The organism is Sphingomonas sp. SORGH_AS_0950 (genome assembly GCF_030818415.1).
Taxonomy (GTDB): Bacteria; Pseudomonadota; Alphaproteobacteria; order Sphingomonadales; family Sphingomonadaceae; genus Sphingomonas.
The window spans coordinates 3,724,281-3,839,044 of record NZ_JAUTAE010000001.1 but is presented as its reverse complement, the minus strand read 5'-3'; the positions used below and the strand labels follow the sequence as shown (position 1 = coordinate 3,839,044).

Genomic DNA, 114,764 nt, shown 5'->3' with positions numbered 1-114,764 from the left:
CGACGACCGCCGCCTGCTGCGCGCTGGTCAGCGTACAGATCGGGCGCACCGTGTTGGTGTCGTTGGGCGAGGCGCAATAGGCCGCGACGGTCGGGAACGTGCCGATCGTCGTGCCGATCTGCGGGAAGGTGATGCCGCCGGTCGATTCATCCCGCGTATGGACGTAGCGCAGGCCGATATTGCCCGACAGGCTGGTCTCGCCGCCGCCGATATTGTCGATCCCGAAATCGACGCGCGCATAGGCCGCATAGGTCCGCTCGCGCATCTTGTAGACTTCGTTCGGCCGGAAATAGCCGTCGACGAGGTCGGAGCCGCGATCCTCCAGCGGGACATAGCCGCCGCCCGACGCCTTGGTCGCCTCGCGCAGCAGCGCGGTCAGCGCGTCGTGATCGGTCAGCAGCGCATCGCGCAGGCCATAGGTCGTCGGCGGGGTCACCACCTGACCACGATAGAAATCGGTGAAGTTCAGACCGGTCACCGCGCTCGAATATTTGTCGAGCGTCGCGGTGCTGGAGGTCCAGGTGTCGGACACCGCGCCCCAGTTGTTATAGTCGTTGGTCTTCACCGTCTGGTTGCGGTCCGAATAGCGGCCGCCGACCCGCACCTTGCGCAGGAACGAGTCCTCGGACACGTCATATTGCGCATCGGCCTTGAACGCCCACTCGTCGCCGTCGCTGTGCGTGCGGTTGTTCATCGCGTCGCGGATGAAGATCTTCGTCGGGTCGCCGAAATAGGCGGCGGCGGACTGGCCGTTGGGCGGGATCACGTTGATCAGCGGCGCACCGTTGCTGCCGTCGATCCGCACGCCCGAAAAGGTCGCCAGTTCGACCGTGTCGTCCGAATCGCGGCCCTTCGAGAAGACATATTGCCCGTCGAAGTTCAGGTGCAGCCGCTCGGTCGGGTCCCACTTGACGTTGACCGACTGGTCCTGCGTCGCGCCGTCCGTCTTGAAATAGCGGTTGGCGAGCGTGGTGTACTGGCCGCCGCCGTTGCGGATCAGCGTGCCCGAGGTGAACAGGCCGTTGGCGTCATAGGTCGGCTGGGTAAAGCTCTGCCCCGCGATCGGCGCATTGGGGTTATAGCCCTGCGGGAAGATCTGGTTGGCATCGGCATAATAGACGTTCGGCTCGACCGTGCGGTCCAGCCAGGTCTGCTTGGACTCGGCGCGCAGGAACTGCGCGGTGATCAGCAGGTTGCCGCGGCCATTCTCATATTGCGCCGAACCGGCATAGCCGATGCGGGTGCGGTCGAACTGCTGCATGCGCGAGCCCGCGCCCAGCGGCACGTAGACGACGTTGCGGCCCGACGGCACCGGATAATGGTCATAGGCGGTCGACGCATAGGGCGTGCCTGCATTGATCGTGCGGCCCTCGCCCGCGTCCTGCTGGCCATTGCCGTTGGTGTCGTCATTGTAGCGCGGGATGAACGCCGAATAGAAGACCGAGTCCGACCGGCTATATTGCTGGTTGTAGCTGCCGCTGGCGAGGATGCCGAAGCGGCCGCCATTGCCCAGCTGCCACTGCTTGGAGAACAGGCCGACGACGGCGGGCGCGCTGCGCTTCGAGAAGTCGCCATAGTTCACGCTGCCCGACAGATAGACCAGCGTCTCCTTGGTGTCGAAGGGCTTGCGGGTGTTGATGTTGACCGTGCCCGAGATGCCGCCTTCGATCAGGTCGGCGGTCAGGTTCTTGTACACGTCGACCGAGCCGACCAGTTCGGTCGGCACGTCGTTGAAGCCGATCTCACGACCGCCCGACACGCCGAAGCTGTCGCGGCCGTTGAACTCGCCGCGCACATAGCTGAGGCCACGGATGGTGACGCCCGAACCCTCGACCGAGAAGTGGGCGGTATCGTTGGCGGCGGCGAAGCGGGTGATGGCGACGCCGGGGACGCGCTGCAGCGCCTCGTTGACCGAACGGTCCGGGAGCGCGCCAATGTCCTCGGCGGTGATCGCATCCACGACCGTGTCGGCGTTGCGCTTAATCGACTGGGCATTGGCGAGCGACTGGCGCAGGCCCGTGACAACGATGTCACCCTGATTGCCCTCGGCGGCGGGCGTCGCGACGTCGGTAGCGGTCACATTGGACTGGTCGGGCGCGGTCTGGTTGGCGATCGACGCGCTGTTCGACAGCGGCTTCTTGCCCGCATTGGCACCGGCGGGCACGCTGGCCTGCCCGGCCGTACCGGCGCCGACACTGGTCTGCGGCACGGACTCGTCATCGCGGGAAGCGGGTGCGGGCGTCGTCTGGGCCGACGCGGTCGCGGGGACCAATTGCACGGCCGCACAAAGGGCTACGACCGAAACCGTGGCCGCCAGCCGCTTGCGGCTGACGCCGTCAGCCAAGATTCGCATGGTGTGCATGTACCTTCCCGATCCTCTCCGATGCGCTTCGTCATGGAAGCGCCCCCGTTTTTTCGTGCCGCGTGATAGCGGTTATCATGCGGCTAAATCGGTGCCGATCCGGACTCAAGGGAAATATCTAAACTTGATTTAATTATTGAGGAATTGCATCGAACTGTTGCTGCCAGGTGACACTCCACAGGATCCCTGCGGGCATGATCGGGAGAGGGTCTAGTGAGCGGCGATCCATCGGCGGACGACCGGGTGCGCATCATCGTGATCGGCGGCGGCACGGCAGGCTGGATGACCGCGGCGGGACTGGTCGGCCTGTTGCCCGCGGCGTGCACCGTCCACCTGGTCGAGTCCGAGGAGATCGGCATCGTCGGCGTCGGCGAGGCGACCCTGCCGCATCTGCGCGCCTATCTCGAACGGCTGGGCATCGACGAAGCCGAATTCATGGCGGCGACCGATGCCACCTACAAGCTGGGGATCGAGTTCCGCGATTTCGGCCGGATCGGCGACCGCTATATCCACCCCTTCGGCACCTATGGCCGTCCGCTCGCCGATATCGGCTTTCACCATTACTGGCTGCGTCGCCAAGCCGAAGGCGCGCCGGTGCCGCCGATCGGCGCCTATTCGGCCGGGGTCGCAGCCGCCGAGGCCCGCCGGTTCGAGCGGCCGGGCACCGACCCCGACGATCCCACCACCAGCTTCGGCTATGCCTATCAGTTCGACGCGACCCGCTTCGCGCCCTTTCTCCGCCGCTGGGCCGAGGCGCGCGGCGCGCGGCGGACCGAGGGGCGCGTCGTAGCGGTCGAGCGCGATGCGGGCGACGGCGCGGTCCGGGCCGTGACGCTGGCCGACGGCACGCGGATCGAGGGCGATCTGTTCATTGACTGCTCGGGGTTTCGCAGCCTGTTGCTGGGGCAGGAACTGGCCGAACCCTGGGAGGACTGGTCGCACTGGCTGCCCTGCGACCGTGCGGTGGCGGTGCCGAGCGCCAGCCCCGACGCCCCGACCGAGCCCTTCACCCGGGCCACCGCGACCCTTGCAGGCTGGCGCTGGCGCATCCCGCTGCGCCACCGGGTCGGCAACGGCCATGTCTATGCCAGCGCATTCTGCGACGATGAACGGGCGGCCGAACTGCTGCTGGCCGGGTTGGACGGCCCCGCGCTCGCCGAGCCGCGCTTCCTGAAATTCCGCGCGGGGCGGCGGCGGCGCAGCTTCGTCGGCAATGTCGTGGCGGTCGGGCTCGCCTCGGGCTTTCTCGAACCGCTGGAGTCGACCAGCATCTATCTGGTCCAGGCCGCGATCACCGCGCTGGTCGAGCATTTCCCGGACGCGCATGTCACCGATGGCGACCGCGACGGGTTCAACGCCGCGATCGATGCCGAATATGACCGGATTCGCGATTTCCTGATCCTGCATTATCATGCCACGACCCGCGACGACTCCCCCTTCTGGAACCATGTCCGCACCATGACGGTGCCCGATACGCTGGCCGAGAAGATGGAGTTGTGGCGCGCCACCGCGCAGGTCGCGCATTATCGCCACGGCCTGTTCCTCGAGCCGAGCTGGGTCGCGGTCTATCTGGGCCAGGGCGTCGTACCGCATGGCTGGGACCCGCGCGCCGATCGGCCCGAAGGCGCCGGGCTCGACCGCGCCTTGTCCGGGCTGTCGCGCGCGATCGCCGATCGGGTGGCGCGGATGCCCACCCATGACGCCGCATTGGCGGCCATCGCGGCGGGAGCACGCGCATGAACCGCCGCACCCTTCCCGCCCATGTCGCGGTCGCGGGCGGCGGGCCGGTCGCCTTCGCCGCCGCGCTCGCCTTTGCGCAGGCCATGCCGGGCACCCGGGTCACGCTGATCCCCGCGCCCGTGCCCGACGCCGCGCTGGCGGATCGCTGGCCGCTCGCGCTGCCGTCCGCCCATGCGATGCTCGCGCGGCTGCATTGCCCGCCCGACATGCTGCTGGCGCACGGCGTGGCGACGCCGCGCCTCGCCACGCGCTTCCTCGACTGGAGCGCGGACGGGACGGCGTGGATGGTCGCGGACGAGCCCGCCCCGCCGCTTGCCGGTGCACCGCTGCACCAGCTCTGGCTCCGGGCCGGGGCGCCGATGCCGTTCCACGCGCTCCACCCCGCCTGCGTCGCCGCCGAGGCGGGCCTGGTTCCCCGCGATGTCGAGCCTGGGCTCCATCTGGATGCGCGGCGGCTGCGCGACGGGCTGGCCTCGCTCGCCCGGCAGACGGGGGTTGGCCTAGCAAGTGCCCCGCTCGCCGCAGCGACGACCGACACCGGCGGCGTGACGGCGCTGCAACTCTCTGATGGCGGTCGGATCGAGGCCGATCTGGTCATCGACGCGACCGGCCCGGCGCGGCTGGTCGCCACCTCCCAGGGGTTCGAGGGCTGGGGCGGCAGCCTGCCCTGTCATCACCTTCGGCTGGAGCCGTCCGCCGCGGCCTCCCCCATCGACAGCTACCGCGCCGTGGCGGACGGCTGGACCGCCACATGGCCCGGCGCGGCGGTAAGGGCCAGCCGGGGCGCGGCACCGGGCGCGATCGCCTTTGCCCCCGGCCGCCTGTCGTCTCCGATGCGTGGCAACGTCCTGGCGCTGGGCGAAGCGGCGGTGCAGCCGGGGCCGCTGTGCCTGACCGGCTTCACGCTGGCGCTGGCGCAGATCGCGCTGGCGCTGGAATTGCTGCCGACCGGCCCCGACATGCCCCTGCTGTCGGCCGAATATAATCGCCGCGCGAACCAGCGCGCCGACCGGATGCGCGACTTCCTCGCCGCGCATTACATCGCCACCACGACGCCCCCCGCCATGCCCCCGTCGCTGGCCACCATAATCTCCCAGTTCGAACGGCGCGGCACCCTGCCCCCGGCGGACGAGGACTCGGTCGAGCGCGATGCCTGGATCGCGATGCTGATCGGCCAGGGCCTGCGCCCCGAGCGGTCCGATCCCATCGCGATGGGCATTCCGCGCGAGGTCGCACGCCGGGCCGTGCTCGACAGGGCTGGACAGTGGCGCGCCGCCGCCGGAAAGCGCGGATCATGACCCCTTCCCCCATCGAACATGTCGTGATCGTCGGCGGCGGCACCGCCGGATGGATGATGGCGGCCGCCGCCGGGCGCTATCTGGACAATGGCCGCCGCCGGATCACCTTGGTGGAATCGGACGCGATCGGCACGGTCGGCGTCGGCGAGGCTACCATCCCCTCGATCCTGAACTTCAACGCGCTGCTCGGCATCGACGAGGCGGAGTTCCTGCGCGCCACCCAGGGCAGCTTCAAGCTGGGGATCGCATTCACCGGCTGGCACCGTCCCGACAGCCAATACATCCACCCCTTCGGCCATCATGGCCGCGACATTCAGGGGCTGAACTTCCATCAGCTCTGGCTGAAGATGCAGGGGCAGCCGGGCGTCGGGCCGATCGGCGACTATTCCGCCTCGACCGTCGCGATGGAGCGCGCCGCGTTCGGCAAGCCCCTGCCCGATCCGCGCTCCCCGCTGTCGGGGCTGGCCTATGCCTATCATTTCGATGCCGGGCTTTATGCCGCCTTTCTGCGCCGGCGTGCGGAGGCGGACGGGGTCGCGCGGGTCGAGGGGCGGATCGTCGCGGTCGAGCGGCATGAAAACGGCGATGTCGCGGGCGTGCGGCTGGAGGATGGCCGCCGGATCGCGGGCGACCTGTTCGTCGACTGTTCGGGCTTCCGCAGCCTGTTGCTGGGCGACACGCTGGGCGTGCCGTTCGAGGACTGGTCGCACTGGCTGCCCTGCGACCGCGCCATCGCGGTGCCGACCGAGCGGACCGAGCCGCTGCTCCCCTATACCCGCGCCACCGCGCACGAAGCGGGCTGGCAATGGCGCATCCCGCTCCAGCACCGGACCGGCAATGGCGTGGTCTATGCCAGCCGGTTCATGGACGACGATGCGGCGGAGCGCCTGCTCTTGTCCCGGCTCGACGCCGCGCCGACCGCGACGCCCCGGCGGCTGTCCTTCACCGCCGGATGCCGCCAGCGCCTGTGGGAGCGCAACGTCGTGGCGCTGGGCCTCGCAGGGGGCTTTCTGGAGCCGCTGGAATCGACCAGCATCCACCTGATCCAGCAGGGCATCTCGAAACTGTTCGCGCTCTTCCCCGACAAGCGGCTCTCGCCGGTCGAGCGTGACGAGTATAACCGGCAGATGGGCGACAATTACCGCTCGATCCGCGACTTCATCATCCTTCACTATCATGCGACCGCGCGCGACGATTCCCCCTTCTGGGACCATGTCCGCACCATGGCCCTGCCCGACACGCTGACCCGCAAGATTGCGCTGTTCCGCGAAAAGGGGCGCATCTTCCGCTATGAGGACGAGCTGTTCGCGACGCCCAGTTGGGTCGCGGTGCTGCTGGGCCAGGGGGTGATGCCCCAGGGCTATGACCCCGTGATCGACGCGCTGGACGACGACCGGGTGCTCGCCGCGTTGCGCCAGATGCGACAGGCGACCGCCACCGCCGTGGCGGGCCTGCCGCCGCATGCGGTGGCGCTGGCGCGGATCGTCGCCGGTCAGGGCTGACCGGCGCCCAGCATCCGCAACAGATAGCCGCGAATCCGCTCGTCCCGCTCGGGCGAGGGCGGCCCCAATATGCCGCGCACCGCCGGGGGCAGGTGATCCGCCACCCGCGCGGCATCCTCGCCAAAGACATAGTGGTCGAACCATTCGCGCATCGCCGCCCGCTCCGCCGCCGGTCGGTCGCGCACCGCCAATATGGCATGGACCAGCGCGGCGAAGGGCGCATCCGACGTACCGCGCGTCCACCAATAATTGACCAGCAGGTTCAGCGGCCCGTCGGCGCGAATCTCGTGCCACCACATGGCGGGAATATAGATGGCGTCGCCCGGCCCCAGTTCGGCGACCTGGGCGGCGGCTTGCGCGGCGGCGAAACGGGGAAAGCGGGTCAGGTCGGGGCGTTCGAGGTCGACCATGCTGGTCGGCTGCCCCGCCATCGTCATGTCGAGCGGCCCGACATAGAGGTTGGCGGCCTGTTCGGGCGGGAACAGCACGACCCGGCGGCGTCCGGCCGCGACGGCGGCGATGTTGCTGGCCATGTCGTAATGCGCCGACACCCGGCTGCCATTGCCGATCCACAGCCGCGCCTGCGCATCGCCGACCGGCAAGGGCAGCGGATGGTCACGGGTCCAGCCGGGGAAATGCTCGGCCGCGGTGCTGGCCCCGGCATAAAGCGCAGGCGGTTCATCCTGCCCCTCGGCACGCAGCAACGCCTCGAGCAACAGGGGAAGCGGGATTTGCGCGCGCTCGAAATTGAAGCCGCCGAAATCGTCGCGGTAGAAGAATCGCCCGCCGATCGCGGGATCGCCCGCCATCAGCCCCAGCGGCCTGGCCCCGTCATAGCCGCGCAGGCAGTCGGCGAGCGCCGCCGTTCCCCGCCGCGCCGCCGCGACCACCGGCCAGCTCTCGACCAGACCGCGCAGCACCACCGGAGTCGCCGCCTCGACCAGCGCAAGGAAACTGTCCTGCGTGGTCGGCGCGCTCCGCTCCGCGACGCGGGGGGCCCGGGCGATCCAGTCGGCGGTCGCGCTCGCTTCGGAATCCTGTCTCATCACGGTTCGATCCGTGTCAGGCCCGGACGGGAAAAGGAAATGATTTTCGTTGCGTTGCGCCACGCCAAGGGTAGCACGCGATGACATATGGGGCGGAACGTCGGCCCCGTCAGGAGAGACGATGCCGCATATCCTGCCCCCGACACGGAGCTGCCGCCTGATGCTCGCCGGTCTGTCGCTGACGATGGGCCTGCCCGCCGCCCTGCCCGCCCAGTCGGGCGCGGCCGAGGGCATCCGCGCGCTCGGGGCAGAGACGCGGGCGGGGCGACCGCTGCCGCTTCATATCGGCGGGCGCGTGGTCGCGACCGACGGCTATCGGCGGCAATGGCCGGGCACCTATATCGAGGGCGCGTTCCGGGGGCCATCGGTCGATCTGGGGGTCGGCCCCGGCGCCGTGTCGCTGCGCATCCGCGTCGATGGCGGCGCGCCCATGCCGCTGGTCCGCCCCGCCCCCGGCCTCTATCGCATCGCCGCACGGGGCGCGGGGCCGCACCGCATCCGCGTCGATGTCGCCAGCGAGAGCCAGGCCGGATGGACGGTGCTGCGCGGGCTGTTCGCCCCCACCGGCACGACCCCGCTGCCCGCGCCCGCGCCGCGCGCCCGGCAGATCGAGTTCATCGGCGATTCGCACACGGTCGGCTATGGCAACACCTCCCCCACCCGTCAGTGCAGCCAGGATGCGATCTGGCGGACGACCGACACGACGCTGGGCCTGCCCGGTATCGCCGCGCGCCATTACGACGCGGATTATCAGGTCAACGCCATTTCCGGTCGCGGGATCGTACGCAACTATGGCGGCTTCGCCGCGCCGACCTTGCCGGACGCCTATCCCTATGCCCTGTTCGACGGCCGCACCCCGGCGACGACGCCCGGCTGGAACCCGCAGGTCGTGGTCATCGCGCTGGGCACCAACGACTTCTCGACGCCGCTGAAGCCCGGCGAGCGCTGGGCCGACCGCGATGCGCTGCACGCCGATTACGAGCGGCGCTATGTCGATTTCGTCGGCCGTCTGCGCCGCCACTATCCCCGCGCCTTCTTCGTCCTGTGGGCGACCGATCTGGCCGATGGCGAGATCAAGCGCGAGGTCGGCAAGGTCGTCGACCGGCTGCGCGCGGGCGGGGAACGGCGCATCGCCTTTGTCCCCGTCGACGGGCTGGGCTTTACCGGCTGCGACGCCCATCCCGACACCGATGACGATCGCAGGATCGCCGCCGCGATCGAACGGGCCATCGATGCCCGACCCGATATATGGACGCGCCGCTGATGCGCCGCCTCCTGACGCTGCTCGCCGTCGCGGCGGCCGCCATCCCCGCCCAGGCCGCCACCCGCTGGCCCAATGGTGCGAAGGCGGCCGTGGTGCTGACCTATGACGATGCGCTGCCCTCGCAGCTCGACCATGCAGTGCCCGCGCTCGACGCCGCCGGGCTGAAGGGCACCTTCTTCCTCGCCAATGTCCGCGCGCAGGATGTCGGCCGTTGGCGCGCCGTGGCGCATGAAGGGCATGAGCTGGGCAATCACACCATCTTCCACCCCTGCCGCGCCGCCGCCTTTCCCGCCGACCCACGCTACACCACCGAAGCCTATACCCCGGCGAGCATGATCCGGGAGATCGCGCAGCAGAATGTCCTGCTGACCGCGCTCGACGGCAGGATGCGCCACGGCTTTGCGACACCCTGTGGCGAGACGCGAGCAGGCGGGGTCGATTATCTCGAGCCGCTGCGCGCCGCCGGCCTCGTCACCTATGCGCGCGGGGTCAGCGCCAGCCCGGCGGAGCTGGCGGCGGACGTCGCACGGATCGAGCCGATGCACATCCCCGCACGTGGTTTCGGCGAGGGCGACGATGCCGCGAAGATGATCGCCTTCGTCGAACAGGCCGAGGCGGGCGGCGGCATGGCGGTGCTGTTGTTCCACGGCGTCGGCGGCGATCACCTGGCGGTCACCGAGGCGCAGCACCGCGCCTTCGTCGCCTGGCTGAAGGCGCATCGCCGCGACGTCTGGGTCGCCACGCTGCAACAGGCGCTCGACTGGGCGCAGGCGCATCCCGGACCGTCGCCGCGCGGATAGCGCGCGCGTTATTGGGAACTCTCTGCCGCCCCAATTCGTCAGCCATCATGACCCAAAATCGATCGTTTTGCGGCATTTGCGTGTAAAGGGATCGAGACTCGGCAATGGCGGACGATGAGGTGACGGGACGGCATGCGATGGCGGCGGCGTAATTTGGCTTCGATGAGTGCGGATGTGGGCGACGGACTGGCCCCGGCGGTCGAGGCGGTAACCAGCGGTTCGCGCCCCACCCCCACCCCCACCCCCACCCCCACCCCCACCCTCACCCCGGACGCCCGCCCCCCGGAACGCGGATATCGGGTCATCGCGCTGGTCGTCGCATCGGCCCTGTTCATGCAGCAGCTGGACGGCACCGTCCTGACCGTCGCGCTGCCCACCATGGCGCGCGATCTGGGCACGTCGGCCACCAGCCTCAGCTTCGCGCTGACCGCCTATCTGCTGGCGCTGGCGCTGTTCATTCCCGCCAGCGGAACGCTGGCCGACCGTTTCGGGTCGCGGACCGTCTTCTGCTCGGCGATCGGCATCTTCCTTCTCGGCTCGGTGCTGTGCGCGCAGGCGGGGACCTTGCCCATCCTGGTCGCGGCGCGGTTCCTGCAGGGGATCGGCGGGGCGATGATGGTACCGGTCGGCCGCCTCGTCCTGCTGCGCAGCGTCGCCAAGGAGGATATGGTCCAGGCGCTGTCCTGGCTGGTCATGCCCGCGCTGATCGGGCCGATCCTGGGGCCGCCGCTGGGCGGGTTCATCGTGACCTGGCTCGACTGGCGCTGGATCTTCTATCTCAACATCCCGATCGGCGTGCTGGGCATGATCGGTGCGATCCTGCTGGTGCCCGACGTGCCCGGCGATGCGCGGGCGCGGTTCGACGTGTCGGGCTTCCTCCTTTCGGGGATCGCGCTCGGCTGCCTGTTGTTCGGGTTCGAGCTGGCGAGCCGACCGGGGACGGGCTCGGCCGCGCTGGCGCTGCTGGCCGTCGGTGCGGTGCTGGCCGTCGCCTATATCCGCCATGCCCGGCGGGTCAGCGACCCGATCCTCGACCTGACGCTGATGCGCGTGCCGACCTTCCGCCTGTCGGTGATCGGCGGATCGCTGACCCGGATCACGCAGGGCGCGCAGCCCTTCCTGTTGCCGCTGATGTTCCAGCTGGGCTTCGGGCTGACCGCCGCGAAGACGGGCACCATCACCATGGCGGGCGCGGTCGGCGCGCTGGCGATGAAGGCGCTCGCGCCGCGCGTGCTGCGCCGCTGGGGCTTTCGCCGCAGCCTGATCGTGTCGGGGCTGGTCAGCAGCGCGGGCTATGCGACCTGCGCGCTGTTCCGCCCCGACTGGCCGACCGCCGCGATGATCGGCGTGCTCGCGCTGTCGGGCTTCTTCACCTCGTTCCAGTTCACCGGCTTCAACGCGATCGCCTATGCCGATGTCGAGAAGGAACGGATGAGCGCGGCGACCAGCTTCTATGCGACCTTCCAGCAGCTGACCCTGTCGCTGGGCATCTGCACGGCGGCGACGGTGCTGGAGCTGGGGACGCTGGTCGAGGGCAAGGCGCAGCCGACGCTGACCGTGTTTTCGGCGGCGTTCCTGGTGGTGGCCGCCATCTCGGCCTCCGCCGTGATCTGGAACCGCCGCTTCGCCGCCGATGCGGGGGCGGAGATGAGCGGGCACCACCCGGCCCGGTGAGCCCGGTGCGGTGAACCCCGCCCGCCCCGCCGTCCGCAAACCGCTTGCATTGCATGTGTACAAATGTACACATCGCCGTCGATCCGCTGCTCGGAAAGGATGGATGTCATGCAGGAAAGGCGAATGTCGCGCCGGTCGGTCATGGGGGGTGCGATGGCGCTGACGGTGCCGGGTATCGGCGGCGCGGCGGCGGCGCAGGGCGCGGGCAGGCCGGTGCTGGGCCGCCGCGACGGCCGCTGGCTGAACGAGCCCCGGCAATGGAGCGTCGATGCGGCGGGCGACCTGACCCTGGTCACCGATCAGGGCACCGATTTCTGGCGCGAGACGCATTATGGCTTCACGCGCGACAGCGGCCATTTCCTGGGCTTCACCGCCCCCGACGCCTTTACCGCGCAGCTGCGCATCCGGGGCCGTTACGACAAGCTCTACGATCAGGCGGGCATCATGGTGCGCGTCGACGAACGCCGCTGGGTCAAGGCGGGGATCGAGCTGTCCGATGGCCGCGCGATGCTGAGCAGCGTGCTGACCGATGGCCGCTCCGACTGGGCGACCGGCCCCTATACGGGCGATGCCGCCGACTTCTGGATGCGCGCGACGGTCGCCAGGGGCGTCTTGCGGTTGCAGGTGTCGGCGGACGGCCGGACATGGCCGCTCGTCCGGCTGGCCCCCTTCCCGGTCGCCACCGCCTATCAGGTCGGGCCGATGGCCTGCACCCCGGAGCGCAGCGGGTTGAGCGTCCGTTTTTCCGACCTGCGCATCACCGCCCCGCTGGGCAAAGACCTGCACGATCTGAGCTGATCGATGCGCCAGAAGGACCGGATGCTGGCGGGCGAGCCCTATACCGCCGACGATCCCGAACTGGCCGCCGACCGGGCGGCGGCGGCGGCGTGGATGGTGCGCTACAACGCGTCGCTCGCCGCCGATGCGACCGGGCGTCATGCGCTGCTGGTCGAGGGGCTGGGCAAGGTCGGGCACAACGTCGTCGTACGACCGCCCTTCCACTGCGACTATGGCTATAACATCGCGCTGGGCGACGGGGTCTTCCTGAACTTCGACTGCATCATCCTGGACGTCGTGACGGTGGAGATCGGCGCGGGGACGCAGGTCGGGCCCGGCGTCCAGATCCTGACCGCCGACCACCCGCGCGACCCCGCGCAGCGCGCGCAGGGACTGGAATGGGGGCGGCCGATCCGGATCGGTGCCAATGTCTGGATCGGCGGCGGCGCGCTGATCCTGCCCGGCGTGACCATCGGCGACGATGCGATCATCGGCGCGGGCAGCGTCGTCACTCGTGACGTCGCCCAAGGCGCGACGGTGGCGGGCAATCCCGCCCGGCCGATCGGACGATGAGCGCCCGGCTCGACCGGACCGGCACGGGCAAGCCGCATTTCGAGACGCTCGATGGCCTGCGCGGCACGGCGGCGCTGCTGGTCGTCGCCTTCCATATCCAGGGCATCACCGTGCTGTTCGATCCGGTGCGGCTGATGCTGCCCCATGCCTATCTCGCGGTCGATTTCTTCTTCGCGCTGTCGGGCTTCGTCATCGGCTATGCCTATGACGACCGATGGGGCGCGATGACGGTGCGCGACTTTCTCGTCCGGCGCCTGGTTCGCCTGCATCCGCTGGTCATGCTGGGCGCCCTGCTCGGGCTGGCGAGTTATCTGGGCGATCCCTTTGCCGATGGGCGGCAGGATGCCTCGGCCGCGTTGGTGGCTCTGGCCTTCGTCGCGGCGATGCTCGCCCTGCCCTCGCCGCCGCTGCCCAACCGGCTGGGGGACAGCCATCCGCTCAATGCCCCGGCCTGGACCCTGTTTCAGGAATATATCGGCAATCTCGCCTATGCGCTGGTTCTGCGTCGGCTGCGGATGCGCGCGCTGATCGCGCTGACCGGGCTGGCGGCGATCGCCTCGCTGGTCACCGCGCTGTCGCTGGGGTCTTACGATACCGGCTGGGGGCTGGCCAATTTCTGGGGCGCGCCGGTCCGGCTGGCCTATCCGTTTCTGGTGGGATTGCTGCTCTATCGGCTGGGCGACCGGCTGCCGGGCCTCACGCTGGGTTTCCCGCTGTTGAGCGCGATCCTGCTCGCGCTGTTCGCCGCGCCGGTGCTGGGGACGTGGCACGGCATCGCGTTGAATGGACTGTACCAGGCCGGGTGCGTGCTGATCCTGTTTCCCGCCATCATCGTGGCGGGCCGACATTCGGCGGGCGGCCCTGCGACGCTGCGGTTGTGCAGGCTGGCGGGGCGGCTCTCCTATCCGCTCTACATCACCCATTATCCGTTCGTGTACGTCTATATGAACTGGGTGGCGACCCGACCGGCCAGCGGGGCGACGACCGCGGCGATCGCGGTTTCGCTCTATCTGTTCACGATCCTGTTCGCCGCGGCCGCCCATCATTATTGGGACGAGCCCCTCCGAAGGCGCCTGAATGCCCTGATAACAAAGCGATAAATTCACCGCCCCGCATTGCGCGGCGGCATGATCGGGTTGTACCCCTTCCCCCGAAACGCCCGAAGCGGCGCGGAGGAGAGCCCGATGATGAAGTCCCTGACCGTCCTGACCCTGTCGGCGCTCGCCCTGGCCGCTCCGGCCGTCGCCCGGTCCGACGGCGCCACGGTCCGGATCGAGACGGGGCAGGTGCGTGGCACCGTCGCGGATGGTGTGACCAGCTGGAAGGGCATTCCCTTTGCCGCGCCGCCGGTCGGCCCCCTCCGCTGGCGCGCGCCGCAACCGGCCGCGCGCTGGGAGGGCGTGCGCGACGCCACCGCCTATGCCGCCGACTGCATGCAGCAACCCTTTCCCAGCGACGCCGCGCCGCTCGGCACCCGGCCGTCGGAGGATTGCCTCTACGCCAATGTCTGGAAGCCCGCCGGGAACGGAGGCAAGCTGCCGGTGCTGGTCTGGATCTATGGCGGCGGCTTCGTCAATGGCGGGGCATCGCCGCCGACCTATGCGGGGGCGAACCTGGCGCGCCAGGGGGTGATGGTCGTCAGCTTCAACTACCGGGTCGGGCGGTTCGGCACCTTCGCGCTGCCGCAGCTGACCGCCGAGAATGCCGATGGCGGGCGGCTGGGCAATTACGGCACGATGGACCAGATCGCCGCGCTGCGCTGGGTCCGGCGCAACATCGCGGCGTTCGGCGGAGATCCGGCCAGGGTCACCATCGTCGGCGAGAGCGCGGGCGGCATGTCGGTGCACCAGCTCGTCACCTCACCCGAGGCGCAAGGACTGTTCGCCCGGGCCTTCGTCATGTCGGGCGGCGATGCACGCAGCGATCCGCGCAGGACGCTCGCCGCCGTCGAGCGGATCGGCGCGGCGTTCGCGCGCACCAAGGGGATCGACCCCGCCGCCCCCGATGCGCTGTCCCGGCTGCGCGCGTTGTCCGCCGAGCAGGTGACCGACGGGCTGAACCTGGCGCAGCTCTTCAACCCCTCCGGCGGCGAGCCGACCTTTTCCGGCCCCTTTGTCGACGGCAAGGTGATCGTCGATCCGCACGCGGCCTATCGGGCCGACCGCTTCGCGCGGGTGCCGATGGTGGTCGGCGCGACCGATGCCGATATCGGCGGCAAGACCGGCTATATGGTCGGCGGCGCACGCGCGGTGGCGGGAATGCTGGCCGACAAGCGCGTGCCGGTCTGGGAATATCGCTTTTCCTACGTCGCCTCGTCGGTCGGCCAGCCGGGCGCGCAGCATGCGACCGACATCCCCTTCTTCTTCGACAATCAGGCGATCAAATACGGCGCGGCCACAACCCCGCGCGACCGGGCGATGGGCCGGGCGATGAGCGGCTATCTCATCAATTTCGTGAAGACCGGCGACCCCAATGGCGCGGGCCTGCCCCGCTGGGACCGCTATGGCCGTGCCGCCGACACGCTGGCGGATTTCACGCCCGCCGGAACGGTCATGGTCGGTCGCGATCCCTGGGGCGCGGATATCGACCGGGTTGCCGCCTCCGGGGATGCTCCCTAACCTGCCGGGATAACGACGGAATAACAGGCCGGGAGTGGTGAGGATGGACGAAAGCGGGATCAACCGGCGACAGGCGCTGGCCGGGGCGGCATGGACGGGCACGGCGATGCTGGCCAGCGGGACCGCCCGCGCCGCCGCGCCCGCAGGGCCGCTCGCCCCGCGCCCGCCCATGGGCTGGAACAGCTGGAACAGCTTCGCCACCACCATCACCGAGGCGCAGGCGCGCGAGACCGCCGCGATCATGCGCGACCGGCTGCTGCCCTTCGGCTATGATATCTTCACCGTCGACATCCAATGGTATGAGCCCAACGCCTCCAGCTATGAATATAGCGCCGCACCGGTGCCCGCGATGGACGGTCATGGCCGCCTGATCCCCGCGCCCAACCGCTTTCCCTCCAGCGCCGACGGATCGGGCTTCACGAAGCTGGCGGCGGACGTGCACGCCATGGGGATGCGGTTCGGCATCCACCTGATGCGCGGCATTCCCCGGCTGGCGGTGAAGCGCAACCTGCCGATCCTCGGCACCCGCTACCGCGCCGCCGACATCGCCGACACGACCAGCATCTGCGCCTGGAATCCCGACATGTACGGCGTCGACATGACCCGGCCCGGCGCGCAGGCCTATTATGACAGCGTGTTCGCGCTCTATGCCTCCTGGGGCGTCGATTTCGTCAAGATGGACGATATGAGCCGCCCCTATGACGCCCATGCCCCCGAGATCGAGGCGGCGCACAAGGCGATCGGCAATAGCGGCCGCCCGATCATCCTCAGCCTGTCGCCCGGCGAGACGCCGGTGATCCGGGGCCCGCACGTCCGCCGCCATGCGCAGATGTGGCGCATCTCGGACGATTTCTGGGACGAATGGCCGATGCTGGAGGCGCAGTTCACCCGGCTGGAGAATTGGACGCCCTATTGCGGGTCGGGCGGCTGGCCCGATGCCGACATGCTGCCGCTCGGCCGCCTCGCCTTGGGCAAGCGCGACACCAAGTTCACCCCCGACGAGCAGCGGACGCTGATGACGCTGTGGTCGATCGCGCGCTCGCCACTGATCATGGGCGGCGACCTGCGCCATCTGGACGCGCCGACGCTGGCGCTGCTGACCAACCGCGCGGTGCTGGCGGTCAACCAGGCCTCGACCGACAACCGGCCGCATTTCGTCGAGGACGGCGCGCGCATCTGGTCCGCCACGCCCGAGGGCGCGCCGCGCGACCGCTATCTCGCGCTGTTCAACACCACCGACAAGCCCAGGGAGGTGGGCCTGGCCCTGTCCTATCTGGGCCTGCCGGGCGGGGTCGGCGTGACCGACCTGTGGAGCGGACGATCGCTCGGCCGGGCCAGCGGCCGCTTCGCGCAGACCCTGCCGCCGCATGGATCGGGGCTTTATCGCCTGCGTGCCTGACGCGGACGGCATGGCGGATGAACCAACTGTCCTCCGGCGGTAAGGCGGGGTCGATCCCGACCATGGCAGGAACGGCCGCATGGCTGCCCGCTTTCCCTGCTTACGCTTCGCCCCCCTCCTCGCGCTCGGCCTGATCGCGGCGACCGCCCGGGCGCAGGATCGCCGGACGGTGACCGAGCCCGCTTTGCCCCAACGGATCTGCGCCACCCTGTCGCCCGAGGGCGCGGGCCAGGACGCGACGCGGCGCATCCAGGCCGCCATCGACCATTGCGACCGCGGAGCGGCGGTCCGGCTGGTGCCCGGTCCCGAAGGCGGACGCTTCTTCAGCGGTCCGCTGCGCATGACATCGGGTGTCACGCTGTGGCTTGATCGCGGCGTCGTCCTGACCGCCCTGTCCGATCCGCGCGTCTATGATCGCGGCCAGGGCGTGTGCGGCACGATCGCCGCAAAGGGCAATGGCTGCACGGCCTTCATCCGCTTCGACGGGACGCGCGGCGGCGGGATCGTCGGGGACGGCGCGATCGACGGTGCGGGCGGCACCCCGATGACCGGCCATGCCGAAAGCTGGTGGCAACTCGCCCGCCGCGCGCAACGCGAGGGCGGCCAGCAGAACAATCCCCGGCTGATCGAGGCCGACCATGCCCGCGATCTCGTCTTCTACCGCGTCACCCTGCGCAACGCGCCCAATTTCCATGTCGTGCTGAACGACGTGCAGGGGGCGACCTTCTGGGGCGTGCGCATCGACACGCCCGCCGATGCGCGCAACACCGACGGCATCGATCCCGGCGCGTCGCAGGACATCACCATCGCACACGCCTTCATCCGGACCGGCGACGACAATGTCGCGATCAAGGCGGGCAAGGGCCCGACCCGGCATGTCTCGGTCCTCGACAGCCATTTCTATGCAGGGCACGGCATGTCGATCGGCAGCGAGACGCAGGCCGGGGTCAGCGATATCCTCGTCCGCCATCTGACGCTCGACGGCACGACCTCGGGGCTGCGGATCAAGAGCGACGCCAGCCGGGGCGGGTTGGTCGCGCGGGTCCGCTATGACGGGATATGCCTGCGCGGCAACCGGCGGCCGATCGATTTCGACACGCGCTATGATGCCTCGGCACAGGGGTTTGCGATCCCGCTCTACCGCGACATCACGCTGCACGACGTGACCGGTACCGACGGTACGCTGGTGCTGCGCGGGCATGATGCGGGCCATCCGCTGGAGGTGACGATGGACGGCGTCCGCTTCGCACCCGGCGCGACATGGCAGGTCGAGAATGCACGGATCGCCGCCGGGCCGGGCGGCGTCTCTCCGCCACCGCCGGGCCCCGCCCTGCCCCCCGCCCAGGCTGCGGCGGGGGATTGCGCCGCCCGCTGGATACCCTTTCCCGATGGCGGATAGCGCGAAGGATCAGGGGGCGGCGGGCACCACCCCCTTGGGCGCGGCGGCCAGGCGGCGGATCAGATCGGTCTCCGCCCGGGCGATAGGGCGTGCCGTCGCCGCGAAACACCTCGTGAAACCAGATGGTCGGTTCCTCAAGGACATAGGGCTTCTTCCAGCTATCCCATGGCAGCCGTGTCTGCGTCTTCCCATCGACAAAGCCCCAGTTCATCATCGCGACATTGTACCGCTTGCCGATGGGCAGCGATCCGTCGAAGGTCGATCCATTACCGCGCGCCATATATTCGGTGCACAGGATCGGGCGGTTATAGGGGAGCAGTTGCCTGACCCGCCGCTCGAACGTCTCGGGCCAGCTATAGTCGTGGAACGAGATCACGTCCGACTGCGCCAGTTGCAGCCTCTCCATCGGCGAGGCGCGCCCGCCCGGCGCCCAGTCCTCGCCCAGCCATACGCCCGACGTGATCGGCTGCGACGGCTCCGCCGCGCGGGCCCAGTCGAACACCTGCGCCAGCATCGCGCGGACCAGCGGCTCCTTGTCCTCCTGCCCCTTATACTGGTCGGCGCCATTGTCGGGCTCGTTCCACACGTCCCAGCCCAGGATGCGCGGATCGTCGCGAAAGGCGCCGATGACGCCCTGCACATAGGCGCGGTAGCGGGGCCATCGCGCACGGTCGCGCAACCCCGCCATTCCCGGTCCCTGCACCCAGCCCGAATTGTGGACGCCGGGGATCGGCGGATGCTGCGGCCCCGGCCGGGGGTTCGGGTCCCAGCAGCTGTCGAACAGCACGAAGAGCGGGCGGATGCCATGCGCGCTGGCGATGGTCAGGAACGCGCCGATCCGCTGCCTGAACCCCTCCGGGTCCTGCGCCCAGAGCTGGTCGTGCAGGAACACGCGCATCGTGTTCATCCCGATCCCCTGCGCCAGCGCCAGTTCCCGGTCGATCCGCTTCGGGGCCCAGGTCGCCGCCTGCCACATCTCCAGCTGGTTGATCGCCGAGGCGGGGGTGTAGTTGGCCCCCACCAGCCAGGGCTGGCGATCATACCAGGCCCGGGCCTGCGCCTCGGTCCAGCGGTCCCGCGCCTCGGCCGGTGCGGCGGGCAACAGCGCGAGCAGCGCGATTCCGCCCAGCATCCATGGCTTCATCCCATCCTCTCCCTTGTCTTGTTGGTCTTTTGCACGAGGAGGCTAGAGAAAAATCCGTCGATGTTACAGGATATTGTACGACCAATCGGATCGACCGCGACAGGTCGGCCGCAACCATGAGAGAGGATCAGGATGAGGGCGTTCCACTATTGCGCCGCCGCCGGACTGGCGCTGGCGATCACCGTCTCGGTCGCCGCGCGGAACCCGCAATTCGAGGGGGCCGACCCGCATGCCATGATGATCGGCGACGAGATGTGGATCTTTCCCACCGGCGGGCCGGGGGGCAGTTGGGCCGCCGACCGGTTCGGCGCCTTTTCCAGCCGCGACCTCAAGGACTGGCGGCCGCGCGGCGCGCTGATCCGGCGCGACCAGATCGGCTGGATCAAGGACGACGGCGCCCGCGACCATTTCCTCTGGGCGCCCGGCGTCGCAGTGCGGGGCGGCCGCTATTATCTCTATTATTCGGTCGGCCCGCAAAATCCGACGCCCAGCCGGATCGGCGTGGCCGTCGCCGACCGGCCCGAGGGACCGTATCGCGACAGCGGCCGCCCGCTCGTCATCGGCGGCCCGGGGTTCGAGGCGATCGACCCGATGGTCTTTACCGACCGCAAGTCGGGCCGGACCTATCTCTATGCGGGCGGCAGCGCGGGGGCGAGGCTGCGCGTCTGGCAACTGAAGCCCGACATGGTGTCGCTCGCGCGCGAGATTCCGGTGCAACAGCCGCCGAACTTCACCGAAGGCGCGTTCATGCACGAACGCGGCGGGCTCTATTACCTGTCCTACAGCCATGGCCGCTTCGACGGACCCGATTATTCGGTCCATTATGCCACCGCCCCCTCGCCCGTCGGGCCATGGCGCTATCGCGGTGCGATCCTGACCAGCGACGCGCGGCATCAGGGGCCGGGGCATCATAGCTTCGTGAAGACGCCCGACGGGCGCTGGCTGATCGTCTATCACCGCTGGGACCGCGCGGCCGGACCCGGCCCGTTCCAGGGCGAACGGGTCGTGGCGATCGACCGGATCCGCTACGACCCGGACGGCGGGATCCGCCGCGTGACGATGACCGACGACGATGCGCCGACGCTTTCGCCCCGGCGGTGACGGACGCGCGTAAACTTCCGTTAACCATCTGAATCAAATCCGGATTCGGAATCCCAGCATCCGCCGACCCAGGCCGTGGTTCCCGCTTCATAAGGGGCAGGCCGTGCGTCCGCATCTCTGTGCGACCCATGCGCCGTCGCCCCCGTCCGGCATCCCGTGCCGGACGCCGGGAACAGCTTTTGGGAGGAGCAGGGCATGCAGACCGAGATCATCGCCAAGGCCAGCGGAACCACGACCACCACCGCCGCTGACGTCATCACGCTGGATGCGCCCAGCGTCATCCGGCTCGACCTCGACCGCGCGCAGGTCGCCGCGATGGAACGGCAGGGCAACGACCTGATCATCCGCCTGAACGATGGCCAGACCATTCGTATCGACAATTTCTACAACGAGCAGCGCGGCACCATCAGCGACCTCGTCCTGCGCGACGATCAGGGCGGTCAATGGCTGGCGCATCCCGCCGCCAGTGGCGCGGGCCGCTTCACCGCGCTGACCAGCCTCGACGACCTGCTGGCCGCGCAGGGGGCGGCGCAGGGCGGCGGCGCGTCGTTCATCCTGCCCGCCGTGCTGGGCGTGGCGGGGGTCGGCGGTCTGGTCGCGGCCGTCTCGGGTGGCGGCGGCGGCGACGATCGCGCCCCCGCCACCCCACCGACCGCCGATACGCAAGCGCCCGCGCGGCCCACCGCCATCTTCAACCCGGCCGGAACCGGCGTCACCGGCACCGGCGAGGCCGGGGCGACGGTCCGCGTCACCGATCCCACCGGCACGGTGATCGGGACCGGCACGGTCGGCGCGGACGGCAACTATGCCGTCACGCTCAACCCGCCCCAGACCAACGGCCAGCCGATCACCGTCACCCAGTCGGACCCGGCGGGCAATGTCTCGCCGGGCGCGAGCGTCACCGCCCCCGACATCACACCCCCCACCGCCCCAACCGCGACCGTGAACGGCCAGGGCACGACGATCACCGGCACCGGCGAGCCCGGCGCGACCGTCACCGTCCGCGATGCCGCCGGAAACGTGCTGGGCACCGCAACGGTCGATGCGCAGGGCAATTATACGCTGACGCTGACCACGCCGCAGGCCAATGGCGGCACCCTGACTGTCACCCAGGCGGATGCCGCGGGCAATGTCTCGTCCGCCGCCACGCTGACCGCACCCGACATCACCCCGCCCGTCGCACCGACCGCGACGCTCGGCCAGAATGGCGCGACCGTGACCGGCACCGGCGAACCCGGCGCGACGGTTTCGGTTCGTGACGCGGCCGGACAGGTCATCGGCACCACCACCGTCGATGCGCAGGGCAATTACACGCTGACCCTCACCACGCCGCAGGTCAATGGCGGCACCCTGACCGTCACCCAGGCCGACGCGGCCGGGAATGCCTCGCCCGCCGCCACACTGAACGCGCCCGATACGACCGCGCCCGCCGCACCGACTGCCACGCTGGGGCAGAATGGCGACACCGTCACCGGCACCGGCGAGCCCGGCGCGACGGTTTCGGTTCGTGACGCGGCCGGGCAGGTCATCGGCTCCGCCACCGTCGATGCGCAGGGCAACTACACGCTGACGCTGACCACGCCGCAGGCCAATGGCGGCACCCTGACCGTAACCCAGGCCGACGCGGCCGGGAATATATCGCCCGCCGCCACGCTAACCGCACCCGATACGACCGCGCCCGCCGCGCCGACCGCGACGCTCGGGCGGAATGGCGACACCGTCACCGGCACCGGCGAGCCCGGCGCGACGGTTTCGGTTCGTGACGCCGCCGGGCAGGTCATCGGCTCCGCCACCGTCGATGCGCAGGGCAATTATACGCTGACGCTGACCACGCCGCAGACCAATGGCGAGACGCTGACCGTCACCCAGGCGGATGCGGCGGGCAATGTCTCGGCTGCGGCCTCGCTGACCGCGCCGGATACCAGCGCCCCCGGCGCGCCGGTCGTCGCGGTCAGCGCGGACGGCACGGTGCTGACCGGGACGGGCGAGCCCGGCGCGACCGTGCGGGTCACGGACGCCGATGGCCTGCCGATCGGGACCGCCATCGTCGGCGCGGATGGCGCGTTCAGCGTCACGTTGCCCACCGGCACCGCCGATGGCCGGATGCTGTCGGCGACGCAGACCGACGCGGCGGGCAATGTCTCCGCCGCCGTCACCATCGTCACGCCCGATCTGGCGGCGCCCGACGCGCCCTCGGTCGCGCTCAGCCCCGAGGGCACGGTCGTCACCGGCACCGGCGAGGCGGGCGCGATCGTCGAGATTCGCGACGCCGACGGCACGCTGATCGCGACCGCGCCCGTGGCGGCGGACGGCAGCTTCTCGGTGACGCTGCCGACGCCGCAGGCCAATGGCGAGATGCTGATGGTCACGCAGACCGACGCGGCGGGCAACATCTCGCCGCCGATGATGACGGTCGCCCCCGACATCACCCCGCCGGACGCGCCCGGCGTCACGCTGTCGGGTGACGGCGCGGCGGTCTATGGCAATGGCGAGCCCGGCGCGACGGTCCGGATCGTCGATGCGAACGGCAATCTGCTGGGCAGCGCGGTGGTCGCCGCCGACACCAGCTTCGTCGTGTCGCTAACCACGCCGCAGACCGGCGGCCAGGTCCTGACCGCGACGCAGACCGATGCGGCGGGCAATGTCTCCGACCCCAGCATCGTCGCCGCCCCCGACGTGACCGCCCCCGATGCGCCCGTCGCGACGATCGCGCCGGATGGCAGCGCGGTCATCGGCACCGGCGAGCCCTTCGCCACGGTCACCGTGCGCGGGCCGGACGGCACGCCGCTGGCGAGCGCGGTGGTCGGCGCGGACGGCGGCTATAGCGTCACCCTGTCCCCCGCCCAGGCCAATGGCGAGACCCTGACGGTCGGCCAGACCGATCGCGGCGGGAATAGCTCCTCCTCCGTCACCCTCACCGCACCGGACATCACCGCCCCGACCGGGCTGACCGCGACGATCGACGGCAACGGCATCGTCGTGACCGGCAGCGGCGAGCCCGGTGCGACCGTCACGATCCGCGATGCGGGCGGCACGGCGATCGGCACCGCGCAGGTCGATGCCAATGGCGGCTATAGCGCGACGCTGACCACCCCGCAGGCCAATGGCCAGGTGCTGAGCGTGACCCAGGCCGATGCGGCGGGCAATGTCTCCGCCCCCGTCCCGCTGACCGCGCCCGATATCACCGCGCCGCTCGCGCCGACCGGATCGGTCGTCGATGCCGGGGTGACGCTGGCGGGGACCGGCGAGCCCGGCGCGACCGTCACCGTGCGGGCCGCCGACGGCACCCTGCTGGGCACCGCGCAGGTCGGCGCGGACGGCGGCTTCGCCGTCCCGCTCGCCACGCCGCAGGCCAATGGCGAGACCGTGCAGATCATCCAGACCGATGCGGCGGGCAATGCCTCGCCCGTCGTCATCGTCACCGCGCCGGACATCACCGCACCCACCGGGCTGACCGCGACGGTCAGCGGCGACGGAACGCTGGTGACCGGCCTGGGCGAAGCGGGGGCCAGCGTCACCATTCGCGATCCTGCCGGTATCGTCATCGGCACCGCCATCGTCGGTGCGGACGGCAGCTATGTCGCGACGCTGACCACCCCGCAACGCAATGCAGAGACCTTGCAGGTGACGCAGGCGGACGCGGCGGGCAATGCCTCGCTCTCCGTCGCCCCCATCGCCCCCGACCTGACCGCCCCCGCCGCGCCCGTCGCCACGCTGTCGCCCGAGGGCATCACGGTCGGCGGCACCGGCGAGGTCGGCGCCACCGTCACCGTGCGCGCGGCGGACGGAACGGTGCTGGGCACCGCGCAGGTCGGGGCGGACGGCGGCTTTGCCGTCACGCTGACCACGCCGCAGGTGAACGGCCAGGCGCTGACCGTCACCCAGGCCGATGCGGCGGGCAATGTCTCGGCGCCGCTGGCGCTGACCGCGCTCGATACCAGCGTACCGGTCGGACTGACCGCCGCGATCGATGCCACCGGCACGGTCGTGACCGGGCTGGCCGAGGTGGGCGCGACCGTTACTGTGCGCGATGCGGGCGGCACGGTGGTCGCCACCGCGACCGCCGCCGCCAACGGCGCCTATACGGTCGTCCTCGCCCCGCCCCAGATCGACGGCGACACCCTACTGGTGACGCAGGCCGACGCAGCGGGCAATGCCTCCGCCCCGGTGACGGTGACCGCGCCCGACTTCACCGCGCCCGATGCGCCGCTGGTCGCCGTCAACGCCGACGGCACCCTGGCCAGCGGCAGCGGCGAAGCGGGGGCGACCGTCACCATCCGCGACGGCGACGGGACGGTGATCGGCAGCGGCGCGATCGGTGCCGATGGCCTGTTCGCCGTGCCCCTGACCCCCGCCCAGGCGAATGGCGGGACGATCAGCGCCACCCTGTCCGACGCGACGGGCAATGTCTCGGGCGCGACCACCGCGACCGCACCCGACATCACCGCGCCGGGCGCGCCGCTCGCCTCGCTCGATCCGACGGGTAGGATCGTGTCGGGCACGGGCGAGGTCGGCGCGACCGTGACGGTGCGCGATGCGGGCGGCAACGTGCTGGGCACCGCGACCGTCAATGCAGGGGGAAGCTATGCCGTGCTCCTGCCCGTCGCGCAGATCGACCGGCAGATCCTGTCGGTCAGCCAAGCCGATGCCACCGGCAATATCTCGGGCAGCACGAGCGTTGCCGCGCTGGATCTGACGCCGCCGAACGCACCCGCCGCCGTCGTGGCGGTCGATGGCGCCAGCCTGACCGGCACCGGCGAGGTCGGCGCGATCGTCACCATCACCGATCCGGTCGGGCTGGTGATCGCCACCGTGCCGGTCGGCGCGGATGGCCGCTTCACCGTCGCGCTCGCCCCGCCGCTGACCAACGGACAGCTATTGACGCTGACCCAGGCGGATGCGGCAGGCAATGTCTCGGCACCGGGCGCGGCGATCGCCCCCGATCTGGTACCCAACGACACGCCGGGCGCACCGATCGCCAGCGTCGCGCTGGACGGCGCGAGCGTATCGGGCACCGGACAGGCGGGCGCGACGATCACCGTGCGCGATGCGACCGGCACCGTCATCGGCGGCACCACCGTCAATCCGGACGGCAGCTACAGCGCCACGCTGACCACGCCGCAGACCAATGGCGAGACGGTCCGCGTGACCCAGGCCGATGCGGACGGCGATGTCTCGCCCCCCGCCATCGCCCTCGCGCCGGACCTGACCCCGCCCGCCGCGCCGACCGCGACGATCGACGCCACCGGCTCGGTGGTGACGGGCGTCGGAGAAGTCGGCGCGACCATCCGCATCGCCGACGCAGGCGGCACGCTGCTGGGCAGCGGGGTGGTCGGCGCGACCGGCCGCTATGTGGTGGTGCTGTCCACGCCGCAGACCGATGGCCAGCCGCTGACCGCGACGCAGGCGGATGCTGCGGGCAATGCCTCGCCCGGCGTCGGCGTCATCGCGCCCGACCTCACCGCGCCGATCGCGCCGCTGGGGACCGTATCCGGAGACGGGACCACGGTCACCGGCACCGGCGAGGCGGGCGCGACCGTCACCATCCGCGATGTCGGCGGCACGATCCTGGCCACCGCGCTGGTGGCCGGGGACGGCAGCTTCACCGCGACGCTGTCGCCCGCTCAGGCCGATGGCCAGCTGCTGGTGCTGACCCAGGCCGATCCGGCGGGCAATATCTCGCCGATCGCACAGATCGCCGCGCCCGACATCAGCGCGCCGGTCGGCCTGACCGCCGCGATCGACGGCGCAGGCATCATCGTCACGGGCCAGGGCGAAGCGGGGGCGACCGTCACCATCCGCGATGCCGCCGGGACGGTGCTGGGCACGGCGCTGGTCGCCGCGAACGGCAGCTATGCCGCGCTCCTGACCACGCCGCAGGTCAACGGCCAGCTGCTGGTCGCGACCCAGGTGGATGCGGCGGGCAATAGCGGCACCCCCGCCCCCGTCACCGCCCCCGACCTGACCGCGCCGCTCGCGCCGGTCGGCATCGTCGCGGGCGACGGCACCGCCATCACCGGCACCGGCGAGGCGGGCGCCACCGTCACCATCCGAGGGCCCGGCGGCATCGTGCTGGGCACCGCGCTGGTGGCCGGGGACGGCAGCTTCACCGCGACGCTGACGCCGCCCCAGGCCAATGGCCAGCTGCTGTCGCTCAGCCAGAGCGACCCGACGGGCAATGTCTCGCCGATCGCGCAGGTCAGCGCGCCCGACATCACCGCGCCGGTCGGCCTGACCGCCGCGATCAACGGCGCGGGGACGCTGATCTCCGGCCAGGGCGAGGCGGGCGCGACCGTCACCATCCGCGACGCGGGCGGCACGGTGATCGCCACGGCGGTGGTGGCCCCCAACGGCAGCTATGCCGCCATCCTCGCCACGCCGCAGGTCAACGGCCAGGCGCTGTCCGTGACCCAGGCCGATACCGGGGGCAATGTCGGGGCCGCTGCCGCCGTGACCGCACCCGACCTCACCGCGCCGCTGGCGCCGGTCGGCATCGTGTCGGGGGACGGCACCACCCTGACCGGCACCGGCGAGGCGGGGGCGACCGTCACCATCCGGGGGCCGGGCGGCGCCATTCTGGGCACCGCACTGGTCGCGGCGGACGGCAGCTTCGCCGTGCCGCTCGTCCCGGCCCAGGCGAACGGCCAGCTCCTGTCGCTCAGCCAGGCCGATGCGGCGGGCAATGTCTCGGCGAGCGCGCAGGCGACCGCGCCCGACATCACCGCCCCGATCGGGCTGACCGCCGCGATCAACGGCGTCGGTACGCTGGTCACCGGCACCGGCGAGGCCGGAGCGACGGTCACCGTCCGCGATCCGCTGGGCACGGTCATCGGCACCGGCATCGTCGCGGCCAATGGCAGCTATAGCGTGACGCTGACCGTGCCGCAGGCCAATGGCCAGGTGCTTCAGGTGACGCAGGCCGATGTCGCGGGCAATGCCTCGCTACCCGGCAGCGTGATCGCGCCCGACATCACGCCGCCCGCCGCCCCGCTGGCGACGGTCAACGGCACGGGCACGACCGTCACCGGCACCGGCGAGGCGGGGGCAACGATCCGCATCCTCGACCCCGCCGGACAGCTGGTCGGCACCGCGCTGGTCGGTGCGGATGGCGGCTATAGCGCGACGCTGTCCACGCCGCAGGCCAATGGCCAGCTGCTGAGCGTGACCCAGACCGATGCGGCGGGCAACGCCTCGATCCGGATCGTCGCCAGTGCCCCCGACATCACGCCCCCCGCGCCCCCGACCGCCACGATCAATCCGGGCGGCACGGTGGTCAGCGGCCTGGGCGAGCCGGGCACCACGGTGGAGGTGCGCAACGCCGCCGGGACCGTCATCGGCACCGGCACGGTCGCCCCCGGAGGGCTCTATGCGGTCACCCTGCCCAGCCCGCAGCTGGCGGGCGAAACGCTGAGCGTGGGCCTGCGCGACGGGGCGGGCAATGTCTCGGCGGCGGTGTCGATCGTCGCGCCCTTCGACATCGGCGCCTTCGACAACACCGCCACGGCGCTGGTCGACCTGGTCCCTGTCCAGACCAACGAGAATCTGGGCAGCGCCAATTATACCGCGCTGGTCTCGCTGGGGCTGGTCAACCTCGATGCGCAGGTGCTGGCCATCCCCAATGTCCAGTTTACCGTCGATGCGGGCCATACGCTGGCGGCGACCTTCACCTATGACTCGCTGGCCAATGTCGGGGTCGCCAGCGGCTATTCGGTGGTGGTCCAGCGGTTCAACGGGACCAGCTGGGTCGCGGTCGATGGCGGTGGCACGTCGTCGCTGCTGGAGGTCGGGCTGCTGAACGGCAACCTCGTCGCCAATGCCGATCTGGGGCCGGGCCAGTACCGCGCCTTCGTCACCTTCGACAATACGCTGGGCGTCGGGCTGCTGGGCGGGCTGAGCGTCACCGGGGTCGATTCCGACTTCACCGACATCGCGCAGGTCATACCCGCCGTCACCAACGGCAACGTCATCACCGATCCCGGCACCGGCGGCCAGATCGACGTGGTCAGCCCGCAGACGGTCGTGGAGAGCGTGACGCTGAACGGCGTGACGACGGCGGTGACGGCCGACGCCACGATCGTCGCGGGTCTATGGGGTACGCTGACCATCGCGCGCGACGGCAGCTACACCTATGTCCCCGATGCGAATGCGGCGGTGCTCGGCAAGGTCGACCGCTTCACCTACACGCTGCTCGACGCCTCGGACAATGAACGCGAGAGCGCCACGCTGACCATCACGATCGGCAGCCCCGACGTGACCGGCGCGCCGCTGGCCGTGAACGACGTCGCCACCGCCGCGGCCAGCTTCGTCAACGTGGTCGAGACGCGCGCGCCGGTCGTTGACACCAGCTTCACCACGCCGCTGGCGAGCATATTGTCCGGGCCGCAGACCGGGCGGGCCGTCGACAGCTTCACGGTGGACGCCAACAGCGTCGCCAACGTCACCCTGTCGGCGGTCATCGCGCCGGGGCTGGCGCTGCTGCCCAGCTATACGATCACCGTCACCAATGCGGCGGGCACGGTGGTCGGCACAAATTCGGGCACCGGCGTGGCGGGCATTGGCGGGGTCCTGGGCACCGGGCTCAGCGTGACGATGACCGGGTTGCCCTCGGGCACCTACAACTACACCGTCACCAGCACCAACGCGCTGGGCACCGGCTATACGAGCAGCGTCTATGTCGCCCAGACGGTCACCCATCTCGACCAGTTCGCGCTGACCGGCACGACCCCCGTCAGCGGCGACCTGCTGGCGAACGACGCGCCGGGCAGCGACTTCCTGGAAATCCGGATGTTGTCGGGCGGCCGCTTCGTCGCGGTGGGCGACACGCCGCTGACGCTGACGGGGGCGCACGGCACGCTGACGATCAACGAGGTCGGACAGTATAGCTACCAGCCGAGCACGACGCTGGGCTATTCGGCGGTCGATCCGGTGGACAGCTTCACCTATCAGATCGTCCAGCCCGACGGGCAGGTGGCGACCGCGCGGCTGGACGTCGCGGTCGACATCAACAACGGCGTCGCCCCGGCCTTCCCGGCCGCGACGATCACCGCGCTCGATGCCGATGGCATGGATCATCTGGCGCTCGACGTGGTGCCGATGATGGCGGACATCGACCAGCCCGCGCCGGTGGTCACCGCCGACCATGGCGATGCGCGCATCGCCCTGTCGCTGATGGAGGGCCAGGGCGATCTGGAGGCGGTGCTGACCCGCTATCTGGAGACGCAGCAGCCCGCGACCGTCACCCTGACCGACGACGATCGGGGATCGACCGCGATCGCCACTGATATCGGTCCCATCGACGCCGCGCCGATCGTCGACGATCCGCTGGGCTATCTGACCGTTTCGGCCGATCCCGAGCAGGAGAAGCTGGCGACCATGCACATAATGTGACGAATGCGGTCACCACTCCGGAAATGGACGTGATTGGGAGTGCCGAAGGCGCCAGTCTTCGGCACTTTTCTTTTTTTATTAAAGTAGTTTAGCCGAACTCCGGCGCTGGAGAGGCTAGGAAAGGCGCCTGATGAGAACAGAGTGGCGTGAACGCTACCAGCGACGATCGGAAAGGGTGATGGCGGCTGTTCTGGCGGTGATCATGGCAAGCCCTCCCGTATCGGCCGAACCGGCCGTCACGATGGAAAGCGCCATGCGCGAGGTGCTGGCCTGGCACCCCTCGGTCACGCAGGCCAGCGCGACGCTGGACGCGCGCGGCGAGGATGTCGAGGTTGCGCGCGCGGGCTATCTCCCCCGAATCAGCGCGGGCGTCGGCAGCGGCTATGACAGCCGGATCAGCACCGGCTGGCGCCCCCGGCCGCAACTGTCCGCCTCGCAGATGCTGTATGATTTCGGCAAGGTCGCGGGCGCGGTGGAATCGGCGCGCGCGGGCACCCGGATCGGGCGCGCCGACCTGTTGCTGGCGGTGGACGCGCTGATCCGCGACACCGGCTTTGCGATGATCGAGGTCCAGCGCAACGCCGCGCTGCGCGCCATCGCGATGGAGCAGCTGGCACGGATCGAGGATATCAGCGCGCTGGTCGAAAAGCGGTTCGGCAAGGGCGCGACGACGCGCTCCGACGCGCTCCAGGCCCAGTCGCGGGTCGCCGCCGCGCGCGCGACGCTGACCCGGATCGAGGCGGAACAGCGCCGCTGGACCACCAGCCTGTCCTTCCTGCTGGGCCGCGAGAGCGCGCCCGCGGTCGATCCGCAGGTGCCCGACTGGCTGTTGCGCAGCTGCGGCCGCGCGATGACAGTCGACTGGGCCGATGTGCCCGCGATCATGCGGGCCCGCGCGCAATATGAACAGGCGACCGCCGAGGCGCGGCGCGCCCATGCCGGTCGGCTGCCCACCATCGCGCTGGCGGGCGATGCCTCGGCCGATGTGTCGTCGCCCTTTTCCGACCGGAGCCTCTATAATTTCGGGTTGAACGTCACCAGCGACGTGTTCGGCGGCAATGCGGTGCGCGCCCGCGCGCGCAGCGCCGATTACGGCGTCCGCGCCGCCGAGGCCGCCGAGCGGCAGGCGCGCAACGAGGCGGGCCAGCAACTCGCCGAGGCGCAGCAGCAGATGGCCGGGCTGTCGCAACTGCTCGCCACGCTCGCCGAACGGCAGGACAATATGGTCGAGACGGGCAAGCTCTATCGCCTGCAATATCTGGAGATGGGCACGCGCACGCTGGTCGACCTGCTCAACGCCGAACAGGAATTGCAGCAGGCGCGCTTCGACGCGGCAAATACCCAGCATGACCTGCGGCGACTGGCGGTGGAATGCCTCTATGTCTCGGGCCAGGCGCGCGACGATTTCGGGCTGACCGGCACCAGCATCCGGGGGGTGACGCTGTGACCGCGCCCGCCGATGCGCAGGGCTGGATCGACATGATGGGCCAGGTCGCCCGCCATTACCGCATGCCCTTTGCCGAACAGCGCGCGCGGCTGACCGCACTATGGCAGGGCGAGGGCGACGAGGAGATGCGGGTCCGCGCGCTCGCTCGCGCCTCGGGCCTGTCGGTGCGCTTCGCCGCCCCGGCCAGCGTCCGGCTGACCAGCTGGCGGCTGCCGGTTATCGCGTGCCTGGCGGACGGCGAGCTGGCGCTGATCACCGCGATCGATGCCGGGGGGCAGGCGCTGTTCACCGTCGCGGGCGAGGGCGATCTGGCGGTCCAGCGACCGCTCGCCGCGCTGGTCGAACAGACCCGCGTCTTCGTCATCCCCCGCCCGTCGCGCTCGGCCGCCGATGTCCGCGTCGACAGCTATATCCGCCCCTTCCAGCCGCACTGGCTGCGCGACATCCTGCTCCAGGATGCGCGGGGCTACGGGCATGTCGCCATCGCCTCGGTCGTGACCAACTGCCTGGGGCTGGCGGGCGTGCTGTTCTCGATGCAGGTCTATGACCGGGTGGTCCCTGCCCAGTCGATGCCGACGCTCTATATCCTGTTCCTGGGCGTGCTGCTGGCGACCGGGTTCGATTATGTCCTGCGGCGGCTGCGGGTCGGCATCACCGATATCCTCGGCAAGCGCGCCGACCTACGGCTGTCCGACCGGGTGTTCGGCCATGCGCTGCGCGTCCGCAACCGCGCGCGGCCGACCTCGACCGGCACCTTCATCGCGCAGCTTCGCGATCTGGACCAGGTGCGCGACATGCTGACCTCGACCACCGTCGCGGCGGTGGCGGACCTTCCCTTCTTCCTGCTGTTCCTCGCCATCCTCTGCTTCATCGGCGGCACGCTGGCGCTGGTGCCGGTGGTGGCGCTGGTCGCGCTCCTGCTGCCGAGCCTCCTCGCCCAGCGGCGGCTGCGCGCGCATGCCACCGAGTCGATGCGCGAGACCTCGCTGCGCAACGCCCTGCTGGTCGAGGCGGTGCAGGGGATCGAGGATATCAAGACGCTCCAGGCCGAGGAGCGTTTCCAGCGCCAGTGGAACCATTGCAACGCGGTCGCGGGCGAGGCGCAGTTGCGCCTGCGCGGGCTGACCGCCAGCCTGTCGACCTGGGCGCAGAGCGTGCAGAATGCGGTCTATGCGACCGTGATCTTCGTCGGCGCGCCGATGGTCATCGCGGGCGACATCACGACCGGCGCGCTGGTCGCGACCTCGATGCTGGCCAGCCGGATGATGGCGCCGATGGGGCAGGTGTCGCACCTTCTCGGCCGCTATCAGCATGCCAAGGTCGCCGCGCAGAGCCTGAACCAGATCATGGCGCTGCCGGTCGACCACCCCGATGCCGAGCATCGCATCCCCCTGCCCTCGGTCGCCGGGCGCTTCGCGCTGCGCTCGGCAGTGTTCGGCTATGCCGATCCCGATGCGCCCCCGGCGCTGACCGTCCCCCGGCTGGATATCGCGGCGGGCGAGACGATCGCGCTGCTCGGCCGCAACGGGGCGGGCAAGTCCACGCTGCTGCAAGGCCTGTCGGGGATGCTCCAGCCGATATCGGGCGAGGTGCTGCTCGACGATCTCGCGCTGCACCAGATCGATCCCGGCGATGTCCGCCGCGACGTCGCGCTGCTGACCCAGGACAGCCGCCTGTTCCACGGGACGCTGCGCGAGAATCTGACCATGGGCGCACCGATGGCGCGCGACGAGGCGATCCTGGCCGCGCTCGCCATGGTCGGCGCGGTCGATTTCGTCCGGCGGCTGCGCGACGGGCTGGAGCACCGCGTGCTGGAGGGCGGGCGTGGCCTGTCGGGCGGGCAGCAACAGGCGCTGCTGCTCGCGCGGCTGCTGATCCGCCAGCCGCAGGTCGTGCTGCTCGACGAGCCGACCGCCGCGATGGACGAAACCGCCGAACGCCAGTTCATCGAACGCTTCCGCGAGTGGAGCCGGGGCCGCACCGTCATCGTCGCCACCCACCGGATGCGCGTGCTCGAACTGGTCGACCGGATCATCGTGATCGACCAGGGCCAGATATTGCTCGACCAGCCCAAGGCCAATGCGCTGGCGACCATGACCAAGGCCGGACAGGGCGGCGCGCGAAGCCAGGCGGCATGACCGCGCTGACCCATCCCGCCGACCTGCCCTTCGCCGACGAGGGCGGCGCGCCGCTGCTCGCGGCCAAGCGGATGACCTGGGTGCTGACCGCGCTGTTCGTCGTGGCGCTCGGCTGGGCCTGGTTCGCCGAGCTGGACGAGGTCGCGACGGGCAGCGGCCGGGTGGTGCCGACCAGCCGCGAACAGGTGCTGCAATCGCTGGAGGGCGGCATCCTCGCCAAGATGCTGGTCCGGCAGGACGATATCGTGAAGCCCGGCCAGATCCTGGCGCAGCTCGACCCCACGCAAGCCGGATCGACGGTCGAGGAAAGCGCCGCCAAATACCGCGCCGCGCTCGCCGCGCAGGCGCGGTTGCAGGCGGAGGTGAACGGCACGCCCCTGACCTTCTCGCCCGAACTGAACGCTTTCCCCGCGCTCAAGGCCGAGCAGCAGCGGCTATATGATGCACGCCGCCGCAGCCTGGCCAGCTCGATCGGGCTGATCGACGAGTCGCTCGCGCTGATCGGCCGCGAAGTGGGGATCGGGGAGTCCCTGATCGCGGTCGGCGCGGCCAGCAATGTCGAGGTGCTGCGCCTGAAGCGCCAGCGCGCCGATCTGGACCTGAAGAAATCGGACCTGCGCTCGCAATATATCGTCGAGGCGCGGCAGGACCTGGCCAAGGTCAGCGAGGAGGTGGAGGCGCTCGCCCCCGTGGTGCGCGGCCGCTCGGATACGCTCAGCCGCCTCACCCTGCGCTCGCCGGTGCGCGGCGTGGTCAAGAATATCGAGGTGTCGACCATCGGCGGCGTGATCCCGCCCAATGGCAAGATCATGGAGATCGTGCCGCTGGACGAACGCCTGCTGGTCGAGGCACGAATCGCGCCGCGCGACATCGCCTTCATCCGCCCCGGCCAGCGCGCCAGCGTCAAGATCACCGCCTATGACTATGCGATCTTCGGCGGGCTGGAGGGCAAGGTGAGCAGCATCTCGCCCGACACCATCCGCGACGAGGTGAACCCGGACGTCTATTATTACCGCGTCTTCGTGCGGACGACGGCGGATTCGCTGGTCAACAAGGCGGGCAAGCGCTTTCCGATCGTGCCCGGCATGATCGCCACCGCCGACATCCACACCGGCAGCAAGACGGTGCTGCAATATCTTCTGAAACCGCTCAACCGCGCGCGCGAGGCGATGCGTGAGCGGTAGTCGCCCCCACTCCCATCCCATCCCACGCCATCCCAGGGATGACCGTCATCCCCGGCCTCAGCTCAGGATATGTCGATGTCGAAAAACCTGGCAGCCCGCTACCCCGCCACCCATGGTCGCACGGCGATGTCGGCCGCGCCGATCCGGACGCATAACGGCCCCACCCTGCTCGCCCTCGCCCGCCAGATCCAGGCGATGCGCGCCAATACCGCCAAATTCTTTCCCCGCGACGTGTTTCGCGATTCCGCCTGGGACATGATGCTGGAGCTGTTCATCGCCGAGCAGCAGAACCGCCCCCTCTGCGTCAAGGAACTGATCCTCGTCTCGGGCGAAAGCTCGACCAGCGCGCTGCGCCGCATCGACCGGCTGGAGGGGGCCGGGCTGATCCGGCGACGGACCGACCCGGCGGATCACCGGCGGCTGGCCGTCACCCTGACCCAGCGCGGCACCGATGCGATGACCGCGATGCTGCGCCACCTGGACCTGTCGATGACCGAGGACGGGCGGCCGCAAAGCTGACCCGTCCCCGGCCGCATGGCGATCAGAAGCGCTGGTCCCACCCGATGGTGAAGGTCCGCCCGCGCCCGGCGAAGAAGGCCAGGTTGTCGTTGGGCAGACGGGTGTCGCTGTTATAGTCGATATAGAAGCGATCGAAGATGTTCTGCGCGCTGACATAGAATCCGCCGATCCGCGTCTGGTAGCGCAGATAGGCGTCGGTCACCGTGTAGCCGCCGAAATTGTTGCGCGGATCGGGATTGGCCTTGCCGTGGAAATTGCGCGCCAGATACAATTGCGTCTGCACCCGTGCCGAGACCGGGCCGGAGGCGAAGTCGGCCGCCACGTTCATCCGGTCGGGCGAGATGTTGGTGCCGTCCAGATCGGTGTCGACCTTGCCGTCCGGATTGCGCGTATCGCTGTCATATCTGCCGATCAGATGGGCATAGCCGGTCGACAGGCGCAGCCCCTCGATCGGCATCTTCATGCCCAGATTGAGCTCCAGCCCCTGGATCTCGACCCGCTGGCGCTGCACCTCGAAGATGCCGTTGCCCAGCGCGAGCAGCACCTGGCCCTTGTCGCTGGACGACCAGAAATAGGTGGCGCTGGCGTCCATCGGCCCGCGCTTCACCTCGACGCCGATCTCGCGATTGTTCGAGATGACCGGATCGATCGCGCGGAAGTTGCTGAGGTCGGTGCCGGGGGTGGACACCGCACGTGTGATGCGGCCGATATCGGCCATGGTGAAGCCCTGCGCATAGCTGGCATAGGCGCGGATGCCCTTCCACGGCTCCAGGATCACGCCGCCATTGTACAGCAGCTGGTCGAAACCCGGTTCGCCGCCCTTGACGCTGACGCCGCCATAGGTCGCCGCATTCTTGCCGTCATAGGTGTTGGAGGCGAGCGTGTGGTAATCGTTGATGCGGACCTTCACATTCTCCCACCGGACGCCGCCCGCCAGACGGACCACGCCGTCGAACAGCTTCAGATTGGCCTGGGCGAAGGGCGCCAGGCTGCGGAAATCGGCGGGTGGCACCCAGACGCGGTTGGTGATGATCAACCGCTGTTCCGACTTGTCCCACAGAGCGTCGAGGCCGATCGTCGCGACCAGCGCCTCGAACCCCGGCACCGCGCGTTCATAGCTGGCCCGCGCGCCCAGCTTGCGCGACCGGTTCTCCGACTGGTCGAGCAGCGTGCCGACCGGCGCGATCGCCGGGTCCTGGAAGGTCGCGATCGCCGTCGGCTCGCCGCCGAACGTGTCATAGGTGCGGTTGAAGAACAGCTGCGCCGTCAGGTTGCCGCCCGCTACATCGCTGTCGGTATAGGATAGCGACAGGGCCTCGGCCTGGTTGGCGGCGGGCTTGCCGGGCGGGTTGCCGCGCACCGCGCTGGTCGGCACGCCGGTCAGGCGATTGCCCGCCAGCGGCACGAACCGCCCCTCGCCGTCCAGCGTGTAGCGATTGGCGATCAGGTCCAGCCGCCCGGTGTCGCGCAACTGCACGCCCAGCCGCGCGAACAGGTCAAGCGCGTGCGAATCCTGCGTCTCGCCCTGCGTCAGGTTGATCCCGATCCGGCGATCCTGTGCATCGTAGAAGACGCCGCGCCGTTCATAGGACGCCCCTAGCGTCGCGTCGAAGATACCGGCCTTGTACTGGACGAGGCCCGCCGCCTTGCCGCCCAGCCCTTCGCCCTCGAACCCGTCGGCGGTGGTGCCCTGCACCAGCGCACGGCCCGACCAGCCCTCGGTCCGGGGTGGGCCGACCGTCACCTGGTTGATGATGCCGCCGGTCCCGCCGACGCCCTGAAGCGCGTTGGAGCCATAGATCAGCTCGACCCGGTCGATGAAGAAGCCGTCGATGGTGAAACCGTCGCGGCTGCCGTCGCGCAGCGGGGTCGTCTGCGGAATGCCGTTGATCGCATAGAGCGGCGAACGTCCGCGCAGCGTCTCCCCCGCCCCCGACAGCTTGCCGCGAGTCGGGGAAAAGCTGGGCGTCAGGACCGATATGGCATCGGTCGTGCTGCCCGAAATCGCGATCTGCTGGTCGAGCGCCGCCTTGTCGATGATGTCGATGGTCAGCGGCAGCGCGTTGGGCGGCAGGATGGTGCGCGCGGCGGTGACGACGACCTCCTGCTTGTCGGCCTCGTCCGCCGCGCCCTGCTCGGCGGCGGGTCGGACCTGCGCGACGGCGGGTGCCGCCATCGTCAACATCGCGACCGCGCTGCTGGCAAGCCACGCCCGGCGCAGACCCGACCGAGCATTCGCCCCAATCTTATGCATCATTACCCCCTCGAAACCATTGACCAGAATCGCGAGGCGCCCTAACGCTACTCATTATCAATAACAAGCCTGGATCGACCGTGATCTCGACGCGCACGATATTGTTTCAGGTCCACTGGTTTCTGGGCATCACCGCCGGACTGGTGCTGGCGGTGATGGGCGTGACCGGCGCGCTGATCAGCTTCGAGCCCGAGATCCTGGCTGCGACCAATCCCGGTATCGTGACCGTCACCCCCGGCCGGACGCCGCCTTTGCCCGCGCCCGCGCTGATCGCGCGCATCCAGGCGGAGATACCCGGCCTGCGCATCCAGCGGCTGATCGTCGAGCGCGATCCGACCCGTGCGGCGACGGTCGGCTATACGATCGGCGACAGCAAGAAGCGCGAACGCGCCTATGTCGATCCCGCGACCGGCGCGCTGCTCGGCGAACCGCGGGGCAGCGGATTTTTCGAGACGGTCGAAAATCTCCATCGCTGGCTGGCGCTGCCCGGCAAGGGCAATGGCATCGGGCGGCAATTGACGGGCTTTGCCGCGCTGTCGCTGATCTTCTTCGCGCTGTCGGGCCTCTATCTGCGCTGGCCGCGCCGCCCGCTGGACTGGCGCAACTGGCTGGTGCTCGACCTGCGCAAGACGGGGCGCAACCTCTACCGCGCGCTGCATGCGGTGGTCGGCGGATGGGTGCTGCTCTTCTACCTGATCAGCGCGGGCACCGGGCTATGGTGGTCCTATGGCTGGTATCGCGACGGTGTGCGCCATCTGCTGACGACCGAGCAGGTCGAGCATGGACGGCGCGGCGGCGGCGCGAAGGACGCCAGGCCCGACCTGCCGCGCGCCTGGAACAGTTTCACCCAGGCGACCGGCGGGCGCGACTATGAGCGGATCACCGCCTCGGTCCGCGACGGCGCCGTCCAGTTTCGCGCCAAGCTGCCCGGCGGACGGCACGACCGCGTGTCGGACGAGGTGACGGTGGACGGCGCGACCGGGCGGATCGTCTCCGACACGCCCTATGCGACGCGCCCGCTGGGCGACGATATCGTGACCAGCGTCTATGAGATTCATCGCGGGGCCTATTTCGGGCTGGTCGGGCGGATCGTCATGGCGCTGACCAGCCTGACCATGCCGCTGTTCACGGTGACGGGCTTCCTCCTCTATTTCGCGCGACGGCGACGCAAGAAGGCGCTGGGCGCGGTGCTGGCCGAGACGCCGGTCGCGGCCCCCGAAACCACGACGACGCTGGTCGCCTATGCCAGCCAGACCGGATCGGCCGAGCGGATCGCCCGGCTGACCGCGCAGGCGCTGCCCGATGCCGCCGCCGTGCCCGTGACCGCGCTCGACCCGGCGCGGCTGGCGGGCTTGCGGCAGCTGTTCGTCGTCGCCAGCACCTATGGCGAGGGCGAGCCGCCCGATGCCGCGCGCGGCTTTGCCCGGACGCTGGCCGAGGCGCCTGGCGACCTGTCGCATCTGCGCTATGCCGTGCTGGCGCTGGGCGACCGCGAATATAGCGATTTCTGCGCCTTCGGGCACCAGATCGACCGCTGGCTGCATGCGGGCGGCGCGGAGCGGCTGTTCGATGCGATCGAGCTGGACGGCGACGATGCCGATGCCCAGCGGCTGTGGCAGCAGCAGCTTGCCAGCCTGGGCGCGCGGACCGACCAGCCCGACTGGACCCCCGCGCCGATGGCCGACTGGCGGCTGGTCGAGCGGCGCCTGCTCAATCCCGGCAGCCATGGCGGTCCGACCTGGCACGTCGCGCTCGCCCCGGTCGACGGCGCGGCCGAATGGGCGGCGGGCGACATATTGGAAATCCTGCCGCAACAGGATGTCCGCCGGGTCATCGCCTTCCTGGCGACGACCGGCCTGCCCGACACGCCCGCGATGCGCGCGCGGCTGATGACCAGCATCCTGCCGCCCAAGGCGGGCCCCGGTTTCGATCCCGACACGCTGCGCCCCCTCGCGCACCGCGAATATTCGATCGCCTCGATCGCGGCGGCGGGCCGGGTCGAACTGATCGTCCGGCTCTGCACCGCCGAGGACGGGCTGCCCGGCCTGGGCTCCGGCTGGCTGTGCGGGGGCGCGGCCATCGGCTCGGTGGTCAAGGCGCGCGTCCATGCCAACCCCGCCTTCCATTCCCCCGCCGACCCCGCGATGCCGATCGTGCTGATCGGCAACGGCACCGGGCTGGCCGGGCTGATGGGCCATCTGCGCCAGCGCGCCGCGACCGGCGGCGGCCCCGCCTGGCTGTTCTGGGGCGAGCGGCATCCCGACCACGACGATTACCATGCCGCCGAGCGCCGGGCGCTGGGCCAGGCGGGCGTGCTGACCGGCATGGCGTCCGCCTGGTCGCGGCTGGGGACCGGCCCGCGCTATGTGCAGGACGTGGTGGCGATGGAGCGCGACACGATCCGCGCGGCGGTGGCGGCGGGCGCGACGCTCTATGTCTGCGGCAGCCTGAAGGGCATGGCGGGCGATGTGCACCGCACGCTGACCGAGCTGCTCGGCGACGCGGCACTGGAGGAGATGGCGGCGACCGGGCGTTATGCCCGCGACATCTATTGAGGGTCCGCCCCCTCAGGCATGGCCGCGCGCCGAATGGCCCAGGCGGGTGAAGAAGCTGCGCGCGACATGGCACTGGGCGACGTCCCATTCGGGATGCCATTGCACCGCCAGCACGTCCGCGCCGCAACCGGGGGCGCGGAATGCCTCGATCAGCCCGTCCTCGGCATCGCGCGCCTCGACCACCAGGCCATAGCCCAGCCGGTCGACACCCTGCTGGTGGACCGAATTGACCTCCAGCCGCCGATCGCCGCCCCGCCCCGCCAGCACGCCGCCGGGCATCAGGTCGACGGGGTGATGATGGCCGAACAGCGACTCGTAGCTTTCGTCCCAGCTGCCGCGATGATGCCGCGCCGAGCCGCCCAGGCAGGTCAGCGACCCGCCGAACAGCACGTTGATCTCCTGCATCCCCCGGCAGATGCCATAGACGGGCTTGCCGCGCTCGATCATCCGCCCGCCCAGCGCCAGCGCGACCGAGTCGCGCCGCGGGTCGCACGCCTGGGGCGCGAGTTCGGCGCAGTCGCCATATTGCGCGGGCGCGACATGCGAGCGTCCCCCGGTCAGCAACAGGCCGTCGAGCATGTCGGCCATCATCACCGTGTCGACCGCCTCCGGGATGGCGGGGATCAGCACGACGCTGGCACCGCCCAGCTTGACCAGCGGATCGATGAAGCGCGTCGCCACCGCCTGGATCGGCCGGTTCGCCTCCTCGTTCCCGCACATCAGACCGATGATCGGCTTGCCGCCCCGGATCATGCCCGTCCCTCCAGTTCCTGGCGTAGCGCGCGGCCCTCCGCGATGGCCAGGGCCTGCGCCTCGGGCTGGACCAGCACGCTGTCGGGCGCGGCATCCGCCAGCAGCCAGACATTGCCGCCGATCACCGAGCGCGCGCCGATCGTCACCCGGCCCAGGATCGTCGCGCCGGCATAGACGATGACGTCGTCCTCGACGATCGGATGGCGCGCGAAGCGGTCGCGCGGCGAACGCGGCGCGGTGCCCAGCGCCGAACGCGCACCCAGCGTGACATGCTGGTACAGCCGCACCCGCTCGCCGATGATCGCGGTCTCGCCGATGACGACGCCGGTGCCATGGTCGATGAAGAAATGCCGCCCGATCGTGGCACCCGGATGGATGTCGATCCCGGTCCGCTCATTGGCGAGTTCGGAGATCATCCGCGCCACGATGGGCGCGCCCAGTTCGTTCAGTTCATGCGCGATGCGATGATGCAGGCTGGCGGTCGCGCCGGGATAGCAGAGCAGGATCTCGTCGACGCTGCGCGCCGCGGGATCGGCCAGGAAGGCGGCTTCGACATCGCTGTCGATCAGGTCGCGGACTTTGGGAAGGGTGGCGCCGAACAGCCGGGCGATCAGCGCGGCCTGTTCGGGCGGGAAGGCGGCATCGGCGTCCTTCTGCCAATAGGCCAGCTCCGCCCCGATCTCGCGCTCCAGCGCGGTCAGCCCGGCGAGCAGCTTGGCGGCGACGAAACGGTCCTCCTCCACCCCCGCCCCCCGAAAATGGCCCAGACGGCGCGGATAGAGCGCGGCGGCGATCAGCGCGACGACATCCTCGACCCCGGCGCGCGAGGGGAAACGCTCGACGTCGCGGCCCGCATCCTGCCGCTGCCGCCAGCCGTCGCGGGCGCGGCGCAGCCCCGTGACGATCGCGTCGATGCCGGTCGCGGCATCGGGGGCGGCGCGGTCGGTCGGGGTCAGGGCTTGGGTCGACATGATGATCCTCCGACCGGCAACATATCCCACTTGGCGAATGGGATATAACAGAAATGCTACGTCCCTATAAAGCACGGGCTTTGCTTAACGGGCGGTTGCGCGGCTCGGGGGGCTGGGGCAGGGTCGGTGCACCATCATGGCCCGGTCGGCGGGAGGGAGCCCGCCCGGCCGATCGTCCCACGGCCCCATCCATTCCCCGGAACACCGCGACGATGACCATAGCGCGCCAGACGACGCTGACCCGTTTCCTGATCGAGCAGCAGCGCCGCTCGCCGGAGACCTGCCCTCCCGAACTGCGCCTGCTGATCGAAACCGTGGCGCGCGCGTGCAAGGCGGTGAACCAAGCGATCTCCAAGGGCGCGCTGGGCGATGTGCTGGGCTCGCTAGGCAGCGAGAATGTGCAGGGCGAGGTCCAGAAGAAGCTGGACGTGATCGCCAACGACCTGTTGCTCGACGCCAATGAATGGGGCGGGCACCTGGCCGCCATGGCGTCGGAGGAGATGGAGACGATCCACCGCATCCCCAACCGCTATCCCAAGGGCGAATATCTGCTGCTGTTCGATCCGATCGACGGGTCGAGCAATGTCGATGTCGACCTGTCGGTCGGGACCATCTTCTCGGTCCTGCGCGCGCCCGAGGACTGCGCGGGGCGCGAGGTGACCGAGGCGGACTTCCTGCAACCCGGCCGCGATCAGGTGGCGGCGGGCTATGCGATCTACGGGCCGCAGACGCTGCTGGTGCTGACGGTCGGCGACGGGGTGTATGAATTCACGCTCGACCGCGAGCTGGGTTCGTGGCGGCTGACCGACGGGCCGATGCGAATCCCGGCGGGGAACCGCGAGTTCGCGATCAACATGGCGCGCCGCCGCCAATGGTCGCCTGGCATCGCGCGCTATATCGAGGAACGCATCCTGGGCACCGAGGGGCCGTGCGGGGTGGATTATAACATGCGCTGGACCGCCTCGATGGTGGCGGACATCCACCGCATCCTGAAGCGCGGCGGCGTGTTCCTCTATCCGGGCGACCACCGCCAGTCGGGCAAGGCCAAGCTGCGCCTGCTGTACGAAGCCAATCCGATGAGCTTCCTGATCGAACAGGCGGGCGGCGCGGCGATCGACGGCGCCATCCCGATCATGGATGTCGAGGCGATCGGCCTGCACCAGCGCGTCGGCGTGGTGCTGGGCGATGCCGAGGAGGTGGCGCTGGTCGCGGAATATGGGCGAACGGGGTGAGGGATTCCCTTGGCCTTCGACTTCGCTCAGGCTGAACGGAGGCCCGGGCAGGTTATAGAAATTCAGACATCCCTATGACCCCGGCGAAGGCCGGGGCCCAATTACCATGTGGCTGGAAAGACGGGATGAACCTGCCTCCCCCGCTTTGCCTGGCGCGCTATCGGCCGGGTGGCCGCCTGGGCCCCGGCCTCCGCCGGGGTCAACAGGGATATTGGCCTACTCCCCCCCTCCGTTCAGCCTGAGCGAAGTCGAAGGCCAAGGGAATACCTATCCGTCCGGTCCGTCCCCTACCCCCGCCCCACCGACTCGCGCACGACCAGTTCAAAGGCCATCACCCGGTCCTCCACGATCCGCGAGCGTAGCGCCGCCAGCACCTGCTCCACCGCGCCGAACGCCATCTCCTCGACCGGCTGGCGGATAACGGTCAGCGGTGGCCAAACCCGCGATGCGATCGCGGTGTCGTCGAAACCCGTCACCGCCAGGTCATCGGGCAGGCGCAGCCCCATGCGGTGCGCCTCGCCGATCAGCCCGGCGGCCATGTCGTCGCTGCTGCACAGGATCGCGCTCGGCCGGTCCGCCAGGCCCAGCAGGACCCGCCCCGCCGCCGCGCCGGACAGCGGATCGAATCCGCTCTGGATCACCAGCGCGGGATCATAGGCCAGGCCCGCAGCCGCCAGTCCGTCACGAAAGCCCGCCAGCCGCTCGTCGGCGACCGAAAAGCGTTGCGGCCCGGCGATGAAGCCGATCCGCCGGTGCCCCGCCTGTGCGACATGTGCGGTCATCGCAGCCATCGCCGCGCGGTTGTCGATCCGGACGGTGGCGATGTCGGGCAGCGCCTGCCCCGTCGCGATCGCCGCCGCCGCGACGCCCAGCTCCTCGAACAGCCCCGATCCGCTGAGCAGCTCGGCAAAGGGCGGCACGAGCAGCACCCCCGCCGCCCCGCTCTGCACCAGCGCGCGCACCGCCGCCTCGGCCGCGTCGCGGGTCAGCCCTTCCTCGCCCTGCGCGATGAATTGCAGCCCGCGCGCATTGCTGGCGCGCAAGGCCCCCAGCAGCACCGAGTCGATGAAGGGCGTGCTCCGGTCGCTATAGACCAGCCCCAGCATGGTCGCGCGCGCCTTGGCCAGCCGACGCGCGGCCACATTGGGGACATAGCCCAGTTCCTCGATCGCCGCGAGCACCGCCGCGCGCGTGGCGGCACCGACCCGGCCCGCGCCGTTGATGACGTTGGACACCGTCATCGCCGACACGCCCGCCCGCTCGCCCACCGCGCGGATGGTGACGCCTTCGGGGCGCCTGGCGGTCATGCGCGGGAGGTCAGACGGCGCCAGCCTTCAGCCCCTTGACCGCGTGATCGGCCGCGCGCGCGGTCAGCGCCATGAAGGTCAGCGACGGGTTGACGCACGACACCGACGCCATCTGCGCACCATCGGTCACGTACAGGTTCGACGCGTCATGCGCCTGGCTCCATTTGTTGAGCACCGAGGCACGCGGGTCCGCCCCCATGCGCGCGCCGCCCATTTCGTGGATCGCGTCGCCCGGCACGTGCTCCTGCTCGCCGCTGGTCACGTTCCTCAGCCCCGCCGCGCGCAGCATCGCCTCGCCCTCGCGCCGGGCGTCGGCCATCATCTTCAGTTCGTTGTCGCGGAAGGTCACGTCGAACTTCAACAGCGGCACGCCGAAGCGATCGACCTTGCTGGCATGCAGCGAGATGCGATTGTCCTCATAGGGCAGGCATTCACCGAACGCGCCCATGCTGAACTGCCAGGGACCATAGCGGCGCATGCCATGCTTCATCTCCGCGCCGAAGCCGACCGGCTTGGCGGCATTGCGATAGGCCGAGCCCTGATAGCCATAGCCGCGCCGGAAGCCCAGCCCTTCGTCGCCCTTCAGATTGCGGAAGCGCGGCACATAGACCCCGCCCGGACGGCGACCATATTCGATCAGATCCTCCATGCCGGGAATCTCGCCCGACACGCCGACGCGGAAGATATGGTCCATGACATAGCGGCCCAGCGTCCCGCTGCTGTCGAAATGGCTGCGCTCCGAGCCGGGCGCGCGCGAGTTCATCAGGATCTGCACCGATGCCATGGCCGAGGCGCAGACGAAGACGAGATTGGCGGCCACCGTCTGCGCCTGCCCCGTCTTGGCATCGACATAGCGGACGCCGGTGACCTTCTTGCTGGCGGGGTCATAGTCGATCCCCGTCACCACCGCGTCCGATTGCAGCGTCAGCCGCCCGGTCGCGCGCGCGGCGGGCAGCGTCACCGCCTGGGTCGAGAAATAGGCGCCGAACGAGCATCCATTGCCGCACTGGTTGCGGAACTGGCATTTGGTGCGGTTCTGGTCGGGCTTGTCCTCGGTCATGTTGGACAGGCGGGTGTTGATCAGCTTGCGGCCCGGAAACTGGCCCTCCAGCCGCTCCTTCAACCATTTCTCCGCGACGTTCATCGGGATCGGCGGCTGGAACTCGCTGTCGGGCAGATAGGGCAAATTCTCGCGCGAACCCGATACGCCGATATATTTCTCGACATAGCTATACCACGGCGCGACGTCGTCATAGCGGATCGGCCAGTCGGCGGCGACGCCCTCGCGCTTGTTCGCCTCGAAATCGTCGGGGCTCCAGCGGAAAGACCAGCGGCCCCAGATCAGCGACTTGCCGCCGACCGCGCCGGGGCGGATCCAGTAGAATTTGCTCCCCTCGTCATAGGCATAGGGGTTCAGCCGGTCGTCATTGTAGAATTTCTGGTTGCTGGGCGCGACATAGCCCTGTTTGGCGATGAAATAATCGCTCTCCACCAAGGGCTTGGGCATGATGTTGCGCGCGGGCACCTCGAAAGGCGGCTTGCCGTCATAGGGATAGCCCTCGCCATGCTCGACCATGACGCCCCGGTCGAGCATCAGGACGCGCAGGCCCTTTTCGGTCAGTTCCTTGGCGGCGAAACCGCCGCTGATCCCCGACCCGATCACGATCGCGTCGAAACGGTTCGTCGCCGCCATGGCCTATCCTCCCTATATCGTTCTTGTCGTTTTAGAATCGAAGCGCTTGCAGCGTCCGGAAGCTGGTCGTGATGTCGGGCAGGTACGGCGCGGGCGCCTGGTCGTTCTCGACATAGAAATGCTTCACGCCGGCCAGCCCGTTGAGCTTGAAGAGTGCGGCGAAGTCGATCTTGCCCGCTCCCACCGCGGTCATGCTGCCATCGGCGCGCGCGTCCTTGACGTGATAGGCATAGATGCGCCCCGCCAGCCGCCGGATCAGCGCCGCCGCATCCTCGCCCGCATGGATCGCCCAATAGAGATCGATCTCGACCTTCACGAGCTTCGGGTCGGTGCCCTTGAGCAACCGGTCATACAGGCTGACGCCGCCGGGCTTGTTGGTGAACTCGAAGTCGTGATTGTGATAGGCGAAGCCCAGCCCCGCCTTCTTCAACTGCTCGGCGAAGCGGTTGATGTTGGGCAGCGCCGCGTTCCAGCCCGCCTCGGTCCGATGCTCGTCGGTCATATAGGGCAGGATGACGGTGTCCGCGCCCAGCGTCTTCGCCATGGTCACGCATTTCCCGAAATTGCCGAGCAGCGCGTCATAGGGGACATGGACCGAGGGCGCCTTCAGCCCCAGCCGGTCCTGCGTACGGCGGAGCATGGCATGGTCCATCGCGTCATAGCCGCCCCCGCCATATTCAATCTCGCGGTACCCGATCCTCGCCACCGCCTCGAGCGTCTTGACCGGATCGGCCGCGAACAGCTCGCGGATCGTGTAGAGCTGGAGCCCGATGGCGCCCAGCCGCGCGGCCTGCGCCATCCCCGGCAGCAGTGCGCCCGCGCCCAGCCCCAACCCCGCGCCCATCAGCGAACGACGATCGATCATGCCGAATATACCTTGTTGACCTGAGAATAGGGGAAGGCGCCGTTATACTCGCCGGGCACGGGCAGATATTCGCGTTCCTGCGTGATGCCGATCTCCGACGTGTAATAGCCGGTGATGACCAGTTGCCGGAACGGCTCGAAGAAGGCGCGGCCCTCGGGCAGCACGCCCTCCATCGCCTCGGTCAGCAGCGTGTCCTGCTGCGCCGCCGTCGCCTTGGCGGCGGCCACCTTGTTGACGCTCTGGCTGCGCGCCTCGATCGCGTTCAGCCCGGCGATGATCGGCACCCGGTCGGGGGGCAGCGACCAGTCGGCCAGTATCTTCTCGATGAATTCGGGCACCCCGGCGGCGATCGCGCCGGGCGTATCGGTGGTCGGCAGCACGCGTTCGGCCAGCGCGGTCATCGTCGCGCGCTGGACGGGGGTGAAGACCGCCACGCTGGGCGGGCCGTTCGAGATGACGGGAATGGCGCCGCGCGTCTGCTCGACCGCGCCCGCCGCACGGGCGATGGGCGCGAACAGCGCGGAGCCGAACATGGCGGTGATCCCCGCCAGGGCATGTCTGCGGTCGATATGGGGGTGGGCGATCATCGGGCATCCTCCGGCAGGTCCTGCGCGATCGCCTCGGGCGGCAGCGGGCGGACCCAGATGTTGCGGAACGAGACGGGCGAGTCGTGATCCTGAAGCTGGATCGGCGCGGCATCACCATGCGCCTGATATTTCTCGACCTGCCGCCAGACGGTGGTGCCCAGCATCGCCTGATGGTTCTGGACGACGACGCCGTTCAGCAAGGCGGTGACATAGGCGGGGCGGAGCAGCTTGCCGTCGCCGCCGAAGCGCGGCCGCTCGAAGATGATGTCGTAGCTTTGCCACTCGCCGGGCTTGCGCGCGGCGTTCACCAGCGGCGGCTTCCAGGCATAGACCGCCCCCACCTGCCCATCGGCATAGGTCGGGTTGTCATAACCGTCGAGGATCTGCACCTCATAGCGTTGCATGAACCAGATGCCGCTATTGCCCCGGTCCTGCGACGATTTGCGCGGCGGGTTGGGCGATCGGAATTCGAGGTGGAGCTGGACATCGCCGAAGCTCTGCTTGCTGACCAGCACGCTCTCCGCCTTGCCGTCGCGCGGCGGCACGGTCAGCATGCCCCCCTGAAGCAGCCATGGCTTGCCGCTGGCCGTCCAGGCGTCCAGCGAGCGCCCGTCGAACAGCACCACCGCATCCGATGGCGCGCCGCCGGGCTGCGCGGCCGGGGTCACGACGCGCGGCGCGGGCCGGTCCGGATCATGGACATGCCATTGGCCACCGGGCAGCATCGGCGTGTCGCGAAACCCCATGCCCGGCTTGTCCTGGGCCACCGCGCCGCTCGCCACGGCCAGCGCGATCAACGATAGCATCCGCATCGCTTCCCTCCTCATGCTGTAGGATCGATCGCGCGGTAGGCGGCGATCAGTCTCTCTTCGCCCGCGCGGCCCTTGACCGAATTGCCATGTTCCATGCCGATCACCCCGGCATAGGCCTGTGCTTTCAGAAAGCGGCAGATATTGGCATAGTTGATCTCGCCGCTGCCCGGCTCGTTGCGGCCGGGATTGTCGCCGAACTGGATATAGCCGATCTCGTCCCAGCAGAGTTTCAGGGTCGGGATCAGATTCCCCGACTGGATCTGCTCGTGATACAGGTCGGCCAGCACCTTGACGCCCGGACTGTTCGCCCCGCGCGCGACCGCATAGCCCTCCGCGATCGACTGCATGAAGACGCCGGGATGGTTGGTCCGGGTGTTGAGCGGCTCCATCACCAACGCCATCCCGTGCGGCGCGACGATGTCCCCTGCGCGACGCATCACGTCGATGATCCGCCCCATCTGGATCGCGGGGTGAAGACGCTTGTCCATGAAGCCGGTGACGACGGTCATCCGCGTCGCGCCGACCCGCTTGGCGACCTCGACCGCGCTCGTCACATCGGCGAGGAAGCCCTGCCGCTCGGCATCGTCGTCACCGCCCAGCAGCGGCCGGGACTCGGACCATTTGGGCATGGACGCGACGAACACGCCCATCGTCATCTTCCGGTCGCGCAGCGCCTTGGCGATCGCTTCCTGTTCGGCCACCGGGCGAAGGCGATATTCATTGTCCTCCCAGGCCCAGAAACCCTGATCGGCGGCATAGGCGATCTGTTCGACCGAGCTGTCGCCCCGGCTGGCAAAGCTGCCCAGATGCGGCGCGAAGCCCAGGGTGAAGCGCGCTGCGTTGGACGACCGGCTTGCCTTCTGCGCCATCAATGCTGCGGCGGGAACGGCGGCGGCGATCCCGCCCAGGATGGTGCGTCGCGACCAGCTCATGCGACGGTCTCCATGACAGGGCGGTGAGGACGGCGGCGCTCGGCCAGCCAGATGCCGCCAAAGACGAACAACAGGATCACCGGCACGATCGCCAGCCGTGCAAAGGACTGCGACGCCGCCGCATCCTCGACCTGGCGCAGCGCCTCGCCGGTCAGCCGCTTGAACGCTTCCGGCCCACCGGCCAGCTCGACCTTGGCGGCATCGAACATCGCGCCGAGACGCGGCAGGACGAAGAAGCTCGCCAGCGCGCCCGCCGATCCGACCAGCCCCAATGCCCAGGCCCCACCGCGCGGATACCGCTCGGCCACCGAGGCCAGCATGGTCGGCCACATCGCACAGACGCCCAGCCCCCAGACGGTCGAGGCCAGCACCGCCGCCACCGGCGACTGCGCGCGCGACAGCAGGAACAGGCCGATCCCCGCCATCAGGCTCGACACCCAGAGCAGCCCCGGATTGGACAGCCGCCCCGCGATCCGCCCGGCGAAATGGCGGAACACGAACATCAGCGCGCTGACATAGACGAGCAGCAATATGCCGCGCATCCCGACCCGGCTGCTCAGCGCCACGTCGAGCCATTGCCCCGGTGCCAGTTCGGACGCCGCGGTCAGGAACATCGCGCCGAACCAGACGAAGAAGCTCGGCCGCTTGAACACCTCGGCGATCATCCCGCCGAACCCGACATCGCGCACTTCGCGGGGGACCGGCGGGAAACGGGTGGTCGCCGCCATCACCAGCACGCCCAGCGCGGGGATCAACACCAGCGCCATGATCGCCTGCCACGAGAGGGTTTCCGCCAGCAGCACGCCCGCCAGGCCGCCGACGATCAGTCCGCCGGGATACCAGGCGTGCAGCACGTTCAGCCGGTGCGTCGTCTCTTCCGGATAAAGCCGCGCGGTCAGCGGGTTGATCGATGCCTCCGCCAGACCCCAGCCGATGCCGCTGAGCAGCATCCCGCCCCAGACGATGTGATAGACCGCCATGCCGCTGGCCAGCGAGCCCGCCCCGACGATCGCTGCCGTCCCGACCAGAAAGCACAGGCCGCATCCGATCAGCATCTGCCGCGCGCCGATCCGGTCGAGCAAGGCGCTCGCCACGAACAGCGTCGCCGCAAAGCCCAAAAAGGCCGAACCCAGCGCCGATCCGATCAGTTCGCCCGCCTCGACCGGCGCGATGGGATCGATCCACTGTGCCTTCAGGCTGCTCGCCACCGCCGCGCGCAACGCCGCGCTGGCGGCGGCCGTGAACAAGGCCAGCACGCTCAGCCAGAACAGACGCGACCGATTGTCCGGTACCGCTTCCATGCCCCACTCCCGCTTTTATTTTTTGTCAGACTTTACCTTCCGAAGCGGATGGTCAAGCCATTGAATTGCTTAAATTCCTAACCAGCGTCTATTCGCCGCCGGATCGCCCCCACCGGCGAAATCGTCAAAGGCGCGCTCGGCCCGGCGGATCATATGGGCGGCGATGAACGGAGCCCCTTCGCGCGCGCCGTCCTCCGGGTGCTTGAGGCAGCATTCCCATTCCAGCACCGCCCAACCGGCATAGCCATATTGGGTCAGCTTCGAGAAGATCCCGCCGAAATCGACCTGCCCGTCGCCCAGCGAGCGGAACCGCCCCGGTCGGTCGACCCAGTCGCTGTAACTGCCATAGACACCCGCGCGGCCGGTCGGGTTGAACTCGGCATCCTTGACGTGGAACATGCGGATGCGGTCGTGATAAAAGTCGATGAATTGCAGATAATCCATCGCCTGCAGCACGAAATGGCTGGGGTCGTAGAGGATGTTGGCGCGGGCATGGCCGCCGACCGAATCCAGGAACCGCTCGAGGGTCGTTCCGTCGTGCAGATCCTCGCCGGGATGGAGTTCGTAGCAGAGGTCGACGCCCTCCTCCTCGAACGCATCCAGGATCGGCTGCCAGCGCTTGCCGAGTTCGGCAAATCCTTCCGCGACCAGCCCGGCGGGCCGCTGCGGCCAGGGATAGACGAAGGGCCAGAGCAGCGCGCCCGAAAAGGTCGCGTGTGCCTTCAACCCCAGCCGCCGACTCGCCCTGGCGGCGTATCCGAGTTGCTCGACCGCCCAGGCCTGTCGCTCGGCGGGTTTGCCCCGCACCGCCTCGGGCGCGAAGCCGTCGAAGGCGGCGTCATAGGCCGGGTGGACCGCGACCAGCTGCCCCTGCAAATGGGTCGAGAGTTCGGTGATCGCGACGCCCGCCTCGGCACAGCGACCGGCCAGGTCGTCGCAATAATCCTGGCTCTCGGCGGCGGTCTTCAGATCGATGCAACGCGCGTCCCAGGTCGGGATCTGCACGCCTTCATAGCCCGCCTCGGCCATCCATCGCGCCGCCGAGTCCAGCGTGTCGAACGGGGCCGCATCGCCCATGAACTGGGCCAGGAAGATGCCCGGCCCGCGCATGGTGGGCGCCGTACTCACTTGGCGGTCTCGGCCTTGAGATAGGCGATCAGCGCGGCGCGCTTGGCCGGATCGGCGACGCCGATCGGCATCCGCGTGCCTGGCACCTTCTTCATCGGGGCGGCGATGAACTCGTTCAGCGTCTTGTCGTCCCACTTCAAGCCCGAGGCCTTCATCGCGGGCGAATAGTTGAAGCCGGGCACCGACCCGGCCTGCCGCCCGAACACCCCGTTCAGATTGGGACCGACGCCGTTCCGTCCGCCCTTGTTGAGCGTGTGGCAGGCGCGGCAGGCGGCAAAGGCCTGTGCCCCCGCAGCGGGGGCCGATTGCGCAGTCGATGGCGCATTGGCAGCGATGACGATGGTCATGGCACCGGGCAATGCGGCCAGCCAGAGCAGCTGCCTCATCCTCACTCTCCTGTCATTTTCTTTACCAGACTCGCTGGTTCGCGATCGAGTTTACCGCTAAACCGTCGGCGTGCAAGCATCGAATGTCGCCATGGGAGCGACCGGGGCAAAGGAGAGGATGATGGCGAAGCGCAGGTTGCGGCTGGCGATGGCGGGTGGCGGCGAAGGGGCCTTTATCGGGGCGATCCACCGCATGGCCGCGGCGCTGGACGGGGATTGGGATCTGGTCGCGGGCGCGTTCAGCAGCGATCCGCAGCGCAACCGCCGGACGGGCGAACAGCTGGGCCTGTCCCCCGACCGGGTCCATGACACGCTCGACGCGCTGCTGGCCGACGAGCGTGCGCGTGCCGCCGGGGACCGGATCGATGCGGTCGCGATCGTCACGCCCAATCACCTCCACGCCCCCATGGCGATCGCCGCGCTGAATGCCGGTTTCGCGGTATTCAGCGAAAAGCCGATGGCGATGAACCTCGCCGAAGCCCGCGCCATCGCCGAGGCCGCCCGCACCTCGGGCCGGCTCTATGCGCTCGCCTTCACCTATAGCGGCTATCCGATGGTCGAGGAGGCGCGGGCGCGGGTGGCGCGCGGCGATTTCGGCGCGATCCGGCTGATCCATGTCGAATATATCCAGGGCTGGCTGAGCCGCCCGCTCGACCGCGAGGGCAACAAACAGGCCGAATGGCGCACCGACCCGGCGCGCGCCGGGCTGGGCGGCTGCCTGGGCGATATCGGCACCCATGCCTTTCAACTGGCCGAGCATGTCTCGGGCCACCGAGTGGCGGCCTTGTCGGCGGACGTAACGACCCATGTCGACGGGCGGATGCTCGACGACGATGTGAACGTGCTTCTCCGCTTCGACGGCGGCGCGCGCGGCACGCTGCGCGCCACCCAGGTGGCGGCGGGCGAGGAAAATGGCCTGCGCCTGCGCATCCATGGCGAGAAGGGCGGGCTGGAATGGTCGCAGATGGAGCCGAACACGCTCACCCTGCGCTGGCTCGACCGCCCGGCGGAGATCGTCCGCGCGGGCGGGCCGGGGCTGGCCGACACCACCCTGCCCCGCCAGCGCACGCCGGGCGGCCACCCCGAAGGCTATATCGAAGCCTTCGCCAATCTCTACCGCGCGGTCGCCCGGACGCTGGACGAGGATGGCCCGGCAGAGGGCGGCGCGATCGGCGCGGCGGAATGGTTTCCAGGATTGGTGCCGGGGTTGCGCACCATGGCCTTTGTCGAGGCCACACTCGCCAATGCGGCGTCGGACGAGAAATGGACGGCGTTTCCCGAAGTCGATAGCATCGGGAAAATGGCTGAACTTTAGGGAAAGATGGTTCGACTACGATGGCCGGCACACGCAACCTGTCGGATTATCCCGACCTGTCGACGCCCCGGCTGTCCTTGCGACGGCTGGCGACACGGGATGCGGCGGCGATCGTCCGGATCGTGGGGCAATGGGATGTCGCACGCCGACTGGCCCGCGTACCCCATCCCTATACACCGGACGACGCCCGCTTTTTCCTGGAGCAAGTGGCGCCGCAGGAGTGGATCTGGGCAATCACCAGAACGGGTGCGGACGCGCTGATCGGCGTCATCGGCCTGACGCCGGACAAACGCGATGACCGGGCCGAACTCGGCTATTGGCTCGATCCTGACCAATGGGGCGGCGGGCTCATGACCGAAGCGGGACAGGCGGTGCTGTCCCATGCATTCGGACCGTTCGGCCTGTCGGTCGTCACCTCGTCCTATTTCGAGGATAATCCCGCTTCGGGGCGGGTGCTGGCCAAGCTGGGTTTCATGGAAACGGCGCGGACCATGCGCTCTTGCCTGGCCATGGGCCGTGACGTTCCGTCGGTGGAGGTGCAGCAACTCAGAAGAGCGTAAAGGCGTCAGGCCTTTCGCCCCCGCACGATCCCGACTGCGCCCGCCAGTACCGCCGCATCCTCGGCAAAGCCCGTTTTCGTCTGGCCATAACGGCCCAGCGCCGTCATGCGTCCGCGCCAGCCGGGATAGGAGGCGATCACCGCCGTCACGCCGCCGACCGCCGCGCCCAGCCAGCGATGCTTTGGGCTGGCGAGCGCCGCGCCTGCGATCGCCGAGGTGGTGAAGCGGGCCGCGAGGCCGATCGGCACGATCCGGTCGGGCGCGGTCTTCTGCTTGTCACCCGCCATCTCGCCGATGGCCAGCGCCAGCGTGCCCGCCGCGACCAGCGGGTTGGCGAGCCATTTCAGCGGCCCCTTGCCCAGCCGCAATTCCCCACGCGCCGCCGCGATCGACACGGCGGCCAGCGGGGTCATGGCGCGCTGTCCGCCGACCAGACCCATTTTGAACGATGCGAGCATGACGCGACCCTTTTCGTGAAACCCATGACGAGCGGCACCAATCCCGCCGCCCGCCACCGGGTTCCCGGCGGCCTGTGGTGCCCCCTTTCCCACGGCGTCCCGACTGCGCCATGATGCGGGCATGAAACCCATCCTCCCCCTCGCCGCGCTGCTGTCGCTGGCCGCCTGTTCCTCCAACACCCAGCCCACGGGTCTGAGCGAGGAGGAGAACCGCCAGCTCAACGAGGCCGCCGCCATGCTCGATGCTAATGCGGTCGATCTGAACGCGATGGCGCCTTCGAACGTTACGGGGGAAACATCCCATGATACCGAGGGTTAAGCGTCCATGACCGACAAGAATCTGCGCCGCCTGGGATCGACCGACCTGATGATCGCGCCCCTGGTGCTGGGCGGCAATGTGTTCGGCTGGACCGCCGATCGCACGGCGAGCTTTGCGGTGCTCGACGCCTTTGTCGAGCAGGGCGGCACGATGATCGACACCGCCGATGTCTATTCGGCCTGGGTCGACGGCCATCAAGGCGGCGAGTCCGAGGCGATGATCGGCGAATGGCTGAAGGCCAGCGGAAAGCGCGACCGGGTGCTGATCGCGACCAAGGTCGGGATGCTGCCCGGCGAAGGCGGCGAGAAGCTGGCGCCCACGCGCATCGTGGCGGCGGCCGAAGCCTCGCTGAAGCGACTGGGCACCGACCATATCGACCTGTATTTCGCGCATCAGGATGACGAGGATCAGCCGCAGGAGGCGGTGATGGAGGCCTTTGCCCGGCTGGTCGAGGCGGGCAAGGTCCGTGTGATCGGCGCGTCCAACTTCCACGCCGCCCGGCTGAAATCCGCCAATGACGCGGCGCGTGACGCGGGACTGCCGCGCTTCCACGTCCTTCAGCCCGAATATAATCTGGTCAGCCGCCACAAGTTCGAGGGCGAATTGCAGGATTACTGCGTCACCGAAAATATCGGCGTCGTCCCCTATTACGGGCTCGCCGCCGGGTTCCTGACCGGCAAGTACCGCAGCGAGGCCGATCTGTCACAAAGCGTGCGGGGCGCGCGGATGGGTGAGTTGCTGCACGGCAAGGGGGCCGATGTCCTCGCCGCGCTCGACGATGTGGCGGAGGAGGTGCGGGCCACCCCGGCGCAGGTGGCGCTGGCCTGGCTGATGGCGCAGGCGGGCGTCACCGCCCCGATCGCCAGCGCGACCAGCGTGACCCAGCTGAGCGAATTGACGCCCGCCATGCACCTGACCCTGACCGATGACCAGCTGGCCCGACTCGACGCCAGCGGCGCCTAGACAGCGAAATTAAACTATATTAATTTGCAAAATCTTGTCATTCCCTTGTCATCAGAGCCCATGTCCGCACCGCGACCGACCGTCCTGATCGTCGAAGACCAGCCGCTGCTGTTGCTGCATGTCCGCTTCGCGTTCGAGGATGCCGGTTACGCCGTGATCCAGGCGGCGAATGCCGACGAGGCACTGATCGCGCTGGACCGCCATCCGGACATTCGCGCGGTCTTCACCGATGTCGCGATGCCGGGCTCGCTCGACGGTGCGGCGCTGGCGGAGCGCATCCGGGGGGCCTATCCGCGTGTCGCGGTGCTGGTGACGTCGGGGCATCAGGCCTTTGCCCCCACCGACCTGCCCGACGATATTCGCTTCGTCGCCAAGCCTTATGTCGGGCACGAGATCATCCGGATGCTCGAAGAGGAGATGGCCTGACCCCAGGCCCGTTTTCGCGTCAGGCCGCCCTGGCCTGGACCACGCCCGGACGACCGATCAGATAGCCCTGGATCTGGTCGCACCCCAGTTCACGCAGGGTCGCCAGTTGCGCCTCGGTTTCCACGCCCTCGGCGACGATCGGGATGTTCAGGCTGCGGCCCAGTCCGATCGAGGCGCGGACGATCGACAGAGCGGGGCCGTGCGAATCCATGCCGCTGGTGAAGCTGCGATCGATCTTGATCTTGTCGAACCGGAATTGCTGGAGGCTGCTGAGCGAGGAATAGCCGGTGCCGAAATCGTCCATGACGATCCGCACCCCCGCCTGGCGCAGCGCGCACAGATTGGCGGTGGCGGTCTCGCGCTGCTCGATCAGCACGCCCTCGGTCACCTCCACCTCGACACGGCGCGGGTCGAATCCATGGTCGAGGATCGTCGCCAGCATCTGCCTAGCGAGCATCGGATCGCGCAGCTGCACCGGCGACAGGTTGATCGCCAGCATCCATTCGCGTGGCCAGGCGCGCGCGACGATCAGCGCCTCGATCAGCAGCCGGTGGCCGATCTCGCCGATCATGCCGTCTTCCTCAGCGATGGCGATGAAGACGTCGGGGCTGACCGGGCCCAGCACCGGGTGGGTCCATCGCGCCAGCGCCTCCTGTCCGATGATCCGCCGGGTCCGGCAATCCGCGATCGGCTGGAACGCCAGCTGCAACTCGCCGCGCACCCCCGCATCACGCAGTTCGTGCGCAAGCCAGCGGCGCTGGCGACGTTCCTCGTCCATCGCCGCGTCGTAATGGCGGGCACGGTGGCGGCCGTCCGCCTTGGCCCGGTAGAGCGCGATATCCGCGCAGGCCTGAAGCTCGTCGGCTTCGCGACCATGGCGCGGCGACAGGGCGACGCCGATGCTCATCCGCACCGCCGGGCTGGCGGGATCGTTGGCGACGATGGCATAGATACGGCGCACCAGCGCCTCGGCATCCTGTTCGTCGGGGGCCAGATGGTGGATGATGGCGAACTCGTCCCCGCCGATCCGCGCGACGGTATCGCCGCTGCCCACCGCCGCGGCGAGCAGATCGCTGGCGCGCCGGAGCATGGTGTCGCCGGTGGCATGGCCGAGTGTGTCATTGACGCCCTTGAACCCGTCCAGATCGATCGCCAGCAACGCGATCCGGCGTCCGGCCTGCAAGGCCGCGTTGAGCCGCCGTTCAAAGACGACCCGGTTGGCCAGCCCGGTCAGCGGATCGTGATGGGCCAGATATTCGACCTGTCGCTGGATACGCTCGCGCTCCTCGGCGGCGCGGGCCAGTGCGTCCATGCCGCGCGCCAGCTCGCCCAGTTCGTCGCGACGGCCCAGGCAGAGCGGCTCCAGCGTCAGGCCCGCACTCATCGCGCGCATCGCCGCGACGATGTTCATCAGCGGGCGCATGATCCGGTTCCGCAGCCAGAGGATCAGCCCGGACACCAGGATCACGACCAGCAATCCGGCCAGCACCATCTGGACCAGCGCACGCCTGGCCAGCGCCTCCACCTCCCGCGTCTGCCATCCCAGCCGACGGATCAGCCGTTCGTGCACGGCGTCGCGCCGCCCCTCCAGCACGTGCAGTTCGGCGATGAAGACCGGCATGGTCCGCTTCATCGAATCCCGATCGCTCGCCTGACGGATCACCTCCCGCGCCGTGCGCAGAAGCTGCCGCTCCGCCGCCAGCTCTTCGTCATAGGCCGTGACGAGATCCGGCGGCACGCCGCCATCCTCGACCCGCGAGGCGGCCAGCCAGCCCCGAGCGCTGGCATCCAGCATGCGCCAGCGTTGCGCAGGCACGCTGCCCCCCTGCTCGACCCGCCGGGTCAGTGCACCGATTCGGACCCGGAAATCGCGCAGTTGCGCGTCCTTCTTGTCATGCTGGTCGAGCAGCGTCGCGATCCGGCGCGTCGACTGGACCATGGTAAGCAACTGGTTGTTCAACAGAAGTCCACAGCCGCCGAGCAGCATGAAAATGCCCAGGACGATGGTCAGCATCGCCGCGAAACGAAATTCCAGGGACTGAATACGACGATGAAGCCAGGTCATGGCATTCGTTGTATACGATCACCCCTTAAAACAGGTTAAGTAATCCAGATCGTATTTCTCAATCCGGGGCAACGACCAGCGCGTTGATCGGCCGGTCCCGTTCGCCCACGATCAGGGCCCGGCCGATGGGGGGCAGGGATCTTTGCGGACAGGCGGGGCGTGGACAATGGCGACAGCCGGGCCCGATCGGCGTCGCCGGTCCGGTCAGCGCATGGCCGCGCGCGGCGGCCAGTTGCCCCGCCAGACCGGCCTCCAGTCCCAGGACCAGCGCGAAACGCGCGGTCACGCCCGACACCGACCGCCCCGCGCGGTTCCCGGCCAGTGCGATGGTCGCGAAGCGGCTGCCATCAGGCATCTCGACCAGTTGGAACACCGCCTCCCCCACGCGGTCGAAGGCGGCGAAGACGGTCCATAGCGGACACCGTCCTTCGGCCTCGACCAGCACCGGATTGGCAGAACCGGCATAGCGTTTGGACACCTGTCCCGCGCGGTCCATGCGCATCAGGAAAAAGGGCAGCCCCCGCGCACCGACCCGCCCCAGGGTGGTCAGCCGATGCGCCAGTTGCTCGTACGAAACGCCGAAGCGCCGCGCGACGATCTCCAGATCATAGCCGGTCGCCTCGCACGCGCGCAGGACGCGGGCATAGGGCATGACCAAAGCCGCCGCGAAATAGCGTTGCAGGTGGCGCCGGAACAGCCGCTCGGCGATCCGGTCGCCAAAGGCCGCGCCGCGCGCCAGCGCGTCGATCTCGGCGCGGGCCTCCAGTTGGGCGAGTTGCGTCGCCAGCGCAAAGACGCGCGCCGGGGCCTCCAGCATCTCCGACAGCTGCAACTGGCGCGCATGGAGGTCCAGCCGGGTCAGCAAATCGGGCAAAATGTCGATCGGCAGGATTCGGATGGTCAGCGCATGGCGGACGCGAAGCCGCTCGGCCAGCGCCCCATAGAGATCGCCCGCCGCCATGCGCAGTTCGTCGGCCAGTCCCTCGGCCGCCGCGTCGAGATCGGGGAAATGGTTACGCCACCGCTCGATCTCGCGCCGGACGAGCAGCGTCGGATCGGGCGCGGCCGGGACCGCAGCCGTCGCCTCCCCAACCCCTGTGATCCGGTCGAACGCGCGGGCAAAGGCCTCCGCACCGCCGGGCGCCGCCGCCAGCCATTCCTCCAGCTCGGTCCGGTCGATCTCCAGATCGGCGAACATCGGATCGGCCAGCCGCCGCCGCATCGCCGCTGTCCCGCCCCCCGGCGCATCCGCCGCCAGCGCGCGCGGGTCGAAGTCGAACGTCTCGACCAGCCGCACCAGCAACGCCGCCGAGACGGGGCGCTGATTGCGCTCGATGAGGTTCAGATAGCTGGGCGAGATGGCGAGCATCTCGGCCATCGCGGCCTGCGACAATCCATGCTGGCGACGCAACCGGCGCACCGCATGACCCGCGATCAGCTTGGCTCCGCCCATGCCCGGCTCTCCTTCGGCATCATGCTGCTATGCTGCGCAGGGGCTGTCAATTCTTTACAATACGACATGCCGGAGGCCGCAGCGACGTGACCCCGACACGCGCCAAAACGGCGCAACCGCCTGTTCCATCAATCCGAACAGCCGCATTTTGCGCCTCAGGGAATAGCGATTTTGTAAAGGATCACGCCATGACGCAGAGCTTCACCGATCTGGTTCCGGCCCCTGCCGGGCGGTTCGACGGGATCGCCCGGCCCTACACCCCGGCGGATGTCGCGCGGCTGCGCGGGTCGATCGCGGTGGAGCATACGCTCGCCCGGCGCGGCGCGCTGAAGCTGTGGGAATTGCTGAAGGCCGAGGATTATGTCCATGCGCTGGGCGCGCTGTCGGGCAACCAGGCGATGCAGATGGTCCGCGCAGGGCTGAAGGCCATCTATCTGTCGGGCTGGCAGGTCGCCGCCGACGCCAATACGGCGGGGCAGATGTACCCCGACCAGTCGCTCTACCCCGCCAATGCCGGGCCCGAGCTGGCGCGGCGGATCAACGCGACGCTGGCGCGCGCCGACCAGATCGAACATGCCGAGGGCGGCGCGACCCGCGACTGGTTCGCCCCGATCGTCGCGGATGCCGAAGCCGGATTCGGCGGTCCGCTCAACTGCTTCGAGATCATGAAGGCCTATATCGCGGCGGGCGCGGCGGGCGTGCATTTCGAGGACCAGCTGGCGTCGGAGAAGAAGTGCGGCCATCTGGGCGGCAAGGTGCTGATCCCGACCGCCGCGCATATCCGCAATCTGGATGCGGCGCGGCTGGCGGCGGATGTGGCGGGCGTGCCGACAGTGATCTGCGCGCGCACCGACGCCGAAAGCGCGCGGCTGATCACCTCGGACGTGGACGAGCGCGATGCCGAATTCCTGACCGGCGAGCGGACGCCCGAGGGCTTTTTCCGTCTGAAGGAGGGCACCGGGGTCGATCATTGCATCAAGCGCGGCCTGGCCTTCGCACCCCATGCCGATCTGCTGTGGTGGGAGACGTCGAAGCCCAATCTCGCCGATGCCCGCCGCTTCGCCGAGGCGATCCGGCGCGCCTATCCGGACAAGATGCTCGCCTATAACTGCTCGCCCAGCTTCAACTGGGAGAAGAATCTGGACCGCGACGACATCGCCCGCTTCCAGCGGGAGATCGGGGCGATGGGGTATAAGTTCCAGTTCGTCACGCTCGCCGGGTTCCACCAGCTCAATTACGGCATGTTCGAGCTGGCGCGCGGCTATCGCGACCGCGGCATGGCGGCCTATTCCGAGCTGCAACAGGCCGAGTTCGCCGCCGAGGGCCATGGCTATACCGCGACCCGCCACCAGCGCGAGGTGGGCACCGGCTATTTCGACCTGATCGCGCAGACCGTGGCGGGCGGCGACAGCTCGACCACGGCGCTCGCCCAATCCACCGAGGCCGCCCAGTTCGAGCGGGCCGCCTGAATCCGTTCATAAGAGAGGAGAATATGCCATGCCGACCGAACCCCAACGCAGCCGCGCCGTCTTCTCCACCGAGGATTTCGCGCTGATGAAGGAAGCCGTCGCCGAACACGTCAAGCGCGTCGCCGACGATCCCCGATCGATCAAGTTCGCCCACCTCTACCACCGGCTGGGCCGCATCGCGTCATAAGGGTTTGTCCCGACGCCGCCACCAGCCCATCACCCCTCTTCCTTGGGGAAGGAAGCGCCCCGCCGATCCAGCATCGGCGGGGTTTGTTCGCGCTGCGGAACAAGCGGCCCGATCGCGCGCTTGACCGCCCATGCCCGACACCGGCCTGACCGCGCGCATTCGCGAGAATATCGTCCTGTACGGCGCGCTGGCCGCCAATCTGGGCATCGGCGTCGCCAAGTTCATCGCCGCCGGGATCACCGGCTCGTCCTCGATGCTGACCGAGGGTGTTCATTCGGTGGTGGACAGCGGCAACCAGATCCTGCTGCTCTATGGCCAGAAGCGCGCCCGGCGCGGGCCCGATGCGGTCCACCCCTTCGGCTATGGGCGCGAGCTGTATTTCTGGGCCTTCGTCGTCGCCATCCTGATCTTCGCGCTGGGCGCGGGCATCTCGATCTATGAAGGCTGGCTGCATGTCCAGGCGCCCGAAGAGCTGCGCGACCCCACCGTCAACTATATCGTCCTGGCCATCGCCTTCGCACTCGAAGGCGCATCCTGGACGATCGCGGTGCGCGAATTCGCGCGGGCCAAGGGCGATGGCGGCTGGTGGCAGGCGATCCATGAGTCGAAGGACCCGGCGGGCTTCATCGTGCTGTTCGAGGATTCGGCGGCGCTGGCCGGGCTGGTCATCGCCGGGCTGGGCGTCTGGCTGTCGCACCGGCTGGGCGATCCCCGGATCGACGGCATCGCCTCGATCCTGATTGGCTTGGTCCTGGGGCTGGTCGCGATCCTGCTCGCGCGCGAGGCCAAGGGGCTGCTGATCGGTGAGCGCGCCGACCCGCAGGTGGTGGAGACGATCCGCACGATCGTCGCCGACCGGCCCTGGATCGCACACGTCAACCATGTCCGCACGATCCACACCGCGCCCGACAGCATCTTCGCCGCGATCAGCGCGGATTTCGTCGACTCCGTTCCGATGGGCGAGGCGGAGACGCTGATTGAGACGCTGGAGGACGATCTGCGCCGCGCGGTGCCGATGCTGTCCTCCGTCTATATCCGTCCGGAAAAGCATGAAAATGCCGCTCCGCCCGTGCCCCAATCTCCGCTATGAGGGCGTTGATGACGATGCTTTTGCGGCTTGCCCTCGCCCTGGCCTTTTCGCTCCTCGGCGCGCTTCCCGCGCAGGCGGCGGTGACCATCACCTTCTGGAGCCATGAGCTGGGGAACAGCTTTCCCCATGCTTTTTTCAGCTTGCGCGGCACGGTCGACGCCACCGGCGCGCCGGTCGATGCCAATTACGGCTTCACCGCCAAGTCGATTTCCCCGGCATTGCTGATGGGGACGGTCAAGGGGCGGCTGGATATCTCCAAGCCCTTCTATATCGCGACCAGCGACGCGCAATTTTCCTATGTGATGACCGACGCGCAATATGGCGACATCCTGGCGCTGGTCGCAGCCTGGGACGAGAAGACGGGCGATGGTCGTTACAATCTGAACCAGCGCAACTGCGTCCATTTCGTGCAGGAAGCGGCGCGGCGGCTGGGGCTGGTCGGGCTGGACCATCCCGAGCTGATGAAGAAGCCCCGTTCCTATCTGAAGACCGTGGCGCAGGCGAATGCGGGCCGCGTGACCGTCATCGGCCAGAGTGGCAAGGCCTATCTCGCCTCGCTGCCGCCGCTCCCGGCCGCCGCCCCGTCGAGCCTCGCGCCGGTGGCTCAGGTCCCGGCGGGCACCAGCTCGACGATGTCCAGCACCGATTCATAAGCGGGATAGGGAAAGGCGATCCGCCAGCGTTTGGCGTCCACCCGCTCCACGACGCCCGCCATATCGCGCGCCTCGTCGCGACCATAGGCATAGGACCGTTCTTCGTCCCCCAGGATCAGCGTGCCCAGGAAGATGCTGCGCGCATCGGTGTCGCCATAGATCCGCCCGGCGAGCCGCTGCGACCCGTCCAGCTTGGCCAGCTGCGTTCCGCCCGCCGACACGCGGCAACGGAAATAGGAATAGGCGACATAGGTCAGCACCGCGCGCCCCTGCGACCCCAGCTTGATCGTCCGGCAGCGATAGTCGCCATCGGGCAGGGTCGGCTCCGCGATCGAATGATCGGGATCGGCCAGTTCGCCCAGGCCATCGATCTCCTTGCCCGCACCCCCTGCCCGCGCCTGCCCCAGCGCCTTCATCCAGGCGGTTCGCCAGCCGCGCAGCCGGATACGGTCCGACTCGGTCGCCGCCCGTCGCCAGTCGGTCGCATCCGCATCGCGGCGCGCCGGGGCGGGCGCCGCCGTCGCCAGGACGGCGAGCGCGGCCAACAGCCCCGCCGCCTTCACTGCGCGGTCCATCCGCCATCGACCGACAGGTTCGCGCCAGTGATCGCCTTGGCCTCGTCGCGGCACAGGAACAGTGCCAGCGCCGCGACCTGTTCGACGGTGACGAATTCCTTGGTCGGCTGCGCCTTGAGCAGCACGTCCTCGATCACCTGCTCGCGGCTCAGCCCGCGCGCTTTCATAGTATCGGGGATCTGGTTCTCGACCAGCGGTGTCCAGACATAGCCGGGCGAGATGCAATTGGCGGTGATGCCGTCGGTCGCGACCTCCAGCGCCACCGTCTTGGTGATGCCGACCACGCCATGCTTGGCCGCGACATAGGCCGATTTGTTGGGGCTGGCGACCAAGCTGTGCGCCGAGGCGGTGGTGATGATCCGGCCCCAGCCCTTTTGCCGCATGTGCGGAATCGCCGCGCGCATCATGTGCCAGGCCGAGGACAGGTTGATCGCGATGATCGCATCCCATTTCTCGACCGGAAATTCGGCGATCGGGGCGACATGCTGGATACCGGCATTGTTGATGACGATGTCCACCGATCCGGTCTCCGCCGCCGCGCGCGCGATCATCGCCTCGATCTGGTCGGGCCGGGTCATGTCGGCGGCATCGTACAGCGCTGCGGCACCGCTGAGCTCCGCCAGCGCGGCGCGGTTCGCCTCGATCGCGTCCGCTTCGCCGAAACCGTTCAGCATCACCGCCGCGCCCTCGGCGGCCAGCGCCCTGGCATAGGCAAGGCCGATGCCCGAGGTGGAACCGGAAATCACCGCCGTCTTGCCCTTCAGGAACATGCCATTCTCCCTTGGTCCGCCCATACCATGCTGGCAGACGCCCCCCGGTGCAACCGCCGGAAGGCTTTGCGGGTTCAACGCATGACAGACCCGTTATAGGGGCAGGAACGAAGGGGAATGACGCCATGCGGCTCGACGATTACGACAACGACATCAATGTCGGCGAGGCGCAATCCAGCGGGGGCTTCGGCGGCGGGGGCGGTGGCGGCCTGCTATTCGGCCTATTGCCGCTGATCGGCAGTCGATTCGGCTGCGGCGGGATCGTCGTCGTCCTCATCATCCTGGCGGTCGTCGGCCTGAACCCGCTGAGCCTGCTCACCGGCGGCGGTGGCGGCGGCAATGCGCCCGTCACGCGCTCCGCCGGTTCGTCGGGGGAACAGAGCGTCCGACAGGTGTGCGAGGCCTCGCCCGAGCGCCGCGAAACCTGCCGCGCGTTCAGCAATGCCGACAACACCTGGGAAAAGATCTTCGCCCAGGCCGGTCAGCGCTTCGAGGCACCGGGCCTGCGCTTTTTCAGCGGATCGGGTCGCTCGGGCTGCGGCGCGGCGCAGTCGGCGATGGGGCCCTTTTATTGCCCGACCGACAGCGGCATCTATCTCGACACCAGCTTCTTCAACGAGTTGGAAACGCGTTTCGGCGCGAAGGGCGATTTCGCACGCTATTATGTCGTGGCGCACGAGTTCGGCCATCACATCCAGAATTTGCTCGGCACCTCGACCAAGGTGCGGCAGGCGCAGCAGGCGGCGGGCGAGGCGGAGGGCAACGCCCTGTCGGTCCGGCTGGAATTGCAGGCGGATTGCTATGCGGGCGTCTGGGCCGCGAAGAACCGCGATCGGCTGGAACCCGGCGATGTCGAGGAAGGCATGACCGCCGCCCGTGCGATCGGCGACGACACGCTCCAGCGCGAGGCGACCGGCCGGGTCGTGCCCGACAGCTTCACCCATGGCACCTCGGAACAGCGGATGCGCTGGCTGCGGCGCGGGATCGAGACGGGCGATCCGGCCCAGTGCGACACCTTCTCAGGCGCGATCTGACGCCCGGCTCGCCGCCCCGGCGCATGGCCGGGGCGGCGGCGTTCCGGGCTTATAGCTTGACGAGCATCTTGCCCTTGTTGCCGCCGGAGAACAGCGCCAGAAAAGCCTCCGGCGTGCGGTCGAGACCGTCGAACACCGTCTCCTCGCGCTGCAGCTTCCCCTCGCCCAGCATCGCCGCCATGTCGCGGTAAAAGCCCTGCTGGTCCTTGAAGTCGCTGACGATGAAGCCCTGAATCCGCACCCGGTTGCCGATCAGACGCGCCAGATATTTCAGGCTGGTCGGCTTGGCGTCGTTATAGACGTCGATCATGCCGCAGATCGCAAAGCGCGCGCCCGGCCTGGCATGGGCCAGCGCCGCGTCGAGATGATCGCCGCCGACATTGTCGAAATAGACGTCGATCCCGTCCGGCGCGGCCTTGCCCAGCGCCTCGACCACGGGCACATCGCCCTTATAGTCGATGACCGCATCGGCGCCGAGCGAACGGACCCAGTCGGTCTTGTCCCGGCCGCCTGCCGAGCCGATCACCGTCATGCCCTTGGCCTTGGCGATCTGGACCACGGTCGACCCGACCGCCCCCGCCGCCGCCGAGACGAAGACGGTGTCGCCGGGCTTGGCCTCGGCCACCTGGAGCAGGCCGTAATAGGCGGTCATGCCCGGCATACCGAACTGCCCCAGAAACGCCTGCGGATCGACGCCCAGATCGGGGAGCGGCTGGACATGCTGCGCCGGGATCACCGCCTCGTCGCGCCAGCCCGCCATATGGCTGACCAGTGTGCCGACCTGGATGGTTTCCGCGCGGCTCTCGACCACCTCGCCGATCGCCCCGCCCTGCATCGGCTCGCCCAGCTGGAAGGGCGGGACATAGCTTTTCCCGTCATTCATCCGGCCGCGCATATAGGGATCGACCGACAGCCAGCGGTTCACCACGCGCACCTGCCCGTCGGCCAGTTCGGGAAGCGGCTGTTCGACCAGCGCGAAATCCTCGTCGCGCGGCATCCCCTTGGGACGCGCCGCCAGAGTCCAGGCCTTCATCATCTTGTCCTTTTCGTCATGGGTTGCGGACATGGGAAAGGGCCCGGATGTTGTCCACCCGAGCCCCCGAGAAAAAGTCACTGATGCGTGACGATTTCGGCCTTAATAGCTCCGACTGCCGTCCTGGCCCGTGGTCGAGCCGGTCGTGGCACCCGTCGTCGTCGTGCTGCCGGTGCCGGTGCCGGTGCCGGTGGTCGTGCCGGTCGCCGTGCTGCCCGCCGAGTTGCCGGTCGCGGCGGTCTGGCCGGTCGCGGACGTCTGGCCATAGCCGCTCGACTGACCATAGGACGAACTCTGGCCGTAACGGTTCGCGCCCTGGTCACTGGTGCGGTCACCGAACATCGCGCGGGCATTCTCCTCCTCACGCCACTGGGCCTTGGCTTCCTCGGCGGTCTTGGTCAGCGTGACCTTGTCCTCGACCGACTTCAGCCAGCGCGACGGGATCGAATGATGCTGGCCGCCCGCATCCTTGTCGTTCTTGGTCAGCAGGATGCGGTCGCCGCGCACCTTGTCCACCGTGCCGACATGGCTGCCGTCCGAACCGACGACCTCCTGATGCTCGGTCACCTTGCCCAGCAGGCCGCGCTGGCCCTCGCGCTCGGTGCGCCAGCTGTTGAATTCATTGTGGAATTTGGTGCGATTCTCGCTGCGATATTCGTCATAATCGCGGTCGAGCGCGGCGATCTGGCCCGAGCGCCAGCTGTCATAGTCGCGGTCCTGCGCCGCGTAGTAGCGCTCGTCATACTGCGCATCCGCTTCGCGACGACGCTCGGCCTCCTCGTCGCCGAACCACGAGCGGACCTCGTCCCCGGCGCGGGCGAAGAAGCCGCGATCCTCATAGTCATAGCCCTGGGGCTGGCGACCATAATCGCCACCCGATTGCGGACGACGGTCCTGGCCCCGCCCTTGCTCGTAACGACCCTGCTCGTAACGACCCTGCTCGTAACGGCCCTGCTCATAGCGACCCTGGCGGTCGTCGCGTCCATAACGGTCGCCGGTATAGCCATAGCCACGCGACGAATCGCCATAGCTCGCCGTCCGATAACCCTGATCGCGGTCGCCCGAGCGATAGGAGTCGCGGCCCTGGTCGCGATCGTTGCGATAGCCATAATCGCCCGAGCGGCCTTCGCCGTAGCGCCCTTCGTTATAACGGCCGCCGAAATCCTGACGCGAACCGCCGCGATACTCGCCGCGCTGGTCGTAACCCTGGCGGCCATAGCCCTGATGCCCATAGTCGCGCGCGCCATAACCGCGACGGCTGTCGTTACGGTCGTTGCCGCGATCGTCGTCGAACGCACCGGCGGCTTCGTAATCGCGTGCGCTGGAATAGGTGTAATCCCGCCCCGAGCCGTAGTCCCGGCCATAGTCGAAGTCGCGGTTTCCGCCATTGGCGCCGCGGGAATAGCGATCGTAAGCCATTCAAACCCTCCTGAAATTCGGTCCTGCGGGGGCCGACGCCACTCGATCGGCGGGTCGTGCCTTCCGGGTGTTTCAATGAGGCAGATCAAGACATGGTTCCGTTGCCGCCATGCCACGCGCGACGGGATGCCCGAGGCGAAGGACCGGAGGCGCGCGAATTTTTTTGCCCGTATCGCGCAAAGCGGTGTTGCGTCGCCCCCGATGACCGGCTAATGGCGTCGCTCCCGACGATAGTCGGGCACGGGGCGGGGCTGTAGCTCAGATGGGAGAGCGCTGCAATCGCACTGCAGAGGTCAGGGGTTCGATTCCCCTCAGCTCCACCACCCCGCCTTTTATTCCCACATCGCAACAGCATGGCGGTCCGCCCGGACTTTCTTCGCATCGCCTTGCCGTTCGCCGTCGTGACGCGTTGATCGGGCGATGACCCCAGACGCGATCCCCCCTGCCCCTTCCGACGCCATCCCCGCCGCCACGCTGATCCTGATGCGCGAGGGCGCGGAGGCGGGCGACCCGCCCGAAATCCTGATGATCGAGCGCGGGGCGGCGCTGGCCTTTCTGGGTGGCGCCATGGTGTTTCCCGGTGGGCGGGTCGATCCGGGCGACCGGGCAATGATCGACGCCGCCGATGCCGATCCGGAGGGCAGTGCCGCGCGGATCGCCGCCATTCGCGAGACGATCGAGGAGGTCGGGCTGGTGGTCGGCATCGCCCCGACGCCTGACGACGCCCGACAGGAAAGGCTGCGCGACGGGGTGCGACGGGGCGAAAGCCTCGCCACGCTATTGACCGAAACCGGATCGACGCTGGTGCCCGAGGCGCTGACGCCATTTGCCCGCTGGTGCCCCGAGCATGTCCCGGTCCGGCGGTTCGATGCGCGCTTCTATCTCGCCGCGATCGACCGGAGCCGGTCCACGCCCCGGATCGACGGCAGCGAGACCGTCCGCGCCGAATGGCTGCCGGCCGCCGAGGCGCTGGCCCGCGCCGATCGGGACGAGATACGGATCATCTATCCGACCCGCCGGACGCTGGAACGATTGGCGCTCTATCGGGATTTCCCCTCTGCAGTCGCCGATGCCCGTGCATGGCCGGTCCGGCGGATCATCCCCTTCCTGGCGGAGCGTGACGGCGTGCCCAGCATCTGCATTCCCGACGATCTGGGCTTTCCGATCACCGCCGAGCCGGCGGCCCAGGCCCGACGCGGCTGATGCGCGCGCTCCGCCGCTGGACGACCCTGGTGGTCGCGCTGGCGGGAGCGGCGATGCTGGGCCTGTTGCTCTGGAGCATGGCGCGGCGCCATCCTCAGGACATGCCCTGGGCGCCGCTCGACCTGGGGCAGCCGGTCGGGCTGTTCACCGGGCGCAAGCTGACGGCGCTCACCCAGGATCACGCGCAATGCCTCGCACTGCTGGAGCGGGCGGGGATTCGGCATAATCGTCTTCCCGACCGCCGCGACGGGCCGCAATGCGGCTATGACGATGTCGTGCGTTTCACTGGCGGCGGCGCGCGGACGATCGGCTATCGCCCCGCCTCGCTGGGCCTATCCTGCCCGGTGGCGGCGTCGCTCGCGCTATGGGAATGGGACAGCGTCCAGCCCGCCGCGCGCGACCTTTTGGGCGCACAGGTCGTCGCGATCGATCATCTGGGCAGCTATAATTGCCGCCGGATCAGCGGCCGTTCGTCCAGCGACTGGAGCGAGCATGCCAGCGCCAATGCGATCGACGTGGCGGGCTTTCGCCTGAGCGACGGGCGGCGGATCAGCGTCGCGCGCGACTGGAAGGACGACGGCCCGGCCGGGCGGTTCCTGCACCGCGTGCGCGACGATGCCTGTCGGCTGTTCGCCACGACCCTGTCACCCGATTACAATGCCGCCCATGCTGACCATTTCCATCTGGACCAGGCCTATCGCGGCCCGATGGGCTGGCGCGCCTGTCGATAGGGTGACGGAGCCCTCGCTCCGCCACCGCCATGGTTCAGTTGGCCAGCGACGTGCCGTTGGTGTCGACCTTCTCCACCCAATGCGGGAAGAAGGCGGGCTGGCGACTGGACCAGCCCGAAGCGGTCGCCGCCGCCTCGCTGATCGACTGGAGCAGTTGCCGCCGCAGTTCGGGATGAAGATGCGGCAGCGCCGCCGCCGAGCAGAAGACCGCGGGCAGCCAGGGCCGGACCTCGGCCCCGACCAGCCGCTCGTACAGGAAGCGGAAAGCCGAGAAGCTGGTCAGCCGCCCCTGCCCCAGATCGAAGGCGGCGATCGTCACGAACGGCGCCATGAAGGGTTCGAGCGACTCCAGTCCGCTGTCGACGGGGATATGGTGCCGGATCTCGGGGAGATTGCGATACAGCCGCGCCTGCGCCCGGATGCTCGCCGCCTCAACCACGTCGCGCGACCAGCGCGCCATCGCATCCTCGCGGTCCAGCCCGATGTCGAGCGAGCGGCGGATATAACGCTGGGTCGCCGCCGCGAAACCTGCAAATTCCTTCATCTCGGCCAATGTCATCGCGCCTTCGGCCGGTCTGTTCTTCGATCCCATGTGCTCACCCCGCCCATCGAAACTAACCCGATCATCATGCGCGCATTAGGTTAACGCAACGCTGAACGACCGGGCACAGAGCATCACGAAATTCGCCGCGCCGCAACATTGATTGCGACGAAGTGCAGGATGACGTTCGGAATTTTTCCGAATAGGCATGTCGGGGATGTTTTAGGCCCGTCGCGGCGGATATGCGTTTCGCACGCGGCCATAGGGTCGGCGGGCTTCTTACCCGACCAACGGGCGCGATGCCGGGGACGCGGTTGCCCCCGACATGGCTTTACTGCAGAACCGCCTCAGCGATCCTCTTCGGTGTAGCCCGACGACTCCGCCGGGCCGTCACGGCCGGGCTGGGTGTTGGAGGGCGGATCGCTGGCATCCATCGATTCGTCGAGGCTCTCGTCAAGCTGGGCGTCGACATCCTCGGGGTTCTTGGCCAGATTCCCGGTGATGTCGGGGTCCTGTCCCGCATCCTGCTCGGGCGGGCGCGGACGGTTGCCCTGCTCGGCCTTGTCGCCGCCCGGCGCGACGGAAACGCTGTCGAGCGCGCGATCGTCGATGCTGTCGTTCATGGCAATTCCCCATCTGATTGGACAGGATCAACGAGCCATGACGCACAGCGTTCCTGCCCGCGCTCAGTCCAGACGGCGCACCTTAACCTGTTGATCGCAAAGCCAGGCTTCGCCGAACACGGTCATGAAGGCGATATCGGTCGCGTCGCGCCCCACACAGACTCGGACGATCTCATCCGCGTGCGCCATGCCGGTCGCATCGACCAGATGCCACGCATCGCCCAGCCACAATTCGGCGACCGCATGGAAATCGGGCGGATCGACGCCCGGCGCATAGGCCGAGACGCAGCGCGCCGGGATCTCCGCCGCACGGGCCAGCGCGACCAGCAGATGGGCATAGTCGCGACATACGCCGGTCCGCGACGCAAAGGTGTCGAGCGCGGTCGTCACCCCCTGCGAACTGCCCGAGCGATAGGTCATCCGCGTCGCCACCCATTCGGCCAGCGCCGCCGCCATCGCACCGCCCGACAGCCCGGCGAAGCGTTGCCGCACGAACCCCTCCAGCTTGTCGGATTCGCAATAACGGCTGGGCAGCAGATAGGGGATCAGAGGACCGCCCAGCGCCCGCGCGGGCGTCGCGGGCAGGGCATTGAGCGGCACCACCGGCCGCTCGACCGCCACCACCGCTTCATAGCGCGCACGCAGCGCATGATCGACCCGGACCCAGCAACGCTGGCCGATCCCGTCATCGCCGGGCACCGCCGTCATGCCATGGTCGGACCAGATGGTCAGCGCCTGATGCTCCAGCCGCTGGTCGGGCATCGCCGCCGCCTCGACCTGCAACAGGATGTCGGCGGGGTCGGTCACGGTATAGTCGAGCGACACTTCGATCGACAGGCGCATGCCGTCATCCTTTCACGAAAAAGGCCCGGCGGACGATCCGCCGGGCCCCATGGGACTTGCCCTGTTTCCAGGCGTCAGTCGCGGCTCGAACCGGTCAGACGCAGGATGAACATGAACATGTTGATGAAGTCGAGATAGAGGCTCAGCGCCGACATGATGACCACGCGGTCCTGCATCGACGTGCCGCGCACCTCATAATAGAGCGACTTGGTGCGCTGCGTGTCATAGGCGGTCAGGCCCGCGAACAGCAGGACGCCGACGAAGCTGATGACCAGGCCCATCGTGCCCGACTGCAGGAAGATGTTGATCACGCTCGCGACGATCAGGCCGACCAGACCGATGATCAGGAAGGTGCCGAACGCCGACAGGTCGCGCTTCGTGGTGTAGCCATAGAGGCTGAGCGCCGCGAAACCCGCCGCGGTGGCGAAGAACGCGCCCGCGATCGACGAACCGCTATAGACCAGGAAGATGGTCGACAGCGACAGGCCCATGACGACCGCGAACGCCCAGAAGAGCAGCTGCATCGTCGAGGTCTTCATCCGCGTCTGGCCCATGCTCAGCGCGAAGACGAAGCCCAGCGGCGCGAACATGATGACGTAGCGCAGCGCGCCGCCATTGAGGAAGACCTGCGCGGCCATGCTGTCACGCCCCGCCCCATGCGAAGAGCAGCGCGACGATACCCGTCAGCAGCACGCCCGACGACATGTAGTTGTAAACGGACAGCATGTACGAACGCAGACCCGCGTCATAGGCGGTCGAGCCCGTGGTGGCGGTGGTTCCGAACGGCGCGGCGCTCGGCCGTGGATCAGACCAGTTTGCCATGGTGAACTATTGCTCCTTTGACCGGCCATATGCCGGTTGATGGAAATATCGCTCTCTCGGGGACGCTTTTCAAGCCAAAGCGGTTCCCGTTTCATGCGTGCGTACGATAGAAACATTTTGTCATGCTCCGCCTGTTCGTCGCCCTTCGCCCGCCCCGCGCCATTCGCGACCTGCTGACCGACGCCATGGACGGCGTGCCCCATGCCCGGTGGCAGGACGACGACCAGCTCCACCTGACTTTGCGCTTCATCGGCGAGGTCGATCGCCCGGTGGCCGAGGATGTCGCGGCGATGCTGGCCCAGGTCCATGCGCCCGCGCCTGTCGTCAGGATCGCGGGCGTCGGCGCCTTCGAGAAGCGCGAGCGCACCGACACGCTCTGGGCCGATGTGACGCCGCACGACGCGCTGGCGCATCTGCACCGCAAGGTGGACCAGGCCTGTGTCCGCGCCGGACTGCCGCCCGAGCACCGCGCCTATCGCCCGCACATCACGCTGGCCCGGATGCCGCGCAGCGCCGGGGCCACGCCCGAGGTCGGCGCCTGGCGCGCCGCGCATGCCGGGCTTGCCAGCGCGCCCTTCATGATGGAGCATCTGGTCCTGTATCAAAGCGAGCTGGGGCATGGCGGCGCATCCTATGAACCCGTGATGCGTTGGCGGCTCGACATCGACCGGTAAGGACCGGCGCGCACATCCGTTTTTCGTTCGATCAGGGAGCCTCCGACATGAAATATCTCGCGCTGACGACCGCCGCCCTGCTGGGCCTTGGCCTGGCCGGTTGCGACCAGGCCAAGGTGGAAACCGGTGCCCCGACGCCCGGCGGTGCCAGCGCGACCGCCTCGCTCCAGACCGGGGCCGGTGTGGCGGCGGGCCGCGCGACCGCGACCGAGGTGGCGGGGGGTCTGCGGATCACGCTCGATGCCGAGAACGTCCCAGCCGGGATGCACGGGGTCCATATCCATACCGTGGGCCGCTGCGACGCGCCCGACTTCACCAGCGCGGGTGGCCACTGGAACCCCACCCAGCGCCAGCATGGCAGCCTGAACCCGCAGGGCCCGCATGAGGGCGACATGCCCAACATGACGGTCGGCAATGACGGACGCGGCACGCTGGGCATCGTGTTGCCGGGCGCGACCATGGCCGGGCTGCTCGACGCGGACGGCTCAGCGATCGTCATCCATGCCGCCGCCGACGATCTGAAGACCGACCCCAGCGGCAATAGCGGCGGGCGCATCGCCTGCGGCGTGTTCCAGGCGAATTGATCCGCCGACCATGACCACACCCCTGCCGACCCGCGCCTTTGGCGGCTTCCTGTTCGACATGGACGGGACGATCCTGAGTTCGATCGCCTCGGCCGAACGCGCCTGGAGCGCCTGGGCGACGCGGCAGGGGCTGGACGTCGCGGCGTTCCTGCCGACCATCCACGGCGTCCAGTCGGTCGAGACGATCCGGCGGCTCAACCTGCCCGGCGTCGATCCGGTGGCGGAGGCGCATGCGCTGACCGAGGCGGAGATGCTCGACCTGGATGACATCGTACCGATCGCAGGCGCGGCGGCCTTTCTGGCGGTGCTGCCGCCGGATCGCTGGGCGATCGTGACCTCGGCACCCAAAAGGCTGGCCGAGGTGCGGCTGAAGGCGGCGGGGCTGCCGCTACCGGGCGTGTTCGTGACGGCGGAGGATGCCGAGCGGAGCAAGCCCGCGCCCGACGGCTTCCTGCTGGGCGCGAAGAAGCTGGGGATCGCGCCGCAGGACTGTCTGGCGTTCGAGGATGCTCCGGCCGGGATCGCAGCGGCCGAGGCGGCGGGGATGACGGTGGTGGTGATTACCGAGACGCATCGCGGGGCGATGGATACGCCCCATGCGACGGTGGCGGATTATCGCGACCTGGCGGTGGAATGGGACGGGGCGAGTTTGAAGCTGGAGCACCGGGTCTGATCCCACCTGTTCCCCGGCGAAGGCCGGGGTCCAGTTTCTATCCGGCCGAGATGGCGGGATATCGCCGCGTGGGAGGCAGATGCCCCCTGCCATTGAAAAGCCATCGCAACTGGGCCCCGGCCTTCGCCGGGGAACGGGTTAGAGAACGGTCACCCTGCCTAACCCCCGTTCAGCGTGAGCGCAGTCGAAGGTAAAGGGAAACCCTCACCTCAAACCGTAAAGCTCTCCCCGCACCCGCATGCGCCCTTGGCGTTCGGGTTCTGGAACACGAACCCGGCGGTGAAATCATCCTCGACCCAGTCCATGGTCGATCCGATCAGATACAGGATCGATCCGCCATCGACGAACAGCGTGCCGCCGGGCGTATCGATCTTCTCGTCGAACGCCTTGGCCTCGGTGACGTAATCCACCGAATAGGCCAGGCCCGAGCATCCCCGGCGCGGCGTCGACAGCTTGACCCCGATCGCCCCCTCCGGCGCACGCGCCATCAGGTCGGCGATCCGCGCCTCGGCCGAGGGCGTCAGGTTCAGCGCGGCGGGCCGCGGGCGGAGTGTGGTCGCCATGGTCAGAGCATCCCCAGTTCGAGCTTGGCGTCGTCCGACATCTTCTGCGGGTCCCAGGGCGGGTCCCAGATCAGGTTGACGTCGGCAGTCGCGATCCCCGGCACCGCCGAGACGCGCAGTTCGACCTCGCCCGGCATCGACTCCGCGACCGGGCAATGCGGGGTGGTCAGCGTCATGGTGACGACCGCATGGCCGCCCTCGGTCACCTCGACGCCGTAGATCAGCCCCAGGTCATAGATATTGACCGGGATTTCGGGGTCGTAGATTTCCTTCAGCGCGTCGATGATCCCGTCATACAGCGCGCCGCCCGGCTGGGTCGGATCGTCGGCGGTCGGCTTTTGCGAGAGGAAGCCCGACAGATAGTCGCGTTGCCGCTCGGCCGGTGCCTCGACCACGTCCTGCACGCGCGCCTTGGGCGGCTGCTCGACGCTTTCGACCTCTTCGATCTTGAAACTGCTCATCCGAAAATCCTCGTGACCCGCCGGACGCCATCCACCAGCGCCGCGACGTCATCGGGTCCGTTATACACGCCGAAACTCGCCCGCGCGGTGGCGGGCAGGCCGAGCGCCTCCATCAAGGGCTGGGCGCAGTGATGGCCCGCCCGGATCGCCACCCGGCTCTCGTCCAATATGGTGCCGATGTCGTGGGGATGAACCCCCTCGACCGCGAAACTGACGATTCCGGCGGAGTCTTCCGGACCCAGCAGCCGCACCGAGTTGATCGCCGACAGCCCCGCGCGCGCCTGCGCGACCAGGGCGGCCTCATGCGCATGGATCGCATCCAGCCCGATGGCCGACACATAGTCGATCGCGGCATGAAGCCCGAGCGTCCCGACGATATGCGGCGTCCCCGCCTCGAACCGGCCGGGCGGCGGGGCATAGGTCGTCTTCTCGAAGCTGACCCGATCGATCATCGACCCGCCACCCTGATAGGGCGGCATCGCGTCGAGCAGTTCGGGCCGCGCCCACAGCACGCCGATCCCGGTGGGGCCATAGAGCTTGTGGCCGGAGAAGACATAGAAGTCGCAGTCGAGCGCCCCCACGTCGACCGCGATGCGCGGCACCGCCTGGCACCCGTCGAGCAGGATCTTCGCACCCACGCCATGCGCCAGATCGGCCGCACGGCGCCCATCGAGCACCGAGCCCAGCACGTTCGACACATGGCCCAGCGCCACCAGCTTATGCGCCGGGGTCAGCATCTGCTCCATCGCGTCCAGGTCGATGCGGTGATCCGCCGTCAGCGGCAACACGTCGATCGCGACACCCAGCCGCTCGGCGACCATCTGCCACGGCACGATATTGGAGTGATGCTCCAGCATCGACAGCAGGATGCGGTCGCCCGCCTTCAACTGGGTCGCGGCCCAGCATTGCGCGACGAGGTTGATCCCCTCGGTCGCGCCGCGCGTGAAGACGATCTCGTTCGGCGACCCCGCACCGATGAACCGCGCGGTCGCTTCGCGGGCGGCTTCATAGGCGAGCGTCATGTCGGCCGAACGCTGATAGACGCCGCGATGCACCGTGGCATAGCTGGTGTCATAGGCCCGCGTGATGGCGTCGATCACCACTTGCGGCTTCTGCGCGGTCGCAGCGGTGTCGAGATAAGCCCAGCCGTCCGGGATCGCCGGAAAATCCGCCAGCCGGTCCAGAGGAGATGCCGTCGCCATCACCCGATCCTCCCCAAGCTATGCTTGGGGAGGGGGACCATGCGCAGCATGGTGGAGGGGCTTGCCCCTCGCCCCTCCACCACCGCTTCGCGGCGGTCCCCCTCCCCATCGAAGATGGGGAGGATTTGGGTGGTCGGCATCAAAGCGCGGCCTCCAGCCAGGCGTCCGCGTCCGCCGCAAAGGCCTCGCGCACCACCTCGTTGCCGATCCGGTCGATCGCATCCGCCACGAAGGCGCGGGTCAGCAGCGCCTGCGCGCGGGGCTTGGGGATGCCGCGGCTCTGCATGTAGAACAGCGCCTTGGCATCCAGCTCGCCCACGGTCGCGCCGTGCGCGCACTTTACGTCGTCGGCGAAGATTTCCAGCTCGGGCTTCAGGTTCACCGTCGCGGTCCGCTGGAGCAGCAGGCCGCGAAGCGACTGTTCGCCATCGGTCTTCTGCGCATGGCGCGCCACTTCGACCCGCGCGGCCAGGCTCGCCTGGCTGCGATCGGCGGCGACCGCGCGCCACAGCTGGTGGCTCTGGCCGTTCAGCGCGGCATGGCGCAGCGACACCGCGCACTCCTGCTTCAACTCGCCCCGGGTCAGCAGCGCGCCCCCGAACTCGGCATAGGCCCCGTCGCCGGTCTGGGTGATCCCGCCATCGATGCGCGCGCCCATATTGCCCGCCGCCAGGAAGGTCGCGGTCAGGCTCGCGCCCTCACCCAGCTCGGCTTCCTCGCGCAGCGACACGAAGCCGTCATCCTGCAACAGACGCACCGCGCGCATCAGCCGCGCCGATGCGGCGAGCTTCAGCCGCGTCAGCCGGTTGGTCCAGCCGCGCCCGACATAGGTCTCATAGACCTGCGCCGCCGCATCCTCGGCCAGCACGATCTCGGCGGGCAGATGATTGGCCGCGCCGCTGGCGACATGGACGATCTGCACGGGCTCCGCGACCGCGTCACGCTCCAGCCGCAGCGACCAGCCGCGCCCGAGCGCCTGCCGCCCCAGCGGATGGTCGCTGGCGTCGATCTGGGTCAGCTGAACCGGGCCGAGGCTGCTGACGCTTTCATCCAGCACGCCGTCGACGAACAGCAACCGCGCGCCCGGCAGATCGAGAAAACGATCAGCCCCCGTGACCGGCACCGCCCGCTCGCTCTCCGCCGCGCGGCGAAGCGCGTCGATATCGGCCCAGCGCCAGGCCTCCTCACGCGTCGAAGGGAGTTCCAGCGTGGTGGTCACGCCGCCGCTCCCTCGACGCCCGCATAGCCCTCACGCTCCAGCTCGAGCGCGAGTTCGGGGCCGCCCGAACGTACGATGCGGCCATCGGCCAGCACATGGACCCGGTCGGGCTGCACATAGTCGAGCAGCCGCTGATAATGGGTGATCAGCAGCACTGCCTTGTCGGGCGCGCGCATGATGCGGTTGATGCCGTCGCCGACGATACGCAGCGCGTCGATGTCGAGGCCGGAGTCCGTCTCGTCCAGGATCGCGAACTTGGGGTTCAGGATGCCCATCTGGACCATCTCGTTGCGCTTCTTCTCGCCGCCCGAGAAGCCGACATTGACCGGACGCTTGAGCATGTCCTGGTTCAGCCCCAGTCCATCGGCCTGCGCGCGGGCGAGCTTCAGGAACTCACCACCCGACAGCGGCTTTTCGTCGCGCTGTCCGCGCTGCGCGTTCAGGCTCTCGCGCAGGAACTGGACGTTGGACACGCCGGGGATCTCGACCGGATACTGGAAGCCCAGGAACAGGCCCGCAGCCGCGCGCTCGTTCGGCTCCAGCTCGAGCAGGTCAACGCCGTCGAACGTCACCGAACCCTCGGTCACTTCGTATCCCGGACGGCCGCCCAGCACATAGCCCAGCGTCGACTTGCCCGCGCCGTTGGGGCCCATGATCGCATGGACTTCGCCCGCATTCACCTCGAGCGTCAGGCCCTTGAGGATCGGCTTGCCGTCAATCTCGGCGTGGAGGTTTTCAATCTTGAGCATGACCGCCCTCTGAAAGCGCTGTAAGTTGGGTAAGATCGCCGCCGTAGCGGTGATAAATGGCATTTAATTCTTCAAGAGCGGTCGCCGTGACGTTGGATCGGTCAATGTCCATAAAGACACGGCGCCCGATACCTTTCACACGGCGTATGCAGGCAATTCGTTCCATCCAATGGAAATGAGATGCCTCATCGCCCCGCGACCGATATTTGGTTCCTTCAAAGAAGAATGGGCTATCCAACCGACCCCTCCAGCGAAATCCCCAGCAGCTTCTGCGCTTCGACCGCAAACTCCATCGGTAGTTGTTGCAGCACCTCGCGAGCAAAGCCGTTGACGATCAGCGCGACCGCCGCCTCCTGATCCAACCCACGGCTCATCGCGTAGAAGAGCTGATCCTCGCTGATCTTGCTGGTCGTCGCCTCATGCTCGATCTGCGCGCTGGGGTTCTTCACCTCGATGTACGGCACGGTGTGCGCACCGCACTGGTCCCCCAGCAGCAGGCTGTCGCACTGGGTGAAGTTGCGGACATTCTCGGCGGTCGCCGCCACGCGGACGAGCCCGCGATAGGTGTTGTCCGAGCGCCCGGCCGAAATCCCCTTCGACACGATGGTCGAGCGCGTGTTCTTGCCCAGATGGATCATCTTGGTGCCGGTATCGGCCTGCTGGCGATTGTTCGTCACCGCGACCGAGTAGAACTCGCCCACCGAACCGTCGCCCGCCAGCACGCAGGACGGATATTTCCACGTCACCGCCGAGCCGGTTTCGACCTGAGTCCACGACACCTTGCTGTTCTTGCCCTGGCACAGCGCGCGCTTGGTGACGAAGTTATAGATGCCGCCGACGCCATTCTCGTCGCCCGGATACCAGTTCTGGACGGTCGAATATTTGATCTCGGCATCGTCCAGCGCAACCAGCTCGACCACCGCCGCGTGAAGCTGGTTCTCGTCGCGCATCGGCGCGGTGCAACCTTCGAGATAGGAGACGTACGCCCCCTTGTCCGCGACGATCAGCGTGCGTTCGAACTGGCCGGTATTCTCCGCGTTGATGCGGAAATAGGTCGACAGCTCCATCGGGCAGCGAACGCCCTCGGGGATGTAGACGAAAGTGCCGTCGGAGAAGACCGCCGAGTTGAGCGTGGCGAAGTAGTTATCGCGCTGCGGCACGACCTTGCCCAGCCATTTGCGGACGAGATCGGGATATTCCTTGATCGCCTCGGAGATCGAGCGGAAAATCACACCCGCCGCTTCCAGCTCCTTGCGGAAGGTGGTCGCGACCGAGACGCTGTCGAACACCGCGTCGACCGCGACCTTGCGCGCGCCCTCGACGCCCGCCAGCACTTCCTGCTCGGCGATCGGGATGCCCAGCTTCTCGTAGGTCCGGCGGATTTCGGGATCGAGCTCGTCCAGCGACGCGATCGTCTTCTTCTGCTTGGGCTCCGCGTAGTAATACGCGTCCTGATAGTCGATCGGCGAAATGTTCAGCTTGGCCCAGTCGGGTGTCTCCAGCGTCTGCCACAACCGGAACGCCTTCAGCCGCCAGTCGAGCATCCATTTGGGTTCGTTCTTCTTAGCCGAGATATAGCGGACCGTATCCTCGCTCAGCCCCTTGGGCGCGAAGTCCTGCTCGATCTCGGTGGCGAAGCCCCACTCGTACTTCTTGTTGGCGGCGGCGAGCGCCTCTGCATTCTTCGTGGCCATCAGGCGAATACCCCCGGACGCAGCTCCGCGCCCATCACTTGCGATTCAACAGGATCGGCGGCGAGCGTCGCGAGCGTCACCCCGGAAAAGGCGGCGCGTACCGCCTGATTGACGACATGCCAATGCGGCCGGACGCGACATTGCATCTCCAGGCCGCATTCATGCGCAGCCCCCTCGACACAGGCGGTCAGCGCGATGGGGCCGTCCACCGCCTCGACGATATCGGCCAGGCTGATCGCATCCGCGTCGCGCGCCAGACGGATGCCGCCGCCGGTGCCGCGCGTGCTCTCGATCAGCCCGGCGGTGGCCAGACGACTGACCAGCTTCTGCGCGGTGGGCAGCGGCACGCCCGTCTGCCCGGCCAGCAGGGTCGCATTGCTCCGCCCGCCGGCACCCTCGCGCGCGGCGGCGGTCATCATCACGACCGCATAATCGGCTAGGCTGGAAAGGCGCATGATCTCCAATCGGATGGATTTGGTCCGATTGGCAAATGGGCGCGAGGCGACGGTTCGTCAACCGGGTTTCGCGTGCGGGAATTTCGATCGGTGTGATCAACTCTTCCTCCCCTGCAAGGGGAGGGGGACCGCCGCGAAGCGGTGGTGGAGGGGTATCACCGCCATTGGGGACACCCCTCCGTCAGTCCTTCGGACTGCCACCTCCCCTTACAGGGGAGGAATTAAAGTCAGCGGCCGATCAGGCCCTGCGCGATCTCGTCCGCGACGTCCGAGGCGGGATGGCCGGTCTCGGCCGAGCGCTGCCACACCTGTTCCAGACGCTCGGGGATCTTGGCGATGCGCGCCATGACCTCGGCTTCGTCGCCCTGGCCCAGATATTCCAGACCGACATTGATGATGCCGCCCGCGTTGATGACGTAATCGGGGGCATAGAGGATGCCCGCTTCCGCCACGCGCGCGCCGTCTTCACGGGTCGCCAGCTGGTTGTTGGCGCCGCCCGCGACGACCTTGGCCTTCAGCCGCTGGATCGAATCGGCGGTGAGCACCGCGCCCAGCGCATTGGGGCTGACCAGATCGACATCGGCGAACAGGATTTCGTCGGCCGGGGCGAAGCTGGCGCCTAGTTCCGCTGCCATCGCCTCGGCACGGGCCTGGTTGACGTCGGCGATGGTGAGCACTGCGCCGTCCTTGGCCAGCAGCTTGGCCAGACCGCCGCCGACCGAGCCGACGCCCTGGATCGCGACGCGCACGCCCTTCATGTCGGTCGCGCCCAGCCCGCGCTTGGCGGCCGCCTTGACGCCCAGATAGACGCCATGCGCGGTATAGGGGCCGGGATCGCCGCCCGCCGCGCCGCTCGCCACCGGCAGGCCGGAGACATAGCGGGTCTGGGTCGCGATGACCTTCATCCGCTCTTCCGACATGCCGACATCCTCGGCAGTCACATAACGGCCGCCCAGCGATTCGACCGCGCGACCGAAGGCTTCCAGCTGCGCGGTGGTGATGACGTCGCCTGGCTTGGCCGCCAGGACCACGCCCTTGCCGCCGCCCAGCGCCAGGCCCGCCATCGCATTCTTGTAGCTCATGCCGCGCGACAGGCGCAGCGCGTCGGTGATGGCGAGCGCGGGCGTGGCATAATGCCAGAAGCGCGCACCGCCCGCCGCCGGGCCCAGATGGGTGGAATGCACCGCGATGACCGCCTGCAACCCCGATGCGGGATCGGTGAACAGATGCACGCCTTCATGCGCGTCGAAATCGGGAAAGCCCCAGTTCGTCATGCTCGTCCTTCGGTCCGACTAAAGCGGTACCGGACCGAGGCTTCTGACCCGGCCACCCAGATCGGCGAGGATATTGGGGGGACACGGGCCTGAAAGGGGCCGGTGCCGTGGCCAGCGAGTGGCCGGAAAGAATGGGGCGACCGACGGGACTTGAACCCGCAACTTCCGGCATCACAAGCCGGCGCTCTAACCAATTGAACTACGGTCGCCGCGAAGGCTTGCGCCCCTAAACGGGATCACCCGGTCTCGTCAAGCGCCCAAAACCGTCCCCGTCAAAAATTCCCCCTCCCTCAAAAACGCCCCTGCGCGGAAAGCCGGTATCCGCCGCCCGATCCGGCGACGAAGCCCAGCTGCTCCAGCCGCGCCGCCGCTGCCGGGTCGCCCGGCGTCAGGACCAGGTCGGCGGTATAGCGGCCATCGGGACGGATACGCAGGTTCACCGCCTCGCTTCCCCCCTGCCCCGTCATCGGCAGCAGCAGCGCCCCCGCCTCGCACCGGGCATTGCCCGTCATCACCGGCGGCAGCGGCAGGCCGCCCGCCTCGCCCGCGACGGTCGCCCGCACGCGCCCGCCCGCTTCCTCGCACACCCCGTCGCGGAACCGCACCGTCACATCCTCCAGCGCGAGCGTCGTGACGGGCAGCGGCGCGAACAGCGTGGCGGCGGGCAGGCTGGCGGTCACACCGTCAATCCCCATGGCATGGCGGCTGATCGTCGCGGCGCCCAGGATCGGACGCCCATCGGCCCCCGCCCCCTCGAACGCCAGCTTCGCCCGCCCGACCAGCAGCGCCAGCGGCGACAGCGACACGCGCAGGTCGCCCAGCGCCACGTCGCCGAACCGCGCCTCCAGCATGCTGCCGCCCCAGATCGTCCCGCCGACCCGCCGCGCGCTCAACCCCTGATCGGCCAGCCCCGTAGCCCCCAGCGCCAGCCGCATCGGCAGGAAGACGATCAGCGCCACGACCAGCATCGCGGCGAACAGCACCGGCGGACGGGTGGCGAGCCGCAACCGCATCACGACACCCGCGCCCGCAGGACGAGCGCCACGCCCAGCGTCCGGTCGCCATTGTCGGTCAGCGTCGCCTGCTCGACCAGCACCCCGCCGCGCTCCAGCCGCGCCAGCCAGGGGGTCAGCGCGGCGCCGCGTGCCGAGGCGATCTGCGCGCGCACCCGGCCGGGGCCGTCCTCGGTCAGGCCGGACAGGGTGAAGCCCGCCTGCTCGGCCGACAGGCGGATGGTGTCGGCCAGCGTCCCCGACAAGGCGGGGCGCCGGCGGCGCTGGCGCAGTTCGTCGGCGATGGCCTGCGCCTCGCCCAGCCGGATCACCGCATCGGCATGGCGCTCGCGCGCGCCCGACAGGCCGTCGCCCAGCGGACGCAGGATGCCGCCCCAGAGGAGCGTGACGACCATCAGCGCGGCCATGACCAGCAACAACCGCTTCTCGCGGGTCGAACGGCCGTCGAACCAGAGCTTGAGCGAGGTCATCGTCCGCGCACCGTGAATTCTCCCGTGATCCGCCCGCCCGCCGCGACGAAGGTGCTCGCCTGGACGGTGAAGCCCTGCGCCTCGATCGCGCGCTTCAGGTCGGTGGCCAGCGCCTCACGGTCCACCGCCACGCCCAGCCTTATGTCGCCGCTCGGCTGGAAATCCATCGCGGTCAGCTCGGAGCCGGGCACGCTGCGCACCGCCGAGAAGACCGCCGCCGCCGTCCGGCTGAACCCCTGGCCCGGCCCGCGCACCGCCGACAGCCGCTCGGCCAACTGGCGATCGGCATCGACCAGCGTTTCCCCGCGCGGCAATGCGGTGCGCGCGACCTGCTCGATCCTGGCCTCGGTCGCGTCGGCGGCGAAGCTGTATTTGGTCCAGCGCACCAGATCGATCGCCAGCGTAACCGCGACGATCGCCAGCCCCAGCCGGCCGAGCCGCCGCACCAGCCGCCAGTCGATCGCGAAGGACCGCCGCCGCGCGAACGGCCCCTGCCGCAGGTCGAGCGCGGGCGCCGCCGCCGCCGCCGCCGCGCCCAGCATGTCCGCCAGCGCATCGGCATCCAGATCGGCCAGCGGATCGTCGCCGGTCACGATCTCGGTAAAGCCGGGCTCGTCGGCAAAGCCCGAGGCGCGTCCGCGCACCACCCCCTGCCCGGCAAGGCTGCCCCGCACATAGCCCTGGTCGGGGCGCGGCAGCAGGAGCGGCGCGGGCACCACCGCCACCGGATCGACACCCATCCCCGCCAGCCGATTGAGCCAGCCCGCCATCGCGCCGCGATTGACGATGCCGATGGCCCGGCTGCCCGCGTCATCCTCGCCCACCGCGACATGCAGCTCGTCCATCGGCGCGGCGCTGACCTCCGCGGCCAGCAGCCGTGCGGCGGCGGCGGCCTGCGCGGTCGAGCGGGCGGGGATCTCGGCCCAGTGGAGCGACACCGCATCGGCGGGCGCGACCGCGATCACCTCGCCATCGCCTTGCGGCAGGCCCTCGCCCGCCGCCGCGACGCGCGCATCCTCGATCCGCATCCAGCGATAGTCGCCGCCCTCGCCCGGCGGCAGGAACAGGAGGTTGGTCGCACTCATCACTCTTCCCCCCATATCCGCGCCACCAGCTGCGGCGGCACCCGCCTGGCATCGACCAGCGCGCGCTCCTGCAACGTCACGCCGCCCAGCGTCACGTCGATGCGCAGGGCGAACCAGCGGGTCGTCACCGCCACGCCCCCCGCGCCCGTCGCCCCCGGCACCTGCGCCCAAAAGGCGCTCGCGTCCGCATAGCCTTGCGGCGGGCGGCGCAAAAGGGCCTGGGCGATGGCACCGGGCGAAATCGTATCGACCTGCGCCATCGCCACCAGCGGCGCCTGTTCGGGAGCGAGCGTGTTGATGTTGACCATGGTCGGGCTGGCATCGGGCAGCGTGCACAGCCAGGGGCGCAGCCGGGCATAGAGTTCGGGCGTGACGCCGTTGACCATCCGCATCTCGCTGACATCGGCCATCAGCGTGCCGCCGGTCCGGTAAGGCGGATCGCGGCCCAGATAGAGCGCATCCTCCGCCCCGCCGCCTTGCGGGTTCTGGTCGCTGTCGATCCAGTCGGCGGTGGCGGCCGCGACCTGTTCGGCCACCTGCCCCGGCACGCCGATCAGCCGCATCAGCTTGGCGAAATGCGCCGTCTCGACGGCATTGCCGATCAGCACGCCGGGCTGGCCGGACGCCCGCTGTGCCAGGCCGTTGAGGTTGAAGCAGTTCCCGCCATCGGTGACGCGCGCGGTTGCGATCGCCCCGCCCGCGACATCGCCCAGCGGCAGCGCGAAGGGCCGGTCGCTCCATCCGCCGAGCAGCGACACCCGCCCCTGCGACCGCTGGAGCAGATCGCCGATGCGGATGATCGCCAGCGCCTCGGCCGCATAGGCAAAGCCGCGCGCCTGCTCGATCGCGACCGAATTGCCGCCCAGCCGGGTCGACAGACGCAGCTTTTCCAGCGCGGTCGCGGCCATCACCGCGATCACCGCGACCAGGATCAGCACGGTGAGCAACGCCGCGCCGCGCTCGCCGGAGGGGGGCGGCCGCCTAGCCATTGGGCGTCGGTGCAGGCGTCGGTGTGGGGGTAGGCGCCGGAGCCGCCGCAGCGTCGCCGATATAGCCGGTGCCGACCAGGAACAGCTGGCGAAAGATCAGGCCGTCGTCGCGGACGATCGTCACCTCGGCCGCCTGTGGCAGGGCGATGCCGGGCTGCCCCTGCCACTGGTCGAGCCATGCGCCGTTGAAGCGATAGCGCAGGTGCAGTTCGCGGACATGGTCCATCAGCGCGGCGGGCTCCATCGGCGCGGCCCCGTCGAGCAGCGGCCACGCCACCCGCTCCAGCACATCGCCGTTCAGGCGGTAAGCGACCTTTTGCAAGGACGGGCGCTGCGCACCGTCCAGGTTGCTCCACCCGGCGCGGACCAGCCGCATCGCATCGGGCCCGGCGACCATCGCGGGGGTCAGCACCGCGCCCTCGTCGCGGGTCGGTCGGTCGACCGCCTGGGCCAGGTCGGCGGACAGGATCGCGGTCGTCCGGCTGACTGCCGCCATCGCGTCCAGCTTCTGCCCCGTGACCGCCTGGGTCCGCACACTCAACGACAGGATCGCCACGGCGGCGGCGGCCAGCATCGAGAAGACGAGCAGCGCCACCATGACCTCGACCAGGGTGAAGCCGTTGGCTTCCCCTCCATTCCGGCCTTCGACCGGGTCGGCCGAGACGACCATCACGACGTCACCACCCCGACCGGCGGCGTGGGCCATGGCGGACGGACCATCGTCATCCGTCCCACGACGCTTCCCGCGCCATTGGTCACCGCGACATCGATCCGCACCACGCGCACATCGCCCGTCCCGCTGACGATCCGCGTCCATTTCCAGCTGCGCCCGCCATTCACCTCCGCCCCCGACCTCCGGCCGAGCGCGGGTGCCTGGGGATCGGTGACGGCGGCAATCGCGATGTTGCGCGCGACCATCTGCGCGACCAGCGTCTCGTCGAGGATCGAGGCACCCCGGATCGTCGCACTCTCCAGCCGGACGATCGCCATCGCCGCCAGGCTGAACACCGCCAGCGCGACCATGATCTCGATCAGGGTAAAGCCACCTTCTCCCCTGCAAGGGGAGGTGGCAGGCCGGCGGCATGACGGAGGGGTGTAACCGCCAGCGAGGGAGTGAATCGCGAGCGGCGACACCCCTCCGTCACGGCTGCGCCGTGCCGCCTCCCCTTGCAGGGGAGGAATTGGGGCAACCTCACCCATCGACCCGTACCGTGCCGTCCGCGCCGATCCGTACGATGCTGCTGGCCCGGTCGCGGGTCAGGCGCAGTTCGACCGGACGGTCGGCCAGGCCCGTCACGTCGAAGGTGATCCGCACCCGCCCGCTACTGTCGGGGATCGCGGCCTGTGTCCCGTCCTCCCATTGCGCGACGCGCAGCGGCTTGGCGGTCATCGGGCTCCACGCGCCGTCCGCGCGCCGGTCGAAGCCATAGCCGCCGCGCGTGACCCAGATGCTGACCGGCGACGCCTCGACCACCGCCACGTCATGCGCGGCACGGACACGCGCGGCGAAGCGCAACGCCTCGTCGGTCAGGCGGCCGCGCCGATCGGGCAACGACCAGACCGCGATGGCGGAGGCCAAGCCGATGACGGTGATGACGATCATCAGTTCGACCAGGGTGAAGCCGTTCGGCCCTTGCGGCGATGTTTCGACATGGCCTTCGACTTCGCTCAGGCTGAACGGAGGCTTGGTCAGCACCGAGCCTGTCCCATCGTCCGTTCGCGCTGAGCGAAGTCGAAGCGCACGGGCCGAACGCCGCCCAGGCAGGCCCCACCCGCCGCCGTCCCCGGCATCCAGGCGGGGCCGCGTCATCACTTATCCCAGTTGCCGATATCCGCGTTGATCCCCTCGCCGCCTTCCTTGCCGTCGGCGCCGTACGTCCAGACATCCGCCTCGCCATGCTGGCCGGGCGCGGCATAGAGATAGGGGCGGCCCCAGGGATCGTCGGGCAGCTTCTTCAGATAGCCGCCCTTCTGATAGCGCGACGGATCGGCCAGACCGGCGGGCATCGACACCAGCGCCTGCAAGCCCTGCGCGGTCGTCGGGAAGGTCAGGTTCTGGAGCTTGTACATCTCCAGCCCGCCCTCGATCTGGGCGATGTCGGCCTTGGCCTTCTGCACCCGCGCGGTGTCGCCCGAGGGCAGCACGTTCAGCGCCACGATCGTCGCCAGCAGGCCGATGATGACGATGACGACCATCAGCTCGACAAGGGTGAAGCCGTCCTCGCGGCGCTTGCGGCGGGTCGGCCGTTGGGTGGGGTTACGCATCGACTTGTCCTCTCGACTCATTGTCCCGCCAGCGTGTTGAGCTGGAGGATCGGCAGCAGGATGGATAACACGATCGTCGCGACCACGCCGCCCATCACGACGATGATCGCGGGTTCGAGCAGCGAGAGCGCGGTGGCGGTGAAGCGGTCGAACTCGCGCTCCAGATAGTCGGCGGCGCGCTCCAGCATCTCGTCCAGCCGCCCCGCCGCCTCGCCGCTGGCGGCCAGATAGGTCAGCAGCGGCGGAAACACCCCCGCCCGCCGCATCGCCGCGGAGAGACTCCCGCCGCCCCGGATCGCATCGACGATCGCGTCGGAGGCGACCCGCAGCCGCCGGTTGTGGATCGTGCCCGCCGTCAGCGTCAGTCCTTCGAGCAGCGGCAGGCGGCTGGCGACCATCGTCCCCAATGTGCGCGCCATCCGCGCGGCGTGCAGGTCGCGCAGCAACCGGCCGAGCAGCGGCAGCCGGAGCAGCCAGCTGTCGAAGGACAGCCGGATCGACGGCACCTTCAACGCGCGCCAGAATGCGACGCCGCCCAGCACCGCGACGCCCGCCATCAGCCACCACCAGCCGACCAGCAGGTCCGACACGCCGATCACCATGCGGGTCAGGAAGGGCAGTTCCTGCCCGACCGTGTCGAACTGCTCGACCACCTGCGGCACGACGAACATCATCAGCGCGGTGACGACGCCCATCGCCACCACCGCCAGGATCGTCGGATAGGCGAGCGCGGTGATCAGCTTGCCCCGAATCTCCGCCTGCCGCTCCAAAAGGGCCGCGAGCCGCTCCAGGATCGTCGGCAAGGTGCCTGAACTCTCCCCCGCCGCGACCATCGCGCGGTAGAGCGGGGGGAAGCTCCGGGGCTCGCGCGCCATCGCATCGGCAAGACGGCGGCCTTCGGTCACGCCCTGATGCACCGTCGCGACGATGGCGCGCACCCGCTCCTGCTCGGTCTGGCGGGTGATGGTGCGCAAGGACTCCTCCAGCGGCGAGACGCGGTTGAGCGTGGCGAGCTGGCGGGTGAAGAGCGTCAGCTGCTTGACCGACATGCGCGCGCGCCCGAGCTTCAACCCGAACAGCGGGCGACGCTCGGCGGTGTCGCCGCTGCCCGGCTTGACCGAGACGACATAGAGCCGCTGCTTCTCCAGCGCGGCACGCGCGGCGTCGGCGGTCTCGGCAGGGATGAAACCGCGCTTCTCGGCGCCCTTGGTGTCGATGGCGACATAGTCGAACCCGGCCATGTCAGCGCCTTACCCCATGCACCACCCCGGCGAAGGCCGGGATCCAGTCGCGATGCCGGTGCAGACGCGGGGTTTCGGATGGAAATCCTATCTCACGCGGAGACGCGGAGACGCGGAGAGAAGATTGGTTCGCGCAGAGGCGCAGAGGACGCAAAGACAAATCGTGCGCGGAAGCGCACAGCTTTTTCAAGCAGCCAAAGCAGGAGGGCCGCTGGCGCGGCGGGGACGACATCTCTGCGTCCTCTGCGCCTCTGCGCGAACATACCTTTCTTCTTCGCGGCTTCGCGCCTTCGCGTGAACACAGCTTTCCTCTCCGCGCCTCCGCGTCTCCGCGTGAACGCGAATGCACAACGCACGGCAACTGGACTCCGGCCTTCGCCAGGGTGGGGCAAGCGCACATCCCCCTCACCCCGCGTCGGAATCGCGGCGGGACACGCGGATGGCTTCCTCCGCCGTCGTCACGCCGTCCAGCACCAGCGTCCGCGCCGCTGCCGCCAGCGGCTGCTGCCGGGCGAAGGCGTGCGCGGCGATCGCCTGTTCGTCGCCGCCTTCGTTGATCAGCCGCCGGATGGTGTCGTCGACCCGCACCGCCTCATAGACGCCGGTCCGGCCCTTATAGCCGCTGCCGTTGCACTGGGGACAGCCGACCGCTTCGTACACCGTCGCCTGCGGGTCGATACCGAGCAGCGGCGCGACCGTGTCCCGGGCCGCGACCGGACGCTTGCAGGCGGGGCAGAGCCGCCGCACCAGCCGCTGCGCGATGACGGCGCGCAGCGTCGAGGCGAGCAGGAAGGGCTCGACCTTCATGTCGCGCATCCGGGTGATCGCGCCGACCGCATCATTGGTGTGGACGGTCGACAGCACCAGATGCCCGGTCAGCGACGCCTGCACCGCGATCTCGGCGGTTTCGCGGTCGCGGATTTCGCCGACCATCACCACATCGGGGTCCTGGCGCAGGATCGCGCGCAAGCCCGCCGCGAAGGTCAGCCCGACCTTGGCGTTGACCTGGGTCTGCCCCACCCCTTCCACCGCATATTCGACCGGGTCCTCGACGGTCAGGATGTTGCGGCTGCCATCGTTCAGCAGGCGCAGCGCGGCGTACAGGCTGGTCGTCTTGCCCGAACCCGTGGGGCCGGTGACCAGGATGATGCCGTTGGGCTCGCTCAGCGCCTCGCGCAGCAGCGCATACATGGCCGGGTTCATCCCCAACGCATCGAGGTCGATCCCTGCATTCTCCTTGTCGAGGATACGCAGCACCACCCGCTCGCCCGCACGGCTGGGCAGGGTCGAGACGCGCACGTCGAGCAGCTTGCCCCCCAGCGTCAGCGCCATGCGCCCGTCCTGCGGCACGCGGCGTTCGGCAATGTCGAGCCGCGCCATGACCTTGATGCGACTGACCACCACGGGCGCGACATGCGGCGGCATGCGCAGCGTCTCGCGCAGCACGCCGTCGATCCGCATCCGGACGATCAGGCCGGTCTCATAGGGCTCGATATGGATGTCCGACACGCCGTTGCGCGCGGCATCGGCGATGATGCCGTTGATCAGGCGGATGGCGGGCGCGTCGTCGGCGGTGTCGAGCAGATCCTCGGCGGTGGGAATCCCGTCGGCCAGCATGTCCAGCTCGTCGCCCATGCCGACGGCCGCGATCGCGGTCGCCTGTCCATCCATCGCATAGGCATCGGACAGCAGCCGGTCGAAGGCCGGTCCCTCGACCCGAGCAATGGCGAAGGGGCGGCCGATATGGCGGCGCAGCTCGATCAGCGCGCGCGGGTTGGCGCCTTCACGCAGGGCGATAGTCAGCGGGTCGGCGCTCTGGACCACCGTGCCGAACTTGCGCGCGAAGGCGTAGGGGATGGTCAGCGGGGCGACCAGTTCCAGCGCTTCGTCGGGCGCGGGGAGCGGGAGAGCGGCATGCCCTCCCCCATCCCCTCCCGCCTGTGCGAGCGGCGTGCCCAGCGGCAGAGGGACCATATCACCCGTGGGGAGGGATTCCGGCGTGTCAGTCACGGCGCTTGATCGGTTCGACCGGCTTGGCGACGGGGACCGCGATGCGCGGGTCCTCGATATTGCCGGGCATCGGCGCGTGCGGGATCGGCGGCGCGGCGTTCATGTAATCGCGGACCAGCTCGTCGATCGACGGCTCGACGCCGGGCTGGGCATAGCCCTGGAGCTGGCGGAGATAGCCGTAACGCTGTTCGGTGACGCGGCGGCTGTCCTCGGGGGTGCGCAGGATGGTCGGGCGGATGAAGACCATCAAATTGGTCTTGGACCGGCTGCGCGCCTTGGACCGGAACAGCGCGCCCAGGCCCGGAATGTCGCCCAGGAACGGGATCTTCTCGATCGTCCGCCGCTCATTGTCGTCGAGCAGCCCGCCGATGACCGTGATCTGGCCGTCATCGGGGGTGAACACATTCTCGAACGCGCGCTTGTTGAGGATCAGTTCGCTGTTGTTGCTCGACACCGGACCCGCGATCGAGCTGACCTCCAGGCGGACATAGAGTTTCAGAGAGCCGCCCGCATTGACCTGCGGCTTCACGTCCAGCTGGATGCCGACATTCTGCCGCTGCACGGTGCGGAAGGTGTTGTTGAAATCATTGGACAACGCCTGGCCGGTCGTGACCGGAATCTCCTGCCCGACCAGGCTGTGCGCCTGTTGATTGTCCAGCGTGATGATGTGCGGCACCTGCAACAGGTTGGAGGTGGTGTCGCTCTTCACCGCATTGATGATCGCGCCGAACACGGTGTTGCCGACCTTCCCGCCCCAGCCGGCAAAGCCGCCGGTGGTGCCCAGGATCGACTGCACCGCCGACTGGGTCAGCTGGCTATAGGCCTGATTGGGGACGTTGGTCGTGGTCCGCGTGCCGTCGGGTGCGACCACCGTGGTCGTGGTGCCGCCGATCGTGTTCGCCCCGACCGCGCCTGCGATCTGGAGGATGTTGGGCGCGGTGTTGCCATAGGTCGACGCGGCGAACGCGCCGCCCGTCAGGCTGCCCAGCAGGAACTGCGCGCCCAGCCGCCGTGCGGTCTGATCGGAGACTTCGGCGATGATCGCCTCGATCAGCACCTGTTCGCGGCGCACGTCCAGCTGGCGGATCACCTCGCCGATCTGGCGCTGGATATCGGCGGGCCCGGCGATCACGATGGCGTTGGCGCCGACGAAGCGGGTGACGACCGCCGCAGTGCGGCCGCCCTGCGTGCTGATCGCGGGTTGCTGGCCAGTCTGGCCACCCGCGCCGGGCGCGCTCGCCGCCTGGGGCTGGGCGACCGGCTGGACACGCTGCGCGATGGCGGTGCCCGCCGCCGATCCCGACTGGCTGTTGGTCTGGGTAAAGCTGCCACGCGACAGGGTGGTTTCCTGCACCGGATCGGGCGTCTGGCCGACCAGCTGCTGGAGCACGGGCAGAAGCTGCTCGGCATCGGCATTTTGCAGGAAGACGACGCGGATCTCGGTGCCGCTCTTGGCCTTGTTGTCCAGGTCCAGCGCGATCTGGGCGAAGCGCGCCACGCTCGACGGATCGCCGCGCAGCGCGATCGAATTGGAGCTGTCGATCGCGACCACCGACACGCCGGTTCCGCCTTGCGCAGGCGCTCCGCCCTGCCCGCCGCCGCCATTGCCCGCCAGCGTCTGGAGCGCGGTCGCGATCTCGCGCGCGCCCGCATTCCTCAGCGCGATGACGCGGGTCGAGGCATTGTCGGCGTCGATCCGGCGGACCACCTCGCGGATGCGGCGGATATTGTCGGCGAAGTCGACCACGACCAGGCTGTTGCCCGCGCGGTTGGCGGTCACCGACCCTTGCGCGCTGACCAGCGGGCGCACCGTCTCCAGCGCGCTCGGCGCGTCGATCGCGCGCAGGCGGATGATCTCGGTGACATAGGAATTGCGGTTCGCGCCCGACGATCCGATCCGGCTGGGCTGCGAGGCGGCATTGTCGATCGGCTGCACCCGGAACGCCCCGCCCGCGCTGGGCACCGCGACCAGCCCGTTGGAGCGCAGCGTCGACAGGAAGATCTCGAAATATTCGGATTTGGACAGCGGCCGGTCGGTCACCACCGTCACCTTGCCGTTCACCCGGCTGTCGATGATGAAGGTCCGCCCCGTCACCTTGGCCGCATCGGCGATGAAGGCGCGGATATCGGCGTCGCGGACGTTGAGCGTGGTCTGCGCCTGCACCCCCGCCGCCAGGGCGAGCGCCAGAACCGAACCGAGGACGAGCTTCTTCATGGCCGTGGTGCCGCAATCTGGAGGGAGAGCGGCAGCGTCTGATCGCCCCGCTCGACCGTGATGGAAAGAGAGCCGCCCTGTGCGAAATCGCTCGCCAGGCGGTCAAGGTCGCCGGGGCCGGTCACGGGGCGGCCGCCGAGCGCGGTGACGATATCGCCCTCGCGCAGCCCCGCCGCGCGGAACGCCGTGCCCGCGCCCATCGGCCGGACGACGAGGCCGGAGACGCGCCCGCCGTCGAGCCGGGGGATGAAACCGATATCACTGCGCAGCTGCGCGATGGCGATGCCGCCCTGCCCGGAGGCCGGGGGAGCGGCGATGCCGGGCACGGGCGCGCCGGGCGCGGCGGGGGGCGCATCCGATTGGTCGAGATACAGGTCCTCGGTCGCGCCGCCGCGATCGATGGTGATGTGATCGAACGCCACCGACTTCAGCGTCACGCCCGGCTGGATCTCCTCGCCGACCGAGACCGGGCGCTGAACGCCGTCGGGCCCCGCCACGATCGCCGAGCCGCGCCCCGATGCCTCGTCGATGCGCGTGCCGAACAGGGTGAGTTGCAGGCTGGTCACCGCCGAGGGCGCGGCCTGCTGTCCCTGCAGGCGGAAGAACGGGTCGAAGCCGTCGAGGATCGCAGCGGTCGATCCGACGACGCTGGGCGCGACCGGCCGCCACTCGCCCAGCGGCGAGACCGGCGTGACGAGCACCCATAGCAGCCGCGCGCCCTGAACGGCGAGGACCGCCATCAGCGCCAGTTCGGCCACCGAATAGACATTCACGACCGGCAGCCGCCGCAACCATCGGCGCCCGCGCGCGTCGAGCCTCAACCGCATGAAATCAGACCCCATCCGCTTTTCCGGGCACTAGGCATGGCATGTTACATGTTTGCGTCAAAGCCCCGAAACATGTTCGTCATATGGGTTTCACATGGACATTGCGATGAACCCTATCCCGACCGACCCGCCAGAACTGGGCAACGGCCTTGATCCGACACCGATTATCGCCCGACTGGCCGCCACGCCGGGGGTGCAGCGGCTGCCCAGCCCCAAGCTGACGCTGTTCGTGAAGCGCGACGTCCTGCCGCTCGAACTCTGCCAGGCGCTGATGGCGCGAATCGACGAGGTGCGCCGTCCCTCGACCATCGCCGACGCCAATGGCGACGCCAGCTATCGGACCAGCGAGACGGGCGACCTGCCCGGCGACGATCCGGCGGTGATCGAGACCGAACGCCGCATCGCGATACTGACCGGGCTGTCGGCCGCATTCGGCGAACCGATCCAGGGCCAGCGCTATGCCGTCGGGCAGGAGTTCAAGCAGCATACCGATTATTTCGAGCCGTCCGGCCTCGACTATCACCGCTATTGTGCGCTGTCGGGCAACCGGACCTGGACGGTGATGCTGTACCTGAACACGCCCGAGGCCGGCGGCGCGACCCGGTTCAAGGCGGTGGACAAGATGATCCAGCCCGAACCCGGCAAGCTGGTCGCGTGGAGCAACCCCGCCGCGCGGACGGCTCACCCAATCCGGCCACGCTGCATCAGGCGATGAAGGTGCGCGCGGGGGTGAAATACGTCATCACCAAATGGTATCGGGAGCTGCCGTGGCGGGGTTAGAGACGGACGTCCGTTCGCCCTGAGCGAAGTCGAAGGGCACGCTTAATCTATGGCGGCTTGGCAAAGCGAATCCCTTGGCCTTCGACTTCGCTCAGGCTGAACGGAGGGGGGGCTTCGTTTTGAGCCTAACATCCGTTCAGGCTGAGCGAAGTCGAAGCCTACGCCCCACCATCTCCCCAAACGAAAAAGGCCGCCGCCCGGATCGCTCCGGACGACGGCCACATGCCGGGATCAGAAGGTCGTGCTGATCCCCAGCGAGAAGATCCGGCCCAGATTATACCGGTTCAGATAGACGAACCGGCCATTCCCGAAATCCTGCCGCTCGTTATAGCGCGTGCGGGTCAGGTTGCGGGCCTCGGCCTTCAGCTCGAACTTGCCGCCCGCCAGCTCGAAGCCCTGCCGCGCCACGAGATCGAGGCGGATGCCCGGCACCTCGATGATGTCGGGCTGGAAACCGTCGCCCGACAGGTTGGACGGCCCACGATTGGTCACGCGGTTGCTGGCATAGTTGAACAGCAGCGTGATCTGCGACAGCGCGGCGGTGTCCTCCATGCCGAGTTGCAGGTTGACCAGATGGTCCGACTGGCCGGTCAGCGACGCGCCGTCGCGGAACAGCAGCCGCGCCGGGCCGAAGCCCGAGGCGCAGCCCGCCAGCCCCGGCGATCCTTGCGCCGCCGCCGGGTTGGGCACGCATGTCGCATCCGCGCGGATCTTCGACTTGGTATAGGTATAGTTGGCGATCGCGACGAGGCGGCGGGTGGCGAAGAAATCGCCGCCCAGTCCGGCGAGCGGCACATATTTCTGCAACTCGAACTCGCCGCCATACAGGTTGGCCGAGGGCAGATAGGTGAAGCCCGTCTGCAACCGATCGTCTGCGCCGGTATAGAAGCCGACCTGCTCGATCGGGTTCTTGATCCGCTTGTAGAAGCCCGCGACCGTGAAACGCTGGTCGCGCGCATAGAACCATTCGTAGCGCGCCTCGAGATTCCACAGCTCGCTGTCGCGCAGGTTCGGGTTGCCGAAGAACAGGCGGTCCGAATCCGGGTCGCGGAATTGCTGCGGTGCCAGCTCGCGGAATTGCGGGCGCGAGATGGTCTTGGCGCCGCTCGCGCGCAACTGCATGTCGGGCGCGAAATTCCAGGTCAGCGTGCCAGCGGGGAGGAAATAATCGTTCTTCAGCCGCGTCGTAGCACTCTGCACCGGCGTCACCGTCTCGACCGCCGTCTCGTAGCGGACACCCGCCACCGCGCGCAGCCCGTCGGCCACCTCGGCCTCCGCCTGGACGTAACCGGCATGGACGTCCAGCTTGGCGTCATAGGCATAGGCGCCCAGCTGCTGCGGCGAACCCAGCTGGAGCGTGCACGCCCCCTGCCCGCGCAGCGGACAGGCATTGTTGATGACGTCGGGGCTCAGCAGATAGTCGGGGCGGTAGAGATTATACGGGAAACCCGGTGCGGTCCCTGCGCCGTCGCTGGTCTGGTAGTTGAACTGGATACGGCTCGAATAGCGGTCCGTGCCCTGGTAGAAATAGCCGCTGCTCAGCGTGATCGGCCGTTCGCCGTCGATCCTGTAGGAAAGATCGGCCTGGCCGGTCCACAGATTCTCGTTGAGTTCCGAGAAGATGATCGAGGCGAAGGGGGTGAAGCGCTGCGTCACCTGATAGGCGCCGTTGCACTGGAACCCGCCCGCGCCATTGCCGCCGTCATAGCTGATCGGCAGGCCCGTGGTGGTGCGGTTCGAGCAGAGATAGTCGAACTGGCGCTCATAGGGCGCATTGCGCTTGGAATTGGCGAAGGCGCCGCGCGCGTCGAACTTCAGCGCGTCGGTCAGCTTGAACTCGCCGACCAGCTGGCTTTCGATCAGCTGGCGCTCGAACCAGTTGGTGTTCTGCTGGAAGCGAAGCCCGCTGGCATTGTTATAGACCTCCGCCGCCGAGCCGCGCCCCTGTTTCAGCGTGTCGTGGATATAGACGTTGGTCCAGCGCACCGTGTTGTCGCCGAACTCGTAACCCAGCCCGACCAGTGCATTGGCGACGATGCGGTTGTCGGTCAGCAGGGTGCGGAAATCGTTGCGGATCGTGCCGTCGGTCGACACCGAATCCTGCTGGATCGCCGAGCGGGTGCGGAAGGTGTTGGACAGGCTGAGCGACGAGATCACGCCCAGCCGGTCGCTGCCGATGTCGAACACCGACCCCGCCGAAATCTCGCCCGACAAGTTGGCGGGCAGATGGTTGTTGCGCTGGAGCAGCGTGGTCGAGGCGTTGGAGAGCTGCGCCACCTGCGCGGCGGGGACGATGCCCGATCCGCGTCCCGCCTGGACGTCGCGCACGAACTGCGGCACGGCGCGCGTCCCGTCGTCATAGCCCAGCCAGTCGGCCTTGCCGCCCGCATAGGTATAGCCCAGCTCGCTGGTGGTCACATCGTCGGCCGCGACCGTGAACCCGCCCGAGATGAAATTCTTCGCCGGGATCGCCTTGGTCGTCAGGTTGATGACGCCGCCGCCGAACTCGCCGGGATAATTGACCGAATAGGTCTTCTGGACCAGCGCCGAACCGACGATGGTGGTCGGGAAGATGTCGAGCGGGACCGAACGGCGCAGCGGCTCGGGGCTGGGCAGCGGCGATCCGTTGAGCAGCGACGAGGAATAACGGTCGCCGAGGCCCCGCACATAGACGAAGCCGCCGCCCACGACCGACAGGCCGGTGACGCGGGTCAGCGCGCCCGCAATGTCGCCCTCGCCCGTACGCGCGATATCGGCGGCGGACAGGACCGAGACGATCTGCGGCGTGGCGCGGATCGTGTTGGGGATGTTGCGGCCGACGACGACGATCTCGTTGCTGGCCGAGGCGTCGACGCCGGGGGCCGAGATCTCGACCGGCTCGTCCGCCGACTGGCCGTCCTGCCCGGTCGGGGTCTGGCTCTGCGGGGTCGCCTGCCCGTCGGGGCTGGTCGCGGTGGTGCTGGTCGGCGCGGGCGCGCCCGCCGTCTGCGCGAGCAGGGCGGGCGCGACGAGCTGGGACGTCAGCAGAAGGAGGGAGGCATAAGCGAGGCGTCGCTGCATGGCCGGGTCATCCGATCAGATATATGGAGGAAAGCCGGGGCGGCGATGATCCGCCACCCCGGCTTGCCGAGAGCGCCCGGACAAGCCCTGGGCGCATGGTCAGCGGGGCCTTAGCGGCCGTTGCAGCTGAAATAGACCGAGGTGAAGACGGGCGGACCGGCTTCCTGCGGGCCGCCATTGTCGGTCGGACCGACACCGGCGGCGCGGATCGTCGTGCGGTCCGAACCCGAACCCGCACCGGCCACGATGTTGACGCAGGCGACGCCGGAATTGGTCGACTTCACGATGCCGTTGATGAAGGTCATGTCGGCCCCGCCGCGCAGACGGATCGCGGCGGGCGCGAGCGCGGTCTGGAGGAAGGTGAAGTTGGCATAGCGGCCGAAGGTACGCGGCAGCAGTTCCTCGGCATTGTTCGAGTCGATCTCGGTCGAGAAGCTGTCGGCGGTCGCGCCGATCGTGCGCTGCGCCGCAATCAGGAACTGCATGAAGCCGCGATAGCCATTGTCGATGTCGAAACCGTCATCGTCCGCGCCGGTGATCGCGATATATTTCAGGTTCGACGTGCCGCCGAAGATCTCGATCCCGTCATCGGCCGAATTGTGGCTCTGGATATGGTCCAGAACCGTGCCCGAGCCGGTGCCGCCCAGCGTCAGCCCCTGAAGCTCGTTGCCGTCCGAGATGGCGATGCCCGAATAGCGGATCTGGACATAGGACATCTGGCCCGACGAGTCGGCCTGGTTCGCACCGCCATAGAAGCGGCCGGTCACGCCCTCGATCGCCAGCTGGCAGGTGGTCGACGAACCGGAGGCGGTGTTCGGGCCGGTGCCCGACACGCAGACCGCGGTCGGCGCGCGGCCGAGCAGGATGATGCCGCCCCACTGCCCCTGGGTCGCGTCGGACACGCCGTTGCTGACCAGATTCTGCTGCGAGGTGAAGATGATCGGCGCGTCGCGGGTGCCGACCGCCGAAATCTTCGAGCCGCGATTGACCAGCAGCAGGTCGTTGGTCGCCTCGGTCGAGTCCGCCGCGATCACCACGCCGGGCGCGATGGTCAGCGTGACGCCCGCACCACCGCTGGAACCCAGGTCGCTGCCGACCTCGGTCTGGCCGCGCAGGCGATAGACGACGCCCGCGATCTTGGGCAGCGACAGGTCGGCGGAGATGGTCTGCGGCAGGCGGCAGAAGCGCAGGCTGGGCGAGGAGGAACTGTTGGTGCCGTCATCGATCGTCCCGGTCGGGCAGACCGAGGTGGCGGCCGCATAGGTGCCGATCGACGGCACCGCCGTGCACCGCGCGCCCGAACCGCCGAACTCCGCCGAGGTCGAATTGCAGGTCCAGCCCTGGAAGGCGGTGTCGGACGGGCCGTTGAGCGCGCCGACATAGTTGGTCGAGGTGAAGAAGCCGTTGATGATCGACGGATCGGCGGCGGTGGTCAGCGAGGTGCTGCTGGCAGGATAGATGCCGTTCAGCGTGGCCCCGGTGCCGTTGACGTTGTTGTTGCTGCCCGCATTGACGATCGCAAGCTGTTCGTCGGCGGTGACCGAGACGCCGTTGACCGCCGTCACGGCGGCGAACTGCGCGGCGGTGATGTTGGCGGTGGGCGTCGGGGTCGGCGAGGCGCTCGGCGTCGGGGTGGGCTGCACGATCACCACGCTGCCCGCGCCCGGCGAGGCCACGCTGTCCGCGCCGCCGCACGCGGCCAGCGCGGCGCAGGCCGCGCTCGTCATGAGAAGAAGGCCGAACCGCTTGATGCTCGCCATCGCCAAAACACTCCCGATCTTGTCATTGCTCTATCGGGCGAAGAGCCGCCCGCCGATCGATCCGGGACACGTCCCCCCATCGATCATGACACGGGCGTTAGGCGCGACAGATGACGCCAAGATGCAGTTTTCGAGAATCTTTTATGACATATCCGCGTCGGTGATGTGACAACCGGTCAGACGGCGTCCGCCCCCAGCGACTCCTCGACATCAAGCGTGCTGGAGACGGGAATGGCGATGGTGCAATGGACCCCCTCGGCCCCCAGCTCGTAGGTGGTCCTGGCGCCCAGCTGATAGGGAAGCGCGCGTTCGATCAGCTCGCGGCCCTGCCCCCTGCCGGGCCAGGTGCCCGCCGGTGCCATGTCGACCCCGCTTTCGCGCCAGTCGATATGCAGCCACGGCTTGCCCTCGGTCCCGCCGGGGCATAGCGCCCAGCGGATCGCCAAATGGCCGCCCGACTGACGCAGCGCGCCATATTTGACGGCATTGGTCGCCAGTTCGTGCAGCGCCATGGCCAGCGTATGCACGGTCGAGGAGCGGAGCCGCACACCCGCCGGGCCCTCCAGCGTGACGCGATCCGCGCCGCCGTCCATCGCCATCAGTTCGGTGCGGATCAAGTCGTCGAACGCTACGCGGTCATGCTCCCCCAGTCGCGACAGCATTGCCTGCACCCGCGACAGCGCCGCCAGCCGATCGTCGAAATGGGCGCGGAATTCGGACAGGTCGCGGCTGGTGCGCGTACTGTGGTCCGCGATGGATCGGACGATCCCCATCAGGTTGCTGGTCCGATGCTGCAACTCGGCGATCAGCACGCGTTGCAGCGCTTCGCTCTTGCGCAGTTCCTGGTCGGCCCGTCGCCGCTCGGTCAGGTCGGTGGTGACGACGAGGAAGCGGTTCCCGTGCCCGCCGCTGTCGGGCAGCAGCGATATGATGCTGCTCGCCCACACTTCCGTTCCGTCGGGGCGGCAATAGCGTTTGTCGAGGCTGCTCGGCATCCCGGTTTCGGCCGCGTTGGCAATCGCCTTCAGGCTGGGCGCGAGATAGGCGGGATGGGTGACCTCGGCGACGTTCAGCGCCAGCACCTCCTCGCGCGGCCGGCCCAATATCCGACACAATTCCTCGTTCACCCGGACGAAACACCCGTCCGAGGTGATGACCGACAGCCCGACCGGCGCGGTGGCGAAGATCGCGGCGAGCTGTCCCTCGGTTTCGGCCAGCTTGATCTGCACGACCTCCTCGCGAAGCCGCACGACCTCCGCCTGCGAGCGTTTCCATTCGGTGATGTCGCGGGTCGTGGTGGCGATGCCGTCGCCCAGCTTCACCACCGTCTGGAAGAACCAGCCGTCGAACTGCTCATGCGCGTAATAGCGTTCGTCCTGCTCGGCCACGCCGGTTTCGGTGACGCGGCAGAAGGTGTCGAAGATGCCCTCCTGCACGACGCCCGGATTGCGCTCGAGCAGGCTCTCGCCCCGCACCTCGCCATATTTGCTTTCCGAGGTGTGGTTGTTGAGCACCCAGCGGAAATCGACGATCCGCCCCGCTTCGTCCCGGATCGCCTCGAACACCTGGATCATGTCGGTCGAGGCGTCCATGGTCGCCTGGAGCAGTTCGGGGCTCACCTGCAATCTGGGCATGGGCTGGAGCATCGGTCCCTCGCGATCTGGCATATCCCCGCCATCATGCCCTGTCCGCGCCAAAAGGGGAAATGGCGTTCCCCGCTATGACGGCTGGCGGCGGCGGGCATCGATGCTCCACGCGCCGCCGCCGACAAAGGCCAAGTAGAAGAAGACGAAGCAATAGAGGATCGCCTCGCTGCCGCCATTGACGCCGGGCCAGATGCTGGAGGGAAGGTGCGCGGTGAAATAGGCGACCGCCATCTCGCCCGAGGCGATGAAGGCCGCGATCCGCGTGAACAGGCCGAGGGTCAGCAGGATACCGAGCCCGATCTCCAGCACCGCCGCGACGACGAGCAGGGTCGGCAGCGGATCGGGCACGCCGGGCTGGGGGATCGGGAAATGGAACAGCTTCATCACCCCATGCTCCATGAAGAGCAGCGCGGCGACGATGCGCAGAAGGCTGAGGATGCGGGGAGCCCAGACGGACATGGCGCAATCTTTCATATAGGGCCGGAGCGCCTGTGCACGGCGCCCCGGCAGGGAGGGTCAGGCGATGGCGGCTTTCACCGTCTCGGCCAGCGGGGTGGTCGGGCGGCCGATCAGGCGCGACAGCTGGCGCCCGTCATCGAACAGTGCGCCTTGCGAGGCGGCGACATCCCATCCCGCGATCGCGTGCGCCAGTCCTTCGGGCAGCCCGAAGCCGGTCAGCGCGGCGGCATAGTCGGCGGCGGGCATGTCCCGGTACGCGATATCCCGGCCGGTCTGGTGCGAGAGTTCCGCCGCCAGGTCCGGCAGGGTCCAGGCGGTGTCGCCCGCCAGTTCATAGGTCCGGCCCGCCTGCGCCGCATCCGTCAGCACGATGGCCGCCGCCTCGGCATAATCGGCACGCGCGGCGGAGGAGATTTTCGCGTCGCCCGCGCTGCCGATCAGCGTCCCGGCCGCCAGCGCGCCGGGGAGCGAGCCGGTGTAATTCTCGCTATACCAGCCGTTGCGCAGGATCGTCGCGGGGATGCCCGCCTCGGCCAGCGCGGCCTCGGTCGCCAGATGCTCGGCCGCCAGGTCGAGCGGCGAGCGGTCGGCGTGGAGCAGGCTGGTATAGACGATCCGCCCCACCCCGGCCTGGACCGCCGCCGCGATCACGGCGCGATGCTGCGCCACCCGCTGACCCACCTCGCTCGACGAGATCAGCAGCAGCGTGTCGACCCCGGCCAGCGCCGGGGCAAGCCGGTCGGCCTGCGCATAGTCGAAGGCCCGTGCCTCCACGCCCAGATCGGCGGCCTTGTCCGGTGAGCGGGCGAGCGCGACGATCGGCTCGGCGGTGCCGTTGGCCTTCAGGTGCCGGATGACGAGGCGGCCGAGCTGGCCGGTGGCGCCGGTAACGGCAATGGTCATGACATTCGCTCCTTGTGCATAATCAATGGAATCGGAAGGCGGAGATCGCCGCGCCCGCGACGGTCTCCGAATAGATGCGCTCGCCCGCGCCCTCGGCCGCCCCGGCGGCGACCATCAGCGGCAGGAGATGCTCGGCCTGGGGATGGGCGAGCCGCGCGGCCGGGGCGGTTTCCCAGCGGATCAGCGCCTCGGCCCGCGCCACGCCGGTTTGCGTCGCCGCATGGGTCAGCCAGGCGTCGAAGGCGGCGCTCGGCTCGGCGGCGCTCGGGCTGCCGAACAGGCGCAGATTGTGGAAGCTCATGCCCGACGCCAGGATCAGCACGCCCTCGTCGCGCAAGGCCGCCAGCGCCCGGCCCGCCGCGATATGCCGTTCAGGGTCGAGCCCGCGATCGACCGACATCACGACGACCGGAATCTGCGCCTCGGGCCACGCCACCTTCATCGGCACGAAGACGCCGTGATCGAGGCCACGGCTCGGATCGACCGAAGCGACCAGCCCCGCCTCGCGCAGCAACGTGGCAGCGCGTGCCGCCACCGCCGGAGCACCCGGCGCGTCGTAGCGCAGCGCATAGGTATGCGCCGGAAAACCATAATAGTCATAGATCAGCGCGGGCCGCTCGGCGCCGGTGAAGGCGAAGCCGTCGGTCTCCCAATGCCCCGACACGACCAGCACCGCGCGCGGCCGCTCGGGCAACGTACCCGGCAATGCCCGCAGGAACGCACCCATCCCGGTCCAGATGCCGCGCGGGTCGTCCATGAAGAAACAGGGACCGCCGCCATGGGGAATGAAGAGGCTGGGTTGGCGCATGGGACATCCTTTCGCCGACCGATATGGAATGGCCCCGCATCCGTGATAATCGGCGTTCTGATAGAATGACCTTGAACCAGGAGTATCAAATGGCGGATCGGCTGACCGGGATGGAGGTGTTCGTCCGCGCGATCCGGCTGGGCGGACTGTCCGCCGCCGGGCGGGCGATGGGCATGTCGCCGACCATGGCGGCACGGCATCTCGACGCGCTGGAGGCGCGGCTCGGCACCCTGCTGGTCCAGCGTTCGACGCGGCGGCTGGCGCTGACCGATGCGGGGGCGGCCTATCTCGACCGCGCCGAGCGGGTGCTGGCCGAGATCGCCGAAGCCGATGCCGACGCCTCGGCCCAGTCGCGCGCGGTCGAGGGGCTGCTCCGCGTCAGCGCGCCCGCGACCTTCGGCGTGATGCATGTCGCCGGGCTGGCCGCCGAATTCCATCGTCGCCATCCCGGCGTCACGATCGAGCTGGGGCTGGACGACCGCTATGTCGACCTGCTGGAGGAGCGATGGGACATGGCGATCCGCATCGGTCGGCTGAGTGACAGCGCGCTGGTCGCGCGCCGCCTGGCGCCCGTCCGCCTCGCCATCTGCGCCGCCCCGGCCTATCTGGCCGAACGGGGCCTGCCGCGCACGCTGGACGATCTGCGCGACCATGATTGCCTGGGCTATACGCTGATGACCCAGCCGGGCGCGACGATGTGGGGCTTTGGCCGCGACGGCAGCCGCCTGGTGCCCGTCCGGGGATCGCTGCACGCCAATAACGGCGAGGCGCTGGTCCGCGCGGCGATCGCGGGACAGGGACTGGTCTATGGCCCCCGCTTCATCGCCGCCGACGCGATCCGCCGGGGCGAACTGGTCGAGGTGACGCTCGATGCCGATTACATGGCGCTGGGCGCGGTCCATTCGGTGACGCACAGCCGCCGCCGCCTGTCCGCCCGCGTCCGCGCCTGGATCGACTTCCTGGTCGAGCGCATACCCGGCATGGCGCAGGACTGGTGATCCGCGCTAGGCGGCGTGTTCGGCGGCCTTCGCCTGTCCGTCCGTGACGATCAGGCCGGGACGGCCCAGCAGATAGCCTTGCGCTTCGTTGCACCCCTCGGCCCGGAGGAAGTCGAGCTGCGAGGCGGTTTCCACGCCTTCGGCCAGGATCGGGATCGACAGGCTTTCGCCCAGCGCCAGCACCGCGCGGATGATCGCCGCCGATTGCGGGGCGAAGTCGAGTTCGCTCATGAACGAGCGGTCGAGCTTGATCTTGTCGAAGGGGAAGGACCGCAGCGTCGACAGCGACGAATAGCCGGTGCCGAAATCGTCCATCGCGATCGACACGCCGAGCGCCTTCAACTGGCGCAGGATATGCGTGGTCCGCTCGGGGTCGGCGATCATCGCGGACTCGGTGATCTCCAGCTCCAGCCGCGCGGGCGACATACCGGTTTCGATCAGGATCTGATGGACCAGCCGGGGCAGGTCGACATGGCCGAGCTGGACCGGCGACAGGTTCACCGCGATCTTCCAGGGGACCGGCCAGGCCGCCGCCTCCCGGCAGGCACGCCGCAGGACCCATTCGCCGATTGGCAGGATCAGCCCGGTCTGCTCGGCGATCGCGATGAACTCGAACGGCGACACGCTGGTGCCGTCGGGCTTGGTCCAGCGCAGCAGCGCCTCATAGCCGGTGGTCTCGCCCGTCTCGACCGAGGCCTGGACCTGCCAGTGGATCGCGAATTGTTCCTGGTCCAGTGCGTCGCGCAGCTCGGTGGCGATGCGGCGACGGGCCCGGACCGCCTGATCCATATCCTCTTCGTAAAAGCAGAAGTCGGTCGCGATGCTCGACTTGGCGCGGTACATGGCCAGATCGGCGTTGTTGATCAGCGCCGATATCTCGTCGGCATCCTGCGGCCACAGCGCGACGCCCACGCTCATGCCGCAGCTCAGCGACGAGCGGTCATAGTCGACCGGCCGTGTGATGGCGCCGCGCAGCCGGTCGATCAGGTCGATCGCGTCCTCATGGTCCTCGATGGCGGTCAGCGCCACGAACTCGTCCCCGCCCAGCCGGGCCAGGAACTCGCCGGGGCGCGCCATCTGCTTCATCCGCGCCCCGATGGTGGTCAGCAGATGGTCACCCGCCGCATGGCCGTGCGTGTCGTTGACGTCCTTGAACCGGTCGAGATCGATCGACAGCAGCGCCAGGCGGCGTCCCGGTCCGTCGGCCGCGGTCTGACGATGCGACCATTCCAGGAACGAAGCGCGGTTGGGCAGGCCGGTCAGCCCGTCGTTGCGCGCCAGATGCGCGATGCGCCGCTCCTGCGCCAGCCGCTGGCGCACGTCGCGAAGCGCATAGATCATGTACGAGCTGCCATGGTCCCGGTCGACCCGCAGGGCGATCTCGATCGGTATGGCGGAGCCGTCGGCGGCCTCGATATTGCGCTGGGTCAGCACGCCTGGCTGGATCGATGCGATGTCCGAGACCCAGCGGCCAAGCGACTGGCCCGGCACCTCGTCGCCGTCGATGCCCAGCAGATCGGCGAATGCGTGGTTCGCCTCGATGATGACGCCGTCGCTCTCGACGATCATGGCATCGACGCTGCCCTCCATCACCTGTTCCAGCCGACGCTGCGAGGCGACACGGGCCGATATGTCGAGGACATAGGTGGCAAAGCCGGTGCCGAGCACCAGCATCCCCACCACGGCGACCGCCCAGGCCATGATCATCGTCGCGCCCTGGCTGTCGGGCTGGCCCAGCCCCGGTTCGACCGGGACGATCGCGAGCGCCGCCATGCCGGTGAAGTGGAGCAGGACGATGCTCGTCACCATCAGCGTGGTCGCGGGCCACAGCGTGTCCCGCTTGCCCGTCGATAGCGCGCGGCCGAACGCCAGCGCGCCGAACAGGACCGAGAACAGGACCGAGGCCGCCATAGGCGCTCGACCACGACACCAGCCCGCGGGCGGCGAAGGCCATCATGCCGGTATAGTGCATGGCGGTGACCGCCAGTCCGAACAGCGCACCGCCCAGCATCGGCGCGAAGGCCCCGCGCCGCACCGCCACGTCCAGTGCGATCGAGCTGCCGACGATCGCGATCAGCAGCGACAATCCGGTCAGCAACGGGTCGTAGACCACCGTCACGCCCGGCTGATAGGCGATCATGGCGATGAAATGGGTGCACCAGATCGTCGCGCCGGTGGATAAGCCCCCCATGAACGTCCAGGCCAGCCGGGTGCCGGGATCGGCGGCGCGCAGACGCTGAAGAAGCCTTATCGTGATCGCCGAGCCGGTCAGGCAGAATATCGCGGCGAGCAACACCAGTCGCAGATCATGATCATGCGTCAGACAGGTCAGAAAGCGCATCGGTCCCCTCCAGAACGCCCGCGCTATAATCATATGTTAAATTTGGCTACAAATTTAGAGGTTAACATGCCGGGTTAACGGCGCATGCGACCCTGCCAACCGACTGGGTCGCCACGATATTGCGTCGGATCGACGCAGGCCCCTCCCCATCAGGCGCGGCGTGCCGCGATCCATGCCCTCCAAGATCCAGGGCCGATCGACATTCTGCGATGCTCTATCCTTCCCTCGCCCCTCGCAGAGGGGAGAGGGTTGCGCAGACTTGGCCTTTGCGAGAGCAAAGGCTTAGTCGGAGCTGGGTGAGGGGTGCATGCGCGTAGCGCGCGAGCCTTTGGGCTCGCTGTACCCCTCACCCAAGCTGCGCTAGCCAGCAAGCTGGCAAGCTTCGCTAACCCTCTCCCCTGTCCAGGGGAGAGGGGAAGAAGACGCAATCCTGAATGTCGATCCGCCCTAGGCGCGGCGGGAATGCGGGCGCGGCGCCAACTGGTCCAGCGCATCGGCATTGTTGCGCCCCCAGCCATAGAGGAGTTCGACCGGCTCGACGAAGCGACGGCCGAGATCGGTCAGGCGATATTCGACCTCGGGCGGCATGGCGCTGCGCACATGGCGGCTGATGAGGCCGCTCCCCTCCATGTCGCGCACCGTCTGGGTCAGCATCTTCTTCGAGATGCCCGGCAGGCTGCGCTGGAGCACCCCGGTGCGGGCGACGCCGCCATGACGCGCGTGCAGCGTGTGGAGCACCATGCTGGTCCATTTGGTGGCGAACAGCTCCAGCACGCGGCGGGGCGCGCAATCCTCGCGCCATTCCTCGTCGGGGGTTCCGGGCTGCATATGGTTACCTTTCCGTGCCTGGGGGCCCAGATGGTGCCGTCTGGAAGCCGCGCAAGGCCATGCCTAGCTGGGGCGGCGACAAGGAGGCGTGGATGACGAAGACGGCATTGGTAGTGGGCGCAAGCGGGATCGTCGGCGGCGCGACCGCGACGCTGCTCGTGGAACGGGGCTGGACGGTCCATGGCCTGGCGCGGCGTCCCGTGGCGCAACCGGGCGTGGCGCCGGTCGCGGCCGACCTTCAGGATGCGGAGGCGACCGCCGCCGCGCTGCGCGACGTGAACCCCGATGCGGTGTTCATCACGACATGGCTGCGCCAGGACAGCGAGGCGGAGAATATCCGGGTCAATGCGGCGATGGTCCGCAACCTTCTGTCCGGCCTCTCCAGCCCGACCGGCCCGCGCCACGTCGCGCTGGTCACCGGGCTGAAACATTATCTCGGCCCGTTCGAGGCCTATGGAAAGGGCACGCTGCCCCAGACCCCGTTCCGCGAGGAGCAGGGTCGGCTCGACGTCGAGAATTTCTATTATGCCCAGGAGGACGAGGTCTTCGCCGCAGCCGCGCGCGACGGCTTCACCTGGAGCGTCCACCGGCCGCACACGGTGATCGGGCGCGCGGTCGGCAATGCGATGAACATGGGCACGACGCTGGCCGTCTATGCGACGCTGTGCCGCGAGGCGGGGCGGCCGATGGTCTTTCCCGGATCGGCGGCGCAATGGTCGGGGCTGACCGACATGACCGATGCGGGGCAGCTGGCCCGTCACCTGCTCTGGGCGACCGAGACCGAGGCGGCGCACGACCAGGCGTTCAACGTGGTGAACGGCGATGTCTTTCGCTGGCAATGGATGTGGGGTCGCATCGCCGACTGGTTCGGGGTCGAGGCCGCCCCGTTCGACGGCACCGTCCGGCCGCTGGAGCAGCAGATGGCCGACTCCGCCGATACATGGCGCGGCATCGCCGAACGCGAGAAGCTGGTCGAGGCGGACATCGCGCGGCTCGCCTCGCCCTGGCATAGCGACGCCGATCTCGGCCGCCCGATCGAGGTGGTGACCGACATGAGCAAGAGCCGTCGGCTGGGCTTCACCGATTATCAGCCGACCGACGACGCCTTCTTCGCGCTCTTCGCCCAGCTGCGCCGCGAGGGGCTGATCCCGTGAGGAGGGACGGCAGGGGCGCGGGGGCCGACTGGCTTAGTCGCCGCCGCCCCTGCTATCGTCGGCCATGGCCTCTCTGAATTTCGAGCTTCTGGACATAAGGGTGTTCGTGGCGATCGCGGACGGCAGGAGCTTCCTGCACGCCGCCCGCCAGCTGAACCTGTCGCAACCCGCGATCAGCCGCCGGGTCCAGAAGCTGGAGGCGACCATCGGCACCCCCTTGCTGGAGCGGACCACGCGGACAGTCCGTCTGACCCCGGCGGGGCAGGAGATCGTGCCGCTGCTCCGTCGGCTTCTGGGCGAGCTGGACGAATCGATGCTCGGCATGATGGCGCTGGGCGAGCGGCAGGCGGGGCGGCTGACGGTCGCCAGCATCCCCAGCGCGACGGTGCGGTTCCTGCCCGACGTGCTGGAGGCGCTGGGCCGCGACTATCGCAATGTGCGGGTGCGCGTGCTCGACCTGACCGCCACCGAATGCGCCGAGGCGGTGCGGACCGGCGAGGCGGAGTTCGCCATTACCCTGCCCGTCTCGGCGGACAGCGACCTGACCTATGAGCCGCTGACCGACGACCCTTATGGGCTAGTCTGTCGCGCCGACGATCCGCTGGCCGAACTGGTCGATCCGGCGTGGAGCGACCTGGCCGGGCTGCGGCTGGTCACGGTGCATCCGGGCAGCGGCAACCGCACCGCGCTCGACGCCGGGCTGGCCCGCGCGGGGATCGAGCTGCGCTGGTTCTATGAGGTGACGCGGCTCACCTCGGCGCTGGCGCTGGTGCAGGCGGGGCTGGGTCCCTCGGTCCTGCCCCGCCTGGCGTGCGAGGGGCCGGATGCGCGCGACCTGTTGTGGCGGCCGTTGCGCGGGGCGACGGTGACGCGCACCATCGGCGTGCTGCGGCGCGGCTCCGCCACCCTGTCACCCGCCGCCGGTCGACTGATGGGGCTGCTCACCGACGCCTGGGCCAACCGGCAGGCCCAGCCGCGCCCCGCCCCAGCGCGCGACGAGTAGCGACGCCGAGACATTGGCGGTGGCGCTGGTCAACGCGCGGAGTTCGGACAGGAAGCGGTCGACCGCGATCAGCATGGCCGCCGCCCCGACCGGAATATCGGGCAGCAGCGACAAAGTGAGGAGCAGGGCCGAAAAGCCGCTGCCCGTCACCCCCGCCGCCGCTTTGGAGGTGACCAGCATGACGCCCAGATAGACCGCCACCCGCACCGGGGTCAGCGCGATCCCCAGCGCCTCGCCCAGGAACAGCGTCGCGACGATCAGATAGACCGCCGTCCCCGCCAGGTTGAGCGAATAGCCCAGCGGCACGGTCAGGCCCGCCACGCTGCGCGGGCAGCCCAGCGCCTCCAGCTTCTGGATCAAGCGCGGCAACACCACCTCGGTCGAGGAGGTGCCGAGAACGATCAGGATCTCGTCGCGGAACACCCGCAGCAACGCGCCGCCGCCCAGGCCGGTGGTCAGCCATACCATCACCGCCAGCCCGGCGATCAACAGGGCGCAGGCCAGCGCCAGCGTCGCGACCAGCAGCCCCAGCGAGCCGATGAAGCCCACGCCGTACGTCCCGACCGTGTACGCGATCGCGCCGAACGCCCCCACCGGCGCGGCGCGGATCAGAAAGCCGAAGATCGCGAGTTGCAGCCGGGTCAACGCCTCGACCGCGCGGACGATCGGCGCGCCCGCCTCGCCGATGCGCAGCAAGCCGAAACCGACCAGCCCGGCGACGAACAGCACGGGCAGGACGTCCCCGGCGGTAAAGGCGGAAAACAGCGTGTCGGGCACGATGCGGACCAGGAAATCCCCCGCCCCCGTGATATGGTGCCCGGCCAGCTGGCGCTCGACCTCGGCCATCGCCTCGCCATAAGGCGGCAGCGGCAGGCCGCGTCCCGGCTGCATCAGCGCCGCGACGCCCAATCCGATGGCGAGCGCGGCGACCGTGATGCCCAGAAAGACGATCAGGCTGCGCAGCACCGTCGCGCCGGTGTCGCGCGCGGCGCCGTGCCGCACGATCCCCTCGACGATGGTGCAGAACAGCACCGGCGGCACCATCATCCGCATCGCCTTGACGAAGGCGATGCCCAGCGGCCCCAGATCGCGCCCGAAGGCCGGGGCCAGGACGCCGATCGCGGTCCCCGCAAATATGCCGATCAGCATCTGGACATAGAGGTGCCGCAAGGCGCGCAAGGTCGACCCACTCCCGATATATGCGCAAAACGCATCAAGCGGACCGATCATTGCATTTGATCGAAGCACCGCTCCTGATGCCTAGTGCCGGGTAAGGCATGATGGCTCAAGCCTCTGCCGCGCAACAAGAACCCGCAACCGAGCGGGCCCGACCGAGAGAGGTATGATGAAAGCGCCATTTGCAAGGTTAGGAACCGTGATGCCCCGGCGCGGCGCGCTGGGCCTCGCGCTGCTGCTGGGCCTGGGCACGCTGGGCCAGCCCGCCGTCGCGCGCGAGACCAAGGCCGCCACGGTCCGCGAACTCCATGTCGTGACCTCGGGAGGCTTCACCGCCGCCTTCCAGGCGCTGGCGGCGAAATATGAACGCGACACCGGCGTCCATATCGTCACCGAACACGGCCCCTCGATGGGCGACACGCCCCAGGCGATCCCCAACCGGCTGGCGCGGCACGAGGATGCCGATGTCGTGATCCTCGCGCGCAGCGGGCTCGACAAGCTGGCGCAGGCCGGGACCGTGACCAGCGGGACCGTCACCGACCTAGGCCTGTCCCGGATCGCGATGGCGGTGAAGGCGGGCGCCCCCGCCCCCGACATCGCCACTCCCGACGCTCTGCGCGCAACCCTGGTCCATGCCAGATCGGTCGCCTGGTCGGACAGCGCCTCGGGCGTGTATATCCAGTCGACGCTGCTCGACCGGCTGGGCGTCGCCGATCAAGTCCGGCCGAAGGGCCGGATGATCCCCGCCACCCCGGTCGGTCGGATCGTCGCCGAGGGCCAGGCCGAGATCGGCTTTCAGCAGCTGAGCGAATTGAAGCCGGTCAAGGGCATCCGCATCGTCGGCCTGATCCCCGAATCGCTGCAAAAGGTGACGCCCTTCTCCGCCGGGGTCGTCGCCTATTCGCCGCACCAGGCGGAGGCGCGCGCGCTGATCGCCTATCTCGCCTCCCCCAAAGCCTATCCGATCATCCGCGAAAGCGGATTGGAACCCGCGTCGCAAAAGGCCAAGCCATGACCTCCGCCTCCACCCACGCATCCCTCCCCTTCCCCGCCGCCGCCCCCGCTGCGGCCGAGCCGATATCGCCCGAACGGCGCCGTTCGGCGTTCAAGTCGATCTTCATCGTTGCCAGCGGCAACTTCCTGGAAATGTTCGACTTCATGGTGTTCGGCTATTACGCCACCTATATCTCCAAGGCGTTCTTCCCCACGGGCAGCGACTTTGCCTCGCTGATGCTGACGCTGATGACCTTCGGCGCGGGCTTTCTGATGCGGCCGGTCGGCGCGCTGGTGCTGGGCGCCTATATCGACCGGCATGGGCGTCGCCAGGGGCTGCTCCTGACGCTGGGCCTGATGGCGCTCGGCACGCTCGCCATCGCGATCACCCCCACCTATGCCCAGATCGGCGTGGCCGCCCCGGTCATCATCCTGATCGGCCGACTGGTCCAGGGCCTGTCGGCGGGCGTCGAGGTCGGCGGCGTGTCGGTCTATCTCAACGAGATCGCGCCGCCGAACCGCAAGGGCTTCTTCTGTTCGTGGCAGTCGGCCAGCCAGCAGGCGGCGGTGGTCTTCGCCGCGCTGATCGGCCTGATCGTGTCGACCAGCCTCGATCCCGTCACGATGCAGGCCTGGGGCTGGCGCATTCCGTTCATCATCGGCTGCGTGATGATCCCCTTCCTGTTCGTCATCCGCCGTCACATGGAGGAGACCGAGGTCTTCCTGAAGCGCAAGGAGCATCCTCCGCTGTCGCAGATCATGCGGACCATCGGCGGCAACTGGGGCGTGGTCCTCCAGGGCGCGCTGATGGCGGTGATGACGACCGTCTTCTTCTATATGATCACCGCCTATACCCCGACCTTCGGCAACAAGGTGCTGTCGCTGACGCCGGGGGCCGCGCTGTTCGTCACGGCGTGCGTCGGCGTGACCAACTTCGTCCTGCTCCCCGTCATGGGGGCGCTGTCCGACCGGATCGGGCGCAAGCCCTTGCTGATCACCGCGACGCTGCTCGGCGCGCTGCTCGCCTATCCGCTGATGGGCTGGCTGGTCGCCGCGCCCAGCTTCGGGCGGCTGCTGACGGTCGAGCTGCTGCTCGCGGCCATCTATGCCACCTATAACGGCGCGTTCATCGTCTATCTGACCGAGGCGATCCCGGCGCATGTCCGCACCGTCGGCTTCAGCCTGGCCTATAGCCTGGCCACCGCGATCTTCGGCGGCTTCACCCCCGCGATCAGCACCGCGCTGATCGGCGCGACCGGCGACAAGGCGATCCCCGGCGCATGGTGCGCCGCCGCCGCGCTGCTCTCGCTGCTCGCCCTGCTGATCGGATCGCGCCTGAGCCGCCGCACCGCCCCCTGACCCCTTCGGCCGCCGCACGCCCCCCGGCGGCGCGGCGGCCCCCGTTCGCGATCATCGAGGCGGCGGCCACGGAGCCTCTCGCCCACCCCGAGAGGATGTCCGTCATGCACCGAGCCGCCATGCTCGCCATGGGCCTGTGCGCGCCCGTGCCCGTCGCCGCGCAGGCCGCCCCCGCCCCGGCGCAAGAAGATGTCGCTCGCCTGACCCGCCTGGTCGAGCAGCAACAGGCGCAGATCGCGCGGCTGGAGGCCCGGCTGGCCACGATCGAGGCCCAGGAGTCCAGGGCTATGGCCACCGCAGCCAACCCAGCACCGGGTCCGGCGCCTTTGGGCCAGCCCCTGCCCTCCGACGCCCATCCGGCCGCGCCGCCGCAGCTCGCCTCGCCATCGCCGCCCCGGCCCCAGATCCGCCAGCCCGCGCCGCTGGGCCAGTCGCTTCCCTCCGACGCGCATCCCCCCTCGCTCGACGCGCGGCTGGCGCGGATCGAGCAGGCGCAGAAACAGGGCGTCCAGGTCGACTGGTCGAAGGGGACGCCCGAATTCACCAGCGCCGACGGCAAATTCTCGTTCCGCCCGCGCGGCCGTATCCTGGTGGACGCGGCCACCACCGGCGGCAGCAACCTGCCCGCGCGCAACGTCACCGGAACCACCGCGCGGTCGCTGCGCGTCGGTTTCGAGGGATCGATCGGCCGCCACCTCTCTTATCTGCTGGAGGGGGATTTCGCCGACAATGACGTGGCGATCAAATCCGCCTATCTCGCCTGGACGACGCGCTTCCTGGGGCAGCAGACCGAGTTCGCGCTGGGCAACCGCCTGAACGATCGCGGGCTGGACGGGTCGAGCGGCACCATCTCCGTCCCCTTTCTGGAGCGCAACTTCGTCGGCCAGGGGATCATCCCGGTGCGCGGCTTCTTCGGGCTGGGCGCGGCGGCGCGCGTTTACGGCGATGGCTGGCATGTCGGGGTCCAGCTGTCGGGCGACGACATCAATAATCCGGGCACCGAGAGCGACGGCCTGACCATCGGCGCGCGGGCGCACTGGAACCCGGTCAAGACCGCCGACTGGCTGGTCCATCTGGGCGCCTGGGGCTTTCGCGAGCGCATCGCCGCCGATGCCAGCCGCCCGACGCGCAGC

Annotated in this window: 95 protein-coding genes, 2 tRNA genes and 4 pseudogenes (2 of these 101 cut by a window edge); 43 read left to right on the top strand and 58 right to left on the bottom strand. The window is 68.8% G+C overall.

The annotated features are described in order from the left end of the window. On the bottom strand, nucleotides 1–2,353 hold the 5' portion of the coding sequence (locus QE385_RS17465) for a TonB-dependent receptor (protein WP_307104020.1). It extends 965 nt beyond the left edge of the window; the window shows 2,353 of its 3,318 coding nt (coding positions 1–2,353); the start codon lies at nucleotides 2,351–2,353; its stop codon lies beyond the left edge, outside the window. A 222-nt stretch (nucleotides 2,354–2,575) separates the two neighbouring features. On the opposite strand from QE385_RS17465, the gene QE385_RS17460 reads away from it, so the two are divergent. The 3 genes from QE385_RS17460 to QE385_RS17450 are packed head-to-tail and all read left to right on the top strand — an operon-like array spanning nucleotide 2,576 to nucleotide 6,902. Beyond that, nucleotides 2,576–4,102, top strand: coding sequence for a tryptophan halogenase family protein (locus QE385_RS17460; protein WP_307104018.1), 1,527 nt, complete (start codon nucleotides 2,576–2,578; stop codon nucleotides 4,100–4,102). Further along, on the top strand, nucleotides 4,099–5,400 hold the full coding sequence (locus QE385_RS17455; protein ID WP_307104016.1) for a tryptophan 7-halogenase: 1,302 nt from the start codon (nucleotides 4,099–4,101) through the stop codon (nucleotides 5,398–5,400). Before QE385_RS17460 ends, QE385_RS17455 begins: the two co-directional genes overlap by 4 nt. Then, nucleotides 5,397–6,902: a tryptophan halogenase family protein gene (locus tag QE385_RS17450; RefSeq protein ID WP_307104014.1), complete on the top strand. Its 1,506-nt coding sequence runs from the start codon at nucleotides 5,397–5,399 to the stop codon at nucleotides 6,900–6,902. Before QE385_RS17455 ends, QE385_RS17450 begins: the two co-directional genes overlap by 4 nt. On the opposite strand, the gene QE385_RS17445 is transcribed toward QE385_RS17450, so the two are convergent. Next, nucleotides 6,893–7,948, bottom strand: a complete 1,056-nt coding sequence (locus QE385_RS17445; protein WP_307104012.1) for a cupin-like domain-containing protein — start codon at nucleotides 7,946–7,948, stop codon at nucleotides 6,893–6,895. The two genes, QE385_RS17450 and QE385_RS17445, sit on opposite strands and share 10 nt — an antisense overlap. 121 nt (nucleotides 7,949–8,069) lie before the next feature. Here QE385_RS17445 and QE385_RS17440 point away from each other — a divergent pair, with 121 nt between their 5' ends. The 9 genes from QE385_RS17440 to QE385_RS17400 all read left to right on the top strand — a co-directional run bounded on the left by QE385_RS17440 (nucleotide 8,070) and on the right by QE385_RS17400 (nucleotide 18,452). Further along, the gene (locus tag QE385_RS17440; protein WP_307104010.1) at nucleotides 8,070–9,212 is read left to right on the top strand and encodes an SGNH/GDSL hydrolase family protein; all 1,143 of its coding nucleotides are present in this window, start codon (nucleotides 8,070–8,072) and stop codon (nucleotides 9,210–9,212) included. Further along, nucleotides 9,212–10,012 (top strand): polysaccharide deacetylase family protein, encoded by an 801-nt coding sequence (locus QE385_RS17435; RefSeq protein WP_307104009.1) that lies wholly within the window; start codon nucleotides 9,212–9,214, stop codon nucleotides 10,010–10,012. Before QE385_RS17440 ends, QE385_RS17435 begins: the two co-directional genes overlap by 1 nt. A 162-nt stretch (nucleotides 10,013–10,174) precedes the next feature. Beyond that, complete coding sequence (locus tag QE385_RS17430; protein WP_307104804.1) at nucleotides 10,175–11,686, top strand: DHA2 family efflux MFS transporter permease subunit; 1,512 nt, start codon at nucleotides 10,175–10,177, stop codon at nucleotides 11,684–11,686. Between the two features lie 123 nt (nucleotides 11,687–11,809). Further along, nucleotides 11,810–12,484, top strand: coding sequence for a DUF1349 domain-containing protein (locus QE385_RS17425; protein ID WP_307104006.1), 675 nt, complete (start codon nucleotides 11,810–11,812; stop codon nucleotides 12,482–12,484). 3 nt (nucleotides 12,485–12,487) lie between these two features. Further along, nucleotides 12,488–13,036, top strand: a complete 549-nt coding sequence (locus QE385_RS17420; protein ID WP_307104004.1) for a sugar O-acetyltransferase — start codon at nucleotides 12,488–12,490, stop codon at nucleotides 13,034–13,036. After that, a complete protein-coding gene (locus QE385_RS17415; RefSeq protein ID WP_307104002.1) occupies nucleotides 13,033–14,136 on the top strand; it encodes an acyltransferase in 1,104 nt (367 codons plus the stop codon). The genes QE385_RS17420 and QE385_RS17415 overlap by 4 nt, the downstream gene beginning before the upstream one ends. A gap of 87 nt (nucleotides 14,137–14,223) precedes the next feature. Next, nucleotides 14,224–15,654: a carboxylesterase/lipase family protein gene (locus tag QE385_RS17410; protein WP_307104802.1), complete on the top strand. Its 1,431-nt coding sequence runs from the start codon at nucleotides 14,224–14,226 to the stop codon at nucleotides 15,652–15,654. Nucleotides 15,655–15,697: 43 nt separating this feature from the next. After that, nucleotides 15,698–17,053, top strand: coding sequence for a glycoside hydrolase family 27 protein (locus tag QE385_RS17405; protein WP_373424731.1), 1,356 nt, complete (start codon nucleotides 15,698–15,700; stop codon nucleotides 17,051–17,053). Nucleotides 17,054–17,132: 79 nt separating this feature from the next. Beyond that, a complete protein-coding gene (locus QE385_RS17400) occupies nucleotides 17,133–18,452 on the top strand; it encodes a glycoside hydrolase family 28 protein (RefSeq protein WP_307104000.1) in 1,320 nt (439 codons plus the stop codon). Between the two features lie 9 nt (nucleotides 18,453–18,461). On the opposite strand, the pseudogene QE385_RS17395 reads toward QE385_RS17400, so the two are convergent. Beyond that, a pseudogene (locus QE385_RS17395) lies at nucleotides 18,462–19,596 on the bottom strand (1,4-beta-xylanase). A 132-nt stretch (nucleotides 19,597–19,728) separates the two neighbouring features. Between QE385_RS17395 and QE385_RS17390 the strand changes: the two are divergent. From QE385_RS17390 to QE385_RS17365, 6 genes are all read left to right on the top strand, one after another. Beyond that, nucleotides 19,729–20,697 carry a family 43 glycosylhydrolase gene (locus QE385_RS17390; protein WP_307103999.1) on the top strand — a complete coding sequence of 323 codons (969 nt, stop codon included), beginning with the start codon at nucleotides 19,729–19,731 and terminating at the stop codon, nucleotides 20,695–20,697. 195 nt (nucleotides 20,698–20,892) lie between these two features. Further along, nucleotides 20,893–30,084 (top strand): BapA/Bap/LapF family large adhesin, encoded by a 9,192-nt coding sequence (locus QE385_RS17385; protein WP_307103996.1) that lies wholly within the window; start codon nucleotides 20,893–20,895, stop codon nucleotides 30,082–30,084. A gap of 178 nt (nucleotides 30,085–30,262) precedes the next feature. Next, nucleotides 30,263–31,531: a TolC family protein gene (locus QE385_RS17380; RefSeq protein ID WP_307103993.1), complete on the top strand. Its 1,269-nt coding sequence runs from the start codon at nucleotides 30,263–30,265 to the stop codon at nucleotides 31,529–31,531. After that, complete coding sequence (locus QE385_RS17375) at nucleotides 31,528–33,669, top strand: type I secretion system permease/ATPase (protein WP_307103991.1); 2,142 nt, start codon at nucleotides 31,528–31,530, stop codon at nucleotides 33,667–33,669. The genes QE385_RS17380 and QE385_RS17375 overlap by 4 nt, the downstream gene beginning before the upstream one ends. Further along, nucleotides 33,666–34,853, top strand: coding sequence for an HlyD family efflux transporter periplasmic adaptor subunit (locus QE385_RS17370; RefSeq protein WP_307103989.1), 1,188 nt, complete (start codon nucleotides 33,666–33,668; stop codon nucleotides 34,851–34,853). Before QE385_RS17375 ends, QE385_RS17370 begins: the two co-directional genes overlap by 4 nt. Nucleotides 34,854–34,928: 75 nt before the next feature. Next, nucleotides 34,929–35,372 (top strand): MarR family transcriptional regulator, encoded by a 444-nt coding sequence (locus tag QE385_RS17365; RefSeq protein ID WP_307103987.1) that lies wholly within the window; start codon nucleotides 34,929–34,931, stop codon nucleotides 35,370–35,372. A gap of 22 nt (nucleotides 35,373–35,394) precedes the next feature. Here the strand turns inward: QE385_RS17365 and QE385_RS17360 are convergent, their stop codons facing one another. Further along, nucleotides 35,395–37,629 carry a TonB-dependent receptor gene (locus QE385_RS17360; protein ID WP_307103985.1) on the bottom strand — a complete coding sequence of 745 codons (2,235 nt, stop codon included), beginning with the start codon at nucleotides 37,627–37,629 and terminating at the stop codon, nucleotides 35,395–35,397. A 77-nt stretch (nucleotides 37,630–37,706) separates the two neighbouring features. On the opposite strand from QE385_RS17360, the gene QE385_RS17355 reads away from it, so the two are divergent. After that, nucleotides 37,707–40,181, top strand: coding sequence for a sulfite reductase flavoprotein subunit alpha (locus QE385_RS17355; protein WP_307103983.1), 2,475 nt, complete (start codon nucleotides 37,707–37,709; stop codon nucleotides 40,179–40,181). A gap of 12 nt (nucleotides 40,182–40,193) precedes the next feature. Here the strand turns inward: QE385_RS17355 and QE385_RS17350 are convergent, their stop codons facing one another. Next, a complete protein-coding gene (locus QE385_RS17350) occupies nucleotides 40,194–40,934 on the bottom strand; it encodes a gamma-glutamyl-gamma-aminobutyrate hydrolase family protein (RefSeq protein WP_307103982.1) in 741 nt (246 codons plus the stop codon). Then, a complete protein-coding gene (epsC, locus tag QE385_RS17345; RefSeq protein ID WP_307103980.1) occupies nucleotides 40,931–41,905 on the bottom strand; it encodes a serine O-acetyltransferase EpsC in 975 nt (324 codons plus the stop codon). Before epsC ends, QE385_RS17350 begins: the two co-directional genes overlap by 4 nt. A gap of 212 nt (nucleotides 41,906–42,117) precedes the next feature. On the opposite strand from epsC, the gene QE385_RS17340 reads away from it, so the two are divergent. Next, on the top strand, nucleotides 42,118–43,137 hold the full coding sequence (locus QE385_RS17340) for a class 1 fructose-bisphosphatase (protein ID WP_307103978.1): 1,020 nt from the start codon (nucleotides 42,118–42,120) through the stop codon (nucleotides 43,135–43,137). Between the two features lie 287 nt (nucleotides 43,138–43,424). Here QE385_RS17340 and QE385_RS17335 read toward each other — a convergent pair whose 3' ends face one another. The 9 genes from QE385_RS17335 to QE385_RS17295 all read right to left on the bottom strand — a co-directional run bounded on the left by QE385_RS17335 (nucleotide 43,425) and on the right by QE385_RS17295 (nucleotide 52,109). Then, nucleotides 43,425–44,444, bottom strand: a complete 1,020-nt coding sequence (locus tag QE385_RS17335) for a LacI family DNA-binding transcriptional regulator (RefSeq protein ID WP_307103976.1) — start codon at nucleotides 44,442–44,444, stop codon at nucleotides 43,425–43,427. A 10-nt stretch (nucleotides 44,445–44,454) separates the two neighbouring features. Then, the gene (locus tag QE385_RS17330) at nucleotides 44,455–46,137 is read right to left on the bottom strand and encodes a GMC family oxidoreductase (protein WP_307103974.1); all 1,683 of its coding nucleotides are present in this window, start codon (nucleotides 46,135–46,137) and stop codon (nucleotides 44,455–44,457) included. A gap of 31 nt (nucleotides 46,138–46,168) precedes the next feature. Continuing rightward, nucleotides 46,169–47,002 (bottom strand): sugar phosphate isomerase/epimerase, encoded by an 834-nt coding sequence (locus QE385_RS17325; RefSeq protein ID WP_307103972.1) that lies wholly within the window; start codon nucleotides 47,000–47,002, stop codon nucleotides 46,169–46,171. Beyond that, nucleotides 46,999–47,589 (bottom strand): gluconate 2-dehydrogenase subunit 3 family protein, encoded by a 591-nt coding sequence (locus QE385_RS17320; RefSeq protein ID WP_307103970.1) that lies wholly within the window; start codon nucleotides 47,587–47,589, stop codon nucleotides 46,999–47,001. Before QE385_RS17320 ends, QE385_RS17325 begins: the two co-directional genes overlap by 4 nt. Further along, entirely contained in the window at nucleotides 47,586–48,395 is an 810-nt protein-coding gene (locus tag QE385_RS17315; RefSeq protein WP_307104798.1) for a DUF1080 domain-containing protein, read from the bottom strand. The genes QE385_RS17320 and QE385_RS17315 overlap by 4 nt, the downstream gene beginning before the upstream one ends. Nucleotides 48,396–48,412: 17 nt before the next feature. Further along, a complete protein-coding gene (locus QE385_RS17310) occupies nucleotides 48,413–49,333 on the bottom strand; it encodes a hydroxypyruvate isomerase family protein (RefSeq protein ID WP_307103967.1) in 921 nt (306 codons plus the stop codon). Then, complete coding sequence (locus QE385_RS17305; protein ID WP_307103966.1) at nucleotides 49,330–50,634, bottom strand: sugar MFS transporter; 1,305 nt, start codon at nucleotides 50,632–50,634, stop codon at nucleotides 49,330–49,332. Before QE385_RS17305 ends, QE385_RS17310 begins: the two co-directional genes overlap by 4 nt. A 69-nt stretch (nucleotides 50,635–50,703) precedes the next feature. After that, nucleotides 50,704–51,744, bottom strand: a complete 1,041-nt coding sequence (locus QE385_RS17300) for a sugar phosphate isomerase/epimerase (RefSeq protein ID WP_307104795.1) — start codon at nucleotides 51,742–51,744, stop codon at nucleotides 50,704–50,706. Between the two features lie 14 nt (nucleotides 51,745–51,758). Further along, on the bottom strand, nucleotides 51,759–52,109 hold the full coding sequence (locus QE385_RS17295; protein WP_309704013.1) for a cytochrome c family protein: 351 nt from the start codon (nucleotides 52,107–52,109) through the stop codon (nucleotides 51,759–51,761). 160 nt (nucleotides 52,110–52,269) lie between these two features. Between QE385_RS17295 and QE385_RS17290 the strand changes: the two genes are divergently transcribed. Both QE385_RS17290 and QE385_RS17285 read left to right on the top strand, forming a co-directional pair. Further along, nucleotides 52,270–53,463 carry a Gfo/Idh/MocA family protein gene (locus tag QE385_RS17290; protein WP_307103962.1) on the top strand — a complete coding sequence of 398 codons (1,194 nt, stop codon included), beginning with the start codon at nucleotides 52,270–52,272 and terminating at the stop codon, nucleotides 53,461–53,463. 20 nt (nucleotides 53,464–53,483) lie between these two features. Beyond that, entirely contained in the window at nucleotides 53,484–54,023 is a 540-nt protein-coding gene (locus QE385_RS17285; RefSeq protein WP_307103960.1) for a GNAT family N-acetyltransferase, read from the top strand. 5 nt (nucleotides 54,024–54,028) lie between these two features. On the opposite strand, the gene QE385_RS17280 is transcribed toward QE385_RS17285, so the two are convergent. Continuing rightward, a complete protein-coding gene (locus tag QE385_RS17280; RefSeq protein WP_307103958.1) occupies nucleotides 54,029–54,481 on the bottom strand; it encodes a DUF4126 family protein in 453 nt (150 codons plus the stop codon). A 121-nt stretch (nucleotides 54,482–54,602) separates the two neighbouring features. Here QE385_RS17280 and QE385_RS17275 point away from each other — a divergent pair, with 121 nt between their 5' ends. From QE385_RS17275 to QE385_RS17265, 3 genes are read left to right on the top strand one after another with little or no spacing between them, the layout of a single operon-like run. Continuing rightward, nucleotides 54,603–54,800 carry a hypothetical protein gene (locus QE385_RS17275; RefSeq protein ID WP_307103956.1) on the top strand — a complete coding sequence of 66 codons (198 nt, stop codon included), beginning with the start codon at nucleotides 54,603–54,605 and terminating at the stop codon, nucleotides 54,798–54,800. A 6-nt stretch (nucleotides 54,801–54,806) separates the two neighbouring features. Next, a complete protein-coding gene (locus QE385_RS17270) occupies nucleotides 54,807–55,763 on the top strand; it encodes an aldo/keto reductase (protein WP_307103954.1) in 957 nt (318 codons plus the stop codon). A 60-nt stretch (nucleotides 55,764–55,823) separates the two neighbouring features. After that, nucleotides 55,824–56,189: a response regulator gene (locus QE385_RS17265; RefSeq protein WP_307103951.1), complete on the top strand. Its 366-nt coding sequence runs from the start codon at nucleotides 55,824–55,826 to the stop codon at nucleotides 56,187–56,189. A 19-nt stretch (nucleotides 56,190–56,208) separates the two neighbouring features. On the opposite strand, the gene QE385_RS17260 is transcribed toward QE385_RS17265, so the two are convergent. Together QE385_RS17260 and QE385_RS17255 are read right to left on the bottom strand one after the other, a co-directional pair. Continuing rightward, complete coding sequence (locus QE385_RS17260) at nucleotides 56,209–58,254, bottom strand: bifunctional diguanylate cyclase/phosphodiesterase (RefSeq protein WP_307103949.1); 2,046 nt, start codon at nucleotides 58,252–58,254, stop codon at nucleotides 56,209–56,211. 58 nt (nucleotides 58,255–58,312) lie between these two features. Beyond that, nucleotides 58,313–59,707, bottom strand: a complete 1,395-nt coding sequence (locus QE385_RS17255; protein WP_307103947.1) for a short-chain fatty acyl-CoA regulator family protein — start codon at nucleotides 59,705–59,707, stop codon at nucleotides 58,313–58,315. A 188-nt stretch (nucleotides 59,708–59,895) separates the two neighbouring features. On the opposite strand from QE385_RS17255, the gene aceA reads away from it, so the two are divergent. From aceA to QE385_RS17235, 4 genes are all read left to right on the top strand, one after another. Next, on the top strand, nucleotides 59,896–61,176 hold the full coding sequence (aceA, locus tag QE385_RS17250) for an isocitrate lyase (protein ID WP_307103945.1): 1,281 nt from the start codon (nucleotides 59,896–59,898) through the stop codon (nucleotides 61,174–61,176). Nucleotides 61,177–61,204: 28 nt separating this feature from the next. Then, nucleotides 61,205–61,363 (top strand): hypothetical protein, encoded by a 159-nt coding sequence (locus tag QE385_RS17245; RefSeq protein WP_307103943.1) that lies wholly within the window; start codon nucleotides 61,205–61,207, stop codon nucleotides 61,361–61,363. Nucleotides 61,364–61,493: 130 nt separating this feature from the next. Continuing rightward, entirely contained in the window at nucleotides 61,494–62,453 is a 960-nt protein-coding gene (locus QE385_RS17240; RefSeq protein WP_307103941.1) for a cation diffusion facilitator family transporter, read from the top strand. A gap of 8 nt (nucleotides 62,454–62,461) precedes the next feature. Beyond that, entirely contained in the window at nucleotides 62,462–63,106 is a 645-nt protein-coding gene (locus QE385_RS17235; RefSeq protein WP_307103938.1) for a hypothetical protein, read from the top strand. Here the strand turns inward: QE385_RS17235 and QE385_RS17230 are convergent. Further along, complete coding sequence (locus QE385_RS17230) at nucleotides 63,058–63,681, bottom strand: DUF4893 domain-containing protein (RefSeq protein ID WP_307103936.1); 624 nt, start codon at nucleotides 63,679–63,681, stop codon at nucleotides 63,058–63,060. The genes QE385_RS17235 and QE385_RS17230 overlap by 49 nt on opposite strands. Then, a complete protein-coding gene (locus QE385_RS17225) occupies nucleotides 63,666–64,451 on the bottom strand; it encodes a 3-hydroxybutyrate dehydrogenase (RefSeq protein WP_307103934.1) in 786 nt (261 codons plus the stop codon). Before QE385_RS17225 ends, QE385_RS17230 begins: the two co-directional genes overlap by 16 nt. 125 nt (nucleotides 64,452–64,576) lie before the next feature. On the opposite strand from QE385_RS17225, the gene QE385_RS17220 reads away from it, so the two are divergent. After that, a complete protein-coding gene (locus tag QE385_RS17220) occupies nucleotides 64,577–65,485 on the top strand; it encodes a neutral zinc metallopeptidase (RefSeq protein WP_307103931.1) in 909 nt (302 codons plus the stop codon). 49 nt (nucleotides 65,486–65,534) lie between these two features. Here QE385_RS17220 and QE385_RS17215 read toward each other — a convergent pair whose 3' ends face one another. Continuing rightward, nucleotides 65,535–66,551, bottom strand: a complete 1,017-nt coding sequence (locus tag QE385_RS17215) for an NADP-dependent oxidoreductase (RefSeq protein ID WP_373424694.1) — start codon at nucleotides 66,549–66,551, stop codon at nucleotides 65,535–65,537. Between the two features lie 69 nt (nucleotides 66,552–66,620). After that, nucleotides 66,621–67,937 carry a DUF2171 domain-containing protein gene (locus tag QE385_RS17210; RefSeq protein WP_307103929.1) on the bottom strand — a complete coding sequence of 439 codons (1,317 nt, stop codon included), beginning with the start codon at nucleotides 67,935–67,937 and terminating at the stop codon, nucleotides 66,621–66,623. A 247-nt stretch (nucleotides 67,938–68,184) separates the two neighbouring features. Between QE385_RS17210 and QE385_RS17205 the strand changes: the two genes are divergently transcribed. The 3 genes from QE385_RS17205 to QE385_RS17195 all read left to right on the top strand — a co-directional run bounded on the left by QE385_RS17205 (nucleotide 68,185) and on the right by QE385_RS17195 (nucleotide 69,871). After that, nucleotides 68,185–68,260: transfer RNA gene (locus QE385_RS17205), tRNA-Ala, on the top strand. Between the two features lie 97 nt (nucleotides 68,261–68,357). Beyond that, entirely contained in the window at nucleotides 68,358–69,140 is a 783-nt protein-coding gene (locus QE385_RS17200; protein ID WP_307103927.1) for an NUDIX hydrolase, read from the top strand. Continuing rightward, nucleotides 69,140–69,871: an extensin family protein gene (locus tag QE385_RS17195; RefSeq protein WP_307103925.1), complete on the top strand. Its 732-nt coding sequence runs from the start codon at nucleotides 69,140–69,142 to the stop codon at nucleotides 69,869–69,871. The genes QE385_RS17200 and QE385_RS17195 overlap by 1 nt, the downstream gene beginning before the upstream one ends. Nucleotides 69,872–69,905: 34 nt before the next feature. Here QE385_RS17195 and QE385_RS17190 read toward each other — a convergent pair whose 3' ends face one another. The 4 genes and pseudogenes from QE385_RS17190 to QE385_RS17175 all read right to left on the bottom strand — a co-directional run bounded on the left by QE385_RS17190 (nucleotide 69,906) and on the right by QE385_RS17175 (nucleotide 72,700). Further along, nucleotides 69,906–70,463: a hypothetical protein gene (locus tag QE385_RS17190; protein WP_307103923.1), complete on the bottom strand. Its 558-nt coding sequence runs from the start codon at nucleotides 70,461–70,463 to the stop codon at nucleotides 69,906–69,908. 296 nt (nucleotides 70,464–70,759) lie between these two features. Beyond that, nucleotides 70,760–71,035, bottom strand: a complete 276-nt coding sequence (locus tag QE385_RS17185) for a hypothetical protein (RefSeq protein ID WP_307103921.1) — start codon at nucleotides 71,033–71,035, stop codon at nucleotides 70,760–70,762. Nucleotides 71,036–71,098: 63 nt separating this feature from the next. After that, nucleotides 71,099–71,878 carry a transglutaminase family protein gene (locus QE385_RS17180; protein ID WP_307103919.1) on the bottom strand — a complete coding sequence of 260 codons (780 nt, stop codon included), beginning with the start codon at nucleotides 71,876–71,878 and terminating at the stop codon, nucleotides 71,099–71,101. Between the two features lie 74 nt (nucleotides 71,879–71,952). Next, nucleotides 71,953–72,700 (bottom strand): annotated as a pseudogene (locus QE385_RS17175) (Bax inhibitor-1/YccA family protein). 122 nt (nucleotides 72,701–72,822) lie between these two features. Here QE385_RS17175 and thpR point away from each other — a divergent pair. From thpR to QE385_RS17160, 3 genes are read left to right on the top strand one after another with little or no spacing between them, the layout of a single operon-like run. Continuing rightward, nucleotides 72,823–73,374, top strand: a complete 552-nt coding sequence (gene thpR / locus QE385_RS17170) for an RNA 2',3'-cyclic phosphodiesterase (protein WP_307103918.1) — start codon at nucleotides 72,823–72,825, stop codon at nucleotides 73,372–73,374. Between the two features lie 47 nt (nucleotides 73,375–73,421). Next, nucleotides 73,422–73,958, top strand: a complete 537-nt coding sequence (locus QE385_RS17165; RefSeq protein ID WP_307103917.1) for a superoxide dismutase family protein — start codon at nucleotides 73,422–73,424, stop codon at nucleotides 73,956–73,958. Between the two features lie 10 nt (nucleotides 73,959–73,968). Further along, nucleotides 73,969–74,631, top strand: coding sequence for an HAD-IA family hydrolase (locus QE385_RS17160; protein ID WP_307103914.1), 663 nt, complete (start codon nucleotides 73,969–73,971; stop codon nucleotides 74,629–74,631). A 209-nt stretch (nucleotides 74,632–74,840) separates the two neighbouring features. Here the strand turns inward: QE385_RS17160 and QE385_RS17155 are convergent, their stop codons facing one another. The 22 genes from QE385_RS17155 to QE385_RS17050 all read right to left on the bottom strand — a co-directional run bounded on the left by QE385_RS17155 (nucleotide 74,841) and on the right by QE385_RS17050 (nucleotide 94,363). Next, nucleotides 74,841–75,194, bottom strand: coding sequence for an iron-sulfur cluster assembly accessory protein (locus QE385_RS17155; RefSeq protein ID WP_007404566.1), 354 nt, complete (start codon nucleotides 75,192–75,194; stop codon nucleotides 74,841–74,843). A 2-nt stretch (nucleotides 75,195–75,196) separates the two neighbouring features. Further along, on the bottom strand, nucleotides 75,197–75,655 hold the full coding sequence (locus tag QE385_RS17150; protein WP_307103911.1) for an SUF system Fe-S cluster assembly protein: 459 nt from the start codon (nucleotides 75,653–75,655) through the stop codon (nucleotides 75,197–75,199). After that, complete coding sequence (locus QE385_RS17145) at nucleotides 75,652–76,857, bottom strand: aminotransferase class V-fold PLP-dependent enzyme (protein WP_307103908.1); 1,206 nt, start codon at nucleotides 76,855–76,857, stop codon at nucleotides 75,652–75,654. The genes QE385_RS17150 and QE385_RS17145 overlap by 4 nt, the downstream gene beginning before the upstream one ends. A gap of 139 nt (nucleotides 76,858–76,996) precedes the next feature. After that, on the bottom strand, nucleotides 76,997–78,076 hold the full coding sequence (locus QE385_RS17140) for a SufD family Fe-S cluster assembly protein (RefSeq protein WP_307103906.1): 1,080 nt from the start codon (nucleotides 78,074–78,076) through the stop codon (nucleotides 76,997–76,999). Continuing rightward, complete coding sequence (sufC, locus tag QE385_RS17135; protein WP_007404520.1) at nucleotides 78,073–78,825, bottom strand: Fe-S cluster assembly ATPase SufC; 753 nt, start codon at nucleotides 78,823–78,825, stop codon at nucleotides 78,073–78,075. The genes QE385_RS17140 and sufC overlap by 4 nt, the downstream gene beginning before the upstream one ends. Next, a complete protein-coding gene (locus QE385_RS17130) occupies nucleotides 78,812–79,063 on the bottom strand; it encodes a hypothetical protein (RefSeq protein ID WP_307103904.1) in 252 nt (83 codons plus the stop codon). Before QE385_RS17130 ends, sufC begins: the two co-directional genes overlap by 14 nt. Then, entirely contained in the window at nucleotides 79,056–80,519 is a 1,464-nt protein-coding gene (sufB, locus tag QE385_RS17125) for a Fe-S cluster assembly protein SufB (protein WP_307103902.1), read from the bottom strand. Before sufB ends, QE385_RS17130 begins: the two co-directional genes overlap by 8 nt. After that, complete coding sequence (locus QE385_RS17120; RefSeq protein ID WP_307103900.1) at nucleotides 80,519–80,974, bottom strand: SUF system Fe-S cluster assembly regulator; 456 nt, start codon at nucleotides 80,972–80,974, stop codon at nucleotides 80,519–80,521. The genes sufB and QE385_RS17120 overlap by 1 nt, the downstream gene beginning before the upstream one ends. 227 nt (nucleotides 80,975–81,201) lie before the next feature. Then, nucleotides 81,202–82,248, bottom strand: a complete 1,047-nt coding sequence (locus QE385_RS17115) for a Glu/Leu/Phe/Val dehydrogenase dimerization domain-containing protein (RefSeq protein WP_307103897.1) — start codon at nucleotides 82,246–82,248, stop codon at nucleotides 81,202–81,204. A 132-nt stretch (nucleotides 82,249–82,380) separates the two neighbouring features. Further along, a tRNA-His gene (locus QE385_RS17110) sits at nucleotides 82,381–82,457 on the bottom strand. Between the two features lie 81 nt (nucleotides 82,458–82,538). Continuing rightward, nucleotides 82,539–83,261, bottom strand: coding sequence for a type II secretion system protein N (locus QE385_RS17105; RefSeq protein ID WP_307103894.1), 723 nt, complete (start codon nucleotides 83,259–83,261; stop codon nucleotides 82,539–82,541). Next, a complete protein-coding gene (gene gspM, locus QE385_RS17100) occupies nucleotides 83,261–83,731 on the bottom strand; it encodes a type II secretion system protein GspM (protein WP_307103892.1) in 471 nt (156 codons plus the stop codon). The genes QE385_RS17105 and gspM overlap by 1 nt, the downstream gene beginning before the upstream one ends. Next, nucleotides 83,728–84,816 (bottom strand): type II secretion system protein GspL, encoded by a 1,089-nt coding sequence (gene gspL, locus QE385_RS17095; protein ID WP_307103891.1) that lies wholly within the window; start codon nucleotides 84,814–84,816, stop codon nucleotides 83,728–83,730. Before gspL ends, gspM begins: the two co-directional genes overlap by 4 nt. After that, nucleotides 84,816–85,805, bottom strand: a complete 990-nt coding sequence (gspK, locus tag QE385_RS17090) for a type II secretion system minor pseudopilin GspK (RefSeq protein ID WP_307103889.1) — start codon at nucleotides 85,803–85,805, stop codon at nucleotides 84,816–84,818. The genes gspL and gspK overlap by 1 nt, the downstream gene beginning before the upstream one ends. Beyond that, on the bottom strand, nucleotides 85,798–86,511 hold the full coding sequence (gspJ, locus tag QE385_RS17085) for a type II secretion system minor pseudopilin GspJ (protein ID WP_307103887.1): 714 nt from the start codon (nucleotides 86,509–86,511) through the stop codon (nucleotides 85,798–85,800). Before gspJ ends, gspK begins: the two co-directional genes overlap by 8 nt. After that, the gene (gene gspI / locus QE385_RS17080) at nucleotides 86,475–86,924 is read right to left on the bottom strand and encodes a type II secretion system minor pseudopilin GspI (protein ID WP_373424730.1); all 450 of its coding nucleotides are present in this window, start codon (nucleotides 86,922–86,924) and stop codon (nucleotides 86,475–86,477) included. The genes gspJ and gspI overlap by 37 nt, the downstream gene beginning before the upstream one ends. Before the next feature lie 73 nt (nucleotides 86,925–86,997). Then, nucleotides 86,998–87,501 carry a GspH/FimT family pseudopilin gene (locus tag QE385_RS17075; RefSeq protein WP_307103883.1) on the bottom strand — a complete coding sequence of 168 codons (504 nt, stop codon included), beginning with the start codon at nucleotides 87,499–87,501 and terminating at the stop codon, nucleotides 86,998–87,000. Between the two features lie 113 nt (nucleotides 87,502–87,614). Beyond that, the gene (gene gspG, locus QE385_RS17070) at nucleotides 87,615–88,070 is read right to left on the bottom strand and encodes a type II secretion system major pseudopilin GspG (RefSeq protein WP_307103881.1); all 456 of its coding nucleotides are present in this window, start codon (nucleotides 88,068–88,070) and stop codon (nucleotides 87,615–87,617) included. Between the two features lie 17 nt (nucleotides 88,071–88,087). Beyond that, entirely contained in the window at nucleotides 88,088–89,311 is a 1,224-nt protein-coding gene (gene gspF, locus QE385_RS17065) for a type II secretion system inner membrane protein GspF (RefSeq protein ID WP_307103879.1), read from the bottom strand. 405 nt (nucleotides 89,312–89,716) lie between these two features. Next, nucleotides 89,717–91,285: a type II secretion system ATPase GspE gene (gspE, locus tag QE385_RS17060; protein WP_307103877.1), complete on the bottom strand. Its 1,569-nt coding sequence runs from the start codon at nucleotides 91,283–91,285 to the stop codon at nucleotides 89,717–89,719. Nucleotides 91,286–91,313: 28 nt separating this feature from the next. Further along, entirely contained in the window at nucleotides 91,314–93,536 is a 2,223-nt protein-coding gene (gene gspD, locus QE385_RS17055; protein WP_307103875.1) for a type II secretion system secretin GspD, read from the bottom strand. Continuing rightward, on the bottom strand, nucleotides 93,533–94,363 hold the full coding sequence (locus tag QE385_RS17050; RefSeq protein ID WP_307103873.1) for a type II secretion system protein N: 831 nt from the start codon (nucleotides 94,361–94,363) through the stop codon (nucleotides 93,533–93,535). Before QE385_RS17050 ends, gspD begins: the two co-directional genes overlap by 4 nt. A gap of 106 nt (nucleotides 94,364–94,469) precedes the next feature. Between QE385_RS17050 and QE385_RS17045 the strand changes: the two are divergent. Next, nucleotides 94,470–95,143 (top strand): annotated as a pseudogene (locus QE385_RS17045) (prolyl hydroxylase family protein). Between the two features lie 231 nt (nucleotides 95,144–95,374). Here QE385_RS17045 and QE385_RS17040 read toward each other — a convergent pair. From QE385_RS17040 to QE385_RS17015, 6 genes are all read right to left on the bottom strand, one after another. Continuing rightward, on the bottom strand, nucleotides 95,375–98,203 hold the full coding sequence (locus QE385_RS17040) for a TonB-dependent receptor domain-containing protein (protein WP_307103871.1): 2,829 nt from the start codon (nucleotides 98,201–98,203) through the stop codon (nucleotides 95,375–95,377). Between the two features lie 110 nt (nucleotides 98,204–98,313). Then, entirely contained in the window at nucleotides 98,314–99,963 is a 1,650-nt protein-coding gene (locus QE385_RS17035; RefSeq protein WP_307103869.1) for a hypothetical protein, read from the bottom strand. Between the two features lie 176 nt (nucleotides 99,964–100,139). Beyond that, nucleotides 100,140–101,630: a sensor histidine kinase gene (locus tag QE385_RS17030; RefSeq protein ID WP_307103867.1), complete on the bottom strand. Its 1,491-nt coding sequence runs from the start codon at nucleotides 101,628–101,630 to the stop codon at nucleotides 100,140–100,142. 51 nt (nucleotides 101,631–101,681) lie between these two features. Beyond that, a complete protein-coding gene (locus QE385_RS17025; protein ID WP_373424693.1) occupies nucleotides 101,682–102,068 on the bottom strand; it encodes a DoxX family protein in 387 nt (128 codons plus the stop codon). Nucleotides 102,069–102,125: 57 nt separating this feature from the next. Continuing rightward, nucleotides 102,126–102,971 carry an SDR family oxidoreductase gene (locus tag QE385_RS17020; RefSeq protein ID WP_307103863.1) on the bottom strand — a complete coding sequence of 282 codons (846 nt, stop codon included), beginning with the start codon at nucleotides 102,969–102,971 and terminating at the stop codon, nucleotides 102,126–102,128. Between the two features lie 22 nt (nucleotides 102,972–102,993). Beyond that, on the bottom strand, nucleotides 102,994–103,779 hold the full coding sequence (locus QE385_RS17015) for a class III extradiol ring-cleavage dioxygenase (protein WP_307103861.1): 786 nt from the start codon (nucleotides 103,777–103,779) through the stop codon (nucleotides 102,994–102,996). A gap of 89 nt (nucleotides 103,780–103,868) precedes the next feature. On the opposite strand from QE385_RS17015, the gene QE385_RS17010 reads away from it, so the two are divergent. Next, nucleotides 103,869–104,777 (top strand): LysR family transcriptional regulator, encoded by a 909-nt coding sequence (locus tag QE385_RS17010; RefSeq protein ID WP_307103859.1) that lies wholly within the window; start codon nucleotides 103,869–103,871, stop codon nucleotides 104,775–104,777. Between the two features lie 6 nt (nucleotides 104,778–104,783). Here QE385_RS17010 and QE385_RS17005 read toward each other — a convergent pair whose 3' ends face one another. The 3 genes and pseudogenes from QE385_RS17005 to QE385_RS16995 all read right to left on the bottom strand — a co-directional run bounded on the left by QE385_RS17005 (nucleotide 104,784) and on the right by QE385_RS16995 (nucleotide 107,946). Next, nucleotides 104,784–106,688, bottom strand: coding sequence for a bifunctional diguanylate cyclase/phosphodiesterase (locus QE385_RS17005; protein ID WP_307103857.1), 1,905 nt, complete (start codon nucleotides 106,686–106,688; stop codon nucleotides 104,784–104,786). A gap of 154 nt (nucleotides 106,689–106,842) precedes the next feature. Continuing rightward, nucleotides 106,843–106,917: pseudogene (locus QE385_RS19895) on the bottom strand (MHYT domain-containing protein); the annotation flags it as partial. A gap of 648 nt (nucleotides 106,918–107,565) precedes the next feature. Then, complete coding sequence (locus QE385_RS16995) at nucleotides 107,566–107,946, bottom strand: helix-turn-helix domain-containing protein (protein ID WP_307103855.1); 381 nt, start codon at nucleotides 107,944–107,946, stop codon at nucleotides 107,566–107,568. Nucleotides 107,947–108,038: 92 nt separating this feature from the next. Here QE385_RS16995 and QE385_RS16990 point away from each other — a divergent pair, with 92 nt between their 5' ends. Together QE385_RS16990 and QE385_RS16985 are read left to right on the top strand one after the other, a co-directional pair. Further along, nucleotides 108,039–109,100, top strand: coding sequence for an SDR family oxidoreductase (locus QE385_RS16990; RefSeq protein WP_307103853.1), 1,062 nt, complete (start codon nucleotides 108,039–108,041; stop codon nucleotides 109,098–109,100). A gap of 100 nt (nucleotides 109,101–109,200) precedes the next feature. Next, nucleotides 109,201–110,103: a LysR family transcriptional regulator gene (locus QE385_RS16985; protein WP_307103850.1), complete on the top strand. Its 903-nt coding sequence runs from the start codon at nucleotides 109,201–109,203 to the stop codon at nucleotides 110,101–110,103. Here QE385_RS16985 and QE385_RS16980 read toward each other — a convergent pair. Beyond that, a complete protein-coding gene (locus QE385_RS16980) occupies nucleotides 110,011–111,282 on the bottom strand; it encodes a cation:dicarboxylate symporter family transporter (protein ID WP_307103848.1) in 1,272 nt (423 codons plus the stop codon). The genes QE385_RS16985 and QE385_RS16980 overlap by 93 nt on opposite strands. Before the next feature lie 199 nt (nucleotides 111,283–111,481). Here QE385_RS16980 and QE385_RS16975 point away from each other — a divergent pair, with 199 nt between their 5' ends. The 3 genes from QE385_RS16975 to QE385_RS16965 all read left to right on the top strand — a co-directional run. Continuing rightward, entirely contained in the window at nucleotides 111,482–112,294 is an 813-nt protein-coding gene (locus QE385_RS16975; protein WP_307103846.1) for a substrate-binding domain-containing protein, read from the top strand. Further along, entirely contained in the window at nucleotides 112,291–113,631 is a 1,341-nt protein-coding gene (locus QE385_RS16970) for an MFS transporter (protein WP_307103844.1), read from the top strand. The genes QE385_RS16975 and QE385_RS16970 overlap by 4 nt, the downstream gene beginning before the upstream one ends. Nucleotides 113,632–113,735: 104 nt before the next feature. Then, nucleotides 113,736–114,764, top strand: the 5' portion of a protein-coding gene (locus QE385_RS16965) for an OprO/OprP family phosphate-selective porin (protein WP_307103842.1). The gene runs 516 nt beyond the window's last position; the window shows 1,029 of its 1,545 coding nt (coding positions 1–1,029); its start codon is at nucleotides 113,736–113,738; its stop codon lies beyond the right edge, outside the window.

Excerpts from the sequence above, each read along its gene's own strand:
- QE385_RS17320 (WP_307103970.1), bottom strand. The coding sequence starts at position 47,589 with ATGATCGCCCACCCCCATATCGACCGCAGACATGCCCTGGCGGGGATC.
- QE385_RS17155 (WP_007404566.1), bottom strand. The coding sequence starts at position 75,194 with ATGGCGACCACACTCCGCCCGCGGCCCGCCGCGCTGAACCTGACGCCC.
- QE385_RS17015 (WP_307103861.1), bottom strand. The coding sequence starts at position 103,779 with ATGCGCCAACCCAGCCTCTTCATTCCCCATGGCGGCGGTCCCTGTTTC.
- aceA (WP_307103945.1), top strand. The coding sequence starts at position 59,896 with ATGACGCAGAGCTTCACCGATCTGGTTCCGGCCCCTGCCGGGCGGTTC.
- QE385_RS17275 (WP_307103956.1), top strand. The coding sequence starts at position 54,603 with ATGAAACCCATCCTCCCCCTCGCCGCGCTGCTGTCGCTGGCCGCCTGT.
- QE385_RS17340 (WP_307103978.1), top strand. The coding sequence starts at position 42,118 with ATGACCATAGCGCGCCAGACGACGCTGACCCGTTTCCTGATCGAGCAG.
- QE385_RS17010 (WP_307103859.1), top strand. The coding sequence starts at position 103,869 with ATGGCGGATCGGCTGACCGGGATGGAGGTGTTCGTCCGCGCGATCCGG.
- QE385_RS17105 (WP_307103894.1), bottom strand. The coding sequence starts at position 83,261 with ATGCGGTTGCGGCTCGCCACCCGTCCGCCGGTGCTGTTCGCCGCGATG.
- QE385_RS17195 (WP_307103925.1), top strand. The coding sequence starts at position 69,140 with ATGCGCGCGCTCCGCCGCTGGACGACCCTGGTGGTCGCGCTGGCGGGA.
- QE385_RS17180 (WP_307103919.1), bottom strand. The coding sequence starts at position 71,878 with ATGCGCCTGTCGATCGAAGTGTCGCTCGACTATACCGTGACCGACCCC.
- QE385_RS17220 (WP_307103931.1), top strand. The coding sequence starts at position 64,577 with ATGCGGCTCGACGATTACGACAACGACATCAATGTCGGCGAGGCGCAA.
- QE385_RS17415 (WP_307104002.1), top strand. The coding sequence starts at position 13,033 with ATGAGCGCCCGGCTCGACCGGACCGGCACGGGCAAGCCGCATTTCGAG.
- QE385_RS17425 (WP_307104006.1), top strand. The coding sequence starts at position 11,810 with ATGTCGCGCCGGTCGGTCATGGGGGGTGCGATGGCGCTGACGGTGCCG.
- gspK (WP_307103889.1), bottom strand. The coding sequence starts at position 85,805 with ATGGCTAGGCGGCCGCCCCCCTCCGGCGAGCGCGGCGCGGCGTTGCTC.
- gspE (WP_307103877.1), bottom strand. The coding sequence starts at position 91,285 with ATGGTCCCTCTGCCGCTGGGCACGCCGCTCGCACAGGCGGGAGGGGAT.
- QE385_RS17450 (WP_307104014.1), top strand. The coding sequence starts at position 5,397 with ATGACCCCTTCCCCCATCGAACATGTCGTGATCGTCGGCGGCGGCACC.
- thpR (WP_307103918.1), top strand. The coding sequence starts at position 72,823 with ATGCTCCGCCTGTTCGTCGCCCTTCGCCCGCCCCGCGCCATTCGCGAC.
- QE385_RS17115 (WP_307103897.1), bottom strand. The coding sequence starts at position 82,248 with ATGACGAACTGGGGCTTTCCCGATTTCGACGCGCATGAAGGCGTGCAT.
- QE385_RS17165 (WP_307103917.1), top strand. The coding sequence starts at position 73,422 with ATGAAATATCTCGCGCTGACGACCGCCGCCCTGCTGGGCCTTGGCCTG.
- QE385_RS17235 (WP_307103938.1), top strand. The coding sequence starts at position 62,462 with ATGACGATGCTTTTGCGGCTTGCCCTCGCCCTGGCCTTTTCGCTCCTC.
- QE385_RS17315 (WP_307104798.1), bottom strand. The coding sequence starts at position 48,395 with ATGCTATCGTTGATCGCGCTGGCCGTGGCGAGCGGCGCGGTGGCCCAG.
- QE385_RS17400 (WP_307104000.1), top strand. The coding sequence starts at position 17,133 with ATGGCTGCCCGCTTTCCCTGCTTACGCTTCGCCCCCCTCCTCGCGCTC.
- QE385_RS17360 (WP_307103985.1), bottom strand. The coding sequence starts at position 37,629 with ATGATGCATAAGATTGGGGCGAATGCTCGGTCGGGTCTGCGCCGGGCG.
- QE385_RS17050 (WP_307103873.1), bottom strand. The coding sequence starts at position 94,363 with ATGCGGTTGAGGCTCGACGCGCGCGGGCGCCGATGGTTGCGGCGGCTG.
- sufC (WP_007404520.1), bottom strand. The coding sequence starts at position 78,825 with ATGCTCAAGATTGAAAACCTCCACGCCGAGATTGACGGCAAGCCGATC.
- QE385_RS17405 (WP_373424731.1), top strand. The coding sequence starts at position 15,698 with ATGGACGAAAGCGGGATCAACCGGCGACAGGCGCTGGCCGGGGCGGCA.
- QE385_RS17300 (WP_307104795.1), bottom strand. The coding sequence starts at position 51,744 with ATGCGCGGGCCGGGCATCTTCCTGGCCCAGTTCATGGGCGATGCGGCC.
- QE385_RS17020 (WP_307103863.1), bottom strand. The coding sequence starts at position 102,971 with ATGACCATTGCCGTTACCGGCGCCACCGGCCAGCTCGGCCGCCTCGTC.
- QE385_RS17210 (WP_307103929.1), bottom strand. The coding sequence starts at position 67,937 with ATGGCTTACGATCGCTATTCCCGCGGCGCCAATGGCGGAAACCGCGAC.
- QE385_RS17185 (WP_307103921.1), bottom strand. The coding sequence starts at position 71,035 with ATGAACGACAGCATCGACGATCGCGCGCTCGACAGCGTTTCCGTCGCG.
- QE385_RS17030 (WP_307103867.1), bottom strand. The coding sequence starts at position 101,630 with ATGCCAGATCGCGAGGGACCGATGCTCCAGCCCATGCCCAGATTGCAG.
- QE385_RS17150 (WP_307103911.1), bottom strand. The coding sequence starts at position 75,655 with ATGAGCAGTTTCAAGATCGAAGAGGTCGAAAGCGTCGAGCAGCCGCCC.
- QE385_RS17040 (WP_307103871.1), bottom strand. The coding sequence starts at position 98,203 with ATGCAGCGACGCCTCGCTTATGCCTCCCTCCTTCTGCTGACGTCCCAG.
- QE385_RS17385 (WP_307103996.1), top strand. The coding sequence starts at position 20,893 with ATGCAGACCGAGATCATCGCCAAGGCCAGCGGAACCACGACCACCACC.
- QE385_RS17025 (WP_373424693.1), bottom strand. The coding sequence starts at position 102,068 with ATGTCCGTCTGGGCTCCCCGCATCCTCAGCCTTCTGCGCATCGTCGCC.
- QE385_RS17305 (WP_307103966.1), bottom strand. The coding sequence starts at position 50,634 with ATGGAAGCGGTACCGGACAATCGGTCGCGTCTGTTCTGGCTGAGCGTG.
- QE385_RS17290 (WP_307103962.1), top strand. The coding sequence starts at position 52,270 with ATGGCGAAGCGCAGGTTGCGGCTGGCGATGGCGGGTGGCGGCGAAGGG.
- gspD (WP_307103875.1), bottom strand. The coding sequence starts at position 93,536 with ATGAAGAAGCTCGTCCTCGGTTCGGTTCTGGCGCTCGCCCTGGCGGCG.
- QE385_RS17035 (WP_307103869.1), bottom strand. The coding sequence starts at position 99,963 with ATGGCGAGCATCAAGCGGTTCGGCCTTCTTCTCATGACGAGCGCGGCC.
- QE385_RS17265 (WP_307103951.1), top strand. The coding sequence starts at position 55,824 with ATGTCCGCACCGCGACCGACCGTCCTGATCGTCGAAGACCAGCCGCTG.
- gspM (WP_307103892.1), bottom strand. The coding sequence starts at position 83,731 with ATGACCTCGCTCAAGCTCTGGTTCGACGGCCGTTCGACCCGCGAGAAG.
- QE385_RS17260 (WP_307103949.1), bottom strand. The coding sequence starts at position 58,254 with ATGACCTGGCTTCATCGTCGTATTCAGTCCCTGGAATTTCGTTTCGCG.
- QE385_RS16970 (WP_307103844.1), top strand. The coding sequence starts at position 112,291 with ATGACCTCCGCCTCCACCCACGCATCCCTCCCCTTCCCCGCCGCCGCC.
- QE385_RS17380 (WP_307103993.1), top strand. The coding sequence starts at position 30,263 with ATGGCGGCTGTTCTGGCGGTGATCATGGCAAGCCCTCCCGTATCGGCC.
- QE385_RS17160 (WP_307103914.1), top strand. The coding sequence starts at position 73,969 with ATGACCACACCCCTGCCGACCCGCGCCTTTGGCGGCTTCCTGTTCGAC.
- QE385_RS17410 (WP_307104802.1), top strand. The coding sequence starts at position 14,224 with ATGAAGTCCCTGACCGTCCTGACCCTGTCGGCGCTCGCCCTGGCCGCT.
- QE385_RS17215 (WP_373424694.1), bottom strand. The coding sequence starts at position 66,551 with ATGTCCGCAACCCATGACGAAAAGGACAAGATGATGAAGGCCTGGACT.
- QE385_RS17445 (WP_307104012.1), bottom strand. The coding sequence starts at position 7,948 with ATGAGACAGGATTCCGAAGCGAGCGCGACCGCCGACTGGATCGCCCGG.
- QE385_RS17295 (WP_309704013.1), bottom strand. The coding sequence starts at position 52,109 with ATGACCATCGTCATCGCTGCCAATGCGCCATCGACTGCGCAATCGGCC.
- QE385_RS16975 (WP_307103846.1), top strand. The coding sequence starts at position 111,482 with ATGCCCCGGCGCGGCGCGCTGGGCCTCGCGCTGCTGCTGGGCCTGGGC.
- QE385_RS17310 (WP_307103967.1), bottom strand. The coding sequence starts at position 49,333 with ATGAGCTGGTCGCGACGCACCATCCTGGGCGGGATCGCCGCCGCCGTT.
- QE385_RS17255 (WP_307103947.1), bottom strand. The coding sequence starts at position 59,707 with ATGGGCGGAGCCAAGCTGATCGCGGGTCATGCGGTGCGCCGGTTGCGT.
- QE385_RS17285 (WP_307103960.1), top strand. The coding sequence starts at position 53,484 with ATGGCCGGCACACGCAACCTGTCGGATTATCCCGACCTGTCGACGCCC.
- QE385_RS17225 (WP_307103934.1), bottom strand. The coding sequence starts at position 64,451 with ATGTTCCTGAAGGGCAAGACGGCGGTGATTTCCGGTTCCACCTCGGGC.
- QE385_RS17190 (WP_307103923.1), bottom strand. The coding sequence starts at position 70,463 with ATGGGATCGAAGAACAGACCGGCCGAAGGCGCGATGACATTGGCCGAG.
- sufB (WP_307103902.1), bottom strand. The coding sequence starts at position 80,519 with ATGGCCACGAAGAATGCAGAGGCGCTCGCCGCCGCCAACAAGAAGTAC.
- QE385_RS17240 (WP_307103941.1), top strand. The coding sequence starts at position 61,494 with ATGCCCGACACCGGCCTGACCGCGCGCATTCGCGAGAATATCGTCCTG.
- QE385_RS17145 (WP_307103908.1), bottom strand. The coding sequence starts at position 76,857 with ATGGCGACGGCATCTCCTCTGGACCGGCTGGCGGATTTTCCGGCGATC.
- QE385_RS17120 (WP_307103900.1), bottom strand. The coding sequence starts at position 80,974 with ATGCGCCTTTCCAGCCTAGCCGATTATGCGGTCGTGATGATGACCGCC.
- QE385_RS17365 (WP_307103987.1), top strand. The coding sequence starts at position 34,929 with ATGTCGAAAAACCTGGCAGCCCGCTACCCCGCCACCCATGGTCGCACG.
- QE385_RS17350 (WP_307103982.1), bottom strand. The coding sequence starts at position 40,934 with ATGATCCGGGGCGGCAAGCCGATCATCGGTCTGATGTGCGGGAACGAG.
- QE385_RS17440 (WP_307104010.1), top strand. The coding sequence starts at position 8,070 with ATGCCGCATATCCTGCCCCCGACACGGAGCTGCCGCCTGATGCTCGCC.
- QE385_RS17230 (WP_307103936.1), bottom strand. The coding sequence starts at position 63,681 with ATGGACCGCGCAGTGAAGGCGGCGGGGCTGTTGGCCGCGCTCGCCGTC.
- QE385_RS16990 (WP_307103853.1), top strand. The coding sequence starts at position 108,039 with ATGACGAAGACGGCATTGGTAGTGGGCGCAAGCGGGATCGTCGGCGGC.
- QE385_RS17270 (WP_307103954.1), top strand. The coding sequence starts at position 54,807 with ATGACCGACAAGAATCTGCGCCGCCTGGGATCGACCGACCTGATGATC.
- epsC (WP_307103980.1), bottom strand. The coding sequence starts at position 41,905 with ATGTCGACCCAAGCCCTGACCCCGACCGACCGCGCCGCCCCCGATGCC.
- QE385_RS16995 (WP_307103855.1), bottom strand. The coding sequence starts at position 107,946 with ATGCAGCCCGGAACCCCCGACGAGGAATGGCGCGAGGATTGCGCGCCC.
- gspJ (WP_307103887.1), bottom strand. The coding sequence starts at position 86,511 with ATGGCCCACGCCGCCGGTCGGGGTGGTGACGTCGTGATGGTCGTCTCG.
- QE385_RS17420 (WP_307104004.1), top strand. The coding sequence starts at position 12,488 with ATGCGCCAGAAGGACCGGATGCTGGCGGGCGAGCCCTATACCGCCGAC.
- QE385_RS17430 (WP_307104804.1), top strand. The coding sequence starts at position 10,175 with ATGAGTGCGGATGTGGGCGACGGACTGGCCCCGGCGGTCGAGGCGGTA.
- QE385_RS17325 (WP_307103972.1), bottom strand. The coding sequence starts at position 47,002 with ATGATCGATCGTCGTTCGCTGATGGGCGCGGGGTTGGGGCTGGGCGCG.
- QE385_RS17390 (WP_307103999.1), top strand. The coding sequence starts at position 19,729 with ATGAGGGCGTTCCACTATTGCGCCGCCGCCGGACTGGCGCTGGCGATC.
- QE385_RS17280 (WP_307103958.1), bottom strand. The coding sequence starts at position 54,481 with ATGCTCGCATCGTTCAAAATGGGTCTGGTCGGCGGACAGCGCGCCATG.
- QE385_RS17330 (WP_307103974.1), bottom strand. The coding sequence starts at position 46,137 with ATGGCGGCGACGAACCGTTTCGACGCGATCGTGATCGGGTCGGGGATC.
- gspG (WP_307103881.1), bottom strand. The coding sequence starts at position 88,070 with ATGCGTAACCCCACCCAACGGCCGACCCGCCGCAAGCGCCGCGAGGAC.
- gspF (WP_307103879.1), bottom strand. The coding sequence starts at position 89,311 with ATGGCCGGGTTCGACTATGTCGCCATCGACACCAAGGGCGCCGAGAAG.
- QE385_RS17005 (WP_307103857.1), bottom strand. The coding sequence starts at position 106,688 with ATGGCGGCCTCGGTCCTGTTCTCGGTCCTGTTCGGCGCGCTGGCGTTC.
- QE385_RS17335 (WP_307103976.1), bottom strand. The coding sequence starts at position 44,444 with ATGACCGCCAGGCGCCCCGAAGGCGTCACCATCCGCGCGGTGGGCGAG.
- QE385_RS17370 (WP_307103989.1), top strand. The coding sequence starts at position 33,666 with ATGACCGCGCTGACCCATCCCGCCGACCTGCCCTTCGCCGACGAGGGC.
- QE385_RS17200 (WP_307103927.1), top strand. The coding sequence starts at position 68,358 with ATGACCCCAGACGCGATCCCCCCTGCCCCTTCCGACGCCATCCCCGCC.
- QE385_RS17435 (WP_307104009.1), top strand. The coding sequence starts at position 9,212 with ATGCGCCGCCTCCTGACGCTGCTCGCCGTCGCGGCGGCCGCCATCCCC.
- QE385_RS17245 (WP_307103943.1), top strand. The coding sequence starts at position 61,205 with ATGCCGACCGAACCCCAACGCAGCCGCGCCGTCTTCTCCACCGAGGAT.
- gspL (WP_307103891.1), bottom strand. The coding sequence starts at position 84,816 with ATGAGTGCGACCAACCTCCTGTTCCTGCCGCCGGGCGAGGGCGGCGAC.
- QE385_RS17455 (WP_307104016.1), top strand. The coding sequence starts at position 4,099 with ATGAACCGCCGCACCCTTCCCGCCCATGTCGCGGTCGCGGGCGGCGGG.